Genomic DNA, 115,343 nt, shown 5'->3' with positions numbered 1-115,343 from the left:
ATCACGGCACACGCGATCTTCACCCACACCGGGATCGGATCGCCGTAGTCCTCGACGTCGGCGATGACCAGCGCCATCACCACGATGCCCATGGTCTTCTGCGCGTCCTGAAGACCATGGCCGAGCGCCATACCGGCAGCCGAGACGGTCTGCGCTATACGGAACCCGCGCTTGGCCTTGTGCGGGTTGGCCCGCCGGAAGATCCACATGATCGCCGTCATCACCAGATAACCGGCCAGCAGACCCACCACCGGCGAGATGAACATCGGGATGACGACCTTCTCCAGCACCCCGTGCCAGTACACGGTCGTACCGCCGGCCAGCGCGGCCCCGACCATCCCGCCGAACAACGCGTGCGAGGAAGAGGACGGCAGCCCGAAGTACCACGTGATGAGATTCCACGTGATCGCACCGATCAGCGCCGCGAAGAGGATGCCCATCCCCTTCGACCCCTCGGGCGTCTCGATCAGCCCCTCGCTGACGGTCTTGGCGACCCCGGAACCGAGAAACGCACCGGCGAGGTTCATCACCGCGGCCATCGCCAACGCGGCGCGAGGCGTCAGCGCGCGCGTCGAGACGGACGTGGCGATGGCGTTCGCCGAGTCGTGAAAGCCGTTGGTGTACGTGAATCCGAGCGCGACCCCGATGGTCACGATCAATGCAAAGGTGTCCATGAAGAGCTCAGGACTCCTTGACGGCGATCGTCTCCACCGTGTTCGCCACGTGCTCGAACGCGTCGGCCGCTTCCTCCAGCACATCCACGATCTGCTTGAGCTTCAGCACCTCGATGGCCTCGTACTTGCCGTTGAAGAGCATGGCGAGCAGCTTGCGGTGGATCTGGTCGGCCTGGTTCTCCAGCCGGTTGACCTCGATCCAGTACTCGGTGAGGTTGTCCATCGTCCGCAGGTTCGGCATCGCCTCGGCGGTCAGCTCGGCGGCCCGGGCCAGCACCTCGATCTGCTGCTCGACGCCCTTGGGCAGTTCCTCCACGTTGTAGAGGACGACCAGGTCGACGGCCTCCTCCATGAAGTCCATGATGTCGTCGAGGGACGATGCGAGGTTGTAGATGTCCTCACGGTCGAACGGCGTGATGAACGAGGAGTTCAGCTGATGGAAGATCGCGTGCGTGGCATCGTCACCTGCGTGTTCCGCGGCCCGCATACGCTCTGCGATCTCGGCCCGGCCGGCGGTGTCCGCCCCGAGCAGTTCCATGAGGAGTTTCGAGCCCGTGACGATGTTGTCCGCGGACGCGGCGAACATGTCGTAGAAGCTCGTCTCCCTGGGGGTCAGACGAAAGCGCACAAGGGGTCCTCGGGGTGCATCGGTTTCGGTCAGGCTGATGCTAGGCGCATCATCCGGCCACGGCTAATGGGCCGTCCCCCAGTGTCGCCCATCGGGCAGAGTGGTCGGCACGGGGGCCGCTCGCAGGCCACATACCCCGCAAAGTTCGGTACCATATACCCAGTAGGGGTATAAGGCTGCCCATGATGTGGAGGACGCGATGACGACCACCGAGGCCGGCGCGCAAGCGCCCTCCGCCGCCGCGGAGCCGGAAGCCGTGACGGACGACGCGGTTGTGACAGATCACGACCGTGGCGTGCACGGGTACCACAAGCAGAAGGACGAACACCTCAAGCGCCTGCGCCGCATCGAGGGCCAGATCCGCGGCCTGCAGCGCATGGTCGACGAGGACGTCTACTGCATCGACATACTCACGCAGGTCTCCGCCTCCACCAAGGCCCTGCAGTCCTTCGCCCTGCAGCTCCTGGAGGAACACCTGCGCCACTGCGTCGCCGACGCGGCCGTCAAGGGCGGCGCCGAGGTCGACGCGAAGGTGGAGGAGGCGACGAAGGCGATCGGCCGCCTGCTGCGGACGTGAGCCGAGCTCGTCAGCCGAGTTCGTCCCGAGTGAAGGTGGAAGGTGGGGCCGCCCCCGGCTAGTAGCCGGAGGCGTCCGCGCGTTCTTCGGCCACTTTCAGCACCTCGTCGATGCTCTCCAGGCTGAGCCGGTCCTCGTCGGCGGCCGAGGCCGCGATGATCAGCTCTCCGCACAGCTCGATCTCGGCGAGGGCCACGTGGTCCTGAACTGCGGTACCGCCGACCGGAGCCACGCGCATCACCTCTTCTCTGCCGTCACCGACTTCCTAGAGTAGGGAGCGGCTACAGACCGCGCATGGCACGGAAGGGCTAGTTCTTGACGCCCGTCACGAGTCCGCGCCCGGCGTCTTTCCTCTCTCACTCCTCAGCGATCCGGCCCGCGTAGATGTCACCGGCGGCCGGCAACCGCACGTCGGCGAGGACCCCGAAGTCGTACAAAAGCGTGGTCGAAGCGACCGCGACGGTCCCTTCCCGCTGCCCGTTCACGAAGCTGAACCGGTGCCGGACCTTGCGGATGCGGCCCTCGTCGTCGAGGTAGACGTCGAACGGCACGCGGGCCGTGGCGAACCCTTTCGCCGCCGCCGCGAGCGGCCCCTTGTTCCCGGCGGACGCGTCACGGGCCGCCTGCCCGAGGTCCGCGGTCCCCCGGTAATGCCGTACGGCGGTCCCCGCGACCTCGGTCCTTCCCACATACGTCGCCGTCCGCGTCCCCCGCAGCACCTCGGCGGCGGCGAACGGATCGGTGGCCCCGCCGGTCACGAGGTTCCCGTCGATCAGCGTGGCGGTGTCGACCCGCACCCACTTGTCGACGGGCACGCCGGCTCCCCGGTTCTTCATGAACAGGGCCCCGGGGGCGAGGAGTTCGGTGATCGGCCGGCGGACGCTCGTCCCCGCCGGATCCTGCGGCAGCATCACCTTCAACTGCCCCAACTGCCGCCGGTAGTCGTACACACCTCGCCCTCGAATGGTCACCCGGGTCCCGCCGGTGGCCATCTCCATGGACGTACGGGCCTTCGAACTTCCGGCGTCCACCAGGGTGTCGGCGGCCCGGTGCAGGATCTGCACCGGATCCCCGCCCCGCGCGTCCTCGCCGACGGCCGTCCCGCTCCCGGAACACCCCACCGCCCCGAAGCACGAACACACCAGGACCCCCACGGCGACGACCCCGCCACCCGCCCGCCTGCGCTGCCGCTCCGCCATCGCCTGCCTACCCCCAGCCGGTACGTTCGTCACGGGCCCCCTGTCGTTCGGTTAACGACAACTGGATGGTGCCGTCACGCGTGTACGCCCCCGTACGCCTCCTTTACCTGGGCTGGGTAACGTTGTCGCCGTGGCGCAGCAGGACAGGATTCCCCCACCCCCCGACCAACCGGCCCACCGCACAACGACCGTCGAACAGGGCCGCTTCTGCACGGCCCGCTGCACCTGCGGCTGGCGCGGCCCGGCCCGCAGAGCAAGAAGCACGGCAAAAACAGACGCAGAAGCCCACACAGCCAACTAACCGCCCCACTCCCCACCACCCAACGACCCGGCCCACGGGTCACCCGCCCCCGCCACTCCCCGGTCACCGGCCCGCCACTCCCCAGGCAGCCGACGCCGTCCACCCGCGGGCAGCCGACGCCGTCCACCCGCGGGCAATCGTGCCGCTAGGGCGGCACGGGTGGGCGCGGACGGCACCCCGCAAGCGCCGGGCCGCGCACCCCACCCCCACCCCAGCCCCAACGCCGGGCACCCAACCCACCCGGCCCCCGGGCAGCCGACGCCGTCCATCCGCGGGCAATCGTGCCGCTAGGGCGGCACGGGTGGGCGCGGACGGCACCCCGCAAGCGCCGGGCCGCGCACCCCACCCCCACCCCAGCCCCAACGCCGGGCACCCAACCCACCCACTCCCCCGGCAGCCGACGCCGACAACCCGCGGGCAATCGTGCCGCTAGGGCGGCACGGGTGGGCGCGGACGGCACCCCGCAAGCGCCGGGCCGCGCACCCCACCCCCACCCCAGCCCCAACGCCGGGCACCCAACCCACCCGGCCCCCGGGCAGCCGACGCCGTCCATCCGCGGGCAATCGTGCCGCTAGGGCGGCACGGGTGGGCGCGGACGGCACCCCGCAAGCGCCGGGCCGCGCACCCCACCCCCACCCCAACCCCAACGCCGGGCACCCAACCCACCCGGCCCCCGGACACCTGCCCAACGCCGCCCCGCAAAAGGGCACCCCCGGCCCCAACCCCGCGCACTATGGAACCCCGCCCCCCACAGCCCCGTCTCGTTCCACGACAGGCGACGCGCGAGGCCGACGAAAGGCAGAGGCAAGGACATGGAACGGCGCACACTCATCGCCGCCGGCGCAGCCACCCTCACGGCCGCAGCCACAGCCTGCAAGGCCGGCGATTCCGGGTCGGCCAACGGCTCCCCGGCGGCGCCCGGGTCCCCCTCGCCCTCCCCCTCGCACCCCGCGTTCACATCGACCGCCACCACCACCCCCGCCACCTGGTCCGCCCTCGCCCGCACCCTCGACGGCCCCCTCGTCCGCCCCGGCGACACCGACTGGCCGACAGCCCGCCAGCTCTACAACACCCGCTTCGACTCCCTCAAACCGGCCGCGGTCGCCTACGTCGCACACCCCGAAGACATCCGCACGGCCCTCGCCTACGCCCGAGCCCACGCCCTCCGCGTGGCGATCCGCAACGGCGGCCACTCCTACGCGGGCTGGTCCTCCGGCAACGGCCGTCTCGTCATCGACGTCTCGAAACTCAACCGGGTCCGGGCGAGCGGCAACACCGCGGTCGTCGGCGCCGGCGCCAAACTGATCGACGTCTACCGCGCCCTCGCCGCGAAGGGCGTCACGATCCCCGCCGGCTCCTGCCCCACCGTCGGCGTCTCCGGCCTCACCCTCGGCGGCGGCCACGGAGTCGTCTCCCGCGCGTACGGCCTGACCTGCGACAGCCTCACCCAGGCCACCCTGATCACGGCGGACGGCAAGCAACTGACGGCGAACGCCCGGGAGAACCAGGACCTCTTCTGGGCCCTACGCGGCGCGGGCAACGGCAACTTCGGCGTCGTGACGGAACTGCACTTCAAGACCCACCCGGCCCCGCAGGCAGTGACGGCGTACCTGTCCTGGCCGTGGCCGAGGGCCGCGGCGGTCGTCAAGGCATGGCAGGAGTGGGGCCCGGCCCAGCCGGACGAGATCTGGTCGTCCCTGCACCTGGCGGGCGCCTCCGGCGGCAGGGCCACCGTCTCCGTGGCCGCCTTCTCCCTCGGCACCCACGGCGAACTCCAGAACGCGGTGGACCGCCTCGCGGACAAGGTGGGCGCCCCCGCGAGCAGCGTGTCCCTGCGCCGCCGGGGCTACGAGGAGGCGATGGAGATCTACGCGGGCTGCTCGTCGTTCCCCTCCGAGGCCCAGTGCCACCTGCCCGGCTCGACCCCCGGCCGCTCCCCGCAGGGCGCACTCGGCAGGGAGACGTACGCGGCACGGTCGGACTTCTTCGACCGCTCCCTCTCCTCCGCCGCGATCCAGGCCCTCCTCAAGCAGCTGACGTCGGTCCGCGGCGGCTCCGGCAGCATCGCGTTCACGGCCCTGGGCGGAGCCGTCAACCGCGTCTCCCCCACGGCAACGTCCTTCGTCCACCGCCGTTCCCGCATGCTGGCCCAGTACATCGCCTCCTGGCGCGCCGGCACGAGCGGCTCGACGGCCGAGTCCTGGCTGACCGGAGCCCACGCGGCGATGAAGCCGTACGCGTCGGGCGCGGCCTACCAGAACTACACGGACCCGACCCTGAAGGACTGGCGCAAGGCGTACTACGGCGACGCGGCGACCCGCCTGACAAAGCTGAAGAAGCGGTACGACCCGAACCGCTTCTTCACCTACCCCCAGGCCCTGTAGGACCCGGAACACCGAAACACCTGCGCGAAAGAACGCCTACGCGGCGAGATCCCGCTCCTCGGTCCCCGCGGCCTCGTGCCGCGCCCCCGGAATCAACGCGTCCTGCCCCTCGTACGACCGCCCCCGCGCCCGCACCAGCCACCCGGCCCGGGGAGACCGCTCGACGGCCTTGACCACGGGCGTCAGCAGCGCCATGGCCACGGGCGAGAGCAGCAGCGCGACCGCCGTACCGAGTGCGAACCCGCCCACCACGTCGGTCGGGTAGTGCACCCCCATGTAGATCCGGCAGAACCCTTCGAGCAGCGCGAGTCCGAGTCCGAAGAGCCCGAACTTCCGGTTGGCGACGAAGAGCCCGACGCCCATCGCCATGGTGATGGTGGCGTGGTCGCTCACGAAGGAGTAGTCGGTCTTGCCGGAGACGAGGACATCGAGCCCTTCGTGGGTGAGGAAGGGCCGGGGCCGCTCGACGAAGCCCCGTATCGGCACGTTCACGAGCACCGCGACACCGGCGGCCAGCGGCGCCCAGATCAGAGCGGCCACCGACGACGCCGCGTCTTCACCACCGCGCCGCCGCACGGACCACCAGCAGCCCACCACCAGCAGCACCATGGCGAGCAGCAGCCCGTACTCACCGACGTATTCCATGCCCCGGTCGAACCAGGCCGGCGCGTCCTTGGCCAGGCCATTGATGTCGTACAGCAGATCGACGTCAGGGTTCGACCCGGATTCTGCGAGTCCAGCCATGGCGCACGGCCCCTTCGTCGTCTCTCCCGGCACACCTTTGCGGCGCCGCTGTTACCCACCCCCGTGGTGTGTAGATCCGCTTACGTCGACTGTGACGTCCGCTCGTCCGCTCGGCTACGTCATCAGGAACGCACGGCTCCTGTTGATACGTTCCACACTCCACCGAATGATCACGCAGACGTTATCGAAGAGAGACCCGTTCCTGCAGCTCAGGGGGTGGGTTCACGCTCGGTTCACACCGTCGTGGGGAGCGCTTTCGCGCCATCTTCGGTGACCCGGGTGGCCCCGAAGTAGTCGGGGGAGTCGATCGGGTCGAACCGGATCACAGCACCCGTTCTCGGCGCGTCGATCATGTACCCCCCGCCCACATAAATCCCGACATGGCGGATGGCCCGCGAGTTGGTGAGGTCGTCCGAGAAGAACACCAGATCCCCGGGCAGCAGCTCGTCCCTGGCCGGATGCGGCCCCGCGTTGTACTGGTCGTTGGCAACGCGCGGCAGCGTGATCCCGACACTCTCGTACGCGGCCTTCGTCAACCCGGAACAGTCGAACCGCCCGTTGTCGGCGGCGGTACCGTCACCGCCCCACAGATAGGGCGTACCCAGCTTCTTCTGCGCGTAGTAGATGGCGCCGGCCGCCTGCTTCGAGGGATCGACCCGACTGACGGGTGCCGCGAAGCTGTCCTCCAGGGTCGTGATCGTCTTCACGTAGTTCTGGGTCTCCTTGTACGGCGGCACGCCCCCGTACTTGATGACCGCGTAAGCCCCCGCGTTGTACGAGGCCAGCATGTTTTCGGTCGGGTTCCCGGGGACGTCCTTCACGTAGGACGCGAGCGTGCAGTCGTACTGCGCGGCCGACGGAATCGCGTCATTCGGATCCCATACGTCCTTGTCGCCGTCCCCGTCGCCGTCGATTCCGTGCGTGGCCCAGGTCCCGGGGATGAACTGCGCTATCCCCTGGGCCGCCGCCGGGCTCTGGGCCTTCGGGTTGAATCCGCTCTCCTGGTAGAGCTGGGCGGCGAGCAGGGCAGGGTTGATGGCGGAGCAGAGGTTGCCCCACTTCTCGACGAGGGGGCGGTAGGCGGCGGGCACGGCCCCCTTGGCCAGCGCCCTGGCGCCGCCGCTCGCCCCGTTGACGACGTTCCCGGCGACGAGGTACACCCCGACGACGAGCAGCATCACGAAGCTGAGCCCCGCCGCGACAGCGGCACCCGCCACGATCCATGCCTTACGCACCGTCAACCGCTCCTAGCCTGCCGGGAGTCCGCCCGCGTCAGTCTAGGAGCTTCCCACCGGGAATCCGGTGCAACCGGTGCGCTCGCCGAACGGCGGGAAGCCGCTGCTCTTGTCAGATCCGCACCGCATCCCGGTACAACTCCGCCGCCTCCGCCCCGAGCACGACGCTGTACGAGACGTCCGCCGTGGCCCCGCCCGCCTCGTGCCCGCCCAGCACCCCGACGACCTCCCCGTCCCCGTCGACCCATGGACTGCCGCTGGTCCCACCGCTGAAGTCCGGGCACTCGATGCGCTGCTGCGTACGGCTGTGCGCGGTGGCCCTGTTGGTACAGCGGACAGGCACCTCGCGGGAGTCGGGATACCCGGTGACGGTCACCGCGGTGGCCCCGGTAGCCGTCCCGGCGACGAACCGGTTCGCGCCCCCGACGACGTCCTCGACACCCTCGCCTTCCCGATCGGCGACCACGGCGAAGGCGACGTCACTGTCCTCGTCCTGCCCTTCGGCCCACCCATGGGGCAGCAACCGTCTGCCGACCCGCCAGACCCCGTACGGCGCGTGGCCGTTCCGGTACCCCGGCACGAACTCGAGCTCTCCGGAACCCCCGTCCAGGCAATGTGCCGCCGTGACGATGAGATCCCGCCGCGGACTGTCCACGACGGACGCCGTACAGAAGTGCCGCCCCGCGGCGAACAGGGCCCCCACGCGTGCGGTGGGGGCGGCGACGGCGGTCACTCCGAGGGGGCCCTCACCGTCGTCGGCGGCGGCTTCGGAGGCGGCCGAGGTGACAGCAAGCAGGACAACCACCGCGTACAGGACAGGACGTGGCGTGCGCTTCATCGGCCCCAGCCTTCCGCGTGAAGGTGAGAAACCGGTCAGCCGCGCGGAGAGTTCCCGTACACCGGGAAGTCGTCCGTGGCCACCTCGATCTCCAGCGGCGCGGGCAGCCGCACTGACTCCCCGAACTTCCCCGGCAGTACGTCCTTGTAGGCGCCGTTGTCCGGGTGGGTGTGCAGGGCCCAGGTGCCCTTGCGGGGGTCGATGACGAGGAGCACCGGGACGCGCGCGACGGCGTACCAATCGGCCTTGTCCCTGATTTCCCGGGACTTCTCGGACTGCGAGATGACCTCCACAGCGAGTGCGGCATCCTCCGGGGCAGCGAGCCAGTCGTCGTCGTCTTCCCACTCCGTGGGCAGGACGACGAGATCCGGGGTCACATAGTCGTCCGGGTCCTCCGGGAGCGCGATCGAGGACACCTCGTACGCATCCAGCCCATCAGGCAGAGCGGCCGCCTCAAGCTGCCGGCGCAGACGCTTCACCACACCCGCGTGTTTCCCACGCGGCGTAGGGGACATCACGAGCTTTCCTCCCACGATCTGCGCCCGCAGGCCCGTTGCAGCCTCGATCTTCTCGGCGACCTCGCGCAGGTTTCCAGGACGGGGTCGTGGACCTGTCCAGGCACCGGGCGACACGGACACGGCTCGCCACCTCCGTCCCTCCATCTCGCCGGCTGCGCGGGCGGGGTCGTTGGGAGGTCCGACGTCCCGCTCGGCATCGAATCCACCGTACTGTTCCGTTCCCTCTGTCGCCCCCGCGTCACGCTCCGGACATGCGTGACCCACCTTCCTGATCCGCCGCTCAACCTTCGCCACGACACCTTCCCTTCACTCTTCGAACACGTTCCATCACGATAGGTCACCCCACTGACAATCCGCCCACAGCAGCTTCCCGCCCTTCGAAGCCCCCAACTCCCGCAGCACGGAGACACCGACCGCATCCGCACAGGCCCGCACGAGGTGCAGGCCGCGGCCGCCTTCGGCATCGAGCGGGGGTACGGCGGCTCCGTCGGCGGCGAATGCGGGCGGGACGTTCGGGTCCGTGTCCCATACGGCGACTCGGAGGCGGCCGGGTTCCATCGCGCGGAGGCGGAGGGAGTAGGGCCCGGCGGTGTGGAGGTGAGCGTTGGTGAGGAGTTCGGAGGCCAGCAGTTCGGCCGTGGACGTGAGGGAGGAGAGGCCGTGGGCGGCGAGGACGGTACGGAGGGTTGCGCGGGCGATCCCCGGCGCGTGTGGATCGTGCGGGAGGTGAAGGGTGTAGGCCCAGGGCGGGGATACGGTTGCCATGGAAGTCTCCGATCACTGAGGGGAGTTGGGGGAGTGCGGATGGTGGTTACCCAGTGACGATGCCGCCCCGTCGGACGGTGTGCTCCTGGGCGAGGGGCCCAGTTGTAAGGTAGCGGGAAGCAGTGAATGAATTAACCGGTCTGGTCTGATCGCGTTAACTACCACCCGTGTGAGTGACAGCAAGGAGGCGACCAGCCCGTGAGGAACCCAACGGGTCGCCAACTCCGCTTCGGCACTGAGCTGCGCAAACTCCGTGAACGAGCCGGTCTGAGCGCCACCGAGGCCGGTCAACTCATGGGAATCAAGCAGGCGCAGGTCAGCAACATGGAGGCCGGCCGCGTCGGCGTGAGCCCCGAGCGGGTACGCGCGATCGCCTGCCATTACGACTGCTCCGACCAGGCCCTCGTCCAGGCACTCAGCGACATGACCGCCACCCGGTCACGGGGCTGGTGGGAGGAGTACCGCGAGACCCTGCCCAGCGGCCTGCTCGACCTCGCCGAGATGGAGCACCATGCCACGCGGCTGCGCGCCGGCATCACCGCGCACATCCCGGGCCTGCTTCAGATCCACGACCACGCCCGCGAGGTCTTCCGTCAGGTCGTGCCGGAACTCTCGCCCCCGGACATCGAGCACCGCCTCTCGTTCCGCATCAAACGGCAGGTCGTGCTGTTCAGCGGTGCCCCGACGCCATACCAGGCGATCATCCACGAAGCCGCCCTGCGCATGCAGTTCGGCGGCCCCACCGTCACCAAGCGGCAGCTGCAGCACGTCCTCGACATGAGCGAACGCCCGCACGTCACCGTCCAGGTCATCCCGTTCGTGGCGGGCGCCTATCCCGGATCGGGACAGTCGATCCTGTATGCCCACGGCGCCGTACCGCAGCTCGACACCGTGCACCTCGACCAGTCCCACGGCTCCGCGCTCATCAACGCGGAGTCCCAACTCCACAAGTACCGCGTCCTTCTGGAGCGCATGGAAGCCCGCGCCCTCTCCCCCGACGCGTCCCGAGACCTCATCCACGCCATCACCCAGGACCTGTGAAAGGAACCTAGATGCCCACGAGCACCTGGCAGAAGTCCTCGTACTGCGGAGAGGGCGAGGCCTGCGTCCACGTGGCCGCCACCCCCCTCACCGAAACGATCCATCTCACCGAAAGCGCCGACCCCCGCAGGGCGATACTCGACGCCCACCCGGCCGCCTTCGACGCCCTCCTCGCCGTACTGAAGAAGGACCCCCACCGTGGCTGACATCCCCACCGACCTCAGCTGGACCCGGGCCGCCCCGCCGGAGGCAACCGGCCCGGGCCCCTGGATCGAGGTCGCCTTCGGCGAGGGTGACGACGGGGACGCGCCCGTGTACATCCGGGAGACCAGCGACCCGGACAACGTGGTCACCACCAACCGCCGCAAGTGGGACGCCTTCGTGCTCGGCGTACAGGCGGGCGAGTTCGACCACTTCGTGGAGGGGGTCGAGAACCCGCCGCATGCGTAGAAGCAGGGTGCGCGATTTCATCGACGCGCGACGGTATGACTCAAGTATGATGCAGGTATGACCACGAAGATCACCGTATCCCTGTCCGACGAAACCGCCGGTTACGTTCGTGCTCACGCTCCTGAAGGCAATGTGTCCGCGTTCATAGACCGCCTCATCCGGCGACAGATCACCCTGGACGCGGCGAAGCAACTGGCTGCCGCCGGTTACAGCCCGGACCTGGACGGCGAGGGAGACGCGTGGTGAACAGGGGCGACATCTGGCAGGTCAAGGGTGCGCAGGGGGAGCGCACCGTGTGTGTCGTCAGCCTCGACGGGCTCGACGAAACCTTCGGTGCCTGCCTCGCCATCGTCCTGCATCCGCCCGGCGCTTACCCGGACACCATCATGTCCGTACACCTGAAAGCTCCCGTCGAAGCCGTCGCCGTCGCCCTCAACCTCACTCAGCTCAAGACAGCACGCTTCCACGACGGCACCTTCATGGGAAACATCGGCCCGGACGCCCTCGCACGCGTCGACCAGGCCCTGCGCGCGGTCCTCGACCTCTGACGGACTCTGGAGGCGGGCTACGCGTCTCGATCTGCTTCCCGAGCCACGCTCTCCAGCCGGCTTCGATGGTTCTCCCACCACGCCTTGTCGCCCGGCGGCATGTTGTCGTTGCCCTCGTTCATCCCCACGGCGCCGTCGATGAGTTCGCGGAGGATGTCGGCATGTCCGGCGTGCCGGTGCGCGTCGCCGATCACACGGACCACGGCATGGTGCAGCGTCACCTCGTTGCGTTCGCTCGGCCACCACGGCACTTTGCCGATCGTGTCCAGCTCCAGCGCGTCGATCGTCGCGTCCGCGTGCGCCCATGCCCGGCGGTAGAGGTCCACGATGTACTCGCGTGACTCGTCGGCGGTGGCCCACATGTCCGCGTTGAGGTCAGCACCCTCGTCGTGCCAGGGCTGCGGCTCGCCGGACGGCCGGCCGAAGGTGTCGCCGAGGTAGCCCAGTTCGATGCTGGCCACGTGTTTCACCAGGCCCAGCAGGTTGGTGCCGGTCGGCGTCAGCGGGCGGCGGATGTCGTACTCCGAGAGCCCTTCGAGCTTCCACAGCAGGGCATCGCGCGCGGACTGCAGGTAGCGGTGAAGGTCAGCCTTGGGATCCGATGCGGTCATGGGGCCAGTCTGCCGGAGTCAAGGAGTAGGCCACCCCCGTCAATTCCTCCGACACCGTCCACAGTCGCCGTGCCGTCGCCGCGTCGCTCGCCGCCGGCGTGCGGCCCACCAAGGTCGGCGCACCCCGCATCTCGCCCAGCCCGTCCGGGCCGACGTAACTCGCGCCGGGAAGGTCCTGCGTGGCCGCGTACAGCGTGGGCAGGGCGCCCGCCCTGTCGTCCTGGGCGAAGAGCCTGTTGCCGACGCCCATGAAGGCGCGCATGACCGGGTTGGAGGCGTGGCTCTGGAGGTTGGTGGCCGCGTAACCGGGGTGGGCGGCCAGGGCGCGGACCGGGGAGCCGGCCTCCGTCAGGCGGCGCTGGAGTTCGAGCGTGAACAGCAGGTTGGCCAGCTTGGACTGGGCGTACGCACCCCGCGGGGTGTAGTCCGCGTCCAGGTTCAGGTCGTCGAAGCGGATGGTCGCGCGGCCCCAGCGGTGGGCTCCCGAGGCGACGGTGACGACGCGGTCGGTGACGTACGGCAGGAGCAGGTTCGTCAGGGCGAAGTGGCCGAGGTGGTTGGTGCCGAACTGCATCTCGAAGCCGTCCCGCGTGCGCTGCTTCGGGAGCATCATCACGCCGGCGTTGTTGATCAGCAAGGCCAGGGAGCGGCCCTCCCACGCGTCCGCGAAGGCGCGTACGGAGGACAGGTCCGCCAGGTCCAGGCGGCGTACCTCCGTGCTGCCGGACACCGTGGCGGCCGCCGCGCGTCCCCGCTCCACGTCCCGTACGGCGAACACGACGTGTGCCCCCGCGCGGGCCAGCGCGTCCGCGGCCGTCAGGCCGATGCCGCTGTTGGCGCCGGTGACGACGGCCGTGCGGCCGGTGAGGCCGGGGAGGTGCGTCGCGTTCCAGCGGTCGCGGTTCTTCTGGTTCTCGTCAGTTGCCATGGCCTCAATGTAGTCGATGACAACAATGATGGCAACGCCTACAAAGATGACAGTATCAACATCGGGATATGATGAGCCACATGCCCGAGAGCCGCCCCTACCACCACGGAGACCTCCGCGCCGCCCTGCTCGCCGTCGCGGAGCGCACCCTGCGAGAGAAAGGCGTCGGCTCCCTGTCCCTTCGGGAACTCGCCCGCGAGACCGGCGTCAGCCATGCCGCCCCCGGCCGGCACTTCAAGGACAAGCAGGCCCTGCTCAACGCCCTGGCACTGGCCGGATACGAGCGGCTCGCCCAGACCCTGGACGCCGCCGACGACCCCGCCCTCCCCCTCCAGCCCCGCCTCACCGCCCTCGCCGGCGCCTACCTCGGCTTCGCCACCGAGCACGCCGAGCTGCTGGAGCTGATGTACGCCCGCAAGCACGACCCGGACGCCGCCGAGCAGATGGCTGTCGGCATCGACAAGACCGTGGGCTCCCTGGAGCGGGTGATCGCGGACGCGCAGAAGCGCGGCGAGATCGTCGAGGGCGATCCGGAACGCCTCACCCTCGTCGTGGGCGCCGCCCTCCAGGGCGTCGCCGCGTTCACCACGGGCGGCATGCTCGACCCGGACGCGGCCCGCGACACCCTCGACGACCTCGTCCACCACCTGCTCCACGGCCTCAAGCCCCGCTGAGCCTTCAACGGGCTCCACCCATTCGGAACCTGTGCCTCCCCTGTGTCCGGGGTCAAGTCGTGGCCATCCCCCCGCCATCGCCCGGCCATTGATCAGCAATCCCCCAACCCCCTTCAGTAAGGCGGAAGTCAGGATTCCGCAGCCCACCTTGTTGTCACGTACCCAACAAGCGATCGTCGTCGGCGGGCCGCCGCCCGCTGCCGGGGACCACGTACCGGTGGCATCACCACCCGCACTGCCCCTGTCAACCACTCTCAGGAGGCTGTACGTTGCGTACGCGATCCCCCAACACGCCCAACACCCCCTCCACCCGCGCCAGATGGACCCGCATCGGCTCCGCCGCCGCGGCCACCGCCGCGCTCGTGTTCGCCGGACTCGGCACCGCGGTCCAGGCGAGCGCCACCCCTGAAGCCACGACCACGGCCACCACCGCCACCACCGCCTCGAAGGTGACCTGGTCGGCCACCCCCTGTGCCACGCCCAAGAAGAAGGGCGAACTGGCCTGCGACTCCCTCCGCGTCACCGGCGGAGTCACCGCCTTCCAGAAGCAGGAGGCGAAGGAGGACGGCGTCACCCCGAAGGCCGCCGACGCCGCCACCCCCTCCGGTTACGGCCCGTCCGACCTCCAGTCCGCCTACGGCCTGACCTCCGCCGCCTCCTCCAAGGGTTCCGGCGAGACCATCGCGATCGTCGACGCGTACGACGACCCGAACGCCGAGGCCGACCTCGCGAAGTACCGCTCGTACTACGGCCTCTCCTCCTGCACCACCGCCAACGGCTGCTTCAAGAAGGTCAGCCAGACCGGCTCCACGACCTCCCTCCCCTCCGCCGACAGCGGCTGGGCCGAGGAGATCTCCCTGGACCTGGACATGGCCAGCGCGACCTGCCCGAACTGCCACATCACGCTCGTCGAGGCCACCTCCGCCACCATGGCCAACCTCGGCAAGGCCGTGAACGAGGCCGTCAGCCTCGGCGCCAAGTTCGTCTCCAACAGCTACGGCGGCTCCGAGTCCTCGTCGGACACGTCGTACGACACCTCGTACTTCAACCACCCCGGCGTCGCCATCACCGTCAGCGCCGGCGACTCCGCCTACGGCGCCGAATACCCGGCCGCCTCCAAGTACGTCACCTCCGTCGGCGGCACCAAGCTCGCCACCTCCTCCACCACCCGCGGCTGGACCGAGAGCGTGTGGAAGACCAGCAACACCGAGGGCACGGGCTCGGGCTGCTCGGCGTACGACGCGAAGCCGACCTGGCAGACCGACACCGGCTGCGCCAAGCGCATGATCGCGGACGTCTCGGCCGTCGCCGACCCGGCGACCGGCGTCTCGGTCTACGACTCCTACGGCGTCACCGCCGGCTGGTACACCTTCGGCGGTACGAGCGCCTCCTCGCCCATCATCGCGGGCGTCTACGCCCTCGCCGGCACCCCGTCCAGCAGCTCCTACCCGGCCCAGTTCCCGTACCAGGCCGCCGGCACCTCGGCGCTCAACGACGTGACCTCCGGCAACAACGGCACCTGCTCCACCAGCTACTTCTGCACCGCCACGTCCGGCTACGACGGCCCGACCGGCTGGGGCACCCCGGAGGGCACGGCCGCCTTCACCGGCTGATCGACCGGCTGATCGACCGTCATGCGAACGGGCCGCGGCATCCAGCCGCGGCCCGTTCGCATGAGAACATTCATTCCGACCACTCACCCGACTGGCCGTCACCCACGGCGGCCGGTCGTGAAAAGGGGTCAACGACGGAACCACACGGCAGGTTCCGCTCAGGCCTCATTGCCCGGCGTGACCTGCCGTGATACACAGAGTGACGATACGACTCCTCGTATACCGTCCCGCACCCGTCCGAGGGACCCGGCGCGGGCCGGTGACAAGGTATTCGTACGAAACCCGCCAACCGATGACGCCAAGTCGACATACGACAGCGGAATTTTCGGCGAGAATGAGGCCTGACCTCTGCGTCCGTGCAGGGGACGCGGAACTACCCACCAGGGGCGGTGACTTACATGCTCTTTGCGGCCGACGAGGGAGACATCAACACCATCATCGGGGGGATCGCTCCGGACTGGGGCCCCTTCGGCAGCCTGGGCAACGAGGCGAAGGTGATGATCGAGGTCGTGATGGCGGTGGCCATCCTGCTGTGCCTCGGCATCGCCATCTGGGGCGCGGCAAAGCAGCGCATCGGCGCCACGGCCCTGAGGGACACCTTCAGCGCCGAGCAGGGCAAGGGCCTCATCATCGCCGGCCTCACCGGAGTCTTCATCATCGGCTCCCTCGGCACGCTCTTCACCATCGTGTACGGCATGGCCGTGTAGACACCGCGTCCGGTCGACGCACCTCCGGTCCGGCCGGGCGCGCCCGGTTTCCCCTCCACCCCACCCGTCCGTCGTGCCCACCGGCAGAGGTTGCGTTTCCCTGATGTCGAGTCACCACACCGCGCCCGCGCGGGAACCAGCACGGCTACCGTCGTACTCCTACGCGTTTCCGCACGACGTCGAGGGGGCGTACGCGGCATGACTCTCGGAGACGACGACGAGACCTCCGGTGGCTACGGCGGTTCGGGGCACACGCGCACGCGCCTGCCCGACCGGCCGGGCGATGTGTACGGCGGCGCACGCAGAGGCCGGTCCTCTTCTCGCAGCCTGGTCACGGTGGTCGGCGTCGTCGTCCTCCTGATCGCCGCGATCGCCTTCGCGAACCGTGGAGGAGACGATTCCTCATCCACGGACGGGGCGGCTTCCCAGCCGGAGACTGCGTCCACGGCGGCGAGCGGGGATCGTCCGGTGGAGGCGAAGACGGGCGGGATTCCGAGTGGGTTCGCGCAGGATGAAGAGGGTGCGCAGAGTGCGGCGGCGAACTATGCGGTGACGCTGGGGTCGACGGGCATGTTCAACAAGGGCACCCGGCACTCCATCGTCGACGGCATCTACACGCCCGCCGCGGCAGCGAAGCTGCAGAGCGCCATGGACCAGGCGTATTCGGCGGACTTCCTCAGCAAGCTGGGACTCGACGCGAACGGCAACGCCCCCTCGGGCAGCACGTTCGTGTCCCGAACCGTTCCCGTGGGCACCAAGGTCCAGCAGTTCAGCGCCACCAGCGCCAAGGTCGCGGTCTGGTACATGGGCCTCATCGGCATGTCCGGCGAAGGTTCCACCGACCCCGTCAGCTCGACGTGGAAGACCTGGAGCTTCGACCTGCAATGGTCCGGCGGCGACTGGAAGATCACCGCGGACACGCAGACGGACGGACCCGCACCGGTACCGGGAGACGACAGGGCCGCCAGCTCGGACGCCATCAGCAAGGCCATCGAGGAGTACGGAGGGTTCACGTATGCCCGGTAACCCGAGTCGCGTACTCAAGCTCGCCGGCCTGGTGGCCGCCGTACAGACGGCCGCCGTCCTGCTGGCCACCCGTGCTGTCGCGGCGCCCACCCCGACGCCTACGCCGACGACGAGCGACAACCCGTGCGACCTCCTGATCGGCCCCGCCAAGCAGTACTGCGAAGACGACAGCGGCTCCACCGGAACCGGCCGCTCCGGCACCCTGGACCCCACCAGCACCCTCGACCCCCTCTCCTCCCTCGCCAAGGGCTGCGCCGACGCCGCCGCCTGGACCATCGACAAGCTCAGTGAAGCCGTCAAAGAGACCGCGAACGTCGACTTCACGAACCCGAAGTTCCTCCAGCAGTACGCCGTGGTCTTCGCCGCGTCGACGATCCTCACGCTCCTCCTCTGGCTCCTGGCCGTCGCCAAGCGAGCCGTCCGCGGTGTCCCCCTCACCACCGCCATCTCCGAGGCGATCGGGTTCCTCTGGCTGACCGTCCTGGCGTCCGCCTTCACGCCCCTGATCCTGTACACGGTCGTATCGGCGACGGACGGCGTCTCAGAGGTCCTCGCGCAGACGACCGGCAACCAGACCGACACCTTCTTCGGCAACTTCTCCGGCGCCCTCAGCAAGGGCGAGGACATCGGCGGCGGCCCCATCATGCTGATCGTCGTGTCGCTGGTGAGCATCCTCGCCGCGGGAGTGCTGTGGCTGGAGCTGGTCATCAGAGCCGCGCTCCTCTACGTCGGCGCCCTCCTCGGCACCGTCGTGTACGCCGGCCTCGTCGACAAGAACCTGTGGGGCCACGTCCGCCGCTGGGCGGGCATCATGATCGCGGTCATCCTGGTAAAGCCCGTCATCGTCATCGTGCTGGGCCTGGCCGGCGCGCTGTCCGCCGAGGACGGCCCCGACGCGTTCTCCGCCGTCGTGTCCGGCCTCGCCATCATCCTGCTCGCGATCTTCGCCAGTGCGATGATCTACCGTTTCGTCCCCGGCTTCGGCGACGAGATCGCGAACTCCCGCAGCAACCGCATCATGCAGGGCGCGGAGGGCAAGGCCGCGGCCGTCATGACCTCCCCCGCCACCCTGGTCGCCCAGGGCATCAAGACCCACAGCACCCGCGCCGACAACAACGGCGGCGGAGGCCAGGGCGGATCGAACGGTGCCCGCCCGAGCAACCCCGTCTCCGGCGGGGTCGCCGCGCACAGCACACGTACACCGAACGGAGGCGGCGGATCTGTCCCCTCCGCCGCCCCCGCTCCCCGCGCGGGCACCAGCCCGGTGAACAGCCCGCACGCCAGCAACACCCGCAACAGCAGTACCAACCGCACGGGAGGTGAAGGGCGTTGACGACCGAGTCCCACGTGTCCCATCCGGTCACGCCCCGCCGTACATATCTGATCGGCCGCGCCCGGCCGAACGCGATCGTCGGCAGGAACCGAGAGACCGGCGAGATCGCGCTCATCATCGTCGGCGCGTTCCTCGGCATGATGTGCGGGCTCCTCGTCCCGGTGCTGTCCCTGCGCATCGTGCTGCTGGTGGGCCTCCCGATGCTCGCGCTGGCCGCGGTGTACGTCCCGTACAAGCGCCGCACCTTCTACAAGTGGTTCGAGATCAACCGCAGTTTCAAGCGCACCCTCAAGCAGGGCACCACCTACCGCTCCGGCGTCATGGAGGCCGGCATCCAGCTGGACGGCCGTGAGGTGGAGATCGGCCCGCCGCCCGGCATCGGCCGCATCAACTGGCTGGCCGCCCCGTTCGGCCCCGACGAGATCGCCGTACTGCTGCACGCGGACCGCCGTACGGTCACCGCGGCCATCGAGATCGAGGGCCCGGGCGTCGGTCTGCGCGACTCCGAGGACCAGGAAGCCCTCGTCGACCGCTTCGGCACCCTCCTCAAGCACGTGGCCAACGGCGACGGCTTCGTCACCCGCCTCCAGATGCTCGCCCGCACCCTCCCCGCCGACCCGGACGCCCACGCCAAGGACGTCGCCGTACGCGGGGACGAGAAGGCACTGGGATGGCTGCAGCAGTCGTACGACCAACTGCAGTCGATGGTGTCGACGAGCAGCGAGCAGCACCGCGCGTACCTCGTCGCCTGTATGCACTACAACCGCGAGCTGGCCGCCGAGGCTCAGGCGATGGCCCGGGCCGCCCGCCCGCACAACGGCCGCAAGCTGGACCGGGACGCGGGCCTCGCGGTCGTCATGGCCCGAGAGCTGACCGACATCTGCTCGCGCCTCCAGGAGGCCGACATCCGCGTACGGCAGCCGCTGGGCCAGGGCCGCCTCGCCTCGCTCATCCACTCCATGTACGACCCGGACCACCCGATCGACCACATCCAGGCGATGACCAAGCGCAACGCCTGGCCGGCCGAACTGGACGCCATGGAGCCGACGTTCCTCCAGGCCAAGACCCGGGAGTCCTCCACCCGCGCCCCCTGGTGCCACGCCACGGCGTGGGTGAAGGAGTGGCCGATGACCCCGGTCGGCGTCAACTTCCTCGCCCCGCTCCTCGTCCACACCCCGGACGTCATCCGAACGGTCGCCGTGACGATGGATCTCGAGCCCACCGAGGTAGCCATCGAACGCATGTTGACCGAGAAGACCAACGACGAGGCCGAGGCCTCCCGTGCCGCCAAGATGAACCGCACCGTCGACCCGCGCGACATCGCCGCCCACAACCGTCTCGACCAGCGAGGAGAAGACCTCGCGAGCGGCGCGGCCGGCGTGAACCTGGTCGGCTACATCACCGTCTCCTCCCGATCGCCCGAGGCCCTGGCCCGCGACAAGCGGACCATCCGGGCCTCGGCCGGAAAGTCGTACCTGAAGCTGGAATGGTGCGACCGCGAGCACCATCGCGCCTTCGTGAACACGCTCCCGTTCGCCACCGGCATTCGAAGGTAGGGGCCGCCGCATGCGGGATCCGATGTCCATCCTCACCGACGCCTTCACGTCCTTCCTCTTCGGCAAGGTCGAGACGACCCGCCTGCCGGTACGCACCTCCACCGGCCAGGCCCAGGCGGTCTACCTCCCGACCGCGGCCCCCGGCCTCGGCGACTCGGGCGTCATCATCGGCCGCGAGGTCTACTCCGGGAAGGGCTACATCTACGACCCCTTCCAGCTGTACGGCCAGCAGCTCCCGGCCCCGCACTGGCTGGTCCTCGGCGAGTCCGGCAACGGCAAGTCGGCGCTCGAGAAGACGTACGTCCTGCGCCAGCTCCGCTTCCGCGACCGCCAGGTCGTCGTCCTCGACGCCCAGGGCGAGGACGGCGTCGGCGAATGGAACCTCATCGCGCAGGAGCTGGGAATAACTCCCATCCGGCTGGACCCGATGGCGGCCCTGGACATGGGTATCCGGCTCAACCCGCTCGACCCGGCGATCACGACGACCGGGCAGCTCGCCCTGCTCCGGACCATCATCGAGGTCGCCATGGGGCACGGCCTGGACGAGCGCTCCGGCTTCGCCCTCAAGGTCGCGCACGCCTACGTCAACGAGACGATCGTCGAACGCCAGCCGGTGCTCACCGACATCGTCGAGCAGCTGCGGCACCCCGAACCGGAGTCCGCCGAGGCGATGAACGTCGACATAGACGACGTACGGGCCTGGGGACTCGATGTCGCCCTGGTGCTGGACCGCCTGGTCGACGGTGACCTGCGGGGCATGTTCGACGGCCCGACGACGGTCGGCATCGACCTGGACGCCCCGCTGATCGTCTTCGACCTGTCCCACATCGACCGGAACTCCATCGCCATGCCCATCCTCATGGCGATCGTCGGCGTGTGGCTGGAGCACACCTGGATCCGCCCCGACCGCAGGAAGCGCATCTTCCTGGTCGAGGAGGCCTGGCACATCATCAACAGCCCGTTCGTGGCCCAGCTCTTCCAGCGGCTGCTGAAGTTCGGCCGCCGACTGGGCCTGTCGTTCGTGGCGGTGGTGCACCACCTGTCCGACGTGGTGGACGGGGCGGCGGCGAAGGAGGCCGCGGCGATCCTCAAGATGGCGTCGACAAGGACGATCTACGCCCAGAAGGCCGACGAGGCGAGGGCGACGGGCCGGGTGCTCGGCCTGCCCAGATGGGCCGTGGAGATCATCCCGTCCCTCACCCCCGGCATCGCCGTCTGGGACGTCAACGGCAACGTCCAGGTCGTCAAACACCTGATCACCGAGACCGAACGCCCCCTGGTCTTCACCGACCGCGCGATGACCGAGTCCTCCGCCGAACGAGAACGGACGGACGACGCCCTGCGCGCGGCCGAACTGGAAGCGGAGGAACGGGCGGCGGCGTTCGTGGAACAACACCTCGGCGACTCCGAGTCGACGGTGGCGTAGTCAGTCGTAGGTCGTAGGGGGAAGGCGTGAGACCGCACGAGCAGTACCGGGACGACCGGCAGAACGGCCGGGGAGGCATCCCCGACGGCCTCCTGGTCGGCATACTCGCCTTCCTCCTCGGCATGACCCTGCTGGTCTGGTCCGCCACGGGCCTGGCCGCCCTGTTCGCCCACGGCGCCTGGCCCGACGGCGTCACCTTCACCCGCGCCCCCCTCGCCATCCGCGGCCTCGTCGCCCAGCCGCACGACATCCCCGCCGCCTGGCCGGACACCCCCGAGTCCCAGCTCTCGGGCTACGGCCTGTTCTGGGGCCTGCTCATCGGCCAGGTCATGATCCTTATCGTCCTGACGGTGTTCGTGATGGGCACGCTGGCACGGTGGCGGGCGGTCAGGGTGCGGAGACGGCTGGAGAGCGCGGAGCCCTTGCCGACACCCGAGATCCGTGAGGTACCGGTACCCCGAGCGGAGCCGGAGCCGGAGCCGACCCAAGTACTGCCAGAGGCGGCACCGGTGGAGTCAGCCCCCCTGTCGAGTCCTTTGCCGAACCTTTCGAGGAACGGTGAACGGGTGGGTGGGTGGGAAACACCCCGCGCCGAAGGCGCGGTCCTCTACGGCCCCCCGGAAACCCGCCGAACAACCGCAACCCAAGCCATACGAGACGCGGAGGGCCCCGCCCTCATCGTCACCTCGAACCCCGCCATCTGGCAGGACACCAAAGACGCCCGCGCCAAACTCGGCCCGGTCCACGTCTACGACCCCACCCACCGCTGCGACACCCCGGCCCGCCTCCACTGGTCCCCCATCGCCGGCTGCGAGGACAAACAGACGGCGGCAGCACGGGCCACCGCCCTCCTCGCCCCCATCCGCCCCACCGCGAAAATCGACCAGGCCGTCAGCGACGTGGCCGAAACGCTCCTGCGCAGCTATCTGCACGCCGCCGCCATCGACGGCCGTACGATCCGCCACGTCCACCGCTGGTCCCAGGGCACCCAGATCCAGGACGCCGTACGAACCCTCCGTACGAACCCCAAGGCGGCCTCCGGCTCCGCGGGCGAACTGGAAGCCGCACTCACCGCCCACGCGGAACGCCGGGACATCGCCCAGGAGTTGACGAGCCGGGCCCTCTCCGCCCTCTCCACGCTCAACATCCGCGAGGCCTGCACCCCCAACCGAACTGATGCGCTCGCCCTGGATTCCTTCGTGGACGAAGGGGGCACGCTTTATGTGGTAGGTGAATCCATCGAGGACCCCCGGACCGATCCGGGCGCGATGCCTCTGCTCACCGCCCTCGCCTCAAGCGTGGTCGAGCGCGGCCGGCGCATGGCCGAACGGTCATCCTCCGGTCGCCTCGACCCACCACTCACGCTCGTCCTGGACGACATCGCCGCCGTGGCTCCGCTTCCCCAGCTCCCGGAACTGCTGGCCGCCGGAACGGACCGGGGACTGCCGACCCTGGCCCTGCTCCGCTCCCGCGAACAGGCCCGCACACGCTGGCCGGACGCCGAACTGCCGGTACAAGCCCCGTAAGCCCCTGAGCCCCTGAGGTCCTGGGGTCCTGGGGTCCTGAACCAGGCACCTCAGTCACTCCCACGCTCCAGCACGAACTCCAACTCCAGCTCCCTGGGCCGAGCGGCCAACGGCACGGTCACCCCACTCGGCACGAACCCCACCTTCCGGTAGAACCGCTGCGCCCGCCCGTTCTCCTCGTGCACGATGAGCCGCACCCGCTCGGCCCCCTGCGCCCACGCCCACTCCAGAGCGGCGTCGAACAACACCTCGGTCAGCCCGTTCCCCCGTTCCTCGGGCCGTACGAACACCCCGACGAGATGCCCCTGCTTCCGCTCCACCGGAAACCCGGCCCAGTCCGTCGTCCCGGGCTCCTCGACCAGCACGGTCAGCGTCCCGACCCACCGCCCGTCCGGCCCCTCGGCGATGATCTGCTGCACCCCTGTCGCCCCCTCCGCGCCCGAGGCCGTCCGCTCCTTCCAGAACGAGTCCGGCTTGGCGGCGGCCTCGTCGTAGGTCTCGAGGAAGGCGAGGTGCGCGACAGGATCCTTCAGAGCCGCAAGCCGAAGCTCCTTCACGGCAGGCCACTCGTCAGCACGCACGGACCGGATCACATAGCTGCTCATGCCAGCCACCGTAATACCCGGGTACTACGCCCCTCACCTCGAATACTGCCCCCGGTCCGACGCCCGCCGCCTGCGCCCGGACGAGCATCGAAGCATGATTACGGCACAGGACCTGACCAAACGCTACGGCGACAAGACGGTCGTCTCCGACCTGTCCTTCACCGTCCGCCCCGGCACGGTCACCGGCTTCCTCGGCCCCAACGGCGCCGGCAAGTCCACGACCATGCGCATGATCCTCGGCCTGGACGCCCCCACCCGCGGCCACGCCACCGTCGGCGGCCGCGCCTACGCCGCCCACCCCGCGCCCCTCCAGGAGGTCGGCGCCCTCCTGGAAGCCCGCTCGGTCCACCCCGGCCGCACCGCCCACCACCACCTGCGCGCCCTCGCCCACACCCACGGCATCCCCAGGTCCCGCGTCGACCACGTCCTGGACCTCACCGGCCTGACCGACGTGGCCCGCCGCCGCGTCAAGGGCTTCTCTCTCGGCATGGGCCAACGCCTGGGCATCGCCGCCGCGTTGCTCGGCGACCCGTCCACCGTCGTCCTCGACGAACCGGTCAACGGCCTCGACCCCGAGGGCGTGCTCTGGATCCGCAACCTCCTCAAGTCCCTCGCCGCGGAAGGCCGTACGGTCTTCGTCTCCTCCCACCTGATGAGCGAGATGGCCCTCACCGCCGAGCACCTGGTCGTCATCGGCCGCGGCCGCCTCCTGGCCGACACCACGGTCGCCGACTTCGTACGACAGTCCGGCGCGGGCACGGTCAAGGTCGTCACGCCGCAGGCCGAGACCCTCGTACGACTGCTCTCGGCACCCGGCGTCGACATCACGACCACCGCCCCCGAAACCCTCGAAGTCCGCGGCACCGACGCCGAGCGCGTCGGCCGCACCGCCGCCGCCCACGGCATCCCCCTCTTCGAACTCACCCCGAACACCGCCTCCCTGGAGGAGGCCTTCATGGACCTCACCCGTGACGCGGTCGAGTTCACCGCCACCCTGGAAGGACCGACGGCATGACCACCGCGACCACGACCGTGCCGTACCGCGTGACCCCGGCCCGGGTGCTGCGCTCCGAATGGCACAAGCTCTGGACCCTGCGCTCCACCTGGATCACCCTCATCGCCACCAGCGCCCTGACCCTCGCCATGGGCGCGGGCATCAGCGCGGCCTACGACGGCAACGGCGAGGCCGAACTCGACACGGTCGTCCTCATCCTCCTCGGCACCCAGTTCGCCCAGCTCAACCTCGGCGTCCTGGGCATCCTGTCCACCGCCGGCGAGTACTCCACCGGCCAGATCCGGGCGACGATGACAGCGGTCCCGAGCCGCCTGCCCGTCCTCTGGGCGAAGGCGGCCGTCCTGGCCGCGGTCACCTTCCCCCTCGCCCTGTGGACGAACCTCCTCACCTTCCCCCTCGCCCAGTCCTTCCTCTCCGGCACCGACCACGCCGCCTCCCTCGGCGACCCGGGCGTCCTGCGCGCCCTCGTCGGCAACGCCGTCGGCCTCGCCCTCTTCGCGGTCCTCGCCCTCGGCCTCGGCGCCGTCGCCCGCTCGGTCCCGATCGCCACGGGCGCGTTCATCGGCCTGGTCATGATCCTCCCCGAGGTGCTGGCGATGCTCCCGTACGACCTCGTCGACGAGGCCGTACGGCACTTCCCCGGCCGTGCCCTGGAAACCCTCACCACCGCCCAGCCGATGCCGGACGCGCCCTCCCCCGGCATCGCGCTCCTGTCCCTGCTCCTGTGGACGGCGGCAGCCCTCGCGGCAGCCGCGGCGGTCCTGAAACGACGGGACGTATGACGACGGGACGTATGCCGACCGGGCAGGAAACCTCCACCATGGACCCCGTGGCGGAAGAAGAAGCACGGCCCGTACCGGAAGAACGAACGACGGAGCCCCTCACCGAGTACGTCCACCGCGTCACCCGACGCGTACGCGCCTTCGACCGGCGCCACCCCCTCCTCTGGGACCTGCACCTGGCCGGCTTCTGGGTGACAGCGGCCCTGATCGACGACGTCGGCGAAGGCTGGCGCAACGTCACCCGCGCCCCCGACACCCCGGGCTGGCTGATCCTCACCCTGAGCCTCGGCCTGTCGGTCCCCCTGCTGTGGCGACGCACCCACCCCCGGTCCGTCCTCCTCGCCATCGCCCCGTCCGCCCTGGTCAACGCCTGGACCGGAGCCGTCCTCCAGGCCGCCCTGCTCCAGCTGCTCGTCGTCTTCCACATCGCCCTGCGCCGGCCTCCGCGCAACCTGTGGTGGGCGACGGCCGTGGTCATCGTCCCGGTGGCCGTGGCCGCCGTCCGCCACCCGCGGGGCAGCGCGGACCAGGACATCGTCCCGGTACTGATGTCCATAGCCGTCGCCATAGCCATCGGCATCACGGTCCGCACCCGCCGCAACTACACCGAGGCCCTGGAGGACCGCGCCCGCCGCCTGGAGATCGAACGCGACCAGCAGGCCCGCCTCTCCGCCGCCGCCGAACGCGCCCGCATAGCCCGCGAGATGCACGACATCATCGGCCACAACCTCTCCGTCATCACCGGCCTGGCCGACGGCGGCCGCTACGCCGCCACCAAGTCCCCCGACCGCGCGGCCCAGGCCCTGACCGCCATCTCCACCACCAGCCGCCAGGCCCTCACCGAACTCCGCCGCCTGCTGGACGTCCTACGCGAAGAGGAGAGCGAGGCACCACAGGCACCGGAACTCACCCCCCAGCCCACCCTCACCGACCTCGACCACCTCATCGACGGCGTCCGCGCGGCCGGCCTCCCCGTCCACACCTCCATCAAGGGCACCCCCACCATCACCCCCGGCCGCCAGCTCACCATCTACCGAGTCATCCAGGAGGCTCTGACCAACACCCTCAAACACGCGGGCCCCACGGCCACTTCCCACATCAACCTGTCCTACGACGACACAGGCGCCGCCACCGTCACAGTCACCGACACCGGCCGCGGCGGCCCCGAACCCCACGGCACCGCCGGCCGCGGCCTCCCCGGCATGCGCGAGCGAACCGCCCTCTACGGCGGCACACTCGAGGCCGGCCCACGCCCGCACCCCGAACAGGGCTGGCGCGTCCACCTTCACCTCCCGGAGGAAACCCCGCAGTGACCACCGTCCTCATCGCCGACGACCAGCCCCTGCAACGCTTCGGCTTCCGCATGCTGCTGGAGAGTCAGGACGACATGACGGTCCTCGGCGAGGCGACGAACGGCGCCGAGGCCACCCGCCTGACCGCCGAGCTCCACCCCGACGTCGTCCTGATGGACGTCCGCATGCCCGGCCTGGACGGCATCGAGGCCACCCGCCGCATCGTCGCCACCGGCGCCCGCACCCGCGTCCTCATCCTGACGACCTTCGACCTCGACGAGTACGCCTACGCCGGCCTGCGCGCAGGCGCCTCCGGCTTCCTGGTCAAGGACGCCCAGCCGGAGGACCTCCTCTCCGGCATCCGCGCGGTGGCCTCGGGCGACGCGGTGGTCGCGCCCAGCCTGACCCGCCGTCTCCTGGACACCTACGCCCACCACCTCCCGACCGGAGCCCCCACAGCCAACGCAGGCCCGGAGGACGACGACCCCCGCCTCGCCCCCCTCACGGACCGCGAACGCGAGATCCTCACCGTCATCGGCCAGGGCTGGACGAACACCGAGATAGCCACCCGCCTCCACCTCGCCGAATCCACGGTGAAAACCCACGTGGGCCGCGTCCTCGCGAAGACGGGCTGCCGGGACCGCGTGCAGGCGGTGATCCTGGCGTACGACACGGGACTGGTAAAGCCGGCCTGAAACGCAGAAAACCCCCGTGCCGATGGCACGGGGGTTTCCTCAACAATTGTTCGGCGGCGTCCTACTCTCCCACAGGGTCCCCCCTGCAGTACCATCGGCGCTGTAAGGCTTAGCTTCCGGGTTCGGAATGTAACCGGGCGTTTCCCTCACGCTATAACCACCGAAACACTATGAAACTGTTTCAGCCGCACCGTTGTCGTGGCCCGACAACGGGGCTGTTCGTGGTTTCAGAACCAACACAGTGGACGCGAGCAACTGAGGACAAGCCCTCGGCCTATTAGTACCGGTCACCTCCACCCATTACTGGGCTTCCAGATCCGGCCTATCAACCCAGTCGTCTACTGGGAGCCTTAACCCCTCAAAGGGGGTGGGAATACTCATCTCGAAGCAGGCTTCCCGCTTAGATGCTTTCAGCGGTTATCCCTCCCGAACGTAGCCAACCAGCCATGCCCTTGGCAGGACAACTGGCACACCAGAGGTTCGTCCGTCCCGGTCCTCTCGTACTAGGGACAGCCCTTCTCAATATTCCTGCGCGCGCAGCGGATAGGGACCGAACTGTCTCACGACGTTCTAAACCCAGCTCGCGTACCGCTTTAATGGGCGAACAGCCCAACCCTTGGGACCGACTCCAGCCCCAGGATGCGACGAGCCGACATCGAGGTGCCAAACCATCCCGTCGATATGGACTCTTGGGGAAGATCAGCCTGTTATCCCCGGGGTACCTTTTATCCGTTGAGCGACGGCGCTTCCACAAGCCACCGCCGGATCACTAGTCCCGACTTTCGTCCCTGCTCGACCCGTCGGTCTCACAGTCAAGCTCCCTTGTGCACTTACACTCAACACCTGATTGCCAACCAGGCTGAGGGAACCTTTGGGCGCCTCCGTTACTCTTTAGGAGGCAACCGCCCCAGTTAAACTACCCATCAGACACTGTCCCTGATCCGGATCACGGACCCAGGTTAGACATCCAGCACGACCAGACTGGTATTTCAACGACGACTCCACCTGAACTGGCGTCCAAGCTTCACAGTCTCCCAGCTATCCTACACAAGCCGAACCGAACACCAATATCAAACTGTAGTAAAGGTCCCGGGGTCTTTCCGTCCTGCTGCGCGAAACGAGCATCTTTACTCGTAGTGCAATTTCACCGGGCCTATGGTTGAGACAGTCGAGAAGTCGTTACGCCATTCGTGCAGGTCGGAACTTACCCGACAAGGAATTTCGCTACCTTAGGATGGTTATAGTTACCACCGCCGTTTACTGGCGCTTAAGTTCTCAGCTTCGCCACCCCGAAGAGTGACTAACCGGTCCCCTTAACGTTCCAGCACCGGGCAGGCGTCAGTCCGTATACATCGCCTTACGGCTTCGCACGGACCTGTGTTTTTAGTAAACAGTCGCTTCTCGCTGGTCTCTGCGGCCACCCCCAGCTCACCGTGTAAAACGGATCACCAGTGATGGCCCCCTTCTCCCGAAGTTACGGGGGCATTTTGCCGAGTTCCTTAACCATAGTTCACCCGAACGCCTCGGTATTCTCTACCTGACCACCTGAGTCGGTTTAGGGTACGGGCCGCCATGAAACTCGCTAGAGGCTTTTCTCGACAGCATAGGATCATCCACTTCACCACAATCGGCTCGGCATCAGGTCTCAGCCTTGATGAGCAGCGGATTTACCTACCACTCGGCCTACACCCTTACCCCGGGACAACCACCGCCCGGGATGGACTACCTTCCTGCGTCACCCCATCACTCACCTACTACAAGTCTGGTCCGTCGGCTCCACCACTCCCCTTTGCCCGAAGGCTCCAGGGCGGCTTCACGGACTTAGCATCGCCTGATTCAATGTTTGACGCTTCACAGCGGGTACCGGAATATCAACCGGTTATCCATCGACTACGCCTGTCGGCCTCGCCTTAGGTCCCGACTTACCCTGGGCAGATCAGCTTGACCCAGGAACCCTTAGTCAATCGGCGCACACGTTTCTCACGTGTGTATCGCTACTCATGCCTGCATTCTCACTCGTGAACCGTCCACAACTCGCTTCCGCGGCTGCTTCACCCGGCACACGACGCTCCCCTACCCATCACAGCACCCGTTGGGGCTATTGCTGCAATGACACGACTTCGGCGGTACGCTTGAGCCCCGCTACATTGTCGGCGCGGAATCACTAGACCAGTGAGCTATTACGCACTCTTTCAAGGGTGGCTGCTTCTAAGCCAACCTCCTGGTTGTCTGTGCGACTCCACATCCTTTCCCACTTAGCGTACGCTTAGGGGCCTTAGTCGATGCTCTGGGCTGTTTCCCTCTCGACCATGGAGCTTATCCCCCACAGTCTCACTGCCGCGCTCTCACTTACCGGCATTCGGAGTTTGGCTAAGGTCAGTAACCCGGTAGGGCCCATCGCCTATCCAGTGCTCTACCTCCGGCAAGAAACACACGACGCTGCACCTAAATGCATTTCGGGGAGAACCAGCTATCACGGAGTTTGATTGGCCTTTCACCCCTAACCACAGGTCATCCCCCAGGTTTTCAACCCTGGTGGGTTCGGTCCTCCACGAAGTCTTACCTCCGCTTCAACCTGCCCATGGCTAGATCACTCCGCTTCGGGTCTTGAGCGTGCTACTGAAACGCCCTATTCGGACTCGCTTTCGCTACGGCTACCCCACCCGGGTTAACCTCGCAACACACCGCAAACTCGCAGGCTCATTCTTCAAAAGGCACGCAGTCACGACGCACCGAGTAAACTCGATGCGCGACGCTCCCACGGCTTGTAGGCACACGGTTTCAGGTACTATTTCACTCCGCTCCCGCGGTACTTTTCACCATTCCCTCACGGTACTATCCGCTATCGGTCACCAGGGAATATTTAGGCTTAGCGGGTGGTCCCGCCAGATTCACACGGGATTTCTCGGGCCCCGTGCTACTTGGGTGTCTCTCAAACGAGCCGCTGATGTTTCGACTACGGGGGTCTTACCCTCTACGCCGGACCTTTCGCATGTCCTTCGCCTACATCAACGGTTTCTGACTCGTCTCACGGCCGGCAGACCGTAAAAGAGAGATCCCACAACCCCGCATACGCAACCCCTGCCGGGTCTCACACGTATACGGTTTGGCCTCATCCGGTTTCGCTCGCCACTACTCCCGGAATCACGGTTGTTTTCTCTTCCTGCGGGTACTGAGATGTTTCACTTCCCCGCGTTCCCTCCACATACCCTATGTGTTCAGGTATGGGTGACAGCCCATGACGACTGCCGGGTTTCCCCATTCGGAAACCCCCGGATCAAAGCCTGGTTGACGACTCCCCGGGGACTATCGTGGCCTCCCACGTCCTTCATCGGTTCCTGGTGCCAAGGCATCCACCGTGCGCCCTTAAAAACTTGGCCACAGATGCTCGCGTCCACTGTGCAGTTCTCAAACAACGACCAGCCACCCGTCACACACCACTTCCGTGATGCTGCACCGGGGCCGGCAACTGAGGGGTTCATTCCCTCAGATACCCAACAGCGTGCCCGACACCCTTCCCGCTCCCCTCAACGGTCCACGCTCTTGCGAGCAGTACTGGAAGGAGAAGACGATCAAGTGTGCCGAGTAGTCAACGTTCCACCCTTGAGCAACCAGCACCGGACGTTCGCCGATGAACTGGCCTCTGGACAACCAGGCAAGCCCGGCTGCCAAGAAGTGCTCCTTAGAAAGGAGGTGATCCAGCCGCACCTTCCGGTACGGCTACCTTGTTACGACTTCGTCCCAATCGCCAGTCCCACCTTCGACAGCTCCCTCCCCACAAGGGGGTTGGGCCACCGGCTTCGGGTGTTACCGACTTTCGTGACGTGACGGGCGGTGTGTACAAGGCCCGGGAACGTATTCACCGCAGCAATGCTGATCTGCGATTACTAGCAACTCCGACTTCATGGGGTCGAGTTGCAGACCCCAATCCGAACTGAGACAGGCTTTTTGAGATTCGCTCCACCTCACGGTATCGCAGCTCATTGTACCTGCCATTGTAGCACGTGTGCAGCCCAAGACATAAGGGGCATGATGACTTGACGTCGTCCCCACCTTCCTCCGAGTTGACCCCGGCGGTCTCCTGTGAGTCCCCATCACCCCGAAGGGCATGCTGGCAACACAGAACAAGGGTTGCGCTCGTTGCGGGACTTAACCCAACATCTCACGACACGAGCTGACGACAGCCATGCACCACCTGTCACCCGGCCACAAGGGGGGCACCATCTCTGATGCTTTCCGGGCGATGTCAAGCCTTGGTAAGGTTCTTCGCGTTGCGTCGAATTAAGCCACATGCTCCGCTGCTTGTGCGGGCCCCCGTCAATTCCTTTGAGTTTTAGCCTTGCGGCCGTACTCCCCAGGCGGGGAACTTAATGCGTTAGCTGCGGCACCGACGACGTGGAATGTCGCCAACACCTAGTTCCCACCGTTTACGGCGTGGACTACCAGGGTATCTAATCCTGTTCGCTCCCCACGCTTTCGCTCCTCAGCGTCAGTAATGGCCCAGAGATCCGCCTTCGCCACCGGTGTTCCTCCTGATATCTGCGCATTTCACCGCTACACCAGGAATTCCGATCTCCCCTACCACACTCTAGCTAGCCCGTATCGAATGCAGACCCGGGGTTAAGCCCCGGGCTTTCACACCCGACGTGACAAGCCGCCTACGAGCTCTTTACGCCCAATAATTCCGGACAACGCTTGCGCCCTACGTATTACCGCGGCTGCTGGCACGTAGTTAGCCGGCGCTTCTTCTGCAGGTACCGTCACTTTCGCTTCTTCCCTGCTGAAAGAGGTTTACAACCCGAAGGCCGTCATCCCTCACGCGGCGTCGCTGCATCAGGCTTTCGCCCATTGTGCAATATTCCCCACTGCTGCCTCCCGTAGGAGTCTGGGCCGTGTCTCAGTCCCAGTGTGGCCGGTCGCCCTCTCAGGCCGGCTACCCGTCGTCGCCTTGGTGAGCCATTACCTCACCAACAAGCTGATAGGCCGCGGGCTCATCCTTCACCGCCGGAGCTTTCAACCCCCACCCAGGAGGGAGGGAGTGTTATCCGGTATTAGACCCCGTTTCCAGGGCTTGTCCCAGAGTGAAGGGCAGATTGCCCACGTGTTACTCACCCGTTCGCCACTAATCCCCACCGAAGTGGTTCATCGTTCGACTTGCATGTGTTAAGCACGCCGCCAGCGTTCGTCCTGAGCCAGGATCAAACTCTCCGTGAATGTTTACCGGTAATCCGGCCGACACCACGAGAGCGGAACAGCCAGGCGGAATAAGCCCGGCCGTTCACAGCGTCCTCGCTGTGTATTCTTCAAAGGAACCTCGCCACCGGAAGAATCCGATGGACGGGGTATCAACATATCTGGCGTTGACTTTTGGCACGCTGTTGAGTTCTCAAGGAACGGACGCTTCCTTTGTACTCACCCTCTCGGGCTTTCCTCCGGGCGCTTCCCTTCGGTCTTGCGTTTCCGACTCTACCAGATCTTCCCGATCCGATTTCCTCGGTGCTTTCCAGGTTCCCGCTCTCGCGTTTCCCTTTCCGGCGGTTCCGACTCTATCAGATCCTTTCGGGCCTGATTCCCAGTCAGAGGGCTTGTCATCCCGGCTGTTGGGCCGTTCCGACGCCTCAAACCTTAGCGGATCCTCCCGGCAGTTCCTAATCGAGCTGCCGGACCCAAATCGAATGGAATTCGGGCACGCCGAATTCAATCCCGTTGGGAGATCGTGCTGGTGGTTTGTGGTGCCGCTGATGCGGCGGAGGTGCTGCCGAAGAACCGTTACGGCTCCGTGGCAACCCGAAGAACTCTACGGAACGAGCAAGGGGCTGTCAAGCGCCGCTTGTCAAGATCTTTTTGGGGGTCATCAGCCCAGGTCGGTGAGTCGCCCGCCGGCGTCTGGTTGGGCGTGCTCCACCCTGCGCAGGAGGCGGGTGAGGACCTCACCGAGAGCGGTGCGGTCCTCCTGGGACAGATCCTGGAGCAGGTCCTCCTCGAAGACCGTGGCGAGGCGCATCGCCTCCAGCCACTTCTCGCGGCCCTCCGAGGTGAGCTCGACGATCACGCGGACGCGGTTGGACTCGTCGCGCTCTCTGGTGACCAGTCCCTCGGTGACCATGCGGTCGATGCGGTGGGTCATCGCGGCCGGCGTCAGGCCCAGGCGCTTGGCGAGGTCGCTGGGGCCCAGGCGGTAGGGGGCGCCGGAGAGGACGAGGGCCTTGAGGACCTCCCACTCGGCGTTGCTGATGCCGAGGGCGGCGGTCTGGCGGCCGTAGGCGACGTTCATACGGCGGTTCAGGCGGGACAGCGCCGAGACGATCTGCTCGACCTGGGGGTCGAGGTCCTGGAACTCGCGCTGGTATGCGGCGATCTGCTCTTCGAGGGTCGGCTCGCTGAGGCCGCCGGGGGTGTCGCCCATGGGTCGCAGTATGGCACGGGCTTGCTTGGCGTTGAAGTCCTTCGAGGTGTACTGTTTAGGATCTAACTTTAGCCTCGAAGTCTTCAGGGGTAACTACTGAAGGCTCCCAACTAACTCGAGAGAGGTGAACGTGACCAGGGCGATGGGCGCAGCGATGCGCCGGATCCACGTGGGCAACGCACTCAGCGCATTCGGGCTCGGCTTCACCGTTCCCTATCTGTACGTCTATGTGGCGCAGGTACGGGGACTGGGTGCCATGACGGCGGGGCTTGTCCTCGCCGTCTTCGCCGTGGCGGCGCTGATCGTGCTTCCGTTCGCCGGGCGGGCCATCGTCCGGCGAGGTCCGCTGCCGGTGCTGCTCGTCGCTCTGGTCACCGCCGCGCTGGGGGCACTGAGCCTGGGGCTCGCGAGCAACGCGACGACCGTGTTGCTGTCGGCGGCCGCGCTCGGGGCGGGGCAGGCCGTGATGCAGCCGGCGCTGGCGACGATGATCGTGGACTGCTCGACGGCCGACACGCGCTCGCGGGCCTTCGCGACGCAGTTCTTCCTGCAGAACCTGGGGCTCGGCGTCGGCGGGCTCATCGGCGGTCACCTGGTCGACACCACGCACGTCTCGTCCTTCACCCTGCTGTTCGCGATCGAGGCGGCGATGTTCCTGCTGCTGGCCGTGGTGATGGCGACCGTGCGGATGCCGCACTCGCCGCGTATCCAGGACGCGCCGGGGCGGTCGGGATCGGCCAAGGGCAGCTGGAAGCAGTTGCTGGGCAACCGGGCCATGGTGCAGCTGTGCGTGGTGGGCTTCGTGCTGTTCTTCGCCTGCTACGGGCAGTTCGAGTCGGGGCTGAGCGCGTACGGCGTGGAGGCTGCCGGGATATCGACGTCCGCCCTCGGTATGGCTCTGGCCGCGAACACCGCGATGATCGTGGTCGCGCAGTTCGCCGTACTGAAGTTCGTGGAGCGGCGGAGGCGGTCGCGAGTGATGGCGGCCGTCGGGCTGATCTGGGCCGTGGCGTGGGTAACCGCGGGATACGCGGGGCTCGGGCACGGCAGCCAGGAGATGGCCACGGCCGCGTTCGTGTCGACGTACGCACTGTTCGGGCTGGGTGAGGCGATGCTGTCGCCGACGGTCGCGCCGCTGGTGGCGGATCTTGCGCCGGAGGGGATGGCGGGGCAGTACAACTCCGCGTTCGCGCTGGTCAAGCAGCTTGCCTTGGCGGTGGGGCCGGCGGTGGGCGGGCCCATGGGGGCGTCGCTGCACGCGCCGTACATCGTGACGTTCCTGCTGTTCTCGCTGGGGATCACGGTTCTGGCGGTGCGGTTGGGGCGTCAGCTCACGGCCGCGCAGGATCAGCCGTGGCGGGCGCGGAGCCGGGTGGTGGCCCAGGGGGGCCCGACTCCGGCGGATCAGGCGCGGGCAAGCGCCTGACGCAGAGGGTCGCGAACGCCGTTCACTTCGCGGCCCCCGGCAGCCCGAACTCGCACCACACCGCTTTCCCGCCACCCGGCGTCCGACGGGAGCCCCAGGTCGAGGCGATCGTCGCCACGATGGCGATGCCTCGGCCGGACTCGTCGCCGGGTTCCGCGCGGCGCCGGCGCGGGAGGTGGTCGTCGCCGTCCGTGACCTCGACGATCAGGCGGCGGTCGGTGCGGCGCAGGCGCAGCCGCATCGGGGGTGTGCCGTGTTGCAGGGAGTTCGCGACCAGTTCGCTGACCGCCAGGACGCCCAGGTCGTGCAGTTCCACCGGGAACCGCCAGCTGGTCAGGACGCCGGAGGCGAAGGCACGCGCGCGTGGGGCCGCTTCCACGCCGCCGAGGAGTTCCAGGGCGGCGTTGCGGAAGAGCTCGCCGTCGGGGCCGGTGTGGGCGGGGTGCTGGAGGACCAGGACCGCCACGTCGTCGTCGTGCTCCGCCGTCACGCCGGCCGCTCGGACCAGGCGGTCGCAGACCACCTGAGGGGTGCCCGTCGCTCCGGACAGGGCTCGTTCCAGCGAGGCGATGCCCTCGTCCAGGTCCTCGTTGCGGCGCTCCACCAGGCCGTCCGTGTAGAGGACGGCCGTGGAGCCGGGGCCCAGGGCGATCGAACCCGAGGTGTGCATCCAGCCGCCGGTGCCGAGGGGCGGGCCGGTCGGCTCGTCGGCGCGCTGGACGATCCCGCTCTCGTCGCGGACCAGGATCGGCAGGTGTCCGGCCGAGGCGTACACCAGCCGGCCCTCGTTCGGGTCGTGGATGGCGTACACGCAGGTGGCGATCTGGTTGGCGTCGATCTCCATGGCGAGGCCGTCCAGGAGCTGGAGGATCTCGTGCGGGGGGAGGTCGAGGCGGGCGTACGCCCGGACCGCCGTGCGGAGCTGGCCCATCACCGCGGCCGCGCGCACTCCGCGGCCCATCACGTCGCCGATGACCAGGGCCGTGCGTCCGCCGCCGAGGGTGATCACGTCGTACCAGTCGCCGCCGACCGCGGCCTCCGTGCCGCCGGGGTGGTAGGTGGCGGCGATGCGGAGGTCGTCGGGTTGTTCGAGCTCCTGGGGGAGCAGGGAGCGCTGGAGGGTTACGGCGGTTTCGCGCTGGCGTCGTTCGCTGGCTCTGAGGCGTTCGGCGGCCTCGGCGTGGTCGGTGACGTCGGTTGCGAAGATGAGAACACCGCCGTCGCCCTCGGTCACCGGGGTGCAGGTGAAGGTGTACGAGCGGCTGTCGGGGGCCTTGCGGGACTTGACCGTGCGGGGCTTGCCGCTGCGCAGGACCTGGTCGAGGAGCGGGAAGAGGCCGAGTTCGTCGAGCTCCGGGAGGGCCGCGCGGGCCGGGTCGCCGGTGGGGCGGGGGCCGAAAGCGGTGACGTAGGCGTCGTTGACGTAGGCGAGGCGGTGGTCGGGGCCGTGGACGAGGGCGACGAGGGCGGGGACGCGGTCGAGGACCTCGCGCACCGGGAGTTCGTCGACGGCGGGCACGGGCGGTGCCCCGTCGGCGAGTTGTTCGGCGCGGGCCGCGGGTACGGAGCCCGCGCCGTCCGAGCGCAGGTCCGATGTGACCGGGTGGTCGGTCCGCGCTGCGGCGCGGCGCTGCGTTCCGGGGAGCCGGGCGCTCCAGCGCGTGAAGTTCACGAATCCTTGCCTCGTGTCGTCGTCTGCGGCGTCTGCTGCCGGCTCCGGACCCGGCCGGGGGTCTTGGGGGTGGCACCCCGGGGTTGCGGCACTGGGGAAAGCCTCGTGGGTTCGAAGGGCGGGGGTCTGTCCGTCCAAGGTCGGGGACCAGTCTGGCAGGGCGGCCGCCCGGGTCGGCATCCGTCAGACGCCTACCCCGCGGCCGGAGTTCCTCGGTCCGGTCAGGACGACCCCTTCGGGTCGTTCGTCGGGTCCTGAGGAGGCTTTCCACCGGCCGCGAGTTCGAACTCCGCTCGGGGATGTTCGAGCGATCCAAGGGAGACGATCTCCCTCTTGAAGAGTCCTGACAAGGTCCATTCCGCCAGGACGCGGGCCTTGCGGTTGAAGGTGGGCACCCTGCTGAGGTGGTAGACGCGGTGCATGAACCAGGCAGGGTAGCCCTTCAGCTTGCGTCCGTAGACGTGCGCGACACCTTTGTGCAGCCCCAGGGAGGCGACCGAGCCGACGTACTTGTGGGAGTACGTCTGAAGGGGCTCTCCCCGCAGGGAGTGCGCGATGTTGTCGCCGAGGACCTTCGCCTGGCGGAGCGCGTGCTGGGCGTTGGGCGCCGTCTCCTTGCCGGGTTCTCCGGCCGTGACGTCGGGGACGGCGGCGGCGTCTCCGGCCGCCCACGCGCGCGTGGTGCCCTCGATGGTCAGCTCGGGGGTGCATTTCAACCGACCGCGTTCGTTCAGCGGGAGGTCGGTCGCGGCGAGGAGCGGGTGGGGTTTGACGCCGGCCGTCCAGACGACCGTACGTGTGGGGAAGCGGGCGCCGTCGCTGAGGACGGCCACGCGGTCCGCGCAGGACTCCAGGCGGGTGTTCAGGCGTACGTCGATGTTGCGGCGGCGCAGTTCGGTGACCGTGTAGCGGCCCATCTCCTCGCCGACCTCGGGGAGGATGCGGTCCGAGGCCTCGACGAGGATCCACTTCATGTCGTCGGACTGGACGTTGTGGTAGTAGCGCGCTGTGTAGCGGGCCATGTCCTCCAGCTCGCCGAGCGCCTCCACGCCGGCGTAGCCGCCGCCGACGAAGACGAAGGTGAGGGCCGCGTCGCGGACGGCGGGGTCGCGGGTGGAGGAGGCGATGTCCATCTGCTCGATGACGTGGTTGCGCAGGCCGATGGCCTCCTCGACGGTCTTGAAGCCGATGCCGTGCTCGGCGAGACCGGGGACGGGCAGGGTGCGCGAGATCGAGCCGGGGGCGAGGACGAGTTCGTCGTACGTCAGCTGCTGCGCGCCGGTGCCTTCCTCGTCGGTGGCGAGGGTGGTGAGGGCGGCGGTGCGCTTGGCGTGGTCGATCGAGGTGACCTCGCCGACGACGACCCGGCAGCGGTCGAGGACGCGGCGCAGCGGTACGACGACATGGCGGGGGGAGATGGAACCGGCGGCCGCCTCGGGGAGGAACGGCTGGTAGGTCATGTACGGGTCGGGTGTGACGACGGTGATCTCGACGTCGCCCCGCGCGAGTTCCCGTTTCAGCGTCCGTTGGAGTCGCAGGGCGGTGTACATCCCGACGTAGCCGCCGCCGACAACGAGAATGCGCGCACGTTCCTTCACCATCCCATGACGCACCCGGCGCTTGCGTTTGTCCACAGGCTCGACAATTTGTGTGACCGCGAGTCGGGCGCGCGCGGGGTTGGCCGATTCACCGAGGTGCGGGGAAAGATCGCAGGTCAGCTGGTATGTGCCGGGCGGCCGGAGGGGGCGTAATCGGGACGTATACGACCCGTACTCCGATCGGGGGGCGCTCCGTGCGGAACGTCCCCCTTCTGAATTGACCCCCACTCAACTATGTTCGTGTGTCGACGGGGTGTAGGGGGATACGCCTTCGGATCCGCGACGGGCGGGTCCGGGAAGCGGGTTTGTTCCGTTCGCTCCGGCTTTCGATGGCGGGGAGAGTCTCCGGGGGGAGACGTCAGTACCGGGGGATCACTTATGCATGTTCAGGACTCTCATTGGTCGTCCGCGTCCACCATCGCACCCGGTGGCGGGGCGATGGGCGGACCGTTGGGCTCAGCGATGAGCGCGGCGACGGGCAACGGACGCGCGGACGGTGGGCGTACGACGCCGCTGCGCGTGGACGCACAGCGCAATCTGGAGCACGTACTGCGCGCGGCGCGCGAGGTCTTCGGCGAGCTGGGGTACGGCGCGCCGATGGAGGACGTGGCGCGGCGCGCGCGGGTCGGCGTCGGCACGGTGTACCGGCGCTTCCCGAGCAAGGACGTCCTGGTGCGGCGGATAGCCGAGGAGGAGACCTCCCGGCTGACCGACCAGGCACGTGCGGCGCTCGGTCAGGAGGACGAGCCGTGGTCGGCGCTGTCGCGCTTCCTGCGGACGTCAGTGGCCTCGGGCGCCGGGCGGCTGCTGCCGCCGCAGGTGCTGCGGGTCGGTGTGGCGGACGAGGGCGCGCCGGAGGGCGCGCGGGTGCCGCAGCAGCGGACGCAGCCGGGTGCCGGGGAGCTGCGGCTGGTGGCGGGGGACACGGTGTTCTCCGCGGACGACGACCCCGGGGCGGCGGCGCTGCTCGAGGTCGTGGGCCAGCTCGTGGACCGGGCGCGGGCGGCGGGCGAACTGCGGGCCGACGTGTCGGTGTCGGACGTCCTGCTGGTGATCGCCACGGCGGCGCCCTCGCTGCCGGACGCGGCGCAGCAGGCCGCGGCCTCGGCACGGCTGCTGGACATTCTGCTGGAGGGGCTGCGGTCGCGGCCGATGTGACGGTGGTCGTCGTCCGCTGCTCGGGTACCGCCGGGTACCGCCGGGTACCGCCGGGTACCGCCGGGTACCGCCGGGTACCGCCGGGTACCGCCGGGTACCGCCGATGACCCGTGACTCGAAAAGGTGACGGTGAGGTGTGGGTGCTGCGGCGCCCGCACCTCGGTCACTGCCCGGGAATGCGCCGGGCATTTCGGGCATGTCTCTCAACTGCCGCCCTCAGGGCGTCGATTGAGCCTTCCCCGAACGAGTGAGCGCTAGTACTGCATTGCGGGAAGTCCCCACGGACGAGTGGAGGGTCCGCACTCCGGGGTCCTGAACAAAAGCCAATATGGCACGCTGACCCGGTGTTCGGGACTGGTGGAGCAGGCGGCGGGGGCTTTCCGCGATGAGCTTTGACGGGCGGGACGGGTCACTCGGTGACGACGACGCGGAGGCCGGTGGCGCGGCCTCGCCGCAGGTACCGAGCCAGGGGGGACGGGCCGGTGTCCCGCACGGCGGTGAGCCGATGGGGGCCGAGCGGGCCGAGTCCCTGGTGGCCGGCATCCCGGCGCAGCCCGGCGAGCCCGTCGAGGGCAGCGTGCCGGCGCAGCGCGACCGGCGCGAGGGCAGCGGCATCCTGCCGCCGCCCAGGGAGCTGCCACCCTCCGACGCCGACCTGATCGAGCGGATGCGCTCGGGCGACGACACCGCCTACGAGGCGCTCTACCGGCGCCACGCGGACGCGGTGCGCCGCTACGCCCGCACCTGCTGCCGCGACGGCCACACCGCCGACGACCTCACCGCCGAGGTGTTCGCCCGCATGCTCCAGGCGGTGCGCGGCGGCTCCGGCCCCGAGCACGCCGTACGCGCGTATCTGCTCACCACCGTCCGACGGGTGGCCGCGAGCTGGACGAAGTCCGCGAAGCGGGAGCAACTGGTCGACGACTTCGCGGTGTTCGCCGCGCAGTCGGCGCGAGTCTCCCACCCGTCCGACAGCGACACACTGGACCTGGGCGCCGATGTGCGGGCGATGCACGAGGCCGAGCAGTCCATGGCCATGCAGGCCTTCCGGTCGCTGCCCGAGCGGTGGCAGGCCGTGCTGTGGCACACCGAGGTCGAGGACGAGACGCCGAGTGAGGTCGCCACGCTCTTCGGGCTCGACGCCAACGGCACCCGGGTGCTCGCCAGCCGGGCCCGCGAGGGCCTCAAACAGGCCTACCTCCAGGCCCACGTCAGCGTCACCCTCGCCACCGACGAGGAGTGCGCGCGCCACGCCGACCGCCTCGGCGCCTACGCCCGCGGCGGGCTGCGCACCCGTGCCGAGCGCGGTCTGCGCAAGCACCTGGAGGAGTGCGCCAAGTGCCGGCTGGCCGCGGGCCAGATCAAGGAAGTCGCCGGCGGTATCCCCGCCGTCGTGCCGATCGCGGTCATCGGCTGGTTCGGCGCCGCCGGGTACGCCAAGGCGGTCGGGCTCATCGCCGGCGGTGCCGGGGCGGGCGCGGCCGGGGCCGCGGGGGCGGCAACGGCGGCGAGCGGCGGCTCTTCCGGCGGGGCCGGGGCCGGTGGCGGGGCGGTGGGCTCCGAGGGGCTGGGCGCGCCCGTGAAGGCCGGTATCGCGGCGGGTGTGGTGGCCGTGGCGGCCGCCGCGGTGGCGCTCGGGCTGATCGGCGACGACAGTCCGCCCAGGAAGCCGGACGCCAAGCCGCCCGCCTCCACACCGGCGCTCGACCCCGCGAGAAACACGCCCGCACCACCGGAGAAGGAACCCCGGCCGGCACCTCCGGTGATCGCGGCCGCACCCAACCCGACGCCCACACCGACCCGGACGACCCCGAGCCCCACGCCCACGCCGACCCCCACCCCGACTCCGACGCCCACGCCGACCCCCACCCCGACCCCCACGCCTACGCCCACTCCCACGCCGGCCCCGACGCCTCCGCCCGCCCCGGCCGTCTACCAGTGGAGCGAGCTGTCGTACGACCTCACCGGCGACGGCACCGAGCCCGAGATGCGGATCGGCCAGAGCAGTTGGGTCTGGCAGCGGTACGGCGTCTCGATCGCCGACAGGCAGTACGCGCGCGGCGTGACCGTGCACGGCCACTCCTCCGTGACCGTCGACCTCAACCGCGAGTGCTCCGCCTACGACGCGATGGTGGGCGTCGACGACATGACGGCAGGGCTCGGCAAGGTCTACTTCTCGGTCTACGCCGACGGCGTCCAGTTGTGGCGGTCCGGGATGATCAAGGGCGGGGACGCGGCGGTGCCGGTCCATGTGAACCTCGCCGGGCGCGAGACCGTACGGCTGGTGGCGGAGCCGCACAGCTACCTCGACAACCTGGCGCTCGCGGACTGGGCGGAGTCGAAGTTCACCTGCTCCTAGTTCGCCTGCTCCTAGCCCAGCGGCTCCGGGTTCTGCTGCTCCGGGTTCACGTGCTCCAAGGACGTACGGCGAGGTGGTCGCACACCGCCTCGCCCAGGTCGCTCAGGACCTCGTCGACGGTGAGAGCCACGCCTGTGGCGCGCTCCGTCTCGTACGGCCCGGCGCCCAGGGCGGCCAGGGCGGCGGCCTCGGCCCGCTCGGCGGCCGCACGCTCCGGCATGGGGCGCGGATGGCCGCCGCGCCAGTGCTCGCCGGCCGCGAGCAGACGCACCGCGCGCGGGTGGTCGCCGAGCCGGGACAGCAGCTCCGCGGCACTGTCCACGACCGCCGCCGTGACCACGTCGGCGCACCGCTTCTCCACCGCCTCGTGCAGCGTGCCGAGCACCTTCGGCAGTCCGTGCTCCGGGCCCGCCTCGGCGGCCGTCAGCAACCCGTCGACCAGATTCAGCATCGCGGTGAACTGGGGCGGTGGCGTGGCCCGCGCGGTGGCCGCGCAGGCCGCCTCGTGCAGTCGACGGGCTCGGGGAATGTCCTCCTCGTCCAGCGCGAGCACGGTGCGCAGCAGCAGGACGAACGCCCGGGAGTCCGGTACGCCGTACTGGTCGGCGGCGTCACTCGCCTCGTCCAGCACGGCCAGCGCGGCCGCACGGTCGCCCGATCGGTAGGCGATCTCGGCGAGCCGTGCCAGGAGGAACGGCGTCTCGGTGTGGGCGCCCACCTCGTAGGCGAGCCGCAGCGCCTCCTCGTACTCCGCCTCGGCCTCGTCGAGCCGCCCGCGCGACATGGCCGCCTCCCCCGCCGCGCTGCACACCTGGGCCCACAGCCAGCGGTCGCCGACACGTCTGCTGAGCGCCCGCAGCTCCACGAGGTCGTCGTCCACGCCGGGCATGCCGCCCGGTGCGTCGACGACCATGTGCGTACGGAACATCAGGATGACGCCGAGCTCCCAGTCGCCGCCGTGGGTACGGCAGTTGGCGACCGCGGTGTCCATGATGGGTGCCGCGTCCACCGGGTCGCCCAGGAAGACGTCGGCCAGTGGCCAGGCGAGGCCCGGCATCCGGGCCGCCTCCGGGCCGCCCTTCTCGAAGAAGTCCCGCACCCGTGCGACGTACCGCCGCATCCGCTCGTCCGGCAGCCCGTACATCGTCTCGGTCTCGGCCCTGAGGAAGAGGTGCAGCATCCGCAGCCGCATCCGCAGGCTGTGCAAGGGGTGGTGCGCCTCGCCGTCCGGGGCGGAGAGGAAGGCGTCGACGGGGTCGGGGGCGGGCAGGGCGGCCGGGAGGGAGGCTCGGTCCTCGCCGCTGACGGTGTCCAGGGCCGCGCCGAGGCGCAGGACCTGGTCGCACCCTTCCATGCCCTCGTGGCGGTAGTTGCGCAGCCACCAGAACCAGCCCATGGCGAGGACGAGGGCGCCGGCCTCCTCCTCGGCACCGGCCGTGAGCGCTCGGTGCAGGGCCGCGCGGATGTTGTCGAGTTCGGTCTCCAGGCGGGAGATCCACGGGAGTTGCGCGGCGGAGCGCAGCTGGGGCTCGGCCTCCTCGACCAGCGCGCGCACCCACGCGCGGTGCCGCCGCTCGGCCGCGGCGCGCAGGGCCGGGGACTCGGCGGCGCGCTCGACGGCGTACTCGTGGATGGTCTCCAGCATGCGGTACCGCATGCCGTCGCCGTCGGGGCGGCGGCGCGGGGTGGCCACGATCAGGGACTTGTCGACGAGCGACCCGAGCAGGTCCGCGACCGGGCCGGTGCACACGGCCTCCGCCGCGTCGAGCTCCCAGCCGCCCGCGAACACGGACATCTCGCACAGCACCGTCCGCTCCGGTTCGTCGAGCAGGTCCCAGGACCAGTCGACGACCGCGCGCAGGGTCTGCTGGCGGGGCAGGACCGTACGGCTGCCGGAGGTCAGGAGGCGGAAGCGGTCGTCGAGGCGGTCGGCGATCTGGCGGGGCGTGAGCAGCCGCAGCCGGGCCGCGGCCAGCTCGATGGCGAGCGGCAGTCCGTCGAGACGGCGGCAGATCTCCGCGACGGCCTCCTCGTCGCCGAGTACGCCGGCCGCGTCGGGACGGACGGCGGCCGCGCGCTCGGCGAAGAGGCGGTGCGCCTGGTCGGGGAGGAGGGGCTCGACCGGGCGGACCGACTCGCCGGGGACGCCCAGGGGTTCGCGGCTGGTGGCGAGGATGGTGAGCCCCGGGCAGCGGGTGAGCAGCGTCTCGGCGAGTTCGGCCGCTGCTTCGATGACATGTTCGCAGTTGTCAAGGATCAGGAGTGGGCTGCGCGCGGCGCAGTACTCGATGAGCAGGGCGACCGGGTCGTCCTGCGGGGCCGTCAGCTCGCTGGTCATGAGCACGGTCTCGCGCAGACCGAGCGCGCTGACCACCGCGCCTGGCACCGCCTCCGGCCGGTCGAGCGGGGCGAGCTCGGCCAGCCATGCCTGCGGGAGCCCGGCGGCGGCTTCCTCGGCGAGGCGGGTCTTTCCAGAGCCGCCCGGTCCGGTGAGGGTGACGAGACGGGCCCTGTGCAATTCGGAACGGATGGCGTCGAGTTCGGGTTCCCGGCCGACGAAGGATGTCAGACGGGGGCGGAGGTTGCCGGTGCGACCGGGTGGTTGAGGGCCTGGTTGCTGGGGGCCGGGTTGCTGGGGGCGTGGTGCGGCGGTCGGGGGTGCCGCGAGCAGTTCGGCGTGCAGGGCGCGGAGTTCCGGGCCCGGGTCTGTGCCGAGGCCGTCGGCGAGGGCGTGGCGGGCGGTGTCGTACGCGGCGAGGGCGTCGGCGGCGCGGCCGGTGTCGCGCAGGGCGCGGATGAGGAGGACGTGCAGCGGTTCGTCGTACGGATGCGCCGTGGTCAGTTCCTTCAGTTCCGGTACGGCGTCCTGGGCGCGGCCGAGCTGGAGGTGTGCCGCGATTCGGGTGCGGATCGCCTCCAGGCGCAGTGCCTCCGGGCGGGTGGCGGCGGCGGTGCGGTCGGGGAGGTCGGCGAGGGCGGGGCCGCGCCACAGGGCGAGGGCGGTGTCGAGGGCTCGGGCGGCGGTGGGGGCGTCGCCGTGGGTCAGGGCGGTGGTGCCCTGGCGTATCAGGCGCTCGAAGACGAAGAGGTCGACATCGTCTTCGGTCGCGGCGAGTCGGTAGCCGCCGGGTTCGGAGGTGACGGCGTCCTTGCCGATGCCGGGGGTACGGCGGAGGCGGGCGACGAGGGCCTGTAGGGCGGCCGGGGCGTCCTGGGGCGGGGCGTCGGTCCACACCTCGTCGATCAGGGTGTCGGGGGTGGTGACGCGGCCAGGGCGGAGGGCGAGGGCGGTGAGGAGGGCGCGGAGGCGGGGGCCGCCGAGGGGTACGACGGTGCCGCTCTCGTCCTCGGCCTGGGTGACGCCCAGGATTCTGTACCGCACGGGGTCATTGTCGCCGGGGTTGCTGTGCGGGGCGCGGGGTTTCGGTTCGGGTCGATTTCGGGGCACCCGGCGTTGGTGCGGGCCTCGCTGGGGGCTCCGCCCCCAGACCCCCGGCCTATGCCCACCCACCACCCGACTCGGTCGGCCAAGAAGTGAACCGCTCGGGGGATGCGACCCGGTCGGACGAGAGGTGAACCTCAGACCGCTCGACTCGGACGCACAAGAAGAGAAGTGAGCTCCAGGCCACCCCACCCGGCGGGACAAGAAGGGAACCGCAGGACGCCCCACCCGGCGGGACAAGAAGTGAACCCCAACCGCCCCACCCCGCGGGACGAAAGGTGAACCCCAAGCCACCCCACCCCGCGGGACGAAAGGTGAACCCCAAGCCACCCCACCCCGCGGCTCACGCAGCCCGGCGGCATCTGTGGCGTCCTCGGTCTGCGCCGGCAGGTGGTTTTACGCCAGCGCCGCCCCGCCGGAGGCGCCCGCGCCCAGGGCTCCCCTCTGCGGCCTGATGCCCGCCGGTACCGCACGCGCGCGTGCCGGGGTGCCGGTCCAGCAGGTGCCTCGGCGGGAGAGGAGGCGGCCCAGCCACAGCTCCAGGGAGACGAGGTCGGCGAGGCCGTCCAGGGGGAGGGGCTCGCCCTCGGCCGCCGCGCGGAGGGCCTTGCGGACGACTCGGGCCTCCACCAGGCCCGCCTGGGCGAGCAGCGGGTTGCCGAACAGGGACATCAGGGAGTCCGCGGCCACCCGTAGGCCCGTGCGGGCGGCTGCCGCGGAGGAGGCGTGGGTCGGGGCGCCCCAGCCCGGGGGGAGGTCGGCCACGCCGGCGCCCTCCAGGACCGTCCGCAGGATCGCCGCCCGGGCACCCGGCTGGACTCGCAGCGCCTCCGGGAGGGCCCGGCAGGCGCGGACGACCTGGTTGTCGAGGAAGGGGGCGTGCAGGCGTTGGAAGCGGATCTCGGCCGCCTGTTCCAGGACGCGGAGGTCCGCCGCGGCGCGGGCGAGGGCTCCGCGCGCGCGGAAGTCGCCGGGGCGCTGGCCCGGGCCGACCCCGGAGCGGTGGGTGGCGCCCTGGAGGCGAACCGATACTTCAGCAAGGGCCTCGCCGGTGAGCCAGCGCGCCGCCGGGCCCGGTCTGGCCCAGGCGAGCGCGGACAGGGACGCCCCCACGGCACCTCCGGGTTCGTCGAAGCGGCGCTGCATGAGGCGGTCGGCGAGGACCTCGAGGCCGGTGCGGTAGGGCGTACGGGCGAGGCGGCGTGCCGCGCCGTACACGCGCGCGGGGACCAGCACCGAACCGTCCGCCTTGGCGAGCGCGGCGACGGGGCGTACGAGGTGGCGGCGTTTGCGGTCCATAAGGAGGTCCGCGAGACGGGCCGGGTGGGCGTCCAGGACCTGGCGGGCGCCGTAGCCGGTGAAGTGGTCCGCGCTGCCGGAGGCGAGGCGGGCGCGGTGGCGGGCGGCCGTCACCAGGCACGGACCGGGTTCGTCGGTCAGGGGGCCGTCGAGTTCGGCGTACGGGAGGGTCTCCTCGCCGCCGGTCACGACCACGTGGTGCAGGCGCGGGTTGGCCGCGAGGGTGCCCGCCCGCTCCAGCTCGGACTCCCGGCCGCCGACGGCCAGGTCGTTGAAGGTGACGGCCAGCAGCCGCTCCCCCGCGCCCGTGCCGTGGCCCAGCACCGTGCCCGGCATGCCCGGGAGGCCGGCGGCGAGCAGGGCGAGGGTTCCCGAGGCGGGACCGCCGGAGAGGTCCGCCCCGATGCCGGGAACGGGCATCCCGCGCGCGGCACGCCGTTCCGCGGGCCCCATGCCGGGGACCGGGCCGGGGTCGATGTCGGCGCCGGGGACGTGGCGAGGCGCGGACAGGCGTACGCGTACCGCCTCCACCAGCGCGTCCCGTACGGCGTCCACCGCGCGGTCGGGGTCGGCGGAGGGCGCGGCCACCGCGAGGGAGGCGACCTGCTCGTAGCCGGCGATCTCGCGCGCCCCGGTGCGCAGGATCAGCGCGTGCCCCGGCGGAATGCGCCGTACGCCGTCGTAGGGGGTGGAGTCGTGCAGCGCGGCCGGTACGTCGGGGGCGGCGAGCAGCGCGGCGAGGTGGCCGTAGTCGAGGTTGGCCTCGATGAGGTCGGCGAGCGGGAGCGCGGCCGTGGCGTAGGCGGTGCCGCCGGCCCAAGGGGTGTAGAACACGGGCCGTGCGCCTGCCAGATCGCCGCAGACGGTGACCCGGCGGCCCACCTGGACGACGGCTGTGTAACTGCCCGGCCAGGCCGTCAGATGCCGGAGTGCGCCTCCGCGCGCGGCGAACAGCCCGACCCTCAGCTGCTCGTCCGTCGCCCCGCAGATGCCGAGGACCGCGATCCGGGTCTGCTCGTCGGCCTTCACCACCCGCACCTCGTCCGGGCGCCAGTCGCCGACCGCCCACAGCGGATCGGGGTCGCCCCACAGGAGGTGGGAGCCCACCGGATGCAGGGTCTCGCCGTCGTGTCCGACCGCACCCGCGGAGCCTGCCTCGACTGCTCTCGCGGCGGTGCTGCTCCATCCCACCAACCACCGCATGGACGCCTCCACAGGCTGTGGACAACCAGTGCACCGTACGAACTCGGCACCATGCTGCCATGAAGAACGCGCACCGGAGAGGCGGTGGGGCCGCTAGTGCTCCCCGGAATGCGCCCCGGCGGAGACTCGCGCATCGCGTCGAACACCCGGGCGAGGCAAGGAGATCGCGGGGCGACGACACAGTGATCGAGGACGTACGGCAGAATGACTGCGACGCGAATGCGCCCCCGATTCGCTCCCCCAGAACACCCTGCGCGCCCTCAAGTTCCATGGTGAGAGGGCTGCGGACCCGTGCGGGGAAGGGTCGATTTTCGGCCAATTCGGCGTCAACGGAACGGCGTTGCCCACGCTCCGTACATGCTCCGCCCACCGCCCGGCGAGCGCGCAGCCCGGGAGACGGAGTTCGCCCCCCGGGCCGTTCCGCCACCCGCGGGGATGTAGGCGGCGGTGTCCCCCAGCCCACTGGATCCAGTACAGCGGGCCGACCCACGCACGGCCCATGGAATCGCTCCCGCGATGGCCGGAGAAGAGCGCACACCCGGGCGCACGGCCACACAGCGGGAGCACGACGCAACTACGCGTATCGGACCCGCACTTCAGTACGGACCACAATCCCGCCATCCGGAACAATGCCTCTTAACGCTTGGGATGCGGCGAACTACGCTGGGTTTACGAATGCCGCATGGTTATGCCAGCGCGGCAGCCGTCTGTGTCGAGGGGTGGCGCAATGTCCAGGGAGCAACGCGGGCCGAACGAGAAACTCGGCGCCGTTCTCGCCCTCGCGGGAATCAGCAACGCAGGACTCGCCCGACGCGTCAACGACCTGGGCGCTCAACGCGGGTTGACTCTTCGCTACGACAAGACCTCGGTGGCGCGCTGGGTATCGAAGGGCATGGTGCCGCAGGGCGCTGCGCCGCACCTCATCGCCGCCGCCATAGGGCAGAAGCTCGGCCGCCCGGTGCCGCTCCACGAGATCGGCCTGGCGGACGCGGATCCCGCACCCGAGGTGGGCCTCGCCTTCCCCCGGGACGTCGGACAGGCGGTGCGCTCGGCCACGGAGCTGTACCGGCTCGACCTCGCAGGACGCCGGGCCGGCTCCGGCGGCATCTGGCAGTCGCTGGCCGGATCGTTCGCAGTAAGCGCATACGCAACGCCTGCCTCGCGATGGCTGATAACCCCGGCCGACAGTTCGGTGGCGCGTGAGGTGAACCCCGCCGAGGCCTCCGGCGCACCGCTCAAAGTCGGCCACAGCGATGTGCAGAAACTGCGGGAGGCCGCGGAGGACGCCAGGCGCTGGGACTCCAAGTACGGAGGCGGCGACTGGCGTTCGTCGATGGTGCCCGAGTGCCTGCGCGTGGAGGCGGCTCCGCTGCTGCTCGGCTCCTACTCCGACGAGGTCGGCAGAGCCCTCTTCGGGGCGAGCGCCGAGCTGACCCGCCTCGCCGGCTGGATGGCCTTCGACACCGGCCAGCAGGAGGCCGCGCAGCGGTACTACATCCAGGCGCTGCGGCTGGCCCGTGCGGCAGCCGACGTCCCCCTCGGGGGCTACGTCCTGGCCTCCATGTCCCTCCAGGCCACCTACCGCGGCTTCGGCGACGAGGGCGTCGACCTCGCGCAGGCCGCCCTGGAGCGCAACCGGGGCCTGGCCACCGCCCGCACCATGAGCTTCTTCCGGCTCGTCGAGGCACGTGCCCACGCGCGCGCGGGTGACGCCCAGGCGGCCGGCGCGGCCCTGAAGGCGGCGGAGGGCTGGCTGGAGCGGTCCCGCGAGGGCGACAACGACCCGTCCTGGCTCGGCTTCTACTCGTACGACCGGTTCGCCGCGGACGCCGCCGAGTGCTACCGCGATCTGAAGGCACCGCGCCAGGTCCGCCGCTTCACCGAGCAGGCCCTGTCGAAGCCGACGGAGGAGTTCGTACGCTCGCACGGGCTGCGCCTCGTCGTCTCGGCGGTCGCCGAACTCGAGTCCGGCAACCTCGACGCGGCATGCGAGCAGGGCGTACGGGCGGTGGAGGTCGCCGGGCGCATTTCCTCGGCGCGTACCACCGAGTACGTGAAGGACCTCCTGCACCGGCTGGAGCCGTACGGCGACGAACCGCGGGTGGTCGAGCTGCGGGAGCGGGCACGGCCGCTGCTGATGGCGCCCGCCTGAGCCAGGGACACTCCGTGCGCCTCCCGGGTTTGAGCGCATTGTCAGTGGCGCAGTGCACTATCGAAGCCGGGAGGTGGTGCAGGTGACGCGGCAGGTGCGGGAGCTCGCGTACGACTGTGACGTGCTGGTGGTCGGCGGCGGGATCGTCGGCCTGTCCACGGCGTATGCGATCACGCGCGCCGCGCCGGGCACGCGGGTGACGGTGCTGGAGAAGGAGGCCGGTCCCGCCCGGCACCAGACCGGGCGCAACAGCGGGGTGATCCACAGCGGGATCTACTACCGGCCCGGCTCCCTCAAGGCGCGGTACGCCGTCCGGGGCGCCGCCGAGATGATCAAGTTCTGCGCGGAGTATGACATTCCGCACGCCGTCACCGGAAAGCTGATCGTCGCGACCGACCGGGCCGAGCTGCCGCGGCTGCACGCGCTCGTGCAGCGCGGCCGGGAGAACGGGATCTCGGTACGGGAGCTGGGCGCCGCCCAGATCGGGGAGTACGAACCGGAGGTGCGCGGACTCGCCGCGATACACGTCGGGACGACGGGCGTGTGCGACTTCGCCGAGGTCGCGCGGCGGCTGGGCGAGGCGTCGGGAGCGGAGATCCGGTACGGCGCGCGGGTCGTACGGGTGCATCGGCGGCCGGAGCTCGGGGTGGCCGTACGGACGGCGGGCGGGGACGTCGTGCGGGGGCGGGTGCTGGTGAACTGCGCCGGGCTGTACTGCGACGAGATCGCCCGGATGACGGGGGACGAGCCGGGGATGCGGATCGTGCCGTTCCGGGGCGAGTACTACTCGCTGGCACGGCCTGCGCTGGTGCGGGGACTGGTCTATCCGGTGCCGGATCCGGCGTTTCCGTTCCTCGGGGTGCATCTCACGCGCGGAATCGACGGCGGTGTGCACATCGGGCCCAACGCGGTGCCGGCGCTGGCCCGCGAGGGGTACGGGTGGGGCGTGGTCCGGCCTCGGGAGGTGGCGGGGACGCTGGGGTGGCCGGGGGCCTGGCGGATGGCTCGGCGGCACTGGCGGTACGGGGCGGGGGAGCTGCGGCGGTCGGTGTCCAAGGGGGCGTTCGTGGAGGCGGTGCGTCGGTTGGTGCCGGCGGTCGAGGAAGGGGACCTGGTGCGTGCGGCGGCGGGGGTGCGGGCGCAGGCGGTGCTTCGGGACGGCTCTCTGGTGGACGACTTCCTCATCCGGGAGGGGGCGCGGGCCGTGCACGTACTGAACGCACCTTCGCCTGCGGCGACGGCTTCGCTGCCGGTGGGGCGGGAGGTGGCTCGACGGGCGTTGGCGGCGCTGGCGTCCGGGTGACGGTGCGGGGCGCCGCGCTCGCCGCAGGGCTGTTCTCGCCCCCGCCGCCCCTTCCCGTTCCCATCCCCAGGGGCTCCGCCCCTTCGACCCCGCCAGGGGGCTCCGCCCCCTGGACCCCCGTCGGCCTGAACGGCCTCGTCCTCAAACGCCGGACGGACTGAGTGGCGCCACGGGGGTCGTAAAATTGGGCTCACTGTGTCTGAGTCACTCGATGTCCCCGAAACCCGCCAGGTCCCGCACCCGCCCGGGGCCTCCGCCCGGCATGTTCGGGCCAAGGGGGAGCCTCGGTTTCCCGATGGGCCCCGTGCTGATCCCGCGGGGTCGCACTTCGAGCGGCGGATTCGGAGTTTTCAGCCCCGGCGGAGTCGGGTGACGGCCGGGCAGGCGGACGCGTTGCAGCGGTTGTGGTCCAAGTGGGGGCTCGACATCGACGGGCAGCGCGTCGTCGATCTCGGTGAGCTGTTCGGGAACGGCAATCCCGTCGTGCTCGAGATCGGGTTCGGGATGGGCGAGGCCACGGCCCGGATGGCGGCCGCCGACCCGGCCACCAACATCCTCGCCGTCGACGTACACACCCCCGGACAGGGCAACCTGCTCAATCTCGCCGATCAGAACGGCCTGTCCAACATCCGCGTCGGCAACGGCGACGCCATCATCCTGATGCGGGAGATGCTCGCCCCGGACTCCCTGGCCGGTCTGCGCGTGTACTTCCCCGACCCCTGGCCCAAGAAGCGGCACCACAAGCGGCGGCTGATCCAGCCGGAGTTCCTCGACCTCGCCGCGACCCGGCTCGGACCGGGGGCGGTCGTGCACTGTGCGACGGACTGGGAGCCGTACGCGGAGCAGATGCTCGAGGTGCTCACGGCGCACCCCGGCTTCGAGAACACACAGCCCGGGGGCGGTTTTGCGCCGCGTCCCGAGTTCCGGCCGCTGACTCGTTTCGAGGGCCAGGGACTGGAGAAGGGTCATGTCGTGAACGACCTGCTCTTCCGACGCGTAGAGCACGGCGTAGAGCACCTCGCAGAACAACGCACCGAGCAACCTGCTGAGCAACGTGTAGCGCACAAGGACCAGCCCCCCACCGGCGCCTGAACCCCCCTCTCCCCCTGCGGACGGCGCCTCTGCCTCGTTAGGGTCAATGCCGTGGCCACCGTTCCCCCCTACCCGACGCACCCCGGTGATCCGACCGGCGGCGCACTGCGGCACGCGCACTGGTGGCAGAGGAAGTGGGTGCGTTACGGCGGGCTGAGCACCCTGCTCGCACTCTCCGGACTCGTCATCCTCGCCCTGGTGCGCGAACAGACCGGCACGGAGGGCTTCCTGGTCGGGCTCGGACTCGCCGTCCTGCCCGTGCCGCTCCTCATGACCGCCTTCCGCTGGCTCGACCGGGTAGAGCCCGGCCCCTGGCGCAACCTCCTGTTCTCCTTCGCCTGGGGGGCCTGCGCGGCGGCGCTGATAGCGATCATCGCCAACAGTTTCGCGACGAGATGGATAGCGACGGCCACGGCGGATCCCTCCAGCGCGGACACCCTCGGCGCGACCGTCATAGCGCCGGTCGTGGAGGAGTCGGCCAAGGCCGCGGCCGTTCTACTCGTCTTCCTCTTCCGGCGCCGTGACTTCACCGGGATCGTGGACGGGGTGGTGATAGCCGGGGTCACCGCCACCGGCTTCGCCTTCACCGAGAACATCCTCTACCTCGGCACCGCCTTCGGCACCGACCAGCTCACCGGCGACACCGGGATCGCCTCCGTCACCGCGGCGACCTTCTTCGTGCGGATCATCATGTCGCCGTTCGCGCACCCGCTCTTCACCGTCCTCACCGGCATCGGCTTCGGCATCTCCGCGCTCTCGGCGGAACGCCACCACCTGCGGCGCGTCCTGCTGCCGCTGTCCGGGCTGCTGCTCGCGATGGGCATGCACGCGATCTGGAACGGCTCCTCGACGTTCGGCGAGTACGGGTTCTTCGCGGTCTACGCGGCCTTCATGGTGCCCGCCTTCGGGCTGCTGACCTGGCTCGTCATCTGGACCCGGCAGCGTGAGCTGAAGACCGTACGGGAAGAGCTGCCCGCTTACGCGGTGGCGGGCTGGCTGTCGCCGACCGAGCCGTACGCGCTCGGCTCGATGCGGGCACGGCGACTGGCCCGCGACTACGCCCGTCGGCACTTCGGTCGGCCCGCGGCGCGGGCGGTGGCGCAGTACGAGGCGTACGCGACCTCGCTGGCCTTCCTACGGCATCGGGGGCGCCGCGGGCGGGCCGAGGCCGACTTCGTCGTACGGGAACGGGAGCTGCTGGCCGAGCTGTGGTGGCGCCGGGAGGTGGCGCGCCCCGCGCTGGACCACGCGGCACGGGCGACGGCACCGCCGGTGGCGGTGACCGCGCCGCCGTGGCCGGTGTACGGGGTGTACGGGTATCCGGCGGGGCCTGCCGCGTATCCGGCGGTGCCGTATCCCTCCTACAACTCGTACAACCCGTATCGGACGTAATCAGGAAGCGCACCGCCGGACACCGGCAGGCCACCGCCGGACACCGAGACGTGCGCGCCCAAAGATCAGGCCGACGCCTCCGTCAACCGCGCGACCTCCGCCTCCGTCAGGGCCAGCTCCGCCACCCCCACCAGCGCCGGCAGCTGCTCGACCGTGCGTGCGGAGGCGATCGGCGCCGCCACCGTCGGCCGGGCCGCGAGCCACGCCAGGGCGACCGTGGCGACCGGCGCGTCGTGGGACCGGGCGATCTCGTCCAGGGCGGTGAGGACCTTGCGGCCGCGCTCGGTGTCGAGGTGCTTGGCCGCGCCGCCGGCCCGCGGGCTGTCGACGGTCGTGCCGGGGCGGTACTTGCCGGTGAGGAAGCCGGAGGCGAGCGCGTAGTACGGGACGGCCGCGAGGCCGGAGCGTTCGGCCAGGTTCTGGAGGTCGCCCTCGTACGTGTCGCGGGAGACCAGGTTGTAGTGGGGCTGGAGGGCGACGTACCGTGCCAGGCCCTCCCGGTCGGAGAAGGCGAGGGACGCCTCGAGCCGCTGCGGGGAGATGTTGGACGCGCCGATGTACCGCACCTTGCCCGCCTTCACGAGCTCGTCGAGCGCGCCGATGATCTCCTCCACCGGCACATCCGGCTTGTCGAAGTGCGTGTAGTAGAGGTCGATGTAGTCGGTGCCGAGGCGCCGAAGGGAGGCGTCGGCGGCGGCCTTGATGTTGGCGGCGGTCAGGCCCTGGTACTCGGGGTGCTGGCTCACCTTGGTCGCGATCACCACGTCCGCGCGGTTGCCGCGCGCCTTGGCCCACTTGCCGACGACGGTCTCGGACTCGCCGCCCCGGTGGCCCTCGACCCACGCCGAGTAGGAGTCGGCGGTGTCGATGAAGTTGCCGCCCGCGGCGGTGTACGCGTCGAGGACGGCGAAGGAGGCCGCCTCGTCGGCGGTCCAGCCGAAGACGTTGCCTCCGAGGGACAGCGGGAAGACCTCGAGGTCCGAGGAACCGAGCTTGCGAAGCGAAGGTGAAGTCATACCTCACCTCAACGACCGCCCAGGATCCCCCGATTCCATGGTCACACGCAAAAACCCCGTAAATCCCTGACCGGCAGCCCTGACGTCGGGGGGATGCCGTCAGGACCGCCGGGACTCGGGTAACACGACGGTCAGGGGTTGAGGCCCTTGCTCCGCAGCCACGCCATCGGGTCGATCCCGGAGCCGGAACCGTCGGTGTGGACCTCGAGGTGCAGATGCGCCCCGGTCACGTTCCCCGTCGCACCCACGCGCCCGATCACGTCACCGGTGTTGACCTTCTGGCCGACGCTGACGCTGATCGAGGACTGGTGGGCGTACCAGATCTCGGTGCCGTCATCGAGGGTGAGCACGGTCTTGTAGCCGTACGACCCGTCCCAGCCGGCCTGCGTGATCGTCCCGGTGTGGACGGCCTTGATCAGCGTGCCCGTGGGCGCGGCGAAGTCGAGGCCGGTGTGGTAGCCGGAGGACCAAAGGGAGCCGGCCTGGCCGAAGGTGGAGGTGACGGTGTACGAGGAGGTCGGCAGCGCGAACTGCTTGGCCAGCTCGGCGAGGCGCGCGGCCTCGGCCTTCTGCGCGGCCTCCTCCTCCGCCTTCTTCTTCGCGGCGGCGGCCTTGGCCTCGGCCTCCTGCTCCGCCTTGGCGGCCGCGTCGGCGGCGGCCTTCTCGGCCTCGGCGACGGCTTCAGCCGCGGCCTTGCTCTCGACCTGGTCCTGCTGCTGCTCGGCCTGGGCCATGATCCGGGCGCGCAGCACCTCGCCGGCGTCGGCCGTGCTCTCCTCGGTGTCCGCGGCGGCCACGCTGACGGTGCTGAGCGCGGTGGTGGAGTCCTCGGCGGCGTCCGAGTCGTCGGAGATGAGGGAGCCCACGTTGGGCAGGTCGGGCATGGAGATCGACACCGGCGGCTTGCCGGTCTGCGCGCTGGCCATGCCGCCCGCGCCGACAGCGGCTATGACGCCGACGCCGAGGACGGTGGAGCTGCGGGCGAGTCCGCCGCGCGCGAGTCCGCCGCGCTGCTTGGCGACGCGATGCCGGCCACGTACGGGTGGGAGGGACTCCTCGGTGGGATTCCACTCCGTCCAGGGGCCCTCGTCGGTGCTGTAGGTGCCGTAGCCGAAGGTCTCGGTGTCGCGCTGGCTCGGCACGAACGGGGCTTCTGGGGCAGGCCGGTTGGACGCCACGTGGGCGTGCTCCTTTCCTTCCTTCTCGCCTACCGGGTTAGCTGACGGGTTCGGAGCAGGAAGGTCTCCTACGCGCGTATACCGGCCGTGACTTCACGGCGGTTTCCGCGCGATTCACCCCAATTGGTGGTTCCCCGGTTCCCTTGCGGGATTCGGCGCGTGCGCACGGAGCCGACTCTTGTGACGGCTGGGACGACCGCGCTGCGTTATCGAACGTTAATAGACGCGGGGCCCTGATTCCAAGCTGTTCCTCTTGATCATTAACCTTTCCGCGCAGGACTTACGACCCATGACCGGCGAAAAACGGGCGAGTTGGCCAAGCCTCAGCAACCCCACAAGTGCTGACGGTGCGTCAGTTGTTATGCGGAGGGCTCTCATCCGATCACCCCTCGTAACAACGGACCCTCAGGGCCGTCGTACGGCGAGCAGCGCCATGTCGTCCGTCATGCCGCCTCCGGTGTGCCGGCGCACCTCCTCGGCGAGGGTGCGCAGAAGCTCACCGGGGGCACGGAAGGTGCGCCCCGCGAGCCGCGCCTCGGGGTCGTAGAACTCCCCGCGGGCGTTCCGCGCCTCGGACAGCCCGTCGGTGTGCAGCAGCAGCGTGGCCCCGGCCGGGAAACCGGTCTCGTCGGCGCGGTCGGGCCAGGTGCCGAGGTCTCCCATGCCGAGCGGCAGCGCGGCCTCCCGCGCGAGCAGGCAGCGCACGGTGCCGTCGACGTGCAGCAGGAGCGGTGGCGGATGCCCCCGGTTGACGATCCGCACCACGCCGCGCCCGTACGGAAGCTCGGCCAGCACGGCCGTCGTGAACCCCTCGAAGGCCTCGATCCCGCCCCGCCGCGTGGCCTCGCGCGCCAGCGCCCGCTCCAGCCGCTGCGCGACCGCCTCCAGCGTCGCCTCCTGCTCGGCGGCCTCCCGGAAGGCCCCGATCACGATGGAGACCGCCGCCACCGCCCCCATCCCCTTGCCCCGCACATCACCTACGACGAGCCGGACGCCGTACGGACTGTCCTGCACCGCATACAGATCACCCCCGATGAAGGCGTCCGCCTGGGCCGCCTCGTAGCGGGCCGCGATGTCGAACCCGCCGATCCGTCCGGCGGGCTCGGGCAGCACCGCGCGCTGGGTGGCCTCGGCGATCCCGCGCGCGGAGGCGAGGCGCCCCTCGCCCCGGCGTACGACACGGTTGATGACGGCGGCCAGCACGGCGACCGTGGCCACGGTGACCACCTCGGTGACCGTGTCGGCGTCCGCGGCGAGTCCGTACCGGGCATGGACCGCGTACGTGGCGATCAGGGCCACGCCCCCTGTCACGACGGTGCCGCTCAGCGAGTAGACCGGCGCGGCCACGAGCGGGGCGGCGGTGAAGAAGGGGATCGCGGTGAAGGCGTGCGGGGTGAGGAGGTCGTAGAAGACTCCCCCGACGATCAGCAGGACGGGGAGTACCTGGAGAACGACCCGCAGGCTGGAGATGCGGCGCCCCTCCTCCGCGTCACCAGGCCGCACCACTCGTCTCCCCCACGTACGTCCGGTCCCGTCACCACTGCACCCAGGTTTCCCGGACCGGTGGCGGGGGGCGACCGGTGAGGGCCGACCGGCGTACACATACACCGAGGGCCGGAACCCATTTCTGGATTCCGGCCCTCGGCCTTCAGTAGCGGGGACAGGATTTGAACCTGCGACCTCTGGGTTATGAGCCCAGCGAGCTACCGAGCTGCTCCACCCCGCGTCGTTGTGTCTTCAGTGTACGCCATCCGCGGGACGGAAGTCGCATCGACGCCGGCTGCCCGGATTGTCCGCACTCGCGCACGGCGGCAAGGGGACGTGTCGGGGGGTGTCCGCCCGCAGCGGTTGGCGCGTCAACACCGGCACCTCGATGAGGAACCGATTCCGCGCCGTTCCGAGGACGGACACCCCCCGACACGTCCCCGACCCCCACACAACACAAGGCGCTACGCGCACCCCCACCCCACCCGCACAGGCCGCCGCAGGCACTCGTCAACCCAGCAGATGCCGATTAGGCGCCTTCGCCACCGCCTCGTACTCCGGGAGCACGACGACCGTCGCACCCTCCGCCACCAGCACCCCGCTCCCGTCCGCCCCCGCGACGAACGTGTCCGGCTCGCGCCACGCCGTCACCACCCGCCGCACCCCCGCGTCCAGGATCAGCCGCGCGCACGGCGCCGGCCGGGACGCGCGGCGGGCGCACGGTTCCAGGCTGCTGTACACCGTCGCGGAGGCCAGCCGGGGGTCACCCGGCGTGATCTTCGCGAGGGCCGCCTCCTCCGCGTGGACGACCGGGTCGTCGCCCTCCCGTGAGTGGCCGCGCGCCAGCTCCGTACCGTCGGCCGCCACCACCACCGCCCCCACGCTGAACGCCGTGTCCGAGGGCGGACACAGGGCCGCCAGTTCGCAGGCGAGGGCGAGCCAGTGGTGGTCGGCGGCGGAGGCGTGCGGCCCGCTGCCCGGTGCCGTCGGCTCATAGCGCATCAGGACGACGTCCCCGACCGGCTGGGTGGAGACCAGCCGGAGGCGTCCGCCCTGGTAGGGGCCGGGGCCGAACAGGCGGGGCGCGTCCGGGTCGCCCACGAACAGCGGGGCCAGCACCAGCTGGAGTTCGTCGGCGAGCCCCTGCCGCAGCAGCTGGGTGTGGATCTGTCCGCCGCCCTCGACCATGAGGCGCCGGACCCCACGGACGTCGTGCAGGTGCTCCAGCAACCGCCGCCAGTCGAGTTCGGCACCGAGGGGCACCACGTCCGCCGCCAGTCCCACCGCACGAGCCCGGGCCGCGCCCTTCTCCGTCGTATAGACGATCTTCTCGCCGCCCGTGTGCCAGAAGTTCGCGGCCGGGTCCAGGTCCCCCGACCCGCTGACCGTGACCTTCAGCGGATACTCCGGCTTGCCCGCGGCCACCCGGGCCGCCCGCCGCTCCGCCGAGTTGACCAGCAGCCGCGGATTGTCGGCACGGATCGTCCCGGCGCCCACCAGGATCGCGTCGACGGACGCCCGCACCTCGTCGACCCGGTCGAAGTCGGCCGGGCCGGAGAGCAGCAGGCGGTCGGGGCCGGTGTCGTCCAGGTAGCCGTCGAGGGAGACGGCGGCGGAGAGGAGGACGTACGGGTGGGGCATCGGCGCGGTCCCTCTCGAAGGCGGCGGCACGGCGGGCGTGGTTCATGTCACGGCGGGCTTGGTTCAAGTTTGAAGCAAACCTACACTGGGGGCATGACGACTCGCTGGCTCACCCCGAAGGAGCAGCGCGCCTGGCGCGCGTACATCGCCGCGACGCAACTCCTGGAGGACGCGATCGACCGGCAGCTCCAGCAGGAGGCCGGCATGCCGCACCTCTACTACACCATCCTGGCCTACCTCTCCGAGGTGCCCGAGCACCGGCTGCGCATGACCGATCTCGCCGAGAAGCTGAAGATCACCCGCAGCCGGCTGACGTACGCCGTGACGCGCCTGGAGAAGGACGGGCTGCTGCGGCGCGAGGACTGCCGCTGGGACAAGCGCGGCACCGTCGCGGTCCTGACGGACGAGGGCATGACGACCCTGGAGCAGACCGCGCCCGGCCACGTCGAGACGGTCCGCGCCTCCCTCTTCGACCGGCTCACCGACGAACAGGTGGAGCAGCTGGAGGAGATCTGCACGGGCATCGCCGAGGGCCTCCAGGGCGACGACGCCCAGTCCGCGCCGGAGGGGGTCCCGTGGCGCCGCCGCTCCTCCCCTTCGTGCTCGTGAGCCGCACCACAAACTGATTGCTTCAAATTTAAAGCATGAGGTAGGGTCCAACTCGTGGATCTGCTTCAAAACTGAAGCAGATCCCGCGCTTCTGACCACCGGACCCGGGAGAACCCGCATGCCCGACTTCCCCGCCGCCACCCCCCGCTCCCGCGTCCGCGTACCGCTGCGCTTCCACGACGGCTACAGCGTCGACACCGAGGTCGTCACCTTCCACGGCCTGGCCGACGGCCAGGAACACGTGGCGATCATCCTCGGGAACCCGGCCCCCGGCACCACCGCAACCGCAACCGCCACCCCCCTCGTCCGCCTGCACTCCGAGTGCCTGACCGGCGACGTCTTCGGCTCGGCCCGCTGCGACTGCGGCCCGCAGCTGCGCGAGGCCGTCGAGCGGATAGCCGACCGCGGCGGCGTGCTGCTCTACCTCCGCCAGGAGGGCCGCGGCATCGGTCTCTACAACAAGCTCGACGCGTACGCCCTCCAGGACCAGGGCCTCGACACCTACGCCGCCAACACCGCGCTGGGCCTGCCCGAGGACGCCCGCGACTACACGGCGGCCGCCCAGATGCTCCAGGCGCTCGGCATCAACAGCCTCGACCTGCTGTCCAACAACCCCGACAAGGCAGGGCAGTTGAGGGACCTCGGCATCCACGTCCGCGACCGGGTGCCCACCGGCGTCTTCCAGAACACGCACAACGTCCGGTACCTGCGCGCGAAGGTCCTGCAGACCCAGCACACGCTGCCGCTCGGCGAGCTGACGGGACGTCACGCGGGCTGATGGTGTAGCCCGCTACACCCCACACTCGGTAACCCACTCCCTCGTGGCCACACACGGCGGACGGAATCGTGGAGATCACACGGATCCCACCGTTTTCCGCCCCGTCCCGCTGTTGTGGAGGCAATCCCTGCCATGGCCACTTTCCTGTACCACGTAGGCCGACTGGCCTTCAGATGGCGCTGGTTCGTCACCCTGCTCTGGATCGCGGCCCTGGCCGCCGTAGGCGTCGCCGCCGCCAAGGCGCCCGCCGCCGCCTCCGACGGGTTCACCATGCCCGGCATCGAGTCCCAGAAGGCCTTCGACCTGCTCGAAGAGCGCTTCCCCGGGTCGGCGGCGGACGGGGCGAGCGCCCGGATCGTCTTCGTCGCCCCGAACGGCGAGAAGGTCACCGCCACCGAGAACAAGGCGGCGATAGAGAAGCTCGTCGACGAGGCCTCCGACAGCTCCCAGGTCGCCAGTGCCGTCGACCCCTTCCAGGCGAAGGCGGTCAGCAAGGACGCGACGACGGCGTACGCGACGGTCTCCTTCAAGGTGCCCGCGGCCGACCTGACCGACGCGAGCAAGAAGCACCTGGAAAGCGCCATCGACGTGGCCCGGGACGCGGGGCTCACCATCGAGGTCGGCGGGGACGCCCTCGCCACCCAGCCCTCGGCGGGCGGCAGCGCGGAGGCCATCGGCATCGCGATCGCCGCCCTGGTCCTGCTCATCACCTTCGGCTCGCTCGCCGCCGCCGGACTGCCGCTGCTCACCGCGATCCTCGGCGTCGGCCTCAGCATGGCCTCGATCATGGCCCTGAGCAGCGCCTTCGGCCTGTCGGACACGACCGGCACGCTGGCCACCATGCTCGGCCTCGCCTGTGGCATCGACTACGCGCTGTTCGTCGTGTCCCGCTACCGGGAGGAGCGTGCCAAGGGGCACGACCCTCGGGAGGCGGCGGGCATGGCCGCCGGTACGGCCGGTTCGGCGGTCGTCTTCGCCGGGCTGACCGTGGTGATCGCGCTGGCCGGGCTCTCGGTGGTCGGCATCCCGCTGCTCACCAAGATGGGGCTGGCCGCGGCCGGCGCGGTCCTCGTCTCCGTACTGATCTGCCTCACCCTGGTCCCGGCCGTGCTCGGCTTCTGGGCGAACGCCGTGCTCTCGCGCGGGGTTCGCCGGAACAGCAGGCGCAGCCGCAGGAAGCAGCAGCAGACCGAGAACGGCGGCTCGCGCTGGGCCCGGATCGTCGTACGCCATCCCCTCCCCGTGCTGCTGCTCGGCGTGGCGGGCCTGGGCGTGATGGCGACCCCGGTGATGGACCTCCAGCTGGGCATGCCCGGCGACGAGGCCAAGGCCACCTCCACCACCGAGCGCCGGGCGTACGACGCCCTCGCCGAGGGCTTCGGCCCCGGGTTCAACGGGCCCCTCAGCATCGTCGTGGACGCCAAGGGAAGCGACGACGCGAAGTCGGCCGTAGCGAGGATCTCGAAGGACATCGCCGCCACCGACGGAGTCGTCTCCGTCTCGCCCGCCCGCTTCAACCAGGCCGGGGACACCGCGGTGTTCTCCGTCACCCCGTCCACCGCGCCGACCGACGAGAAGACCAAGGACCTCGTCCAGACCATCCGCGACGAACGCCCGGGCATCGAGTCCAAGACCTCCGGGGCGTCCTTCGAGGTGACCGGCAAGACCGCCCTGGACATCGACGTCGCCGAGAAGGTGCAGTCCGCGCTGATCCCCTACCTCGCGGTCGTGGTCGGTCTGGCGATCGTGCTCCTGCTGCTGGTCTTCCGCTCGCTGCTCGTCCCGCTGAAGGCGGCGCTCGGCTTCCTGCTCTCCGTCCTCGCCGCCCTCGGCGCGGTGGTCGCGGTCTTCCAGCAGGGCCTCGGCGCCGAACTCCTCGGCGTCGAGACCACCGGCCCGATCATGAGCATGATGCCGATCTTCCTGGTGGGCATCGTGTTCGGCCTGGCCATGGACTACGAGGTGTTCCTCGTCTCGCGGATGCGGGAGGCGTACGTCCATGGCGACGGGGCCAAGCAGGCGGTCGTCACCGGGTTCCGGCACAGCGCCCGGGTGGTCGTGGCCGCCGCTCTGATCATGATGGCCGTCTTCTCCGGCTTCATCGGCGCCGGCGAGTCGATGATCAAGATGATCGGCTTCGGCCTGGCCATCGCGGTCTTCTTCGACGCCTTCGTCGTCCGGATGGCGATCGTCCCCGCGATCCTCTCCCTCCTCGGCGACAAGGCCTGGTACCTGCCCCGCCTGCTGGACCGGCTGCTCCCCGACATCGACGTCGAGGGCGAGAAGCTCAGCCGCCGGCACCCGGTCGGCGACACGGACGCGGCCCGGCGGCCCGAACCCGAGCCGGTCTCCGCCCGCTAGACCGCGACACCCCCGGGGCCGCCGTCACCGACGGCGGCCCCGCTCCGTAGATCCCAATCGCCCCCATCCCCATCCCCATCCCCCTCGCCGTCCCCGTAGCCGCTCGTCACGACACTGCCCGCCTCCTCCGCCCTCTGAGAAAGAGCAGGACATTCTGATGACGACGACTCATGTACGGGTCATGCTGGCCGGAATCCTCGTCGCGTGCTGCACCCTCGCGGTGGCCGTGGGCGTCACGGACGACGACGCCCCGGCCGCCGGGACCAGGACCGACGCCGCTGCGAAGGGGCCGTACGTCGCGCTCGGCGACTCCTACACCTCCGGTCCCGAGATCCCGGACCGCACGGGCACCCCGGCCGGCTGCGAGCGTTCCTCCCGCAACTACCCGGCCCTCGTCGCCGCCGACCTGGGCCTGACGGGCGCCGGCTTCCGGGACGTCAGCTGCAGCGGCGCCAAGATCACCGACCTGACGACCACCCAGTCCACCGCCGACGGCACCAACCCCGCCCAGCTCACCGCGCTCTCCTCCGACACCCGTCTGGTCACCGTCGGCATCGGCGGCAACGATGTCGGCTTCAGCTCGATGATCAAGCGGTGCGTCGGGATGGGGGCGCTGTACAAGCTCGCCGGGAGCGGGAAGTACCTCTCCGAGGACGCCCCGTGCGCACGGCAGTACGGCGGCTCGGGTGACTCCGTGGAAGAGCGCATCGACGAGGCGGACGACCGGCTCACCCGCACGCTGGCCGAGGTCCGGCGGCGCGCCCCTCAGGCCCGGGTGTACGTCGTCGGCTACCCGGCGCTCTTCCCCGCGGACAGCGCCGAGTGCGGGCGCGAGATGTCCCTGGCGCCCGGTGACGTGACCTTCCTGCGGGAGACGGAACTCCAGCTCAACGGCATGCTGCGGCAGCGCGCCAAGGCCTCGGGCATCGGGTACGTCGACACGTACAAGCCCTCCGAGGGCCACGACGCCTGCTCGGCCGAGGGCACCCGATGGATCGAACCCCTGGTCCCGAAGAGCCCCGCGGCGGCGGTGCACCCCAACGAGCGGGGCGAGCGGGGGATGGCGGACGCGGTGCTGCACACGGTGAGGTCGGCGTTGTAGGAGCCGTCGCGGAAGCCGTACTGGCGTATCTGGGGTCACTCCGGGGTGTGCGCCAGGTACGCCAGTACGGCCAGCACCCGGCGATGCCCGCTGTCGGACGGCGGCAGCCCCAGCTTCAGGAACACGTTCCCGATGTGCTTGTGAACCGCCCGTTCCGTCACCACCAGCGTCTTCGCGATCGTCGCGTTGTCGTGCCCCTCCGCCATCAGCTTCAGCACCTCACGCTCACGCGGAGTCAGCGAATCGACCGGTGTGTCCCGGCGCCGCGTCAGCAACTCCGTCACCACCTCCGGATCCAGCGCCGTACCCCCGGCCGCCACCCGCTCCAACGCGTCGAGAAACTCATCCACCCGCCCGACCCGGTCCTTGAGCAGATAACCCACCCCACTGCTCCCACCACCCAACAACTCGGCGGCGTACGACTCCTCCACATACTGCGACAACACCAGCACCGGCAACCCCGGCATCTCCTTGCGCGCGGCCAACGCCGCACGCAGACCCTCGTCCCGGAACCCCGGCGGCATCCGCACATCCAGCACCGCCACATCCGGCCGATGCTCCAACAACGCCGGCAGGACCTCCGGCCCGGAGCCCACCACAGCCACCACCTCGTGCCCGGCAGAGGTCAGCAACAGCACAAGGCCCTCCCGAAGGAGGGCGTTGTCCTCGGCGATCACCACACGCACGGCAACTCCACCTCGATCACGGTCGGCCCCCCGACGGGGCTGGTGACGTCGAACGTCCCGTCGAGCGCCGCGACCCGTCGGCGCATGCCGAGCAGCCCCGAGCCGGCGGACTCGTCGGCGCCGCCCTGGCCCTCGTCGCGGACGTACACCGTCAGGCTGCGCCGGGTGCGGGCGAGGCGCACCTCGGCCCGCGGGGAACCGCTGTACTTGGCGACGTTGGTCAGCGACTCGGCGATCACGAAGTACGCGGCGGCCTCCACGGCCGCGGGCGGGCGGACGCCCTCCTCCAGGCCGCCGTCGTCCACCGACACCGCCAGACCGCTGCTCGCGGCCAGCGCCCGCACCGCGCCGACCAGGCCGCGGTCGGTGAGGATCGGCGGGTGGATGCCGCGTACGACGTGCCGCAGCTCCGTGAGTGCCTGTTCGGCCTGGTCCTGGGCGTCGTCCAGGAGCTTGCGCGCGGCCGCGGGATCACGGTCGTAGGCCCGCTTGGCGAGCCCGATCCGCATGGACAGGGCGACCAGCCGTGCCTGCGCGCCGTCATGCAGATCCCGCTCGATACGGCGCAGTTCGGCGCCGTGCGCGGCGATCGCGTCCGCGCGGGTCTCCTTCAGTTCCTCGACCCGCGCGGCGAGTTGCGCCTTCGGGGAGGGCATGAGGAGGGCGGTCGTCCAGTCGGCCTCGAGGTCCGCGAGCCGCACGATCAACGGCAGCACCACCGCGGGCCGCCGCAGCAGCCCGCACCACACGCCGTCGACGACCAGTCCCACGGGCCACAGCGGCAGTGCGAGGAAGACGAGAGCGCCGTAGAAGTAGTAGGCGAGCATCCAGCGCAGGTCGGTGTGCGTACCGGGGTCGCGTACGGCGATCCACAACCGCTCCCGCAACGTCCCGCTCACGCTCTGGTACGCCTCGGGAATCCGCCGCCCCGTCCACGCGGCGGTCAGCCCCCGCTTGGCCCCGGCGATCCGCCGGATCAGCAGCACCGTCTCGGGCAGCATCCAGGCGCCGACGACCGCGACGGTACCGATGGCGGTGATCAGCAGAACGGTGATGAATATCCACACGCCGAACGCCATCGCGGCGGCCACGACAAGATGCAAGGTGGCCCACGCGGCCCGCTGGACCGTTTTCCACATGCGCCAACGCTAGATGATGGGGGTGGGGGCGGTCGGGTGGGCGGGCACCCGGGCCCGGGGTGTAGCGGGCTACACCATCGGCCGCGGAACGGCCGCAGAAGCACCGCGGAAGGCATGATCGGGGCAGGGCTGCCGGGACGACGAAAGGGACGCTGGGGCTGTGAGCGAGCACGCGGGGATCTCGACGGCGAAGGAGGCCGCGGATCACGAGCTGGTCCTGGCTTTCGGGCGGTTGCAGGGGGCGGCCAACCGGCTGGAGTACATCCTGGGGCGCTCGCTGGAGGTGGAGTGCGGGATCAGCCATCTGACGTACGAGGTGCTGCTGATCCTGGGACGGGCGCCCGAGCCGGGTCTGTCGATGCGGGCCATCGCCCAGGAGCAGGTGCTGACCACGGGCGGGGCGACGCGGCTGGTGGACCGTATGGAGGCGGCCGGGCTGGTCGAACGCGTGGAGGACCCCGGCGACCGGCGTGGGCGGCTGGTGCGGCTGACCGGGCTGGGGGAGGAGACCGCGGTGGGTGCCTCCCGGGTGCACGTGGAGAACATCAAGCGGTACTTCGTGGAGCCGCTGCCCGAGGCGGACCGTGAGCGGTTCGCGGAGGACCTGCGCATCCTGAGCCACGCGGCGCGGGACATGTTGCCCCGGCTGCCCTGAGCGTCGGCCGGGCGGGCGTCGACGGCGCGAGCGTCGGCCGGCGGGCGGCATGCCTGACCCCATGGCACCGTGGACGGAAAAGTGGCGCCGATCACACACCTTCAGGGAAATACCTGACGAAGCAGATACTGTTCAGTCAGATGAATGGCTCGCGCTGGCGGGCACCGAGACCCCCGCTGTCCCGCCGTCCCCCTCAAGGAGCACCCGCATGAGCACGCTCGAATTCACCGTCCTCGACCTCGACTTCCCCGCCGGCACCAAGAACAAGACCGCCACCCTCGTCACCGGCGAGCGCGAGGCGCTGCTGGTCGACACCGGCTTCACCCGGGCCGACGGCCACCGTCTGGCCGCCGCCGTCCTGGACTCCGGCAAGCAGCTGACCACCGTCTTCCTCAGCCACGGCGACCCGGACTACTACTTCGGCGCCGAAGTCCTCGCCGACGCCTTCCCCGACGCCGCCTTCGTCGCCACCCCGCAGGTCATCGAGCACATCCAGCACTCCTACGAGGGCAAGCTCAAGGCGTGGGCGTCCCTCGGCCCGAACCTGCCCACGCGCCTGGTCGACATCACCCCGCTGACCGGCGACCTCACCCTGGAAGGCCACCGCTTCGAGCTGAAGGGCGGCCCGGCCGAACTGCCCGACCGCCACTACCTGTGGCAGGCCGAGCAGCGCGCGGTCCTCGGCGGCGTCCTGCTCTTCCAGAAGGAGCACGTCTGGGTCGCCGACACGCCCAACCCCGAGGACCGTGCCGCCTGGATCAAGCTCCTGGACGAGATGGCCGCCCTCGACCCCCAGCTGGTCGTCCCCGGCCACCGCCTGCCCGGCACCCCCGCCGACGCCTCCGCCATCACCGCCACCCGCGACTACCTCCTCGCCTTCGACGAGGAGCTCGCGACCGCGGCGGACGGCCCGGCCCTGACCGAGGCACTCGTCCGGCGCTACCCCGACAACGGCATGCTGATCGCCGCCCAGATCGGCGCGAAGGTCGCCAAGGGCGAAATGAAGTGGGGCTGACCACCATGACACCCACCAATACCGGCGACACCAGCGACCCCGCCGCCGCCTTCGCCACCTCCGCCGCCCCGGCCGACGTGGTCCGCCGCCAGTACCTCGCCTCGGCCGCCGGCGACCTCGAAGCCCTCCGCGCCACCCTCGCCCCCGACGTGGAGTGGACAGAGATGGCGGGCTTCCCCCTCGCCGGCACCTATCGCACCCCCAACGGCGTCACCGCCAACGTCATGGAGCAGCTGGGCAAGGAGTGGGACAACTGGACCGCTCACGACGACACCTACGTCGTCGACGGCGAGAACGTCGTGGTCCTGGCCCGCTACACCGCCGTCAACAAGGCGACGGGCAAGCCCATCAACGTCCGCGTCGCCCACCACTTCGTCGTACGCGGCGGCCGGATCGTACGGTTCGAGCAGTTCGTGGACACGGCACTGGTACGTGAGGCGATGACCGACGGCGGCTGAGGATTCTCTCCGACCCCCGAAAGGCCTCGCCACCCAAGGTGGCGAGGCCTTTCAACTCCGCGTCAGCCTATGCAGAATCACCGTCGCCGGCACCGTGGTCACGCACCCAGTTCTTATGAGCGTTGGACCCTTCGCGGCCAGGGGAGATCTTCACCACGGCTCCGTCGTCGATCTGTTCAAGACTGGTGATCACATAGGGCGAACCGGTCTTCACCGCCAGCCGGATGCTGCCGTTGCTGAACTCCGTTACACGAAGCGTCCGTCCACCGGACAGAGGGACGTCCCTCTTGTCGATCTCCACAGGTCTTTCGTCCGCTGCCGCCACGACTGCCTCCTCATTGCCAGTCTCCGGGGAGGTCGCCATCGGCGTCGATCCCCCGGAAGTAGGGATCCTTCGCGGTGACGAGTTCGGCACGGGCCTCGTCCACCGACTTCCGCACATGCTCAGGCAGCGCATCGCGGCAGGCGAGGGCTCGAGCCGCCAGTCCATCTGCCAGGGTGGCCCATGAACGGGTCGGTCACTGGCCGGGCTCCAGCTCCCGCGCGCTGTGGCGGATCCTCGACACCTCTTCGAGAAGGGCCTTGGCCTCCGCGTAATCGGCGGACTCTGCCGCGCGGTGGTGGCGATCGGCCACATGAGCGTCGAGCTCAGGATCGCGGGCGATCGAGTACTCGACCCACCAGCGCGCCAGGAACGCGGGCAGCGGGCTGATGTCGTAGGTGTCGGCGATGGCCCGTTTCCAGTGCTCGTCGAAGTCGGGCAGGAGCTGGGGGGCGTATCGAGCGATCGCCTCACGCAGCGCCTTCGGTGTCCGCTCTGGCATGGGGGGAACGGCCGATGTCGGTTCGGCTGCGTGGGCGGTCATGACCGATGGCCTCCTTCGACGCTTCGTGCTTACGACCATAGCCCGGCCCTCCGACTCCGCACGGGCCGATCGTGTGCGGCTTCCCGCTCTCCGGCATCCTCGGTGTCCTCGCCGTCCGGATCCGGCAGGCGCAAGCCCCGGGACTCGGCGACACGCAGCGCGTCGGTCAGGCACTCGGCCAGCCGGAGGCCGGCGTAGCGGACCTCGGTGTACGGCGACGCGGGATCGTCCAGCACCGCGCGGGCGAGGCCCAGAACGTCGGCGCCGGTGGCCAGTTGGGTGGCCTCCAGGTCGTCGGCGAGGCGGGACAGATATCCGCCGCGGCTGTCCGTCACCAGGTAGCAGGGTTTGCCGTCGGGGGACGGCCAGGGCAGCAGGCGGGGCGACGCGGCTGCCGTCGCGTGGTCGGTGGTGTGTTCCATCAGGCGGCCACCTCCTGCGCGCCGATCAGGTGCCGGTCGAGGTCGATCCCGAAGTCGGCGGCGAGGACGAGGGCGAGGCGGCGGTGGTGCTGGAGGACGGCTTCCTGTTCGTGGGCGGTGAGGTAGGGGCGCACGAGGGCGGAGTCGGTGCCGTCGAGGGGGGTGGCGAGGCCGTACGAGGAGCGGTGCGGGGGCAGGGGTGCGGCAGGGTGGTGTACGGCGGTGAGGTGGAGGTGGGGACAGGAGTGGCGGCGAGGGCGGCGCCGTTTCCCTGTGCCCGGGGCGAAGAAGAGGCGAAGCCATTCGAGGGTGCGGCGGATACGGTCGTGCATGTCGGCGCTCCTAGTAAGCGTTGACCGTGCCCCGGGAGGTCTTGCCACCTCGCCGGGGTCTTTCCATCTTGGAAGCTATACTGGGATACATCCCTCTACATACAAGTACAGAGGGATCCACACGATCGTGCAGCTCCATGCCGCTCTACGTTGGACGTATGAGCGATACGGGAAAGCCGAACGCCACGCTGGACCCCATGAGCGCGAGACCGCTCTATGTCCAGCTGGCCGACGTCATCGCCGGCAAGATCAAGTCCGGGGAGCTTGCGCCGGACAGGCCCATCCCCTCGGAAAACCACCTTGCCGACGAGTACGGCGTGGCCCGACTCACCGCGCGACGTGCTGCACAGGAACTTCGCGAGCGCGGACTGATCGTCACCGTGCGCGGCAAAGGATCTTTCGTCGTCGAGCAACCGACCGGCGACGCGTCCCAGGAGGGCGAGCCGAACTCCTGAAGGGGCCCAACCAGCCACCGAAGAACGGTCGTTGACCGGGCCGGAACGCACAGGACCCCAGCTCTTTTCCGCACTGAGCTGGGGTCCTTCGGGTAGGCCCTGTGGGACTCGAACCCACAACCAATGGATCAAAAGTCCTGGTGGGATCTTGGTGGGTGGTTCCGGACGCTCCTTCGGTGTCCGGAACCACCTGGTCAGGGCAGGTGCTGCTCCGCGCTCAGTCCACGCCGTGATGGTCTCTGCCACATCATCCGCTCACGCATCGCTCACGCAGAAAGGCCGGTTGAGCAGCTCTTTCAACGCCGCCGATGCCCGTATACCTCTGCCGGCGGCATTTACGTCCGCGTCTGCCGAACAGCGCTCAGGGGTTATCGGATGGGGCGGCGACGGGAGCGCCCGGACCAGCGCGCGGCGGTGAGGGCCAGCGCGGCCACGAGGACCACGATGCCGATGATGAGCAGGTGACTCAGCCCATCACGGGCCGTTTCCGTTCGCGTGGCGTCGGCTCAGCGGCCACGGCGCGTGGCCCTGATCGTCGAGGGACGGCGGGCGGTGCCGGTCGAAGTCGCCGGCTTGTTCGGTGACCAGCGTCTCGAAGAGGCTCCGGGCCTCGATCATGGCCTCCCGCATCTCCTCGGTGTCGCCCTGGCCTCGTGCCGCCGTGTGCACGCTGCGGTAGCCGTGGACATGGGTGGCGTGGTGGACGGAAAGGGCGGCGAGCTGCTCTTCGAACTGCTGGCCGTCGGGGAAGCCGCGGTCCCTCGCGAGGCCGGCGAGAAGTGCGTCGGCCGCGATGACGGCCTTTTGCGGTGATTCGACGAACTGTTCCTGGATGTCGGCCCACTGAGCCCTGTACTGCGCCCGGTCCTCGGGCGACAACGGCTGCTCCTGGAGGGCGCCGTGCTGCTTGACTCGCTCGCCGAGTTCCCGCTCGGCAGCTTTGGTGTCACCGTCGTGGTCGGTGACGGCACGGTCGTATTCGGGTCCGAAGCGGTGCTTCAGCCCGCGCCCGCCACCGTCCCGGATGCGTCCGCGTCCGATGATGAGGACGGTGACCGCCGCGATGACGATCACGGCGATGATCACGATGGTGAGCATGGCGGCCTTCTCTGGCTCTCGGCTCGTAGGTTGTCCGGCTTCATTTGCCGTCCCCATCAATTCCGCGTTGGCCTGCCGGGTGGTGTCCACGCGACGTGGGCACCACCCAGGGCATGTTGTGGTCAGTGCCTGAAGGCGTCCTTGGCCTTGTCGCCGGACTGCTTCAGATTTCCGGAGACCCGGTCGGTCCTGCCTTCGCGCTGCAGTCGCCTGTTGCGGGTGGTCCGGCCGATGCGTTCGGTGACCCGGCCCTTGAATGCCTGGGTCTTGTGCTTGATCGTCTGTCCGACGCTCATGGCTGTCCTCTGCTCATTGCTGGATGGGCTCCCGCGGGCGGGAGAACGCACTGGTGTGGACTACCCGCGACTGCGGCCGTACCGGCGGCCACCGCCACCGCCGCGCCCGCGCTTCGCGAAGCCGACGATCCAGACGACCAGCAGGACGGCGGCGACCCACCAGAGGGCCTGCATGGTGAAGCCGAACCCGAACACCACCAGGATCAGCAGAAGGAGAAGAATCCAAAGGATCATTGCCGGGCCTCCAGATCGCGGGGATTTCCTTGATTCCGCGGGGTCCGGGCGAAGCGGGAAGGTGGAATGCGTCGTCCGAGTGATCCGGAGCGGCATGGCCCTACGCCGTGCTGTCAGTCAACGCCCGGCAGCCTCCCCTGTCAACGCGGTGTCGACACGGGGGAGTTCTGCGAGCTGGGCAGGGGCCACTGGGACAAACGGAGCCTCGGTGGGAGTGTCGACGGGCTCGGCCGGCGGCGCCGGCAGGACGTGATCCTCCCACCAGGACAAGCCCATCACGGTGGCGAGCAGGACGAAGGGGACAGAAGCCGGAACGATCAGTACGTACATGCGTGCCACCTGCGGTGGGATGCGTGCGACGCGACGGGCAGCGGAGGGGAAGGATGCCCGCATGGGGCGCATCGAGGCCGTGCCGGGAAGGCATGGCGACGGCGGGTGCGGGAGCGGCCCGTTGGGGGCGAGGCGGGTTCCGGCACCGATGCGCGAGGTGCGCCCTCGAAGGAGCGCGAGAGATGATCGACGCTGCCGGGGGCTCGGGCCGTACCGTGCACGCTAGCCCTCGCCGCGCCCCCTGGACAGACGGCAAGTGGCCATCCGGTCCCGGCGGAAGACGCTGACGTGGGCCGCTGTCCGCAACCTCTGGGGAGGACTACGCTGTTCGAACAGGCCCTGGCCCCCGGCAGTGATGCATTGTTCCGCTCCGGGAAGGCCCGCCGTGTTCGTCGTGCTTCTCATCCTCGCCCTGATCTTGTTCGGCTTCGGGTTCCTCAACCCCCTCTGGTGGCTGGCCGCGGCGGTGTTGGTCTTCGGCTCCACTCGCTACGGCCGCGATCGCGGTGGAGGCCGGGGCCGTGGCGGCGGTTCCGGTTTCGGGGTAGTACCGGGACTACGAGAACCGCCGGGAGCGCCAGGACCGCTGGGACCGTCGCTACACCCGTCAGCACCGGGCGCGCTGGAGGCGCGAGGACCGTCGGGACCATGAACGTCGCGGGTGACCGATGAAGTTGCCCGATATCCATAGGTTCCGGGGTGGCTTCAGCCGCTCCGGACGCGCGGAAATCGTGGAGAGGCAGATGCCATGCACCGCACGACCATGCTCCCAAAGCATTGGTGGGATCTGAGGGCCGAGACCTCGGTGGAGGACCCGGCGGGTCAGGATGCCGTGGCGCTGCGCGCCGAGATCGATCAGCTGCGGCGAGCGCTGACCGGCCGCCCGGTCATCGATCAAGCCTGCGGCATGGTGATGGTTCTGGCCCCTTGCCGCCGTGAGCCGGCCAGGAACCTGCTGGTGGACATGGCGCGGCAGTGCAACACCAAGCTTCCGGACGTAGCCCTGGCCGTGGTCGCCGCCTGGGAGGGCGAGCCGCTCCCACGGCTGATGCAGCGGGCGCTGCGGCACGCGCTGCGGCGGCTTTACGCGGAAGACCGGGGGTGCGACTCACCACCGACAGATGAGCCGTCCAGAAGGAGAAGGCCGTGATCCACACAGCCGACGTCCGGGAATGGCGCAACCACAACGTCGTCGACAGCGAAGGCCACAAGATCGGTGTGCTCGAAGCGGTCTATGTGGACACCACCCCCGACGAGCCGGCCATGGCCACGGTACGGACTGTGTTGTGAGGTACGCACCATGCACCACCTGACCACGCCCCGTGAAGAACAACCGCTGTTGACGGCTGCGGATTCGGTGAGGGATGCGGCCTTGCTGGCCGAGGTCGTCGAACTACGCACCAAGAACAAGCAGTTGGAGCAGGCACTGGCAAGCCGTGCGGTGATCGACCAGGCGCGCGGCATGGTGATGGCACTGGCACCGTGTTCCAGCGAGCGGGCATGGGAGGTGCTGGTGGATATGTCGCAGCACTGCAATGTCAAGCTCCGGGCCGTGGCCACGGCCCTGGTCGCCACGACGAAGAACGAGACGCTCCCGGAACCGATGCAGCGGGAGCTGCGCCAGGGGCTGCGGCGCCTTCATCTGGCAGACCGGCGGTGACGGCATGCGTGCCCGACGGACGGCACCGGACGCTGTGGGTTCAACTCTCCGGTGCCTTCGTCCAGGACGGCCGTCGGACGCCTCTGCTGTGTAGCCCACCTCGTGGAACTCAAACACCGGCCCGGCCTTTCCCTGACTCCGCAGCCGTTGAGCAGACAGAGCGCTCGAGAGCGCCACTCCGCCGGCGGCGTCACTGCGGTGGCGGCAGGTAGACGGTGAGCGCACGTGCAGCCTTGTCGAGGAGGAGCGCGTCAGCCGCCGGACTCACTTCGCCGTCACGGGTGTAGTCCTCTTCCTGGCTCATTCCGTCGATCCGCAGCCGGGTGACGGTGGCGGCCTGGTAGACGCGGGAGCGGGCGAGGGTGCCGGTGAGGAAGGCGGTGACGAGCCGGGTGCGGGCGAAGGGGTGGTTGCCGTCGACGGTGCGGATGTCGAGGAGTCCGTCGTTGAGGCTGCGGCGGTAGGAGGGGGCGAAGCCGGGCGGGTCGTAGCGGCTGTTGCCGGCGAAGAGCAGCCACAGCCGTCGGTGCCGCCCGTCGACGGTGACCTGGCTGGGGGTGCCGTCGGCGAGGACGCGGAGCAGGCCGATGCACAGGGCGGGCCACTTGCCCAGGCGCCTCTCGCGGGCTTCCCGGGCCCGGACGAGTTCGGGGTAGACGCCGATACTGAAGGTGTTGAGGAAGTACGTGCCGACACCGTCCGCGGAGGTGACCCGGCCGAGGTCGACGGCTCCGCCACAACCCGCCTCCACGGCGTCGGCGGTGGACTTCAGGGTCGCAAGGCCCAGGTCGGCGGCGAAGTGGTTGAGGGTGCCGGCGGGGAACACGGCCAGTGGCAGTCCGCTCTCGGTGGCGCGAACCGCTGCCGCGTTGACCGTCCCGTCGCCGCCGACCACGCCGAGGGCGCCCCCATGGGCGAGTACGTCCTTGGCGGCTTGGTCGAGCACGAGGTGCAGGTCGACGCCGCTCTCGCAGAGCCGTATGTCCGCCATCGGCAGGAGGGTCCGTAGTTCGGCTTCGGCCGGGGTGGCGCCGCCCGCGTCGCTGTTGACGACCGCGATCAGCCCGAGACCCGCGGGAAGGGCGGGGACGGGTTCGTTCGGCCGGGCGGTGTCGGCGGGTGCGTCCCTGTGCAGCGGCCACCAACGGCAGGTCGCCGCCGCGACACCGGCCCCGAGTGCGGCTCCCGCGAGCACTTCACCGGGGGAGGACGTGCCGGTGCGGGCGCGCAGGACGGTGGCGGCTGTGGTCAGGGGGATGAGGGCGGTTCCCAGCTTGGGCGACTCCAGGGCGACGGCGGTTGCGAAAGCCGCGACGGCGGCCGCGTGCCCGGCCGGCAACGTCCGGGTGCCGGGCCGGGGCGGAAGCCGGTGGCCGGAGGCCGACTTGGCGGCGATGCCGACGGCGGTGGAGGCCAGGGCAAGTGAGCCGGTGGCCCGCAGGGCGGCACGGCGTGCGCTGCGGTTGCCGGACAGACCCATGACGGCCGCGCCGGCCAGCCACGGCAGCAGGGTGTGGGAGGAGGCGACGCGCGAGAAGAGCCGTGCATCGAGTGCGCGGGGGTGTCTCATGCCCGACTGCGTACCCGCGGCGATGCCGATCACGCTGCCGCCTGCCCACACGAATGGGCCAACGGTGCCTACCGCGTTGCCAGTTGACCATCCGGTTCCAGACGCGACCGTCCAGGGGCGTCTCCACATTCGCCGCCCGGGCGTCCCGTGGGCCGCCGCGGTTGAGTGGCACGGAGCTTGTTTGAAAGCGGGTTGCCCGGGAACTCGTCCGGCGTGCTTCGGACCGGAGGCACGCCCGTGGGAGCAGCTGTCGCTGCTCCCTTGTGCGCTGCGGTCTGCCGCTCCCACGGTGAGTGACGCCACCGATGAGGGAGACACGTGTCGATGCCGGACGTACGCACGCACAGATCACGAAGCACACGCCCTCATGACTACGACGCGCCGGACACCGCCGCGGCGTTCCGTCGTATCGCCGCTCTGCCGGACGGCCCGGAGAGGTCCGCGCTGCGCCAGGAGGTGGTGTGCGCCTGGATGCCGATGGCCGTACGGCTGGCCCGGCGCTTCCGCCATCGCGGCGAGACCTTCGAGGACCTCAAGCAGGTCGCCCAACTGGGCCTGGTCAAGGCGGTGTCCCGCTTCGACCCGAGTCTCGGCACCGCCTTCCCGAGCTTTGCCATACCGACGATCGTCGGAGAGGTGAAGCGGCACTTCCGTGACGACCTCTGGGGCGTGCATGTGCCGCGGCGTGTACAGGAACTGCGCGGCCGGGTCCGCTTCGCCGGCAGTGAGTGCGCCTCGCTGGGCGGCCACGAACCCTCCGTCCCCGAGATCGCCGCGTACACCGGCCTGACCGAGGAGGAGGTGCGGCTGGGCCAGGGTGCGCTGGAGAGCTTCACCGCGCTGTCCTTGGACGCCATGCCCGGCTGTTCCGCGGACAGCCATCCACTGACCGACACGCTCGGTGGCATGGAGCCCGGCTTCGACCAGGTGATCAACCGTGAGGCCCTGCGCCCGCTGCTGCGGGCCCTGCCCGAACGTGACCGGCAGATCCTCTACATGCGGTTCTTCTGCGAGATGACCCAGGCTCGCATCGGCCTGCAGCTCGGTGTCTCGCAGATGCACGTCTCCCGTCTGATCACTCTCATCTGTGCCCGCCTGCACGACCAGGCTCGCGGCCGCACCGCACGTCGCGGGCTCGAGCAGTCTCGGCGCGAGACAGCCGCAGCCGAACAGGAACGGAGCGTCCTGATCCACGAACGCGACTCCGCCCGCGCGCAGACGGCGCAGGCGGAAAGGGATAACAAAGCCCCTGCCGGACCGGTCGATCGCCCCCGTCACAAGGACCACTGGTTCCGCCACCGGGCCGCTCACTGACGATCCCCGTCAGCCACCTGCCGACCTGCCGCGCGCCCCATGGTGCGGGCGCCCCGCCGGATGCCCCTCTTCTCGGCTCTGGGTACGCAGGGAGCGGTGTTGCTCATGAATTGGCCGGCAAGGCTGCCTGTGATCGTAAAGCTGATGCGTACGCACGCTTGGCGGGCATGCGGTCGTGCGGTCGTGGTCGCCGGGCTGATCGGTGCGGTGGGCTTCGAACTGCTCAAGTGGTTGCTGACCGGCTACCTGCAGGACGTTGCGGCGAAGAGCATGTACGGCGCCTTCGCCGTGCCGGTCGCCGTCGTGCTGTGGATCAATCTCAGGCCAGGCTGCTGCTGTACTGCGCCGCTTGGACAGCAGCAGCAGCGGGGACGGCAGTGCGGTCCGGCGAGCCGGCCGAGGGCGAGGACCCGGAGCCCTGGATCAGCCCCTCAGCCGACGCCGCACCACAGCGGGCGTCAGCCGGCAGCGGTGCACCGACAGCACCGCACCTCCAGAAGCACGGCCCGTGATCCGAGCGTGGTTCTTCGGGCTCGGGCAGCTGCGTGCGGTCACCGCTTCGGCAACAGTGTCAGGCCACCAGTCCGGGGAGGGGTTCGGAGCCGTCGATGAAGGCGCGGGCCACGTCGGCCAGGCGCCGGTTGTGGGCGCGGGCGTAACCGCGCAGCGCGCTGAACGCCTGCTCCATGTCGATGCCCTGGCGTTCGGCGAGCTTCCCCTTCGCCTGTTCGATCAGCACCCGGCTGTTCAACGCCGTCTGCAGCTGCTCGTTGAGCACCGTGCCCCGGTGGACAGTGCGCTGTTGCAGCAGGCTGATGGTGGCGACGTCGGCCAGGGCCTGAGCGATGAGTGTGGCCGAGGGGTCGAAGGGGCCGGGAGCGGCGCGGAAGAGGTTCAGGGCGCCCACGGTCTCGTCCCGCAGGCGCATGGGCAGGGCCTGGACGGCCCCGAATCCGCTGCGGTGGGCCGCCGTGGCGAAGCGCGGCCAGCGATCGATCTCCCGGGTCAGGTCGTGGATGATCACGGGTGCGCCGGTGCGGAAGCAGTCGAGGCAGGGGCCTTCGTCGTTCTGGAGCTGGAAGAGCTCCAGCAGACGCACCTGTTCGTCGGAGGCGGCCATGACGCGGAGTTTGCCGTCGCGGTCGGCGAGCAGCACGCCGGCGGCGCTCGCGTCGAGCATGCCGACGCAGCGGTCGGTCAGCAGGCGCAGGAAGTCGATCAGGTCGAAGTCGGCGACCAGGTTGTCGGCCAGCTCGACGAAGGTCTTGGCCAGGAGCTGTTGATCCATCGTGGGCACCCTCGATTGAGACTATGCCCGCCGGGAAGGGGCGGGAAGTACGGCGGGTTTCTCGGCCGGCACCGGTACATCAGGTTTCCTCGTCGGTCCGTCTGGGTTCCGTGTCCGGGGAGAAGCGGAGCCGACGGGCCACCACGTCGGCGGCCACGTCCGCGAGCCGGCGTCCCTGCGTGAAGGCGTGGGCGCGCAGCCGGATGAAGGCTTCGTCGATGCCGACGCCGAGCTGGACGGTCAGGATGCCGCTGGCCTGGTCGATCTCCGCCCGGTTTACGCCCAGATCCTCGAAGCCGCGGTCTTTCAGTGCTCTGTCGACCGGTGCGCCTGTCTCCTCGATCCGAGCATCGAGCAGGAGCAGCGTCGCGAGATCGGCGAACGCCAGGGCATCGGCCAACTCCTCGGCGTCCAGCACGGTCGGCACGTCGGCGTACAGGTCCAGGACTCCCGGGCTGATCGCCCCCATCTGCAGGGGCAGCGCGAACACGGCGCGTGCCCCGGCCTCCAGGGCCGCATCCGCGAACACGACCCAGCGGTCCTGCAATGCACCGGTCAGCAGATCGGGCGTCAGGACGGCCGAGCCATGGGTGAAGGCATCCACACAGGGCCCCTCGCCCAGTGTGAGCTGCAACTCCTCCAACTGCTCGCTGATGTCGTCGGTGCTGCACAACGGATGGCTCGCCGCGGTCCGGGACATCGCCGACAGCCCGGCCCCGCCGACCGGCAGCGCGGCCACGGCCGCGGTGCACACGTCCATCACCCCGACCCGGCCACCGCGTCGAGCCGCCTGCGTGGCGACCAGCACCTGGATCCGTGCCGAGCGGCTGTCGGACCTCATCCGGGCCACCGCGTCCAGGCATCGTGCGCAAGCCCCTCCAGCCTCGCCCCGGTTCGTTCCCCGACAGGAAGCACCAGCACCCGGAGCAGCGTGGCGCTGATCGGCCCCCAGATCTCTCCCACGTCCAGCCATCCCCATGAGCGGAGCGAGGCGAGGGCGGGGTGATCAGCCTGATCCACCAGGGTGGCGCCGAGCGTCGCCTGGTGGTCGGTCAGCAGCCGCTCCTGCAACCGGCCTGCCACCTCATGGTCCTGGTCTTGCGGGTGCGGGCGGACCAGGATGTCCGTGATCGCGAAGACGCCGCCGGACTCGGTGAGTTGCTCGATGCCCTGCGGCAGGGCTCCGTCGAAGCCGAGCCACCAGAACCCGTCGCTGCGCACCGGGAAGCCAAAGGCGCATCCCACCAGGCCGTCCGTCTCCGCGACCACCATGGCGAACCCCGGCCGACGGATGTCACCGGTGAGACGGTGCAGAAAGTCCTGGCGGCTGTGGTGTTCGACGCGGGCAGACATGCCGCGGGAGTCCACGTACAGATCCGCGAGCGCCCCGGCCAGGCCCTGCGTCTGCCAGCGGTTCACCCGACGCAACCGCAACGCGTCCATGGTGGACGGCTCGCCCGCGTCGGGCTTGTGCGGCTGTCCTTGTCCTGACCGGGCCGTCACCGCACATCACCCGAGAGGACAGCGGCAAGCGGAACAGTCCGCTGCGGCGAGGCCTGGGCGACCGGGGCCGGGACATCCCCGGGAGGAGGTGACAGATGCCCCACCGGAAGGCCGAGGAGCAGGAACCCGCAGCCGGTGAAGTCGAGGATCAGGCTCAGTGTCCGTGGCGGGTGGTGCAGTCGTAGGGTTCCGCCCGCCTCCGTGGTCTGCTGCGCGGCGTAAAGGAAGGCATTGAGGCCACTGCAGTCACAGAAGGTCACGGAGGTGAGGTCGACATCGATGGTGCGGATGCCGTCGCTCAGGCACCGCGCCAGTGCCGTGCGCACCAGCGGCGCCGATTCCAGATCGATCTCACCGGCCAGAGTGATCAGTGCCCGGTTCCGTCGAACATGACGGCAGACGGTGAGCTGTGGAAGGGGCATGACGCCTCGGTTCGGAAGACCATCCGGCAGCGCACACGGTGACGCCGGGAATCCCGGCCCCCTTGGCGCGCTCCCGGCAGGGGCGTACGTTCGACGGAGGCGGAGCATCAGCCGGCCCCGCAGCCTGTGCGACAGGACAGCGGACCCACCCAGTTCCCTCCAGGGATGCGCCGGGCGACGGACGAAAGATCCGCTCCCCGCAGCCATCTGTATCGAGCAACGACAAGCCGCCGGGGTCTGGGACGTCCGTACAGCAGCATAGTCCTCAACCCGATGCGGCGGACGGCCCGAAGCCGCCCAGTCCCAGGATGTGGACGGCGCCAAAGGCCAGTGGCGCGCTCATATCCGCTGCCCTGCACGGCACTTGGGCCAGCGGCACGAAGGCGGCGGCCGACAGCCGCTCAGGCACGGCAGTCCGTCGACTGCCCGAGGAGGTGGCTTCGCATGACGGAGCCGAACAGTCCAACCCTGCAGAAACCCGATCCCGATGGGCCCCGCACCGGCATGGGCGCGACACTGCAGGCCGCACGGACCGGGCCGCAGGAACCGCCGGAGACCCGGGGCCGGACGACCATCGCGGACGGGGTGGTGGAGAAGATCGCCGGGATCGCCGCGCGGGAGGTCCCCGGAATCCACGCACTGGGCGGCGGATTCACTCGCACCATGGGCGCCGTGCGCGACCGGGTCCCGGGCGGACACGCGAGCGCGGGGCGCGGCGTCAAGGTCGAGGTCGGCGAGAAACAGACCGCCATCGACCTCCAGGTCGTCGTCGCATACGGGGTCGGCATCCGCGAGGTCACCGCGGAGGTCCGCGAGAACGTGATCGCGGCGGTGAAACGGATGACGGGCCTGGAAGTCGTCGAGGTGAACATCGCCGTCAACGACGTCCACCTGCCGAACGAGGACACACCGGAGACCAGCGACGACCGCGTGCTCTAGTCGCGAGGCGGGCATGGGCAGGGACTCCGCCCCATCGCTCCTCCGCGAGCTGGGGACAGCCCCCGACTGCAGACGGTGATCGCCTGATCCGGGCGCAACTCAGCCCCGCTGGTGGGTAATCCGCGGCGGCTCCGCGCTCGGATCCGCCGGCGAGCTTTGCTCAGCGTCGACTTCCGCTCCTCCGGGTGGAGTTTCCCCTGGTGGAGCTTCGCCGGGGGGACCAGCCAGACCCCACGCCGGCCGAGTGCACAGCGAGGAAGGCAAGTCCGGCAAGCATGAGGCTCGTCGGACTGAAGATCACCTCGGTCGACGTCTCGGTGACACGGATGATGAAGGCGATGGCGAAGAGTGCGGCGGCCACGAATGCGAGCATCTGTCTACCCCTGCCGGTGGACGACGAACCACACCTGATCTCGGTGGCTGCGCCGCTACCTGCCGAGTTCCCCGGACGCCGCCGATGAGTCGCGTGAATCCCGCGCCGGAGTCGGCGGCGTCCTCCTCGCCATACCTGCTGATGCTGTGAACGAGGCAACCGGGACTGCTGATACCGCGGGCCTTCGGCCGCCCCGCCCGCAGGCCGACCGATCCGAGATGGCGAGTTGATGAACAGATCCGGTGGGCCGTTCCACGGACGCGATCCGTGCAAGTGTGGGAAGTGGACAGGCCGACACCGAGCATCTGGACACTGATCGGGTGTCGCGGTCGGCCATCTGCGACAGTGAGGAGCGCCCCATGGGCGCGAACACGGCCGAAGCTGCGGTACCTGACACTATTCAGGAGCTGACGGACCGGCTGACGGCCTCCTACGCCACCCTGCTGACAGCTGCCACCGTGCGGGATGTGGTGCAGGACTGCTACCAGCCGCTCAGCAACGCTCGTATCCCCAACTACGTGCCGATCCTCGTCGAGCACAGCAGCCGCACCAAGCTACGAGAACTCACCCGGCGCCCCGATCCCACGGTTCTCCTTCGCGATGACTCCGACGGGTACGAGGCCGCTCAATGACGAGGGCCTGCCGAAGGGTTCGAGTCGCCCTGACCCGCTCGGCATAGGCACCGCGCCCGTGGAAGGCACACCCTGCACACGGGCCCACTCGACCGTCTGCCGGGGCAGTTCCCCGTCCAGGCCGGCTGGGCGCGCATGCCACGGGCATGAGCATGTGACGCACCTTGGAGACGTCACATGCTCATGCCAGGATTGGCGGTGGCCGTGGCGGCTTCAGGCGCGCCCTGAGCCCTGGTGCGAGCGGACGCACTCGCCTACCTGCGCGGCGCCGACCCTTTCGATGCCGTGTACTCGGTGTACGGGGCGGTGTGGTTCACAGACCCGGCCGTTCTGCTGCCGGCCGTCCGTGGGCTGCTTCGGCCGGGCGGCACGCCGGCGTTCTCGCAGCGACCTCCCGTCGAGGGCTGTTACGGCTGCCAGGCCTCGTACATTCCGCGCGGACCCGACGAGGACCCGCTCGTCGTGAAGCGCTGGGACTACGAGCCGGAGGTGTGGGAGCAGCTGCTCGGCAGGTACGGCTACACGGACGTGCGCCCGCAGGTGCTACCGCGCCGCCTGGTCCGCGCACGGTGGGCACGCTCATCGTCCACGCCCGCGCTTGACGGTCCTTCAACGGCCCCGGTCGGCTGACGCCACCATCGCCGGCCGAGGCGAACCAGACGCTCCGCGACCTCAACCTGGAAGAGGGCGACGCCCTGCCCGAGGACTTCGTGCCTGGCCTCCGGGACCACGGCATCCACCCTGTCGAATGGGAGCGTCCCCCGGGACGGCCACGTCGTGCCTGGCGAGCTGGTCGAGTTCCCGGCCGAGCAGCGGCTCGAGAGCCCGTGATCGCTGCGCTTCGGGCGAGCATCGGGCGAGCTAACGATCACCAAGCCTCCGAAAAACGCCCGAGCCCCCACGTCAGATCCCTCTGACGTGGGGGCTCCGCTGTAGGCCCTGTGGGACTCGAACCCACAACCAATGGATTAAAAGTCCACTGCTCTGCCAATTGAGCTAAGGGCCCAGGCGATGTTGCCACCCCGAGCATAGCCGGACGAGGCCGTGTCTCCGATCGGGTATCGGGGACACGGCCGTGGCGGATGAGAAGGACGGGGCGGAGTGGGTCCGGAGTGTTAGGGATCTACCGGTTCGGGGGCGTTCGCGCGGGCCGCCTCGCGGGCCTTGGTCCGCTCGTGGTCGGGGTTGAGGAACCAGTGCCGGGCCGAGGCCAGCCACCAGGTCGTCGCGAAGGCGAGGACCGCGAGGACGGCGACCGGCGCGTAGTTGAAGGTCTCCCATGTCACCGGGGAGACCTGGGGCAGCATGAACAGGATCGTGATCACGGCCACCCACCCGACCGCCACGATCCCGATCGGGCGGGACCAGCGGCCCAGATGCCACGGCCCGCGTTCGAAGCCGTCACCCTTGCGCAGCCGCAGCAGCGTCGGGATCACGTACGCGATGTACAGGCCGATCACGGCGATCGACGTCACCGCCGCATACGCGGTCACATTGATCAGGTAGGGCAGGCCGAGGATCAGCGCCCCGAGCGCCGCCAGCCACACCGCCGCGACGGGCGTACGCGTTCGCGGGCTCACCGTGTGCCACACGTGGGAGAACGGCAGTGCCCCGTCGCGCGAGAAGGCGTAGATCATGCGGGAGTTGGCGGTCACGGACGCCATGCCGCAGAACAGCTGCGCGCCGATCACCACCAGCAGGAGGAGCTTGCCGGCCGTCGCGCCCAGCGCGTCCATGAGGATCTGGGCGGGCGGCACCCCGGTCGGCGAGCCGAGGGCGCCGTCGTACGACTGGATCGCGAAGGTGAAGCCCAGCAGCAGGACGAAACCCGCTATCCACGACGTCCAGATGGACTGCACGATGCCCTTCGGGCCGGCCGTCGACGCGTCGTGCGTCTCCTCCGTCATGTGCGCCGAGGCGTCGTACCCGGTGAAGGTGTACTGCGCCATCAGCAGGCCGAGAAGCACCACGTACATGCTGCTGCCCCAGCCCGTGTTGTTCACGAACTCCGTGAACACGAAGGACGCCGACTGGTGGCGGTCCGGGGTGAACACCAGCGCGCCCACGATGACCGCCACGCCCAGTACGTGCCACCACACGCTGACGCTGTTGAGGATGCCGACGATGCGCACGCCGAAGGTGTTGAGGAGGCCGTGCAGGATGAGGATGCCGGCGAAGAGCAGGATCGTACGGCCGGGTGTGACCTCGAAGTCGAACTGAAGGTTCAGGTACGCGCCCAGGAAGGACGCGGCCCCGAAGTCGACCCCCGCGGTCACCGCCACCTGGCCGAGGACGTTGAACCACCCCGTGAACCAGGCCCAGGCCGCGGCCGTACGAGGCGGTGCCAGGCGGTGGGACCAGAAGTACAGGCCCGCGGAGGTCGGGTACGCGGAGCAGATCTCGGCCATCGCGAGCCCGACGAACAGCGTCATCAGCCCGACCGCCACCCAGCCCCAGGTGATCACGGCAGGCCCGCCTGTATTCATACCGAACAGGTACAGCGTCATGCATCCCGAGAGGACCGAGATGATCGTGAAGGAGACCGCGTAGTTGGAGAACGCCGACATGCGGCGGGCGAGAACCTGCGTGTAACCGAGCTGGGCCAGCCGTTCCTCGTCCGAGAGATCCGAATGCCCGCTCACTCTGGCGTCATCTGTCATGCCCCCAGCAATTCCCCTGCCGGGGGCGTGACACACGTCACAACTTGGCTAGAAAGGATCCTTAGAAAAGACCCTTGTAGCCCTGCCAGCCGCTCGCGATCTTCACCCGCGCCCCGAACGACCCCTTGCCGTTGCCCGGGTTGCGGTAGACGTTCCCCGCCGAGTCCCGCACCACCAGGTCGCTCTTTCCGTCCCCGGTGATGTCCCCGACGCCGACGATCGCGTTGTAGGAACCACCCCAGTTGGAGAACACCTTCGCGCGGGCGCCGAACGTGCCGTTGCCCTTGCCGTAGTAGCGGTACAGGTTGTTCGCCTTGTCCTGGGCGACCAGGTCACCCACACCGTCGCCGTTCAGGTCACCGGCGCCGACGACCTTCTTGTACGTCTTCCAGTTGTCGTACAGCTTCACCCGCGCCGACAGCTTGCCCGCGCTCGTGCCCTTGTAGAGGTACACCGCACCGGTCGAGGTGTTGCGCGCGATCAGGTCCGGACGGCCGTCGCCGCTCACGTCACCGGGCGCGGTCAGCACGTCGTACTGGTTCCAGCCGCTGGTGGAAAGGGTCGTGTACGACGTCGACGGCTTCAGCGCGGCGCCGCAGCCCGGCTTGTAGAGCCGCAGGGCTCCGCTGCTCAGCCGCACGAGGACGTCGTTGCAGCGGTCCCCGCTCAGGTCGCCGAAGGGGATCGGCCTCACAGAGGTCGCCCAGCCCGTCCCGGTGACCTTCCCGGAGAAGGTGCCCTTGCCGGTGCCCTGGTGGAAGGTCAGGCCGCCGGAGGAGTTGAGGGTGAGCAGGTCGCCCACCCCGTCGCCGGCGAGGTGGTCGCGGCGTACGGCGCTGCCGCCGCGCAGCGCGACCGAGCCCGTCACCTCCAGCGCGGCGCCTACGCCGTCGGCCGGCGTCACGGCCAGCGTCCAGTCGTACGAACCGTTCGGCAGGAAGGCGTTCTTGGGGTCGGTGCCGGACCAGCCGACGCTCAGCTCGCCGCGGGCGGCGCCGCCGTCGCGCGTGTCCACGACCTTCCCGGTCACCTTGCTGCGCACGGTCAGCCGCCAGCTCGCGGACGGCTTCGACAGCAGCACGGTGGCCAGGGTGTCCGGCGTGGTGTCGAACTCGCGCGCCTTGACGGACGACGCCTTCACGGCAGGCGCGAGCAGCCGCAGCGGCTGCTGCGACACCCCGGACGGTACGAGATGCACGCGCCCCTGGCCGTCGACGTAGGCCGCGTTCGCGCCCGACTCGTCGACCGTCCAGCGCACGTCACGCTGCGAGACGCCCGTGTCCGGCAGGTCGCCGATCACGCGGCTCGCGGGCGTGCCGTCCGCGACCGTCGTCAGCGTCAGCTTCCCGTCCTGCTTGTCGTGCGTGACGACGTACCCGTCGCCGAGCTTGGCCTCACCGGTCGGCACGGGCACGGACTTCTTCGTCGTACGGTCGAAGACGCCGGCCTTGCCGTCGCAGGTCCAGTACAGATAGCGGCCCAGCGCCTGGAGTTCGGCCGGCGTGCAGCCCGCGTCGGTGGTGACGGTCTCGGCGGTCTTCTTCGTCGTCAGGCTGTACGCGGTGACGCTGCCGGCGGTCGTGCCCGTCGTCCACAAGACGTCGCCGGACAGGGCGGCGGCGCCCGGGGTGCGGGTGACGGACGGGGTGCCGTAGTCGCCGACCTTGTAGACGTACTGCTTGTCGGTGTCCGTGTAGAGGACGTACCGCCCGGACACGTCGGTGATACGACCGCCCGCCGGCACGGCCCGTTCCCAGAGCCGCGCCTCGGTCGGCCCGTTGACCCGGATCAGGTCCTCTGTGTCGGAGTTGGTGTGCTCCAGCCAGGCGATACGGCCGTCCGCGGTGCCGAAGACCTGGGAGCAGGCGACGTCGTTCGCCGGGCAGGTGCCGACCACCACGTCGGAGACGAGCCGGGGCGTGAACTCGGAGCGCTCGCCGAACTCGGGCGTGCCGGTGGCGGCCACGGTCCGCACGTAGTCGTTGCGCTGGGTGCTGCCGCTGGTGTCGGTGACGACCAGACGGCCCTGCTCCAGGGAGAGGCCCTGGATCGGGGCCGGCGGCTTCGGCAGGGCCTTGACCTGCGTGACGACCGGCTTGCCGGCCGGATCGGCGTGGATGCGTTGGATGCCCCAGTCGTCGGCGGCGGTACGGCCGACGGCGAGGGCGGTGCCGTTCGACACGGTGGACAGGCCGAGGCGAGTCGAAGTGAGCAGGGTCACCGCGGGGCCGCCCGCGAGAGGCTGCGCCGTCACCTGGTCGTTGCTGAGGCGCTGGACCAGCCAGTCACCCACCAGCGCCAGGTAGTTGGCGGTGCTGCTTCCCGTCGGAGTCACCTCGACGGGGGCGGCCGACAGGTCGGAGCGGGGCACCACCAGCACCTTGGTGCCGCGCGTCCGGCTGTAGACGGCGACGTGGTCGGGCGAGAGCTCGACGTAGGCGTAGGTGTTGGAGGGCAGCGGCCGGGTCCAGCTCACGACCTGGGCGGTCGTACGGTCCAGGGCCACCATGCGCGGCGTGCCGTCCAGCATCGCGTTGAAGAACAGACCCGAGGCGTCCGCGCCGCGTGGATGCGAGAGCGTCATACCCGCGGGCAGCCCGCCGACCTCCTTGTCGGCGACGGACCCGTCCGCGCCGACGGTCAGCAGGTGGATGACCCGCCTGGTCGTCCCGTCCGCGCCGGTGACGGCCTGGTGGGTGACGACCGTGGTGCCGTACACGGCCAGCAGGCCTTGGCCGGCGGGCAGTTGGACGGTACGGGTCGTACCGTCCACGGCGTTCCACAGGTCGATACGGCCGCCGGAGTGGCGGTACGCGAGGACGTCGCTGCCCGTGCCGGAGACGGCCACCGAGCTCGTCGCCACCGGCGCTTCGAAGGTCTTGCCGTCGGCGTACCGCGTCCACAGGTAGCGGGAGCTGTCCTCCTGCCGGTGGAAGACGCCCTCGGTGCCCGCCCCGTCCGTACCCGCGAGGTTGTCCGCGGCGTGGAGTGAGGCCACGAGATTCGTGCTCCGCAGCGCGGCCGGCACCACCGTCTCCTGCGGCACCTCCGCCGCCGACGCCGACGGCAGCAGCGGGCTCAAACCGGCCGCGAGTGCGGCGGAGGCGGCTGCGGCGACGGCCGCGCGTCTCGCTCTCGATCGGCGCACTAAGACATGACGAGCCAAGGTGATCCTCCCCGGAAAGCAAACGAGAGGGAGCGCGTTGCATCAGATGCCCCCCGGCCCCCGGCCGTCGCATCCCTCTCAGAAGTCGGCTGATCTTACAGTCTCTTCACAGCTGGGCAGAGAGCGTTTTCTGCCGACCGCCCTCGACGCACGAAAAGCGCCGTGGCGCCCGGAACTCCGGGCGCCACGGCGCTTTCACTTCTCACTGCTCAGGAACCGACTCAGCCGTTGCGCTTCCAGCGCGGCTTGTCGTCACGGCGACCGAAGGAGCCGGTGCCGGTGCCGGTGCTGCCGCCGCCGCGGTGGTCGTCACGACGACCGTTCGGGCGGTCGTGGCCGGAGGGGCGGAAGCCGGGGCGGTCGCCCTGGCGGTCACGGTTGAACGGACGGTCGCTGCCGCGGTGTCCGCCGCGCTCGTCACGACGCTCGAAGGGACGGGCCGGACGGTCGTCGCGGCGGAAGCCACCACGGTCGTTGTCCCGGCGCTCGAAGGAGCCGCTTCCGCTGCCGCGGTTGTCGTCACGACGCTCGAAGGAACGACCGCCACCACGGTTGTCATCCCGGCGCTCGAAGGAACGGCCACCACCGCGGTTGTCATCCCGGCGCTCGAAGGAACGGCCACCGCCACGGTTGTCATCCCGGCGCTCGAAGGAACGACCGCCACCACGGTTGTCGTCACGACGCTCGAAGCCACGGCCGGAGCCACCGCCACGGTTGTCGTCACGGCGGAAACCGCCACGGTCGTTGTCCCGGCGCTCGAAGGAACGGCCGCCACCACGGTTGTCATCACGACGCTCGAAGCCACGGCCGGAGCCACCGCCACGGTTGTCGTCACGGCGGAAACCGCCACGGTCGTTGTCCCGGCGCTCGTAGGAGCGACCGCCACGGTCGTCCCGGTCCGCCCTGTCGACGTCCTGCGCCGCCGGCTGCTCGGGCACGGAGACCTCGGCCACCGCGGCCGCGGCCTGCGCCTCGGCAACCGCCGCCTCCGGGTCCTCGCCCTGCTCGCGCGCGGCCCGCGCGACCAGACGGTCGGCCTCCTCGCGCAGCTCGGTGGCACGGCGCTGCGCCCGCTCCAGCTCCTTGGTGAGCTGGGCGACCTCACGCTCGGCCTGCTGCGCGGCGTTGCCCGCGGACTCGGCCTGGACCTCGGTCATCGAACGGGCGCCGGTGATCTCGGCGACCTCGGGCTCGAAAGCCGTACCGGAGTTGATGATGTGACGCCCGGCGTCGACGCCCGCGTCCTCCATCAGCCGGAAGATCTGGCGGCGCTGGTGCGGCAGGGACAGCGACACCACGGTGCCGGTGCGGCCGGCACGAGCCGTACGCCCCGCGCGGTGCAGGTAGTCCTTGTGGTCGCCGGCCGGGTCCACGTTCAGCACCAGGTCGATGCCGTCGACGTGGATGCCGCGGGCGGCGACGTCGGTGGCGACCAGGCAGTTGACGTAGCCGTCCTTGAAGTCGGCCAGCGTCCGGGTACGGGAACCCTGGGTCATGCCGCCGTGCAGCGCGTCGGCCTTCACACCGGAGTCGCGCAGCTGCTCGGCGATACGGTCGGCGCCCAGCTGGGTGCGGACGAAGATGATGGTGCGGCCCTTGCGGGAGGCGATCGCGGCCGTGACCGGCGCCTTGTCCTTGGGCTTCACGATCAGGATGTGGTGCGACATGGTCGTCACCGCGCCCTGCGCCGCGTCGACCTCGTGGGTGGCCGCGTTCGTGAGGTAGCGGGTGACCAGGGTCTTGATCTCGTTCTCCATGGTCGCGGAGAAGAGCATGCGCTGGCCGCCGGACGGGACCTGGTCCAGGAGCTCGGTGACCTCGGGCAGGAAGCCCAGGTCGGACATCTGGTCGGCCTCGTCGATGACGGTGATCTGGACGTTCTCGAGGGAGCAGGCGCCACGGTTGATGATGTCGCGCAGGCGGCCCGGGGTGGCGACGAGGATGTCGACGCCGCGCTCCAGGGCGTAGATCTGGTTGGCCATCGAGGTGCCGCCGCAGACGACCTTCATCTTGAGGCCGAGGACGTCGCCGTACGGCTGGAGCGCGTCCGCGACCTGCATCGCGAGCTCACGGGTCGGCGTGAGGATGACGGCGCGCGGCTTGTGCTTCTCGGTGCGGCCGCCGGCCAGCGTGGCCAGGGCCGGCAGACCGAAGGAGAGGGTCTTGCCGGAGCCGGTGCGGCCACGGCCGAGGATGTCCCTGCCGGCCAGGGCGTCCGGGATGGTCGCGGCCTGGATCGGGAAGGGGGTGGTCACGCCGTTCTGGGCGAGCTTGCGCACGACGCCCTCGGGGAGACCGAGGCTCGCGAAGGTGACCTCGGGTGCGTCCTCGGTGCCGGTCGTCTCGGGCACGACGGTGCCCTCGTTCTCGGGCACGACGACGTGATCAGTACTGGAAATGGACATGCGTATGCGAAACCTTCCGGAGTCTCTTCGGCACGCGCCCGTCAACTCCGTGTTTCGCTATACGACCGCCTCTATGCGGTCCGCCACGGCAAGGGAGAGTACGCGCCACACGGCGCGCTCTGCATCGGCGCCGGGCAATGGGATCAAACGATCTACCACCATACGCACCCACCACCCTCAGAGGCAAACCGATCCCCAGGGACGTAGGCCACATCACACCGGCGACCCGGCCGTGGGCGCCGGCTCCCGCTGCCCCAGCTGCGGCCCCGGCGGCTCGTGGGCCGAGGACGACGGCTCGGCGGTCGTCGGTGACGGCGTGGGCGAGGCGGGCGGCGGCTCGGTGGGGGACGGCTGCGGCTCGACCGTACGCGGGGTCGTCGGCTCGGCCCCGGTCGGCGACGGCGCCCCCGGCTTGTCCGGCTCGCCCCTCCCCGGCTCGGCACCCGGGGAGGCGGACGCGCCCCCCTTCGCCGACGGGGTCGCGGACGGCGACGCCGACTCCTCCGCGCCCTTCTTCCCCTTGCCGTGCCCGTGCTTGCCGTCGTCGGCCGCCGCGCCGATCCCGGCGCCGCCCGACACCGCCGCGCCGCCGTCGGGCGCCTCACCGCCCCGGGGCCCGGCGGAGTGCGAGGGCTTGGCGCTCCCCCCGCCGTCGTCGTCGCCGACGTTCATGCAGCCGGCGGCAGCGGCGACGGCCATGACCGTGGCGGCCAGACGGACGGGTACGTACAAGGGGCGCACGAGCAGCCACCTCCGGTGGAGGGTGAAGGAGTCAACCTGCCCAACTCCCGCCGCCCACAAGAGGACACGCGCCCCGTATCAGCGGCCCTCAGCCGTACCCGAGCGCGTGCAGCCGGGCGTCGTCGATCCCGAAGTGGTGAGCGATCTCATGCACCACCGTCACCTCGGTCTCCTCCACGACCTCCTCCCGTGACCCGCACATCCGCAGCGTCGGCCCCCGGTAGATGGTGATGCGGTCCGGGAGCACGCCCGCGTACCACTCGCCCCGGTCGGTCAGCGGAGTCCCCTCGTACAGCCCGAGCAGCTCGGGATCGTCCGCCGGGGGTTCGTCCTCGACGAACACCGCGACGTTGTCCATCAGCCGCGTCAGCTCCGGCGGGATCCGGTCCAGGGCCTCGGCGACCAGTTCCTCGAACTCCTCGCGCGTCATCTCCAGCACAGGCCCCATTGTCCGGTACGCCGCCGCCGTACGAGAGTCGGAGCAGAGTCAGGGCAGTCGAACGAGAGTCGGAGCGCACCCGCATATCCGCGGGCGCACTTGGGCATACGGGACCAATGGCCCGCGTCCCCGTCGTCGTCCGGAACATCGTGAACCCCCTGCGCAGGACTCCGCGCGCCCTCGCCCGCCACTACCGCGCCCGCCGACCCCACCCGTCCGTGGAACTCGTCCGTCAGCCCCACCCCTGGGCCCGCGCCCTCGGCCTCGTCGCCGTGGTCGTCCTCGGCGCCTGGCTGGGGCTGCTGATCGTCGGCAACGTGCGGACTCCGGTCGGCCCCATGAACACGACGATGACCCTGCGCCCGTCGCTCACCGGCGGCACGAAGATCAACGTCTCGCCGCTCGGCGCCCTCGAACTGGACAGCCACCAGGCCCCCGTCCGTCTGGACGTCAACGTCGACCAGCTCGACCCGGTCCGCTCCCAGGCCCTGGTCGACCACCCCGAACGCCTCTCCGGCCTCCAGGACGAGGTCACCAAGGACGTCGAACACGGCACCCTCGACCTGGCCGTACGCTCCTGCGTCGCCGTCGTCGCCGGCGCCACCGCCCTCGGCCTCGCGGTCTACCGCCGCCCCCGCCGGGCCCTCGGGGCGGGCGGCCTCGCGCTGACCCTCCTGGCCGCCTCGGGCGGAACGGCGTACGCCACCTGGAACCCGGAATCGGTCCTGGAGCCGAAGTTCTCCGGCCTGCTCTCCTCAGCCCCGTCCCTGGTCGGCAACGCCCGCAGCATCGTCACCGAATTCGACGTCTACCAGAAGGAGTTGGCCCGCCTGGTGACGAACGTGACGAAGCTGTACGACGCCACCTCGACGCTCCCGACCTACCAGCCCGACCCGTCCACCATCCGCGTCCTGCACGTCTCGGACATCCACCTCAACCCGGCGAGCTGGCCGATCATCTCCTCGCTGGTGGAGCAGTACCAGGTGGACGTGATCGTCGACTCCGGCGACACGATGGACCACGGCTCGGCCGCCGAGAACGGCTTCCTGGACCCGATCGAGGACCTCGGCGCCCCCTACGTCTGGGTCCGCGGCAACCACGACTCGCAGACCACCCAGCGCTACCTGGAAGGCCTGAAGAACGTCCACGTCCTGGACGACGGCCGGGCCGAGACCATCGCCGGCCTGCGCTTCGCCGGGATCGGCGACCCCCAGTTCACCCCCGACCGCTCGAACAACCCCGGCGCCGGGGAGTCCCAGGAGCAGGCGGGCGCCCGCCTGGCCGCCGCCCTGCGCGCCCAGAGCACCGCCGGCAAGCCCGTCGACGTCGCCGTCGCCCACGAGCCGTCGGCGGCCCGCGGGGTGGACGGCGCGGTTCCGCTGGTCCTGGCGGGCCACCTCCACCACAACGAGATGGAGATCCTCAAGAACGGCACGCGCCTGCGGATCGAAGGCTCGACGGGCGGCAGCGGCCTGCGCGCGATCGAGGGCAAGTACCCCGACCCCATCGAGGCCTCGATCCTCTACATGGACCGCGACACCCGCCGCCTCCAGGCCTGGGACGAGATCAAACTGGGCGGCCTCGGCCTGACGACCGCCGAGGTCAGCCGCCACCTGGTGGAAGAGAACCAGCCGGGAGCCACCCCGTCCCCCTCGCCGTCTCCCTCACCCGCGTCCACGCCCCCCACCCCGACCGCCCCGTAAACCGTTTTGGCGATCCCTCCCGCCATCCCATATGCTTCTCACGTCCCCGACGCGCTGAGAAGCGCCCAGGCGGGCCGATAGCCCTCATCGTCTAGCGGCCTAGGACGCCGCCCTTTCAAGGCGGTAGCACGGGTTCGAATCCCGTTGGGGGCACGCAACACCGTGTGCGACACTGTCGTACACAATGCTTGGTCCTGTGGAGCAGTTTGGAGTGCTCGCCACCCTGTCAAGGTGGAGGCCGCGGGTTCAAATCCCGTCAGGACCGCTGAGGCTTCCCCGGAAGCCTCGTGGCTGGGTAGCTCAGTTGGTACGAGCGATCGCCTGAAAAGCGATAGGTCGCCGGTTCGACCCCGGCCCCAGCCACAACCCAAGGGCCCCGTCCACACGGACAGGGGCCCTTGCCCTTTACCCGCACACACCCCGCCGCGCCCCTCCCCGCTCACCACCCCGCCAAGGCGGAGGCCGCGCCCGCGGCAAAGCCGCCATCAGATACAGCAAATCCCGTCAGGACCGCTGAGGCTTCCCCGGAAGCCACGCGGCTCGCGCAGCCCAGCCGGCGCAAACCATCGCCCCAAAGCGACAGGTCGCCGGTTCGACCCCGGCCCCAGCCACAACCCAAGGGCCCCGTCCAGACGGACAGGGCCCTTGCCCTTTACCCGCACACACCCCGCCGCGCCCCTCCCCGCTCACCACCCCGCCAAGGCGGAGGCCGCGCCCGCGGCAAAGCCGCAATCAGATACAGCAAATCCCGTCAGGACCGCTGAGGCTTCCCCGGAAGCCACGCGGCTCGCGCAGCCCAGCCGGCGCAAACCATCGCCCCAAAGCGACAGGTCGCCGTTCGACCCCGGCCCCGGCCCCAGCCCCGGCCCCGGCCCCGGCCCCAGCCACCGTCACTGAACAGCGAAAACGCCCCCGTCGAGATCATCGGCGGGGGCGTTGCGTTGGGGCCCGGGCGGTAGTGCGGGCGGGGTTCATTCCTGGTTGCGGCTGCGTGTCATGTTCGGCTCGCAGTCCTCTTCGATGTCCCACGCGCCCTTCTTGTTGCCGGTCAGGTCGTTGTCCTCGAAGACGCCGCCGCCACCGCCGTCGATCCATACGGCCTGGTACCCGTTGCCGTTGATCCGGTTGTTGTGGACGGTCGGGCTGCCGCCCGCGGTGATCCTCATGCCGGCGTGACCGTTGCCGGTGATCCCGTTGTCCTCCAGCGTGCCCAGGCCGCTGTTGTGGGCGAGGACGCCGCTCTGCTTGTTGTGGTGGATCTCGTTCCGGCGCAACGTGGGGTTGCCCGCAGATTTGATCTCCACGCCCGCGAAGGCGTTGCCGGTGATCTCGTTGTCCTCCAGCGTGCCCAGGCCGCCGTCGAGCACGAAGACGCCGGCCTGCTTGCTGCCGTGGATCCGGTTCCGGCGCAGCCGGGGGTCGGCGCCGTCACGGATGGCGACCGCCGCGAGGCTCTGGCTGCTGATGTCGCAGCCTTCCAGCTCCAGCCGACCCTGGACGATCTTCACGGCGTATGCCTGGGCGCCCTCGGTCTGGCGCAGCGTCAGGTTCGTGACCCGGCCGATGCTGGCCTGGAACATCAGCGCGCTGGTCTGGCCGGCGCGGATCTCGATGTCCTCGAGCGGGCCGTCCCCCAGTATTTCCAACGGCTTGTCGACGACCAGGCTCTCCTCGTACAGGCCCGGCCGGACCAGGATGCGGTCACCTGGCTTCGCCTTCGCTATGGCCGCGCCGACCGTCACGAAATCCCCCCGGTGGTAGGGGTCCACCACATGGGTCGGCGGCTCGGTCTTCGTCGCGCCCCTGGCCGTGTCGCCCGTCGGCTCCGTGGACTCGGTCGCCGCTCCCGCCGTCTCCGCGCGCCTGTCAGGGCGCGCCGCGGCGATGGTCTGCGGCCGCCAGAAGGTGTCCCGCATCCGTAACGCCAGTTGCTCGGTCGCCTTGCGCACCACCGGTGACGTGAACGGCTCGAACCGCAGCTCCCGCCAGTCGGCGTGCTGCCGCGTGGCCAGCGTCCGGGCCATGTCGTCGGCCTCGCGCAGCTCAGGATCGTCCATCTCCCGGGCGCTGATGTAGTAGACGGGCAGGATCAGGTCCTGGCGGCCGAGCTTCTCCTCCCGCTCCAGGAAACGGGACACCTCGGCCCGGCACGCGGGGCTGCGGAACAGGCTCGGCGTGACGATGACCAACAGCAGGCTCACCGCGTCCAGCGCCTCGTCGATCCGCGCCTGCCAGTTCTGTCCCCAGGCGATGTCGTTGCGGTCCTGGAAGATCGCGAACTCCTCGCCGGTCTGCGCCCACACCTCGGCGGCGAGCCGTTCCCGGAACTGGGAGAGCTGCCCGTCGTCGTGCCGGTCGTTGAAACGGACGTAGCTCATGAAGGCCGCAGGCTCACCGGACAAGACATCCCCCACTACCCGTGCATCCCCACCACAACCCGTGAATTCTGGCACAGGGGGAGCATCCGAAGCCGGGCAATCTCCGCCCTGACGACGCCGCCCCGCCGCCGGAGACAAAAGCGTTCGCCACGAAAATCCCGGGGATGAGATCCTGGATCGCGTATGTCTACGCACCCCGCCCCCGGCGCCTCCGCTCCGGGCACCCCCGACCTCGGCGCTCTCGCCCCCCGCCTGACCGAGCTGACCCTGCGCGACACGCACCGGCTCGGGCGCAGGCTCGAAGGTGCGCGCAGGATCCGCAAGCCGGAGGCCCGTGCCGCCGTCCTCGCCGAGATCGAGGCGGAGGTGGCGAAGGCCGAGCAGCGGATGAGTGCGCGGCGCGGTCGCGTGCCCGCCGTCAGCTATCCCGAGCAGCTGCCGGTCAGCCAGAAGAAGGACGTGATCGCGGAGGCCATCCGAGATCACCAGGTCGTGATCGTCGCCGGTGAGACCGGGTCCGGCAAGACGACCCAGATCCCGAAGATCTGTCTCGAGCTGGGGCGGGGCGTCCGCGGCATGATCGGGCACACCCAGCCCCGTCGTGTCGCCGCCCGTACCGTCGCCGAGCGGGTCGCGGAAGAGCTCGACACGCCTCTCGGCGAGGCCGTCGGCTGGAAGGTCCGCTTCACCGACCAGGTGAACCCGGACGCCACCTTCGTCAAGCTGATGACCGACGGCATCCTGCTCGCCGAGATCCAGACCGACCGCGAGCTGCGCGCCTACGACACGATCATCATCGACGAGGCCCACGAGCGGTCCCTCAACATCGACTTCCTGCTGGGCTACCTCGCCCAGCTGCTGCCCAAGCGGCCGGACCTCAAGGTCGTCATCACCTCCGCGACCATCGACCCCGAGCGCTTCTCCCGGCACTTCGGGGACGCGCCGATCGTCGAGGTCAGCGGGCGGACGTATCCGGTGGAGGTGCGGTACCGGCCCCTCCTCGAAGACGACTCCGACTCCGCCGAAGGCGAAGAAGGGGACCGCGACCAGATCACGGCGATCTGCGACGCCGTCGAGGAACTCCAGGCCGAGGGCAAGGGCGACATCCTCGTCTTCCTCTCCGGGGAGCGGGAGATCCGGGACACCGCGGACGCCCTGACCAAGAAGAACTACCGCTTCACCGAGGTCCTCCCCCTCTACGCCCGGCTCTCGCACGCCGAGCAGCACCGCGTCTTCCAGCAGCACACCGGGCGCAGGATCGTTCTGGCGACGAACGTCGCCGAGACCTCCCTCACCGTCCCCGGGATCAAGTACGTCATCGACCCCGGCTTCGCCCGTATCTCCCGCTACAGCCACCGCACCAAGGTCCAGCGGCTCCCCATCGAGGCGATCTCCCAGGCCAGCGCCAACCAGCGCAAGGGCCGCTGCGGACGGACCAGCGACGGCATCTGCATCCGCCTCTACAGCGAGGAGGACTTCGAGGCCCGCCCGGAGTTCACGGACGCGGAGATCCTGCGGACGAACCTGGCGTCCGTCATCCTGCAGATGACCGCCGCCGGCCTCGGCGAGATCGAGAAGTTCCCGTTCATCGACCCGCCGGACCACCGCAACATCCGTGACGGCGTCCAACTCCTCCAGGAACTGGGCGCACTGGACCCGGCGCAGAAGGACGTACGCAAGCGGCTCACCGACACCGGCCGCAAGCTCGCGCAGCTGCCCGTCGACCCGCGCCTGGCGCGGATGGTCCTGGAGGCCGACAAGAACGGCTGTGTCCGCGAGGTCATGGTCATAGCGGCCGCGCTGTCCATCCAGGACCCGCGCGAGCGCCCCGCCGACAAGCAGACCCAGGCCGACCAGCAGCACGCCCGCTTCCGGGACGAGACCAGCGACTTCCTCGCGTATCTCAACCTGTGGCGGTACATCCGTGAGCAGCAGAAGGAGCGCGGTTCCTCGTCCTTCCGGCGGATGTGCAAGCAGGAGTACCTGAACTTCCTGCGCATCCGTGAGTGGCAGGACATCTACTCGCAGCTGCGGACCGTCGCCAAGCAGATGGGCATCCATCCGAACGAGGAGGACGCGGCCGGCCAGAGCGTGCACGTCTCCCTCCTCGCCGGTCTGCTCTCGCACATCGGCATGAAGGACGTGAAGGACGGCAACAAGAACGAGTACCTGGGCGCGCGGAGCGCCAAGTTCGCGATCTTCCCGGGCTCCGCCCTCTTCAAGAAGCAGCCGCGCTTCGTGATGTCCGCCGAGCTGGTGGAGACCTCCCGCCTCTGGGCCCGCGTCAACGCCAAGATCGAGCCCGAGTGGATCGAACCCCTCGCCGAGCACCTGCTGAAGCGCACGTACAGCGAACCGCACTGGGAGAAGGACCAGGCCGCGGTGATGGCGTACGAGAAGGTCACGCTCTACGGCGTCCCGATCATCGCCCAGCGCAAGGTCAACTACGGCCGGATCGACCCGGAGACCTCCCGCGAGCTTTTCATTCGCAACGCCCTGGTCGAGGGCGACTGGCGTACGCACCACAAGTTCTTCGCCGACAACCGCAAACTCCTCAGCGAAGTGGAGGAGTTGGAGCATCGCGCGCGGCGGCGGGACATCGTGGTCGACGACGACACGCTCTTCGACTTCTACGACGAGCGGGTGCCCGAACACGTCGTGTCCGGCGCCCACTTCGACTCCTGGTGGAAGCACAAGCGGCACGAGCAGCCCGACTTCCTGGACTTCGAGCGGGAGATGCTCATCCGGGAGTCGGCTCAGGCGGTCACCAAGGACGACTATCCGGACTCCTGGCGGCAGGGTCAGCTCAAGTTCCGGGTGACGTACCAGTTCGAGCCGGGTGCGGACGCGGACGGTGTGACGGTCCACGTCCCGCTCCAGGTCCTCAACCAGGTCACGGACGAGGGCTTCGACTGGCAGATCCCGGGCCTGAGGGAAGAGCTGGTCACCGAGCTGATCCGGTCCCTCCCGAAGCCGATCCGCCGCAACTACGTGCCGGCACCGAACTTCGCGAAGCGGTTCCTGGACACAGCGTCGTCCCCGGAGGGGCGCAATCAAGCACAGTCCTTGCAGGAGCCGCTCACCACCACCATGGCGCGGGAGCTCAAGCGCATGGTCGGCGTGCCCTTCACCGCGGACGACTTCGACTGGTCCAGGGTCCCCGAGCACCTGCGCATCACCTTCCGGATCGTCGACGAGCGCCGCCGCAAGCTGGCCGAGGACAAGGACCTTCAGGCGCTGAAGCTCCAGCTGAAGCCGAAGGCCCGCCAGGCCCTGTCCCAGGCCGCCGCGGCGACGGCCGAGCGCCAGGGCGGCGAGTCCCTGGAACGCAAGGGCCTCACCGACTGGACGATCGGCTCCCTCACCCGCGTCTTCGAGACCCGCCGCGCCGGCCAGCCGGTGAAGGCGTTCCCCGCGCTGGTCGACGACGGACCGACGGCGAACACCGTCTCGGTGCGGCTGTTCGACACGGAGGCAGAGCAGGCCGAGGCGATGTGGAAGGGCACGCGGCGCCTCATCCTGCGCAACATCCCGGTCAACCCGGCGAAGTTCGCGAGCGATCGCCTCACGAACGCCCAGAAGCTCGCCCTGTCCGCGAATCCGCACGGCTCGGTCCAGGCCCTGTTCGACGACTGCGCGATGGCCGCGGCGGACAAGCTGATCGGCGACTTCGGCGGCCCGGTGTGGGACGAGGAGTCCTACCGGAAGCTGTACGACAAGGTGCGCTCGGAGATCGTCGACACCACGGTCCGTACGGTCGGCCAGGTGCAGCAGGTCCTCGCCGCCTGGCAGGCCTGCGAGCGCCGCCTGAAGGGCGTACGGAGCGCGGTGCTCCTGGCGAACCTCCAGGACGTACGCAAGCAGCTGGACGCCCTCGTGCGGCCCGGCTTCGTGACGGAGGCCGGGATACGGCGGCTCCCCGACCTCATGCGCTACCTGGTCGCCGCGGACCGCCGGCTCCAGCAGATGCCGACCGGCGTCCAGCGGGACACGGCCCGCATGGAGAAGGTCCACGAGATGCAGGACGAGTACGCCTGGCTCCTGGAGCAGATGCCCCAGGGCCGCCCGATCCCGTCCTCGGTCCTGGACATCCGCTGGATGATCGAGGAGCTCCGGGTCAGCTACTTCGCCCACGCCCTCGGCACGGCGTACCCGATCTCCGACAAGCGGATCGTGAAGGCGATCGACGCGGCCGTGCCGTAACGGCGCCCGCACACCGGGTGAGTTCGACCCGGGGCTCACCCTCCTGTACAGTCTCTTCTCGCAGCGCAACGCACGAATAGCGCCGCGAAACCTGGTCCTGTGGAGCAGTTTGGAGTGCTCGCCACCCTGTCAAGGTGGAGGCCGCGGGTTCAAATCCCGTCAGGACCGCAGTGAAAGTAAAGGCCCGCTCGCCATCGGCAGCGGGCCTTACTCATGCAACAACCCACCGACCCAGCTCGCCACCCTGTCGAGGTGGAGGCCGCGCCCGCGGCGCAGCCGCCATCGGGTACAGCAAATCCCGTCAGGACCGCAGTGAAGTAAGCGGCCCGCTCGCCGACATCGGCAGCGGGCCTTACTCATGCCGTCACTTCCTGGCCGACCGAGTCGGGTGGCGGGTGGGCACAGGCCGGGGGTCTGGGGGCGGAGCCCCCAGGAGCGGCCCGCATCAATGCCGGCCGGGGGAGCAGCCCTCAGGAGCGCCCCGCATCAGCACCGGGGGCCGGGGACCCGGGGGCCCACCCCCAGCGACGGCCGTCACGTCCGCGCCGGCGCCCGGCATCGGCTCGACCGGCGGAGCCCACCGCGCCCTTGACGGCGTCACTTTCGCTCGGTACCCAGAAACCAGGGCCCGTTTCCCGTGCGGCCCCTTGGAGGTGGGGTATGGCGGCATCGACCAGGCACGAGACTCGGGCGCTGCTCCGTGCCCATCTGGCGGCCGCTTCCTCCTATCGCCACCTGACACGTCATTGCTCGATCTGCCATCGCCTGTTGCGACTGGCGATGGACGGCGCCCCACACACCGCGCAGACGCCCGAGGGGGCCGTCGAGGACGAGAGTCCCTCCGGTGCGTGACCGTGACCCGGCCCCAACGCCCGCTCCGCTGGGGGGCGATGGAAGCTGTCCCTCCTCTAGCGCACATGAACCAGGGGCAACAAGGACTCTGGCATGTGACGGGTGTCACTGCATGAGTTTCTGAAACCGCGGTACTTACGCCTCACCTACAACTGGTCAATTTAATATGTGCAATTGCACCAGCGTCAGGGCGTGCCCACAGGAGATCCGACAGCCCTCCCCAGAGTCCGACAAGCCCGCTCACAGAGCCGCCCCGTAGGCCACGCCGCACCCACACACGTACGCACACGCGCGCACAAAAAGATCGCGCTGGACTCGGCGGAGTCCAGCGCGATCGACGACGCACCCTGTCACTGCTTGGGAAGCCCGGAGGGGCCTGGGCGTGGGTTCTGTTGGGGCAGAACCCGCGTCGCTTGGAGCCAAGGGTCCGGGCGCCGCGGCATGTTGGGGGAACTGCCGGTTTTGCCCGGTTATTCAGTTGTTAGGCCTCGCTGCGCTGCTGCGGGATGCCCGCGAGCAGAGCGCGGACCTCAGCCTCGCGGTATCGGCGGTGACCGCCGAGCGTTCGGATCGAAGTGAGCTTGCCGGCCTTCGCCCACCGCGTGACCGTCTTCGGGTCGACGCGGAACATCGTGGCGACCTCAGCCGGGGTCAGCAGCGGCTCGGCATCAGGGGTGCGAGCGGTCATGAGCGGCCTCCTCGGGAGAACCGAACCTTCTCGGTTCTTTCCTCTAAATTCTGCACCTTGACCCGCGTTGCCCGAAATGGCGGACGCGAGTCGAGTCGGTTATAGGACGAACGGCTTGTCCTCGGCACTACAACTACACCATCCGTCCAGCCGCGTCGGCCAAACCGATGGAATTGCCCCTCCAGGTGTTCATCAGCGACGGAAGCCGATGGACCATGCCATAGCGGACAGTCACGCCGCTGTGACGATCAGTCACAGGACGATCAGGAGTCATCAGACCCCCCTAAGCACATGCAATGCTGAGATTCCGCCCGTACTACAACAGAACGGGACGGACGGAGTTCCCCCGGACTCCTTGTCCTATTTTGGCATGAGGAGGGGCAAGGGACGCAAGGGCCGCGTACGTGCGGTCCGTCACGCTTGGCATCAAACGCCCCGGATCGGGACCTACGTCCCTTGTTGACGAAACCTCAGGACATACCGAGGAGAAACCTCGGTCCGAGGACGAAACCCCAAAACGGGCGTCAGGTCAAACGTCAGTTCGTTACCTGGGTCACCTGAGTGACCTGAGCCACGCTCAGTTCGCCGAGCGCCGGTCCCGGACCGACCGCCACCGCTCCACCAGCCGCGCGTACGCCTCGCCCGCCGCGACCCCGTCACCGCTGCGCAGCGCCTGGATGCCCTCGGCCACGTCGGCCGCCGAGTGGTCGTCCTCCAGCTCGCCGGCCGGCAGTGTGTGCACCAGGCCGCCGTAGTCCAGCTCCACCAGCGAGCGCGGGTGGAACTCCTCCAGCCAGCGCCCGACGTCCACCAGACCGTCGATCAGCGGCCCCTCGTCGATGGCCTCCTTGAGCGCCCTGAGGCCACGGGCGACCCGGCGCCGGGCCTGCACCATCGGCGTCCGGTAGCGCAGCATCGGCGGGACGTCGCCGGAGCCCTTGTCGAAGCGCCGCTCCTCGTCGGAGACCAGCACGAACCAGTTCAGCGGCACCTGCCAGGTCGCCGTACGGATCCAGGGCCGGGCGTCCGGGTTGCGGGCCAGCCAGCGCTCGTAGTCCTGGGCGGCCTGCTGCCGTACGACCTGTGGGAGCACCGCCTCCAGGACCGGCCGCGGCAGCTCGTCGCCGAACTCGGCCAGGGCCTGCCAGCCGCGCAGCCGGGTCCGCCAGGGGCACACGCACACCACCCCGTCGACCTCCAGCACGAACGCGTCACCGCTCTCGTGCACCGGCACCGGGATGGGCGGGGTGGGCAGCAAGTCGGACAGGGAGCGGCGGAGTTCGTCCTGGTACGAGGGACGGTCGGGGCGGCGGGCGTAGCGCGCCCAGTGGCCGCGCTCCGGCTCCGGGAAGGCGGCCAGCGGCTCGTACACACGCAGATAGGTGGCGTACGGGACGATCAACGAGGACACCTTGGGCACGCCTGCTCCCTCCCCCGCCGTCTGCCAGGAAAACCTGCGAAACCCGCACACAAACGAGCGGGAAAACTATGCAAATCGTCGCACGGACGCACCCGGCGAGCAGGTGATCCTGAGCACTGCGCGCTGACCGGGGCTCCCAGGCTCTAATCTCATGCTCACAGCCCCCGCCACCTGTACGGGAGCCGGTCTCCACCCGCCGCTACTTACTTCAGGAGTCACCACAGTGACCGACGTAACCGGCGCACCTGCTGATGTACTGCACACCCTGTTCCACTCGGATCAGGGCGGTCATGAGCAAGTCGTGCTCTGCCAGGACCGTGCCAGCGGTCTCAAGGCCGTCATCGCCCTCCACTCCACCGCCCTGGGCCCCGCGCTCGGCGGCACGCGCTTCTACCCGTACGCGAGTGAGGCGGAGGCCGTCGCCGACGCGCTGAACCTCGCCCGCGGGATGTCGTACAAGAACGCCATGGCCGGTCTCGACCACGGCGGCGGCAAGGCCGTGATCATCGGCGATCCGGACCGGGACAAGACCGAGGAGCTGCTCCTCGCCTACGGCCGGTTCGTCGCCTCGCTCGGCGGCCGCTACGTCACCGCCTGCGACGTCGGCACGTACGTCGCCGACATGGACGTCGTGGCGCGCGAGTGCCGCTGGACGACCGGACGCTCGCCCGAGAACGGCGGCGCCGGGGACTCCTCCGTCCTCACCGCCTTCGGCGTCTACCAGGGCATGCGCGCCTCCGCGCAGCACCTGTGGGGCGATCCGTCGCTGCGCGACCGCCGGGTCGGCATCGCGGGCGTCGGCAAGGTCGGGCACCACCTGGTGGAGCACCTGCGCGCCGAGGGCGCCGACATCGTGATCACGGACGTGCGCGAGGAGGCCGTACGCCGGATCCTCGACCGGCACCCGGAGGGCGTGACGGCCGTGGCCGACACGGACGCGCTGATCCGGGTGGGCGGGCTCGACATCTACGCCCCGTGCGCGCTGGGCGGGGCCCTGGACGACGACACCGTGCCGGTGCTGACCGCCCGCATCGTCTGCGGCGCCGCCAACAACCAGCTCGCCCACCCGGGCGTGGAGAAGGACCTCGCCGACCGCGGGATCCTCTACGCGCCGGACTACGTGGTGAACGCCGGCGGTGTCATCCAGGTCGCCGACGAGCTGCACGGGTTCGACTTCGAGCGGTGCAGGGCGAAGGCCGCGAAGATCTTCGACACCACGCTGGCCATATTCGCACGTGCGAAGGCGGATGGGATTCCGCCGGCCGCCGCGGCCGACCGGATCGCCGAGCAGCGGATGCACGAGGCGGCCACGGCCCGCCGGACGCGGTGACCCGCCAGGCGCACTCGCAGGTTTGACCGGTACCCGTCGGCGCACACTTAGAGAGAACTCTCACGTTCGTCGGCGGGTCGGCCGTGGATAAGTGGTTAAAATCGCGGTTGACCAGCGAGGACAGGGCACCTCGAGGGTTCTGGGTCCGGGCACGTCCTGCGGGCGACGTACCGTATGGGCGCGGGCTCAGGTACCGTGGAAGCCCTACGGACGGGTCTCTCCATGGAGAGCCCGTTCCAGATCATGAACGCGTGTCAAGACTCTGGGGCCGCCGGGCCCCATCACCGAGGGGGTCGAGCCATGGGGCGCGGCCGGGCCAAGGCCAAGCAGACGAAGGTCGCCCGCCAGCTGAAGTACAACAGCGGCGGGACAGACCTGTCGCGTCTGGCCAGCGAGCTGGGCGCTTCGACTTCGAATCAACCGCCGAATGGCGAGCCGTTCGAGGACGACGACGAGGAAGACGACCCGTACGCCCAGTACGCGGATCTGTACAACGACAACGAGGACGAGGACGACGAGTCCGGTCCTACGTCTCAACGCCGCGGCGCTTGACGATTCAGCTCTGCATCACCCGGTCCAGCGGTTACCACCGCCGGACCGGGTTTTGCTCTGCCCTCGTCAGGCGGTGCGGCCTCGTCAGGCGGCGTGGTCACCGACCAGCTCCGCACCCGTGGCGCGGTCGCCGCGGTCCGTGATCTCGCCGGCCACCCAGGCCTCGACGCCGCGGTCGGCCAGGGTCGTCAGGGCCACGTCCGCCGACTCCTCCGGCAGGATCGCGATCATGCCGACGCCCATGTTCAGGGTCTTCTCCAGCTCCAGGCGTTCGACGTCACCCGTCCTGCCGACGAGGTCGAACACCGGGGCCGGGGTCCAGGTGGAGCGGTCCACGATCGCGTGCAGGCCGTCGGGGATGACACGGGCCAGGTTGGCTGCGAGTCCGCCACCGGTGACGTGCGAGAAGGCGTGCACCTCGGCCGTGCGGGTCAGCGCCAGGCAGTCCAGCGAGTAGATCTTGGTGGGCTCCAGGAGCTCCTCGCCCAGCGTGCGGCCGAACTCCTCGATGTGCGCGTCCAGGGACAGACCGGCCTGGTTCAGCAGCACATGCCGGACGAGCGAGTACCCGTTCGAGTGAAGTCCGGAGGCCGCCATGGCGATGACGGCGTCACCCTTACGGATGCGATCCGGGCCGAGGAGGCGGTCGGCCTCCACCACGCCCGTACCGGCACCGGCGACGTCGAAGTCGTCCGGGCCGAGCAGACCGGGGTGCTCGGCGGTCTCGCCGCCGATCAGGGCGCACCCGGCCAGGACACAGCCCTCGGCGATGCCCTTGACGACGGCGGCGACCCGCTCGGGGTGGACCTTGCCGACGCAGATGTAGTCGGTCATGAACAGCGGCTCGGCGCCGCACACCACGATGTCGTCCATGACCATCGCGACCAGGTCGTGGCCGATGGTGTCGTAGACGCCCAGCTGGCGCGCGATGTCGACCTTCGTGCCGACGCCGTCGGTGGCGGAGGCGAGGAGGGGACGCTCGTAGCGCTTGAGGGCGGAGGCGTCGAAGAGGCCGGCGAAACCGCCGAGGCCGCCGAGGACCTCGGGGCGCTGCGTCTTCTTCACCCACTCCTTCATCAGCTCGACGGCGCGGTCGCCCGCTTCGATGTCGACGCCCGCCGCTGCGTAGCTGGCACCAGTTGTCTCAGACATGACGATGAGAACTTTCGTGTCGTACTGCAGGAAGGCAGGTGTTACGGGCGACGGATCGCGTCGGCCGCGGCCGTGGCGGCGGGCCCGGCGGCCAGCTCGGTCTCCAGGAGCTGCTTGCCGAGCAGCTCGGGATCCGGGAGTGCCATCGGGTACTCGCCGTCGAAGCAGGCGCGGCAGAGGTTCGGCTTGGCGATGGTGGTCGCCTCGATCATGCCGTCGAGGGAGATGTACGCCAGGGAGTCGGCGCCCAGGGAGGTGCCGATCTCGTCGATGGTCATGCCGTTGGCGATGAGCTCGGCGCGGGTCGCGAAATCTATGCCGAAGAAGCACGGCCACTTCACGGGCGGCGAGGAGATCCGGATGTGGACCTCGGCGGCGCCCGCCTCGCGGAGCATGCGGACCAGGGCCCGCTGGGTGTTGCCGCGCACGATCGAGTCGTCGACGACGACCAGGCGCTTGCCCTTGATGACTTCCTTCAGCGGGTTCAGCTTCAGGCGGATGCCCAGCTGACGGATGGTCTGGGAAGGCTGGATGAACGTACGGCCGACGTACGCGTTCTTCACCAGGCCGGCACCGAAGGGGATGCCGGAGGCCTCCGCGTAGCCGATGGCGGCCGGGGTGCCGGACTCCGGAGTCGCTATGACCAGGTCGGCCTCGGCAGGGGCTTCCTTGGCGAGCTTGCGGCCCATCTCCACGCGGGAGAGGTACACGTTCCGGCCGGCGATGTCGGTGTCGGGGCGGGCCAGGTACACGTACTCGAAGACACAGCCCTTGGGCTTCGCTTCCGCGAATCGGGACGTGCGCAGACCGTTCTCGTCGATCGCGATGAACTCGCCCGGCTCGATCTCGCGGACGTAGGCCGCGCCGCAGATGTCGAGGGCGGCGGACTCGGAGGCGACGACCCAGCCGCGCTCCAGGCGGCCGAGGACCAGCGGGCGGATGCCCTGCGGGTCACGGGCGGCGTAGAGGGTGTGCTCGTCCATGTAGACGAGCGAGAAGGCGCCCTGGACCTGCGGGAGGATCCGGATGGAGGCCTCTTCGATGGTCAGCGGCTTGCCGTCGTCGTCGACCTGGGCCGCGAGGAGCGCGGTGAGCAGGTCGGTGTCGTTGGTGGCGGCCACCCGGGTGGACCGGCCGTTGGTGTCCTTGGGGAGGTCGGCGACCATCTCGGCGAGCTGCGCCGTGTTGACCAGGTTGCCGTTGTGGCCGAGCGCGATGGAGCCGTGCGCGGTGGCACGGAACGTCGGCTGGGCGTTCTCCCACACGGAGGCACCGGTGGTCGAGTAGCGGGCGTGACCGACCGCGATGTGACCCTGGAGCGATCCGAGCGAGGTCTCGTCGAAGACCTGGGAAACGAGGCCCATGTCCTTGAAGACGAGGATCTGGGAGCCGTTGCTGACCGCGATTCCCGCGGATTCCTGGCCCCGATGCTGGAGGGCGTAGAGCCCGAAGTAGGAGAGCTTGGCGACCTCTTCGCCCGGAGCCCAGACACCGAAGACGCCGCAAGCGTCCTGGGGGCCCTTCTCACCGGGGAGCAGGTCGTGGTTGAGTCGTCCGTCACCACGTGGCACGTACCCGAGTGTAGGCGAGGTCGACCACTGGTCCGAATTGGGGAATCCCCGGCCCTGAGCTGCGGTAAAGGATCACTTGTCGGCGACCGCGGTGACGACCGCGTCGTTTTCGCTGGTCAGCGAGAGGGTTCGGTGATCGAGTTCGTAACTCACGGTGCTGTTGAAGAGCCGGAGCAGCTCCTTCTCCACGTTCATGAGTGAGGCGTCGCACATCATTCGGGTCGTGGACGGAGCGCCGAGGGTGATATGTCCGTCGCTGACCGTCGCCTTGGCGTTCACCTTGTTGCAGCCGAGGCTGCCGGAGACCTTGCCGGTCTTCTTGTCGAAGGTGAGGTGCGCCTTGCTCTGGGACGCGGGTGACGTGACCTGCCATTTCGTGCCGTAGAGGGAGGCGTCTGCCGCCTTGGTGAGGTGGACGCGGTCTCCGGCCTCGGTGGTGAGGGTCAGGCGGCCGTCCTTGACCTCGGTCTTCAGGGCGCCGTCCGCGAGGGTGCGGGCGAGGGTCCGCTCGAAGTCCATGGGCTTGTCCTCGCATGCCATTCCCGTGGTCGTGGCGTCGCTGAGTTCGATGCTGTCGCCCTCGACGGCGGCCTTGGCGTTGAAGTGGTTGCAGCCGTAGTTGCCGGCCGCCTCGCCGTCGGTGATCTCGACGTGCGCGTCGGAGGGGGACCGGTGGGTGGTGCCGTCGACGGTGACGCTGTCGACGCTCCAGTGGACGCCGGTGATGGGCGGGGCGGCGCCGACCGATCCACCGTCGGCCTTCTCGTTGCCGCAGGCTGCCGCCAGGGGGGCGAGAGCGAGGGCGGTCACGGTGAGGGTGAGTCGCTGCTTCTGCCTGTACATGCCGATTCGACGGGGCAGGTGGGGTGTTTGGTTCCCTCTGTTCCCGTCTCAGGCGTTCCCGCCTCAGGTATTCCCCTCAGGTGAGGAGCGGCAGCAGTCCGCCCAGGTCCGCCCGTTCCCCGCTCGCGCTGACCTTCGCCTCGTCGAGCGCGTCCTTCCAGCTCACGCGCCCGGTGGCGAGGCGGATCCAGGTCAGCGGGTCGGTCTCGACGACGTTCGGCGGGGTGCCGCGGGTGTGCCGGGGGCCCTCGACGCACTGGACGACGGCGTACGGCGGGATCCGCACCTCGGTGGAACCGCCGGGGGCCCTCGCGGCGAGCGTGTCGGCGAGGAGGCGGGTGGCGGCGGCGAGGGCCTGACGGTCGTACGGGATGTCGAGGCCGGGGACGGCGGCGTTCAGGTCGTCGGTGTGGACGACGAGTTCGACGGTACGGGTGACCAGGTAGTCGTCGAGCGACAGGGCACCCGCGCTGGTGGCGAGCAGCCGGGTGCCGGGGTTCTCCGCGAGGCGGGCGGTGAAACGCCGCTCCACGTCGGCGAGGTGGGCGGCGAGGTCCGGGTTCCGCTCGGCGAGGTCCCGGGCGTGACCGGCGATGTCCGGCGCGTCGGCGCCGATGGCGTGCGGCCAGTCGAGGAGCACGCCGTTCTGCTTCGGCGGTTCGGGCTCGTCGAGCAGTCGTACGACGGCCCCGAGGGCCATGCCGGTGTGCGCGGCCAGATCCCGTACGGTCCAGTCCCCGAGCCGGGTGGGCAGGGCGGCCTGCTCGGGGGTGAGGGTGGCGACGGCTTCCCGTACGTTCCCGAACTGGGCCAGGACCGCGGTGCGGATCTTGGCGGGGTCGTAGGTGCGGGCGCGCTTCTTGGCCGGGGGCATGACGATCAGCCTAGGCGGACTGCTGTGCCGGGCGGGAGTCGACGATCTCTCGGTTCCTCGGGACACCGAGGTCTCCAGCCGAATGCCTGCCGGCGCGCGTCAGGAGGTGGAGGTCACCCCCTCCGGGAACGTTGGGCTCGCCCTGGCCGTAGAAGGTCCGGGCGTCGCCGTCGCCGATGTCGTCCTCGTCGGCACAGGCCGGGCCGGGCCGGGTCGAACAGCGTGCGGCCCGGTCGGTGGTCGGCCGCAGGGCGCACCGCTCGCGCCAGGCGTTCTTGTCGGCCGGGGCGTCATCGCCTGGTCCGGCAGCCGGAGTTGCTCGCGCGACGGTTCACCAACTGACCGATGACCGGCAGAAGTCAGCACGCGTGAAGGCCCCGGCCGTCGGAACGGTCGGGGCCTTCACGGCCGTACAGCCGAAGGGAATTTACGCCAGCAGAGCCGGGATGGTCCCCTCGTGAGCCTCGCGCAGGTCCTCCAGCGACAGCTCGAACTCGCCCTGGAGCTCGACGCAGTCGCCGTCGACGACACCAATGCGGGTGACGGGCAGACCCCGCGCCCCGCACATGTCGTTGAAGCGGACCTCTTCGGAGCGGGGAACGGCCACGACGGCGCGGCCGGCCGACTCCGAGAAGAGGAGGGTGAAGGCGTCGAGCCCGTCCGGTACGACCAGACGCGCGCCCTTGCCGCCGAGCAGCGCCGACTCGACGACCGCCTGGATCAGGCCGCCGTCGGACAGGTCGTGCGCGGAGTCGATCATGCCGTCGCGGGAGGCGGAGATCAGGATCTCGGCGAGCAGGCGCTCGCGCTCCAGGTCGACCTTCGGGGGCAGGCCGCCGAGGTGGTCGTGGATCACCTGCGACCAGGCCGAACCGCCGAACTCCTCGCGGGTGTCGCCGAGGAGGTAGAGCAGCTGGCCCTCCTCCTGGAAGGCGACCGGCGTGCGGCGGGCCACGTCGTCGATGACGCCCAGGACCGCGACCACCGGGGTCGGGTGGATCGCCACCTCGCCGGTCTGGTTGTAGAGCGACACGTTGCCGCCGGTGACCGGCGTGCCCAACTGCTGGCAGGCGTCGGCCAGTCCACGGATCGCCTCCGCGAACTGCCACATCACCGCCGGGTCCTCGGGCGAGCCGAAGTTCAGGCAGTCGGAGACGGCGAGCGGCTTGGCACCGGTCGTGGCGACGTTGCGGTACGCCTCGGAGAGCGCCAGCTGCGCGCCCGCGTACGGGTCCAGCTTGGTGTAACGGCCGTTGCCGTCCGTCGCGATGGCGACGCCGAGGCCGGTCTCCTCGTCGATGCGGATCATCCCGGAGTCCTCGGGCTGGGCCAGCACCGTGTTGCCCTGCACGAAGTGGTCGTACTGGGAGGTGATCCAGGACTTGGAGGCCTGGTTCGGGGACGACACCAGCTTCAGGACCTGGTCCTTCAGCTCTTCGCTCGAAGCAGGCCGCGGGAGCTTGTTCGCGTCGTCCGCCTGGAGCGCGTCCTGCCAGGACGGGCGGGCGTACGGGCGCTCGTAGGTCGGACCCTCGTGTGCCACCGTGCGCGGGTCGACGTCGACGATCTTGCCGCCGTGCCAGTAGATCTCCAGGCGGTCGCCGTCGGTGACCTCGCCGATCACCGTGGCGATGACGTCCCACTTGTCGCAGATCTCCAGGAACCGGTCGACCTTCCCCGGCTCGACGACCGCGCACATGCGCTCCTGCGACTCGCTCATGAGGATTTCCTCGGGCGAGAGGGTCGAGTCGCGCAGGGGCACGTCGTCCAGAGTCACGCGCATGCCGCCGGAGCCGTTGGAGGCCAGCTCGGACGTGGCGCAGGACAGGCCCGCCGCACCGAGGTCCTGGATGCCGACGACCAGCTTCTCCTTGAAGGCCTCCAGGGTGCACTCGATGAGGAGCTTCTCCTGGAAGGGGTCGCCGACCTGCACGGCCGGACGCTTCGACGGCTTGGCGTCGTCGAAGGTCTCGCTGGCCAGGATCGACGCGCCGCCGATGCCGTCGCCGCCCGTGCGGGCCCCGTACAGGATGACCTTGTTGCCCGCGCCGGACGCCTTCGCGAGGTGGATGTCCTCGTGCCGCATGACACCGATGGCACCGGCGTTGACCAGCGGGTTGCCCTGGTAGCAGGCGTCGAAGACGACCTCGCCGCCGATGTTCGGGAGGCCGAGGCAGTTGCCGTAACCGCCGATGCCGGCCACCACACCGGGCAGGACGCGCTTGGTGTCCGGGTGGTCGGCCGCACCGAACCGCAGGGGGTCGACGACCGCGACCGGCCGGGCACCCATCGCGATGATGTCGCGGACAATGCCGCCGACACCGGTCGCGGCGCCCTGGTACGGCTCCACGTACGAGGGGTGGTTGTGCGACTCCACCTTGAAGGTGACCGCGTAGCCCTGGCCGACGTCGACGACACCCGCGTTCTCGCCGATGCCCACGAGCAGGGCGTCGGACTGGGGGGCCTTCTCGCCGAACTGGCGCAGGTGCACCTTCGACGACTTGTACGAGCAGTGCTCGGACCACATGACGGAGTACATGGCGAGCTCGGCGCCGGTCGGGCGGCGGCCGAGGATCTCCACCACCCGCTCGTACTCGTCCTTCTTCAGGCCGAGTTCGGCCCAGGGCAGCTCGACGTCGGGGGTCGCGGTCGCGTGCTCGACCGTGTCCAGAGGCGTCCGGCTCATACGTTGACCAGCTTCTTGAGGATCGAGGTGAAGAAGGGGAGGCCGTCGGTGCGGCCGGTGCCGATGAGCGGCTCCACGGCGTGCTCCGGGTGCGGCATCAGGCCTACGACGTTCCCGGCCTCGTTGCTGATGCCGGCGATGTCGCGCAGCGAACCGTTCGGGTTGCCGTATCCGTCAACGGCTGCGCCGTGGGCCAGGTAGCGGAAGGCGACCCTGCCCTCGGCCTCCAGCTTGTCCAGCGTGTACTCGTCGGCGACGTACCGGCCGTCCATGTTCTTCAGCGGGATGTTGATCTCCTGGCCGGCCGAGTAGTCGGTCGTCCAGGCGGTGTCCGCGTTCTCCACCCGCAGCTTCTGGTCGCGGCAGATGAAGTGGAGGTGGTCGTTGCCGAGCATCCCGCCCGGGAGGAGGTGGGCCTCGGTGAGGATCTGGAAGCCGTTGCAGATGCCGAGGACCGGGAGGCCCGCCTTCGCCTGCTCGATGAGGGGCTCCATCACCGGCGAGAAGCGCGCGATGGCACCGGCGCGCAGATAGTCGCCGTAGGAGAAACCGCCGCACAGCACCACGGCGTCGACCTGGTGGAGGTCCTTGTCCTTGTGCCAGAGGGCGACCGGTTCGGCGCCCGCGAGGCGGATCGCGCGCTGAGTGTCCCGGTCGTCGAGGCTGCCCGGGAAAGTGACGACGCCAATACGAGCGGTCACTTCACGGCCTCCGCGACTTCCTCCACCTTGACGGAGAAGTCCTCGATGACGGTGTTGGCGAGGAAGGATTCCGCAAGATCGTGGATGCGGGCGAGCGTTGCCTCGTCGACCGGTCCGTCAACTTCCAGTTCGAATCGCTTTCCCTGACGTACGTCCGAGATGCCTTCGAAACCGAGCCGCGGCAGTGCGCGCTGCACCGCCTGGCCCTGGGGGTCGAGGATCTCCGGCTTGAGCATGACGTCGACTACGACGCGTGCCACTGGCACTCCCGGTGTTGTGGTGCTGAGCAGGTTCCTGCAGGTGTCTTCAGACTACCCGCACAAAATTTCTACGCGGGTAGAGTTGTAGGAAACTACGTGACGGCTGTCACGATCCGGTATCGGAAGGGTGCCTTCGCGAAAAGTTCAGGGAAAGATCCCGAATCGATGCGCCACAGCTATTGCGCCGGGGACACGCGGACAGATTTAGTCGGGCTTCACAATGCAATGCCGGGCACTGTACAAATGAATTGGCAATAGCCGATACTTTGCCCAATAACAGGCGGACAGTCGGCATCTCCAGGACGTCCTGGCACGTCATCGCAGAGATGCCGCACGAAGGGACCGATATTCGTGGCGCAGCGTGTCGTGGTCACTCTCTTTGACGACATCGACGGCTCGGAAGCGGCGGAAACGATCGCCTTCGGACTCGACGGCAAGTCGTACGAGATCGACCTGAACCAGGTCAATGCCAAGAAACTGCGTGAGGCACTCGAGCCCTACGTGGAGGCCGGCCGCAAGCGGTCGAGGTCGGGCAAGGCGTACAAGCAGACGGAGGTCGCCCCCGACCCGGCGGCCGTCCGGGCCTGGGCCCAGGCCAACAAGATGGACGTCCCGGCGCGTGGCCGGATCCCGAAGAAGGTCTACGAGGCGTTCGCCGCCGCCCGCTGAACGCGGGCCGACGCCTGGTCACCCGCCCCTCGGGAGAACCGACTTGCGCTGCACCCCTCCTGGTCAGCTAGAGTCTGGAGCACGCCGAGGGGCGAGGCCGAAAGGCCCGGCTCCGAAGTACACGCGGGTGTAGTTCAGTAGTAGAACATCCCCCTTCCAGGGGGAAGGCGCAGTGTGCAATTCCTGTCACCCGCTCTGCACCGCCGGTCCTGACCCTCTTGTGGATCAGGTAGGATGGTGCACGCGCCGATCGGTGAGAGCCGGTCGGAGGCAATGCGGACGTAGCTCAGTTGGTAGAGCGCAACCTTGCCAAGGTTGAGGTCGCCAGTTCGAACCTGGTCGTCCGCTCCATGAAAAAGACCCCGGTCATCGACCGGGGTCTTTTTCGTGTGCCGCGTTCGCGGACCTGGCATGCGTCTGACATTTGTCATGCCGAGTGATGACAGCGCGCACTGCTGCCGGGCCGCCGGGCGCGGAACGCTGAAGGCATGGACACCAACGAAGACGAACGCGTGATTGAGGTCACTGACCTGCGCCGCGTGTACGGGGGCGGCTTCGAGGCGGTGCGCGGAATCTCCTTCTCCGTGCGCCGCGGCGAGGTCTTCGCCCTGCTGGGCACCAACGGGGCGGGCAAGACGTCCACGGTCGAACTGCTGGAGGGGCTCGCGCGGCCGGCCGCGGGGCGCGTGCGGGTCCTCGGCCGTGATCCGTACGCCGAGCGGGCCGTCGTACGGCCTCGGACGGGTGTGATGTTGCAGGAGGGCGGGTTTCCGTCCGAGCTGACCGTCGCCGAGACCGCGCGGATGTGGGCGGGGTGCGTGAGCGGGGCGCGGCCCGAGCGGGAGGTGCTCGCGCTGGTCGGGCTCGAGCGCCGGGCGGGCGTACGGGTGAAGCAGCTGTCCGGGGGTGAGCGGCGGCGCCTGGACCTGGCGCTCGCGCTGCTCGGCGAGCCCGAGGTGCTCTTCCTGGACGAGCCGACGACCGGCCTCGACGCCGAAGGCCGCCGAGAGACCTGGGATTTGGTGGGCGCGCTGCGCGACAGCGGTACGACCGTGCTGCTGACCACGCACTATCTGGAGGAGGCCGAGGATCTCGCCGACCGGCTGGCCATCCTGCACGAAGGGCGGATCGCGGCCGCGGGCACGCCGGCCGAGGTGACCGCCGCGCAGCCGTCCCGGATCTCCTTCGAGCTGCCCGACGGGTACTTCCTGGGCGACCTGCCGCCGCTCGGTCAGCTGGGGGTGTCCGGGCACGAGGTCGAGAGGAACGTCGTACGGCTGCGGACCCGGGAGCTTCAGCGGACGGCCACCGGGGTGCTGGCGTGGGCCGAGCGGGCCGGGGTCGAGCTGCGGCGGCTCGATGTGCGGTCGGCGTCGCTGGAGGAGGCGTTCCTGGGGATCGCCCGCGAGGCCTCCTCCGAGACCGTAGAGGAGTACGCGGCATGAGCGGGGCCGTCACCACTCCGGCGGGGCGCGTCGCGGCACTCGCGCGGGCCGAGCTGACCCTGTTCGGGCGGAGCAAGGGCATGATCGTCACGGCGGTGTTCGTGCCGCTGGTGCTGCCGGTCAGTGCGCGGGCGGTGGTCGAGGACATGGACCTCGGGGGCTCCGGGCTGAGCGTCGGGCTGGTGCTGCTGCCCGGGGCCATCGGGTTCTCGATGCTGTTCGCGGTGTACTCGGCGCTCGTGGGCGTCTTCGTCGGACGGCGCGAGGAACTCGTCCTCAAGAGACTGCGCACCGGTGAGCTGCGGGACAGGGAGATCCTGGCCGGGGCCGCGCTGCCGGCCGTCGCGACCGGGCTGGTGCAGTGCGTGATCCTGGCGGTGGGCTGTTCCGTTCTGCTCGATGTGCCCGCCCCCGAGGCTCCCCAACTCGCGGTGGTCGGGGTGGGGTTGGGATTGGTCCTGAGTGCGGCGCTGGCCGCCGTGACGGCGAGCTTCACGCGTACCGTGGAGAGCTCGCAGGTCACCTCGATGCCGCTGGTGATGGTCTCGATGGTGG

98 protein-coding genes, 8 tRNA genes, 3 rRNA genes, 2 pseudogenes and 1 riboswitch (2 of these 112 only partly in view) are annotated in these 115,343 nt (G+C 69.8%); of the genes and pseudogenes, 56 read left to right on the top strand and 55 right to left on the bottom strand.

The annotated features are described in order from the left end of the window. Together OG252_RS27385 and OG252_RS27380 are read right to left on the bottom strand one after the other, a co-directional pair. On the bottom strand, positions 1–674 hold the 5' portion of the coding sequence (locus OG252_RS27385; protein WP_266437270.1) for an inorganic phosphate transporter. 325 nt of this gene lie to the left of the window's left edge; only the first 674 of its 999 coding nucleotides appear in the window; its start codon is at positions 672–674; the stop codon falls past the left edge of the window. 7 nt (positions 675–681) lie between these two features. Continuing rightward, positions 682–1,302, bottom strand: a complete 621-nt coding sequence (locus OG252_RS27380) for a DUF47 domain-containing protein (protein WP_030043659.1) — start codon at positions 1,300–1,302, stop codon at positions 682–684. A 199-nt stretch (positions 1,303–1,501) separates the two neighbouring features. Between OG252_RS27380 and OG252_RS27375 the strand changes: the two genes are divergently transcribed. Then, the gene (locus OG252_RS27375) at positions 1,502–1,879 is read left to right on the top strand and encodes a metal-sensitive transcriptional regulator (protein WP_266437268.1); all 378 of its coding nucleotides are present in this window, start codon (positions 1,502–1,504) and stop codon (positions 1,877–1,879) included. A 58-nt stretch (positions 1,880–1,937) separates the two neighbouring features. On the opposite strand, the gene OG252_RS27370 is transcribed toward OG252_RS27375, so the two are convergent. Further along, positions 1,938–2,117, bottom strand: a complete 180-nt coding sequence (locus tag OG252_RS27370) for a hypothetical protein (RefSeq protein ID WP_053749134.1) — start codon at positions 2,115–2,117, stop codon at positions 1,938–1,940. A gap of 118 nt (positions 2,118–2,235) precedes the next feature. Further along, entirely contained in the window at positions 2,236–3,078 is an 843-nt protein-coding gene (locus tag OG252_RS27365) for a hypothetical protein (RefSeq protein WP_266437266.1), read from the bottom strand. A gap of 1,113 nt (positions 3,079–4,191) precedes the next feature. Here OG252_RS27365 and OG252_RS27360 point away from each other — a divergent pair. Continuing rightward, a complete protein-coding gene (locus tag OG252_RS27360) occupies positions 4,192–5,763 on the top strand; it encodes an FAD-binding oxidoreductase (RefSeq protein ID WP_329339405.1) in 1,572 nt (523 codons plus the stop codon). A gap of 36 nt (positions 5,764–5,799) precedes the next feature. Here the strand turns inward: OG252_RS27360 and OG252_RS27355 are convergent, their stop codons facing one another. The 5 genes from OG252_RS27355 to OG252_RS27335 all read right to left on the bottom strand — a co-directional run bounded on the left by OG252_RS27355 (position 5,800) and on the right by OG252_RS27335 (position 9,863). After that, positions 5,800–6,507 carry a phosphatase PAP2 family protein gene (locus OG252_RS27355; protein WP_266437261.1) on the bottom strand — a complete coding sequence of 236 codons (708 nt, stop codon included), beginning with the start codon at positions 6,505–6,507 and terminating at the stop codon, positions 5,800–5,802. 233 nt (positions 6,508–6,740) lie between these two features. Next, positions 6,741–7,748, bottom strand: a complete 1,008-nt coding sequence (locus OG252_RS27350) for a C40 family peptidase (RefSeq protein ID WP_323186025.1) — start codon at positions 7,746–7,748, stop codon at positions 6,741–6,743. 106 nt (positions 7,749–7,854) lie between these two features. Continuing rightward, the gene (locus tag OG252_RS27345; RefSeq protein ID WP_329339401.1) at positions 7,855–8,580 is read right to left on the bottom strand and encodes a trypsin-like serine peptidase; all 726 of its coding nucleotides are present in this window, start codon (positions 8,578–8,580) and stop codon (positions 7,855–7,857) included. A gap of 35 nt (positions 8,581–8,615) precedes the next feature. Then, positions 8,616–9,218: a Uma2 family endonuclease gene (locus OG252_RS27340; RefSeq protein ID WP_329339399.1), complete on the bottom strand. Its 603-nt coding sequence runs from the start codon at positions 9,216–9,218 to the stop codon at positions 8,616–8,618. A gap of 207 nt (positions 9,219–9,425) precedes the next feature. After that, entirely contained in the window at positions 9,426–9,863 is a 438-nt protein-coding gene (locus OG252_RS27335) for an ATP-binding protein (protein ID WP_329339397.1), read from the bottom strand. A gap of 198 nt (positions 9,864–10,061) precedes the next feature. On the opposite strand from OG252_RS27335, the gene OG252_RS27330 reads away from it, so the two are divergent. Genes OG252_RS27330 through OG252_RS27310 form a run of 5 tightly spaced genes read left to right on the top strand, consistent with a single transcriptional unit; the run spans position 10,062 to position 11,902 of the window. Next, positions 10,062–10,904, top strand: coding sequence for a helix-turn-helix domain-containing protein (locus OG252_RS27330; RefSeq protein ID WP_266437250.1), 843 nt, complete (start codon positions 10,062–10,064; stop codon positions 10,902–10,904). Positions 10,905–10,915: 11 nt separating this feature from the next. Beyond that, positions 10,916–11,110, top strand: coding sequence for a DUF397 domain-containing protein (locus OG252_RS27325; RefSeq protein WP_329339394.1), 195 nt, complete (start codon positions 10,916–10,918; stop codon positions 11,108–11,110). Continuing rightward, the gene (locus OG252_RS27320; RefSeq protein WP_329339392.1) at positions 11,103–11,354 is read left to right on the top strand and encodes a DUF397 domain-containing protein; all 252 of its coding nucleotides are present in this window, start codon (positions 11,103–11,105) and stop codon (positions 11,352–11,354) included. Before OG252_RS27325 ends, OG252_RS27320 begins: the two co-directional genes overlap by 8 nt. A 57-nt stretch (positions 11,355–11,411) precedes the next feature. Further along, positions 11,412–11,600, top strand: coding sequence for a toxin-antitoxin system HicB family antitoxin (locus tag OG252_RS27315; RefSeq protein WP_266437243.1), 189 nt, complete (start codon positions 11,412–11,414; stop codon positions 11,598–11,600). Continuing rightward, positions 11,597–11,902 carry a hypothetical protein gene (locus OG252_RS27310; RefSeq protein WP_266437241.1) on the top strand — a complete coding sequence of 102 codons (306 nt, stop codon included), beginning with the start codon at positions 11,597–11,599 and terminating at the stop codon, positions 11,900–11,902. The genes OG252_RS27315 and OG252_RS27310 overlap by 4 nt, the downstream gene beginning before the upstream one ends. 17 nt (positions 11,903–11,919) lie before the next feature. Here the strand turns inward: OG252_RS27310 and OG252_RS27305 are convergent, their stop codons facing one another. Together OG252_RS27305 and OG252_RS27300 are read right to left on the bottom strand one after the other, a co-directional pair. Further along, entirely contained in the window at positions 11,920–12,513 is a 594-nt protein-coding gene (locus OG252_RS27305; RefSeq protein ID WP_266437239.1) for a DinB family protein, read from the bottom strand. Then, positions 12,488–13,441 (bottom strand): oxidoreductase, encoded by a 954-nt coding sequence (locus tag OG252_RS27300; protein WP_266437237.1) that lies wholly within the window; start codon positions 13,439–13,441, stop codon positions 12,488–12,490. Before OG252_RS27300 ends, OG252_RS27305 begins: the two co-directional genes overlap by 26 nt. Positions 13,442–13,512: 71 nt before the next feature. Between OG252_RS27300 and OG252_RS27295 the strand changes: the two genes are divergently transcribed. The 8 genes from OG252_RS27295 (at position 13,513) to OG252_RS27260 (ending at position 23,302) form a co-directional block, all read left to right on the top strand. Beyond that, entirely contained in the window at positions 13,513–14,115 is a 603-nt protein-coding gene (locus tag OG252_RS27295; RefSeq protein ID WP_266448342.1) for a TetR/AcrR family transcriptional regulator, read from the top strand. A gap of 269 nt (positions 14,116–14,384) precedes the next feature. After that, positions 14,385–15,728, top strand: coding sequence for a S53 family peptidase (locus OG252_RS27290; protein WP_329339388.1), 1,344 nt, complete (start codon positions 14,385–14,387; stop codon positions 15,726–15,728). Between the two features lie 398 nt (positions 15,729–16,126). Beyond that, positions 16,127–16,435, top strand: a complete 309-nt coding sequence (locus OG252_RS27285; RefSeq protein WP_019526682.1) for a hypothetical protein — start codon at positions 16,127–16,129, stop codon at positions 16,433–16,435. A 198-nt stretch (positions 16,436–16,633) separates the two neighbouring features. Then, entirely contained in the window at positions 16,634–17,461 is an 828-nt protein-coding gene (locus OG252_RS27280) for a hypothetical protein (protein ID WP_329339386.1), read from the top strand. Next, entirely contained in the window at positions 17,451–18,794 is a 1,344-nt protein-coding gene (locus OG252_RS27275; protein WP_329339384.1) for a hypothetical protein, read from the top strand. The genes OG252_RS27280 and OG252_RS27275 overlap by 11 nt, the downstream gene beginning before the upstream one ends. Continuing rightward, a complete protein-coding gene (locus OG252_RS27270) occupies positions 18,791–20,350 on the top strand; it encodes an SCO6880 family protein (protein ID WP_266437226.1) in 1,560 nt (519 codons plus the stop codon). The genes OG252_RS27275 and OG252_RS27270 overlap by 4 nt, the downstream gene beginning before the upstream one ends. Positions 20,351–20,360: 10 nt before the next feature. Next, positions 20,361–21,776, top strand: coding sequence for an ATP-binding protein (locus OG252_RS27265; RefSeq protein WP_266437225.1), 1,416 nt, complete (start codon positions 20,361–20,363; stop codon positions 21,774–21,776). A gap of 26 nt (positions 21,777–21,802) precedes the next feature. Next, a complete protein-coding gene (locus tag OG252_RS27260) occupies positions 21,803–23,302 on the top strand; it encodes a type IV secretory system conjugative DNA transfer family protein (RefSeq protein ID WP_329339381.1) in 1,500 nt (499 codons plus the stop codon). A gap of 50 nt (positions 23,303–23,352) precedes the next feature. Here the strand turns inward: OG252_RS27260 and OG252_RS27255 are convergent, their stop codons facing one another. After that, complete coding sequence (locus OG252_RS27255; protein WP_329339379.1) at positions 23,353–23,907, bottom strand: GNAT family N-acetyltransferase; 555 nt, start codon at positions 23,905–23,907, stop codon at positions 23,353–23,355. A gap of 94 nt (positions 23,908–24,001) precedes the next feature. Between OG252_RS27255 and OG252_RS27250 the strand changes: the two genes are divergently transcribed. The 4 genes from OG252_RS27250 to OG252_RS27235 are packed head-to-tail and all read left to right on the top strand — an operon-like array spanning position 24,002 to position 27,691. Continuing rightward, positions 24,002–24,922, top strand: coding sequence for an ABC transporter ATP-binding protein (locus OG252_RS27250; protein WP_329339377.1), 921 nt, complete (start codon positions 24,002–24,004; stop codon positions 24,920–24,922). Further along, positions 24,919–25,704, top strand: coding sequence for an ABC transporter permease (locus tag OG252_RS27245; protein WP_266437218.1), 786 nt, complete (start codon positions 24,919–24,921; stop codon positions 25,702–25,704). Before OG252_RS27250 ends, OG252_RS27245 begins: the two co-directional genes overlap by 4 nt. Before the next feature lie 38 nt (positions 25,705–25,742). Further along, positions 25,743–27,017: a sensor histidine kinase gene (locus OG252_RS27240; protein ID WP_329345202.1), complete on the top strand. Its 1,275-nt coding sequence runs from the start codon at positions 25,743–25,745 to the stop codon at positions 27,015–27,017. Further along, the gene (locus tag OG252_RS27235) at positions 27,014–27,691 is read left to right on the top strand and encodes a response regulator transcription factor (protein ID WP_329339374.1); all 678 of its coding nucleotides are present in this window, start codon (positions 27,014–27,016) and stop codon (positions 27,689–27,691) included. Before OG252_RS27240 ends, OG252_RS27235 begins: the two co-directional genes overlap by 4 nt. 48 nt (positions 27,692–27,739) lie before the next feature. Here OG252_RS27235 and rrf read toward each other — a convergent pair. The 4 genes from rrf to OG252_RS27215 form a co-directional block, all read right to left on the bottom strand. Further along, positions 27,740–27,856: ribosomal RNA gene (gene rrf / locus OG252_RS27230) — 5S ribosomal RNA — on the bottom strand. Positions 27,857–27,948: 92 nt separating this feature from the next. Next, positions 27,949–31,071, bottom strand: a 23S ribosomal RNA gene (locus OG252_RS27225). Positions 31,072–31,377: 306 nt separating this feature from the next. Beyond that, a 16S ribosomal RNA gene (locus OG252_RS27220) occupies positions 31,378–32,905 on the bottom strand. The 16S, 23S and 5S rRNA genes sit together here, the layout of an rRNA operon. A 640-nt stretch (positions 32,906–33,545) precedes the next feature. After that, complete coding sequence (locus OG252_RS27215; RefSeq protein WP_266437214.1) at positions 33,546–34,097, bottom strand: MarR family winged helix-turn-helix transcriptional regulator; 552 nt, start codon at positions 34,095–34,097, stop codon at positions 33,546–33,548. 154 nt (positions 34,098–34,251) lie between these two features. Here OG252_RS27215 and OG252_RS27210 point away from each other — a divergent pair, with 154 nt between their 5' ends. After that, positions 34,252–35,523: an MDR family MFS transporter gene (locus OG252_RS27210; protein ID WP_329345201.1), complete on the top strand. Its 1,272-nt coding sequence runs from the start codon at positions 34,252–34,254 to the stop codon at positions 35,521–35,523. Positions 35,524–35,545: 22 nt separating this feature from the next. Here the strand turns inward: OG252_RS27210 and OG252_RS27205 are convergent, their stop codons facing one another. Together OG252_RS27205 and OG252_RS27200 are read right to left on the bottom strand one after the other, a co-directional pair. After that, complete coding sequence (locus tag OG252_RS27205) at positions 35,546–37,195, bottom strand: SpoIIE family protein phosphatase (RefSeq protein ID WP_329339370.1); 1,650 nt, start codon at positions 37,193–37,195, stop codon at positions 35,546–35,548. 221 nt (positions 37,196–37,416) lie between these two features. After that, positions 37,417–38,796, bottom strand: coding sequence for an NAD(P)/FAD-dependent oxidoreductase (locus OG252_RS27200; protein ID WP_307675820.1), 1,380 nt, complete (start codon positions 38,794–38,796; stop codon positions 37,417–37,419). A gap of 375 nt (positions 38,797–39,171) precedes the next feature. On the opposite strand from OG252_RS27200, the gene OG252_RS27195 reads away from it, so the two are divergent. Continuing rightward, positions 39,172–39,951, top strand: coding sequence for a TetR/AcrR family transcriptional regulator (locus OG252_RS27195; RefSeq protein WP_329339365.1), 780 nt, complete (start codon positions 39,172–39,174; stop codon positions 39,949–39,951). A 385-nt stretch (positions 39,952–40,336) separates the two neighbouring features. Further along, positions 40,337–42,310: a sigma-70 family RNA polymerase sigma factor gene (locus OG252_RS27190; RefSeq protein ID WP_329339363.1), complete on the top strand. Its 1,974-nt coding sequence runs from the start codon at positions 40,337–40,339 to the stop codon at positions 42,308–42,310. A gap of 46 nt (positions 42,311–42,356) precedes the next feature. Here OG252_RS27190 and OG252_RS27185 read toward each other — a convergent pair whose 3' ends face one another. Then, complete coding sequence (locus OG252_RS27185) at positions 42,357–45,692, bottom strand: BTAD domain-containing putative transcriptional regulator (RefSeq protein ID WP_329339361.1); 3,336 nt, start codon at positions 45,690–45,692, stop codon at positions 42,357–42,359. A gap of 456 nt (positions 45,693–46,148) precedes the next feature. Then, a complete protein-coding gene (locus tag OG252_RS27180) occupies positions 46,149–48,254 on the bottom strand; it encodes an asparagine synthase-related protein (RefSeq protein ID WP_329339358.1) in 2,106 nt (701 codons plus the stop codon). A gap of 727 nt (positions 48,255–48,981) precedes the next feature. On the opposite strand from OG252_RS27180, the gene OG252_RS27175 reads away from it, so the two are divergent. From OG252_RS27175 to OG252_RS27160, 4 genes are all read left to right on the top strand, one after another. Continuing rightward, a complete protein-coding gene (locus OG252_RS27175; RefSeq protein WP_266437197.1) occupies positions 48,982–50,406 on the top strand; it encodes an MFS transporter in 1,425 nt (474 codons plus the stop codon). A 76-nt stretch (positions 50,407–50,482) separates the two neighbouring features. Then, positions 50,483–51,709: an L-2-hydroxyglutarate oxidase gene (gene lhgO, locus OG252_RS27170; protein WP_329345200.1), complete on the top strand. Its 1,227-nt coding sequence runs from the start codon at positions 50,483–50,485 to the stop codon at positions 51,707–51,709. 195 nt (positions 51,710–51,904) lie between these two features. Next, positions 51,905–52,801, top strand: a complete 897-nt coding sequence (gene trmB / locus OG252_RS27165) for a tRNA (guanosine(46)-N7)-methyltransferase TrmB (protein WP_266437194.1) — start codon at positions 51,905–51,907, stop codon at positions 52,799–52,801. Positions 52,802–52,852: 51 nt separating this feature from the next. After that, a complete protein-coding gene (locus OG252_RS27160) occupies positions 52,853–54,193 on the top strand; it encodes a PrsW family intramembrane metalloprotease (RefSeq protein WP_329339355.1) in 1,341 nt (446 codons plus the stop codon). 65 nt (positions 54,194–54,258) lie between these two features. Here the strand turns inward: OG252_RS27160 and OG252_RS27155 are convergent, their stop codons facing one another. The 5 genes from OG252_RS27155 to OG252_RS27135 all read right to left on the bottom strand — a co-directional run bounded on the left by OG252_RS27155 (position 54,259) and on the right by OG252_RS27135 (position 59,513). Beyond that, positions 54,259–55,209, bottom strand: a complete 951-nt coding sequence (locus tag OG252_RS27155; protein WP_329339353.1) for an aldo/keto reductase — start codon at positions 55,207–55,209, stop codon at positions 54,259–54,261. A gap of 131 nt (positions 55,210–55,340) precedes the next feature. Then, a complete protein-coding gene (locus OG252_RS27150; protein ID WP_329339351.1) occupies positions 55,341–56,387 on the bottom strand; it encodes a M23 family metallopeptidase in 1,047 nt (348 codons plus the stop codon). Between the two features lie 11 nt (positions 56,388–56,398). After that, a riboswitch (cyclic di-AMP (ydaO/yuaA leader) is annotated at positions 56,399–56,555 on the bottom strand. Between the two features lie 237 nt (positions 56,556–56,792). Next, positions 56,793–57,890: a PP2C family protein-serine/threonine phosphatase gene (locus OG252_RS27145; protein ID WP_329339349.1), complete on the bottom strand. Its 1,098-nt coding sequence runs from the start codon at positions 57,888–57,890 to the stop codon at positions 56,793–56,795. 149 nt (positions 57,891–58,039) lie between these two features. Next, positions 58,040–58,113: transfer RNA gene (locus tag OG252_RS27140), tRNA-Met, on the bottom strand. Positions 58,114–58,382: 269 nt separating this feature from the next. Beyond that, entirely contained in the window at positions 58,383–59,513 is a 1,131-nt protein-coding gene (locus OG252_RS27135; RefSeq protein WP_329339347.1) for a dihydrofolate reductase family protein, read from the bottom strand. A gap of 93 nt (positions 59,514–59,606) precedes the next feature. Between OG252_RS27135 and OG252_RS27130 the strand changes: the two genes are divergently transcribed. The 4 genes from OG252_RS27130 (at position 59,607) to OG252_RS27115 (ending at position 64,363) form a co-directional block, all read left to right on the top strand. After that, entirely contained in the window at positions 59,607–60,122 is a 516-nt protein-coding gene (locus OG252_RS27130; RefSeq protein WP_329339345.1) for a MarR family winged helix-turn-helix transcriptional regulator, read from the top strand. Positions 60,123–60,240: 118 nt separating this feature from the next. Continuing rightward, complete coding sequence (locus tag OG252_RS27125) at positions 60,241–60,900, top strand: GTP cyclohydrolase II (protein WP_329339343.1); 660 nt, start codon at positions 60,241–60,243, stop codon at positions 60,898–60,900. 132 nt (positions 60,901–61,032) lie between these two features. Next, entirely contained in the window at positions 61,033–63,261 is a 2,229-nt protein-coding gene (locus OG252_RS27120) for an MMPL family transporter (RefSeq protein ID WP_329339341.1), read from the top strand. 157 nt (positions 63,262–63,418) lie between these two features. Next, positions 63,419–64,363: an SGNH/GDSL hydrolase family protein gene (locus OG252_RS27115; protein ID WP_329339339.1), complete on the top strand. Its 945-nt coding sequence runs from the start codon at positions 63,419–63,421 to the stop codon at positions 64,361–64,363. Positions 64,364–64,398: 35 nt separating this feature from the next. Here OG252_RS27115 and OG252_RS27110 read toward each other — a convergent pair whose 3' ends face one another. Together OG252_RS27110 and OG252_RS27105 are read right to left on the bottom strand one after the other, a co-directional pair. Next, positions 64,399–65,049, bottom strand: a complete 651-nt coding sequence (locus OG252_RS27110; protein WP_266437170.1) for a response regulator — start codon at positions 65,047–65,049, stop codon at positions 64,399–64,401. After that, positions 65,037–66,188, bottom strand: coding sequence for a sensor histidine kinase (locus OG252_RS27105; RefSeq protein WP_329339336.1), 1,152 nt, complete (start codon positions 66,186–66,188; stop codon positions 65,037–65,039). The genes OG252_RS27110 and OG252_RS27105 overlap by 13 nt, the downstream gene beginning before the upstream one ends. 160 nt (positions 66,189–66,348) lie before the next feature. Here OG252_RS27105 and OG252_RS27100 point away from each other — a divergent pair, with 160 nt between their 5' ends. From OG252_RS27100 to OG252_RS27090, 3 genes are all read left to right on the top strand, one after another. After that, complete coding sequence (locus OG252_RS27100; protein ID WP_266437165.1) at positions 66,349–66,843, top strand: MarR family winged helix-turn-helix transcriptional regulator; 495 nt, start codon at positions 66,349–66,351, stop codon at positions 66,841–66,843. 208 nt (positions 66,844–67,051) lie between these two features. Continuing rightward, positions 67,052–67,858: an MBL fold metallo-hydrolase gene (locus OG252_RS27095; protein ID WP_329339335.1), complete on the top strand. Its 807-nt coding sequence runs from the start codon at positions 67,052–67,054 to the stop codon at positions 67,856–67,858. A gap of 5 nt (positions 67,859–67,863) precedes the next feature. Further along, on the top strand, positions 67,864–68,316 hold the full coding sequence (locus OG252_RS27090) for a nuclear transport factor 2 family protein (RefSeq protein ID WP_329339334.1): 453 nt from the start codon (positions 67,864–67,866) through the stop codon (positions 68,314–68,316). Positions 68,317–68,383: 67 nt separating this feature from the next. On the opposite strand, the gene OG252_RS27085 is transcribed toward OG252_RS27090, so the two are convergent. From OG252_RS27085 to OG252_RS27070, 4 genes are all read right to left on the bottom strand, one after another. Continuing rightward, a complete protein-coding gene (locus tag OG252_RS27085; protein WP_329339333.1) occupies positions 68,384–68,641 on the bottom strand; it encodes a hypothetical protein in 258 nt (85 codons plus the stop codon). 193 nt (positions 68,642–68,834) lie between these two features. Continuing rightward, positions 68,835–69,182 (bottom strand): DUF6247 family protein, encoded by a 348-nt coding sequence (locus OG252_RS27080; protein ID WP_329339332.1) that lies wholly within the window; start codon positions 69,180–69,182, stop codon positions 68,835–68,837. 29 nt (positions 69,183–69,211) lie between these two features. Then, the gene (locus tag OG252_RS27075) at positions 69,212–69,604 is read right to left on the bottom strand and encodes a hypothetical protein (protein WP_329339331.1); all 393 of its coding nucleotides are present in this window, start codon (positions 69,602–69,604) and stop codon (positions 69,212–69,214) included. Continuing rightward, complete coding sequence (locus tag OG252_RS27070; RefSeq protein WP_329339330.1) at positions 69,604–69,936, bottom strand: hypothetical protein; 333 nt, start codon at positions 69,934–69,936, stop codon at positions 69,604–69,606. The genes OG252_RS27075 and OG252_RS27070 overlap by 1 nt, the downstream gene beginning before the upstream one ends. Before the next feature lie 158 nt (positions 69,937–70,094). On the opposite strand from OG252_RS27070, the gene OG252_RS27065 reads away from it, so the two are divergent. Further along, positions 70,095–70,391, top strand: a complete 297-nt coding sequence (locus OG252_RS27065) for a GntR family transcriptional regulator (protein WP_266437145.1) — start codon at positions 70,095–70,097, stop codon at positions 70,389–70,391. A 474-nt stretch (positions 70,392–70,865) separates the two neighbouring features. Here OG252_RS27065 and OG252_RS27060 read toward each other — a convergent pair whose 3' ends face one another. From OG252_RS27060 to OG252_RS27050, 3 genes are all read right to left on the bottom strand, one after another. After that, positions 70,866–71,489: a hypothetical protein gene (locus OG252_RS27060; RefSeq protein ID WP_266437142.1), complete on the bottom strand. Its 624-nt coding sequence runs from the start codon at positions 71,487–71,489 to the stop codon at positions 70,866–70,868. A 122-nt stretch (positions 71,490–71,611) separates the two neighbouring features. Then, positions 71,612–71,785: a CsbD family protein gene (locus OG252_RS27055; RefSeq protein ID WP_151485287.1), complete on the bottom strand. Its 174-nt coding sequence runs from the start codon at positions 71,783–71,785 to the stop codon at positions 71,612–71,614. Between the two features lie 60 nt (positions 71,786–71,845). Continuing rightward, positions 71,846–72,019, bottom strand: a complete 174-nt coding sequence (locus OG252_RS27050) for a hydrophobic protein (protein ID WP_266437137.1) — start codon at positions 72,017–72,019, stop codon at positions 71,846–71,848. A gap of 1,078 nt (positions 72,020–73,097) precedes the next feature. On the opposite strand from OG252_RS27050, the gene OG252_RS27045 reads away from it, so the two are divergent. From OG252_RS27045 to OG252_RS27035, 3 genes and pseudogenes are all read left to right on the top strand, one after another. Beyond that, positions 73,098–73,499: an ANTAR domain-containing protein gene (locus tag OG252_RS27045; RefSeq protein WP_266437135.1), complete on the top strand. Its 402-nt coding sequence runs from the start codon at positions 73,098–73,100 to the stop codon at positions 73,497–73,499. Next, positions 73,496–73,636 (top strand): annotated as a pseudogene (locus tag OG252_RS27040) (PRC-barrel domain containing protein); the annotation flags it as partial. The gene OG252_RS27045 and the pseudogene OG252_RS27040, both read left to right, overlap by 4 nt. A 13-nt stretch (positions 73,637–73,649) precedes the next feature. Beyond that, a complete protein-coding gene (locus OG252_RS27035; RefSeq protein ID WP_266437130.1) occupies positions 73,650–74,009 on the top strand; it encodes an ANTAR domain-containing protein in 360 nt (119 codons plus the stop codon). Positions 74,010–74,199: 190 nt separating this feature from the next. Here the strand turns inward: OG252_RS27035 and OG252_RS27030 are convergent, their stop codons facing one another. Continuing rightward, entirely contained in the window at positions 74,200–75,579 is a 1,380-nt protein-coding gene (locus tag OG252_RS27030) for a diacylglycerol/lipid kinase family protein (RefSeq protein WP_329339326.1), read from the bottom strand. A gap of 324 nt (positions 75,580–75,903) precedes the next feature. On the opposite strand from OG252_RS27030, the gene OG252_RS27025 reads away from it, so the two are divergent. Next, a complete protein-coding gene (locus OG252_RS27025; RefSeq protein WP_443068429.1) occupies positions 75,904–76,893 on the top strand; it encodes a SigB/SigF/SigG family RNA polymerase sigma factor in 990 nt (329 codons plus the stop codon). Positions 76,894–77,067: 174 nt separating this feature from the next. Then, a pseudogene (locus tag OG252_RS27020) lies at positions 77,068–77,405 on the top strand (YhjD/YihY/BrkB family envelope integrity protein); the annotation flags it as partial. A gap of 59 nt (positions 77,406–77,464) precedes the next feature. Here OG252_RS27020 and OG252_RS27015 read toward each other — a convergent pair. From OG252_RS27015 to OG252_RS27000, 4 genes are all read right to left on the bottom strand, one after another. Beyond that, positions 77,465–78,181, bottom strand: a complete 717-nt coding sequence (locus OG252_RS27015) for a GAF and ANTAR domain-containing protein (protein WP_266437125.1) — start codon at positions 78,179–78,181, stop codon at positions 77,465–77,467. A gap of 79 nt (positions 78,182–78,260) precedes the next feature. Further along, entirely contained in the window at positions 78,261–79,022 is a 762-nt protein-coding gene (locus tag OG252_RS27010) for an ANTAR domain-containing protein (protein WP_329339324.1), read from the bottom strand. Then, on the bottom strand, positions 79,019–79,684 hold the full coding sequence (locus OG252_RS27005) for a hypothetical protein (protein ID WP_266437120.1): 666 nt from the start codon (positions 79,682–79,684) through the stop codon (positions 79,019–79,021). Before OG252_RS27005 ends, OG252_RS27010 begins: the two co-directional genes overlap by 4 nt. Continuing rightward, positions 79,681–80,106 carry an STAS domain-containing protein gene (locus OG252_RS27000; RefSeq protein ID WP_329339322.1) on the bottom strand — a complete coding sequence of 142 codons (426 nt, stop codon included), beginning with the start codon at positions 80,104–80,106 and terminating at the stop codon, positions 79,681–79,683. Before OG252_RS27000 ends, OG252_RS27005 begins: the two co-directional genes overlap by 4 nt. A gap of 444 nt (positions 80,107–80,550) precedes the next feature. On the opposite strand from OG252_RS27000, the gene OG252_RS26995 reads away from it, so the two are divergent. From OG252_RS26995 to OG252_RS26980, 3 genes are all read left to right on the top strand, one after another. Beyond that, positions 80,551–81,045, top strand: coding sequence for an Asp23/Gls24 family envelope stress response protein (locus OG252_RS26995; RefSeq protein WP_425587635.1), 495 nt, complete (start codon positions 80,551–80,553; stop codon positions 81,043–81,045). Between the two features lie 732 nt (positions 81,046–81,777). Continuing rightward, entirely contained in the window at positions 81,778–82,050 is a 273-nt protein-coding gene (locus tag OG252_RS26985; RefSeq protein WP_329339318.1) for a three-helix bundle dimerization domain-containing protein, read from the top strand. Between the two features lie 234 nt (positions 82,051–82,284). After that, on the top strand, positions 82,285–82,680 hold the full coding sequence (locus OG252_RS26980; RefSeq protein ID WP_266437110.1) for a class I SAM-dependent methyltransferase: 396 nt from the start codon (positions 82,285–82,287) through the stop codon (positions 82,678–82,680). Between the two features lie 303 nt (positions 82,681–82,983). Here OG252_RS26980 and OG252_RS26975 read toward each other — a convergent pair. From OG252_RS26975 to OG252_RS26950, 6 genes are all read right to left on the bottom strand, one after another. After that, positions 82,984–83,056: transfer RNA gene (locus OG252_RS26975), tRNA-Lys, on the bottom strand. A gap of 109 nt (positions 83,057–83,165) precedes the next feature. Continuing rightward, the gene (locus OG252_RS26970) at positions 83,166–84,710 is read right to left on the bottom strand and encodes an amino acid permease (protein ID WP_266437107.1); all 1,545 of its coding nucleotides are present in this window, start codon (positions 84,708–84,710) and stop codon (positions 83,166–83,168) included. 61 nt (positions 84,711–84,771) lie between these two features. Further along, on the bottom strand, positions 84,772–87,858 hold the full coding sequence (locus tag OG252_RS26965; RefSeq protein WP_329339315.1) for an FG-GAP repeat domain-containing protein: 3,087 nt from the start codon (positions 87,856–87,858) through the stop codon (positions 84,772–84,774). 239 nt (positions 87,859–88,097) lie between these two features. Next, entirely contained in the window at positions 88,098–90,281 is a 2,184-nt protein-coding gene (locus OG252_RS26960; protein WP_266437101.1) for a DEAD/DEAH box helicase, read from the bottom strand. Positions 90,282–90,494: 213 nt separating this feature from the next. Then, on the bottom strand, positions 90,495–91,022 hold the full coding sequence (locus OG252_RS26955) for a hypothetical protein (RefSeq protein ID WP_329339312.1): 528 nt from the start codon (positions 91,020–91,022) through the stop codon (positions 90,495–90,497). A gap of 88 nt (positions 91,023–91,110) precedes the next feature. Continuing rightward, the gene (locus tag OG252_RS26950) at positions 91,111–91,461 is read right to left on the bottom strand and encodes a metallopeptidase family protein (RefSeq protein ID WP_266437096.1); all 351 of its coding nucleotides are present in this window, start codon (positions 91,459–91,461) and stop codon (positions 91,111–91,113) included. Positions 91,462–91,577: 116 nt separating this feature from the next. Between OG252_RS26950 and OG252_RS26945 the strand changes: the two genes are divergently transcribed. The 4 genes from OG252_RS26945 to OG252_RS26930 all read left to right on the top strand — a co-directional run bounded on the left by OG252_RS26945 (position 91,578) and on the right by OG252_RS26930 (position 93,527). Beyond that, a complete protein-coding gene (locus OG252_RS26945) occupies positions 91,578–93,164 on the top strand; it encodes a metallophosphoesterase family protein (RefSeq protein ID WP_329339310.1) in 1,587 nt (528 codons plus the stop codon). A gap of 80 nt (positions 93,165–93,244) precedes the next feature. Further along, positions 93,245–93,317, top strand: a tRNA-Glu gene (locus OG252_RS26940). 37 nt (positions 93,318–93,354) lie between these two features. After that, positions 93,355–93,429: transfer RNA gene (locus tag OG252_RS26935), tRNA-Asp, on the top strand. Positions 93,430–93,453: 24 nt separating this feature from the next. Beyond that, a tRNA-Phe gene (locus OG252_RS26930) sits at positions 93,454–93,527 on the top strand. A gap of 608 nt (positions 93,528–94,135) precedes the next feature. Here the strand turns inward: OG252_RS26930 and OG252_RS26925 are convergent. Then, positions 94,136–95,542, bottom strand: a complete 1,407-nt coding sequence (locus OG252_RS26925) for a right-handed parallel beta-helix repeat-containing protein (protein WP_329339308.1) — start codon at positions 95,540–95,542, stop codon at positions 94,136–94,138. Between the two features lie 183 nt (positions 95,543–95,725). Between OG252_RS26925 and hrpA the strand changes: the two genes are divergently transcribed. From hrpA to OG252_RS26910, 3 genes are all read left to right on the top strand, one after another. After that, positions 95,726–99,745, top strand: coding sequence for an ATP-dependent RNA helicase HrpA (gene hrpA / locus OG252_RS26920; RefSeq protein ID WP_329339306.1), 4,020 nt, complete (start codon positions 95,726–95,728; stop codon positions 99,743–99,745). Positions 99,746–99,838: 93 nt separating this feature from the next. Beyond that, a tRNA-Asp gene (locus OG252_RS26915) sits at positions 99,839–99,913 on the top strand. 492 nt (positions 99,914–100,405) lie between these two features. Continuing rightward, entirely contained in the window at positions 100,406–100,597 is a 192-nt protein-coding gene (locus OG252_RS26910; RefSeq protein ID WP_329339304.1) for a DUF6274 family protein, read from the top strand. A 481-nt stretch (positions 100,598–101,078) separates the two neighbouring features. Here OG252_RS26910 and bldC read toward each other — a convergent pair whose 3' ends face one another. Then, positions 101,079–101,285 (bottom strand): developmental transcriptional regulator BldC, encoded by a 207-nt coding sequence (gene bldC / locus OG252_RS26905; RefSeq protein ID WP_003949541.1) that lies wholly within the window; start codon positions 101,283–101,285, stop codon positions 101,079–101,081. Positions 101,286–101,862: 577 nt separating this feature from the next. After that, on the bottom strand, positions 101,863–102,705 hold the full coding sequence (locus OG252_RS26900; RefSeq protein WP_266437082.1) for a hypothetical protein: 843 nt from the start codon (positions 102,703–102,705) through the stop codon (positions 101,863–101,865). Between the two features lie 223 nt (positions 102,706–102,928). On the opposite strand from OG252_RS26900, the gene OG252_RS26895 reads away from it, so the two are divergent. Together OG252_RS26895 and OG252_RS26890 are read left to right on the top strand one after the other, a co-directional pair. Next, the gene (locus OG252_RS26895; protein ID WP_329339301.1) at positions 102,929–104,035 is read left to right on the top strand and encodes a Leu/Phe/Val dehydrogenase; all 1,107 of its coding nucleotides are present in this window, start codon (positions 102,929–102,931) and stop codon (positions 104,033–104,035) included. A gap of 300 nt (positions 104,036–104,335) precedes the next feature. After that, positions 104,336–104,587 (top strand): DUF3073 domain-containing protein, encoded by a 252-nt coding sequence (locus OG252_RS26890; RefSeq protein ID WP_266437079.1) that lies wholly within the window; start codon positions 104,336–104,338, stop codon positions 104,585–104,587. 84 nt (positions 104,588–104,671) lie between these two features. Here the strand turns inward: OG252_RS26890 and purM are convergent, their stop codons facing one another. The 7 genes from purM to purS all read right to left on the bottom strand — a co-directional run bounded on the left by purM (position 104,672) and on the right by purS (position 112,674). Next, positions 104,672–105,739: a phosphoribosylformylglycinamidine cyclo-ligase gene (gene purM, locus OG252_RS26885; protein ID WP_329339299.1), complete on the bottom strand. Its 1,068-nt coding sequence runs from the start codon at positions 105,737–105,739 to the stop codon at positions 104,672–104,674. Positions 105,740–105,780: 41 nt separating this feature from the next. Beyond that, positions 105,781–107,310: an amidophosphoribosyltransferase gene (gene purF, locus OG252_RS26880; RefSeq protein ID WP_266437075.1), complete on the bottom strand. Its 1,530-nt coding sequence runs from the start codon at positions 107,308–107,310 to the stop codon at positions 105,781–105,783. 72 nt (positions 107,311–107,382) lie between these two features. Further along, the gene (locus OG252_RS26875) at positions 107,383–108,153 is read right to left on the bottom strand and encodes an META domain-containing protein (protein ID WP_329339297.1); all 771 of its coding nucleotides are present in this window, start codon (positions 108,151–108,153) and stop codon (positions 107,383–107,385) included. 76 nt (positions 108,154–108,229) lie between these two features. Further along, complete coding sequence (locus tag OG252_RS26870; RefSeq protein ID WP_329339295.1) at positions 108,230–109,027, bottom strand: maleylpyruvate isomerase family mycothiol-dependent enzyme; 798 nt, start codon at positions 109,025–109,027, stop codon at positions 108,230–108,232. Between the two features lie 427 nt (positions 109,028–109,454). Further along, positions 109,455–111,713: a phosphoribosylformylglycinamidine synthase subunit PurL gene (gene purL / locus OG252_RS26865; RefSeq protein WP_329339294.1), complete on the bottom strand. Its 2,259-nt coding sequence runs from the start codon at positions 111,711–111,713 to the stop codon at positions 109,455–109,457. Beyond that, entirely contained in the window at positions 111,710–112,414 is a 705-nt protein-coding gene (gene purQ / locus OG252_RS26860; protein WP_266437065.1) for a phosphoribosylformylglycinamidine synthase subunit PurQ, read from the bottom strand. The genes purL and purQ overlap by 4 nt, the downstream gene beginning before the upstream one ends. Continuing rightward, positions 112,411–112,674 (bottom strand): phosphoribosylformylglycinamidine synthase subunit PurS, encoded by a 264-nt coding sequence (purS, locus tag OG252_RS26855; protein ID WP_266437062.1) that lies wholly within the window; start codon positions 112,672–112,674, stop codon positions 112,411–112,413. The genes purQ and purS overlap by 4 nt, the downstream gene beginning before the upstream one ends. A 351-nt stretch (positions 112,675–113,025) precedes the next feature. Here purS and OG252_RS26850 point away from each other — a divergent pair, with 351 nt between their 5' ends. The 5 genes from OG252_RS26850 to OG252_RS26830 all read left to right on the top strand — a co-directional run. Then, on the top strand, positions 113,026–113,343 hold the full coding sequence (locus tag OG252_RS26850; RefSeq protein ID WP_266437059.1) for a histone-like nucleoid-structuring protein Lsr2: 318 nt from the start codon (positions 113,026–113,028) through the stop codon (positions 113,341–113,343). Between the two features lie 123 nt (positions 113,344–113,466). Continuing rightward, positions 113,467–113,538: transfer RNA gene (locus OG252_RS26845), tRNA-Gly, on the top strand. Positions 113,539–113,618: 80 nt separating this feature from the next. Continuing rightward, positions 113,619–113,694, top strand: a tRNA-Gly gene (locus OG252_RS26840). Positions 113,695–113,831: 137 nt separating this feature from the next. Then, positions 113,832–114,788, top strand: coding sequence for an ABC transporter ATP-binding protein (locus OG252_RS26835; protein WP_329339291.1), 957 nt, complete (start codon positions 113,832–113,834; stop codon positions 114,786–114,788). Beyond that, positions 114,785–115,343: the 5' portion of an ABC transporter permease gene (locus tag OG252_RS26830; RefSeq protein WP_329339289.1), read on the top strand. Its footprint extends 218 nt past the window's final position; only the first 559 of its 777 coding nucleotides appear in the window; the start codon lies at positions 114,785–114,787; its stop codon lies off the right edge, out of view. The genes OG252_RS26835 and OG252_RS26830 overlap by 4 nt, the downstream gene beginning before the upstream one ends.

The sequence above is a fragment of the Streptomyces sp. NBC_01352 genome, from assembly GCF_036237295.1.
Taxonomy (GTDB): Bacteria; Actinomycetota; Actinomycetes; order Streptomycetales; family Streptomycetaceae; genus Streptomyces; species Streptomyces plumbiresistens.
This window is presented reverse-complemented; position numbering and strand designations above follow the sequence as displayed.

Bases quoted from the DNA above. Each gene is read 5' to 3' on its own strand.
- OG252_RS27375 (WP_266437268.1), top strand. From the start codon at position 1,502: ATGACGACCACCGAGGCCGGCGCGCAAGCGCCCTCCGCCGCCGCGGAG.
- OG252_RS27370 (WP_053749134.1), bottom strand. From the start codon at position 2,117: ATGCGCGTGGCTCCGGTCGGCGGTACCGCAGTTCAGGACCACGTGGCC.
- OG252_RS27365 (WP_266437266.1), bottom strand. From the start codon at position 3,078: ATGGCGGAGCGGCAGCGCAGGCGGGCGGGTGGCGGGGTCGTCGCCGTG.
- OG252_RS27360 (WP_329339405.1), top strand. From the start codon at position 4,192: ATGGAACGGCGCACACTCATCGCCGCCGGCGCAGCCACCCTCACGGCC.
- OG252_RS27355 (WP_266437261.1), bottom strand. From the start codon at position 6,507: ATGGCTGGACTCGCAGAATCCGGGTCGAACCCTGACGTCGATCTGCTG.
- OG252_RS27345 (WP_329339401.1), bottom strand. From the start codon at position 8,580: ATGAAGCGCACGCCACGTCCTGTCCTGTACGCGGTGGTTGTCCTGCTT.
- OG252_RS27335 (WP_329339397.1), bottom strand. From the start codon at position 9,863: ATGGCAACCGTATCCCCGCCCTGGGCCTACACCCTTCACCTCCCGCAC.
- OG252_RS27325 (WP_329339394.1), top strand. From the start codon at position 10,916: ATGCCCACGAGCACCTGGCAGAAGTCCTCGTACTGCGGAGAGGGCGAG.
- OG252_RS27315 (WP_266437243.1), top strand. From the start codon at position 11,412: ATGACCACGAAGATCACCGTATCCCTGTCCGACGAAACCGCCGGTTAC.
- OG252_RS27305 (WP_266437239.1), bottom strand. From the start codon at position 12,513: ATGACCGCATCGGATCCCAAGGCTGACCTTCACCGCTACCTGCAGTCC.
- OG252_RS27300 (WP_266437237.1), bottom strand. From the start codon at position 13,441: ATGGCAACTGACGAGAACCAGAAGAACCGCGACCGCTGGAACGCGACG.
- OG252_RS27295 (WP_266448342.1), top strand. From the start codon at position 13,513: ATGAGCCACATGCCCGAGAGCCGCCCCTACCACCACGGAGACCTCCGC.
- OG252_RS27285 (WP_019526682.1), top strand. From the start codon at position 16,127: ATGCTCTTTGCGGCCGACGAGGGAGACATCAACACCATCATCGGGGGG.
- OG252_RS27280 (WP_329339386.1), top strand. From the start codon at position 16,634: ATGACTCTCGGAGACGACGACGAGACCTCCGGTGGCTACGGCGGTTCG.
- OG252_RS27275 (WP_329339384.1), top strand. From the start codon at position 17,451: ATGCCCGGTAACCCGAGTCGCGTACTCAAGCTCGCCGGCCTGGTGGCC.
- OG252_RS27265 (WP_266437225.1), top strand. From the start codon at position 20,361: ATGCGGGATCCGATGTCCATCCTCACCGACGCCTTCACGTCCTTCCTC.
- OG252_RS27255 (WP_329339379.1), bottom strand. From the start codon at position 23,907: ATGAGCAGCTATGTGATCCGGTCCGTGCGTGCTGACGAGTGGCCTGCC.
- OG252_RS27250 (WP_329339377.1), top strand. From the start codon at position 24,002: ATGATTACGGCACAGGACCTGACCAAACGCTACGGCGACAAGACGGTC.
- OG252_RS27245 (WP_266437218.1), top strand. From the start codon at position 24,919: ATGACCACCGCGACCACGACCGTGCCGTACCGCGTGACCCCGGCCCGG.
- OG252_RS27240 (WP_329345202.1), top strand. From the start codon at position 25,743: ATGGACCCCGTGGCGGAAGAAGAAGCACGGCCCGTACCGGAAGAACGA.
- OG252_RS27215 (WP_266437214.1), bottom strand. From the start codon at position 34,097: ATGGGCGACACCCCCGGCGGCCTCAGCGAGCCGACCCTCGAAGAGCAG.
- OG252_RS27210 (WP_329345201.1), top strand. From the start codon at position 34,252: ATGCGCCGGATCCACGTGGGCAACGCACTCAGCGCATTCGGGCTCGGC.
- OG252_RS27200 (WP_307675820.1), bottom strand. From the start codon at position 38,796: ATGGTGAAGGAACGTGCGCGCATTCTCGTTGTCGGCGGCGGCTACGTC.
- OG252_RS27195 (WP_329339365.1), top strand. From the start codon at position 39,172: ATGCATGTTCAGGACTCTCATTGGTCGTCCGCGTCCACCATCGCACCC.
- OG252_RS27190 (WP_329339363.1), top strand. From the start codon at position 40,337: ATGAGCTTTGACGGGCGGGACGGGTCACTCGGTGACGACGACGCGGAG.
- OG252_RS27180 (WP_329339358.1), bottom strand. From the start codon at position 48,254: ATGCGGTGGTTGGTGGGATGGAGCAGCACCGCCGCGAGAGCAGTCGAG.
- OG252_RS27175 (WP_266437197.1), top strand. From the start codon at position 48,982: ATGTCCAGGGAGCAACGCGGGCCGAACGAGAAACTCGGCGCCGTTCTC.
- OG252_RS27155 (WP_329339353.1), bottom strand. From the start codon at position 55,209: ATGACTTCACCTTCGCTTCGCAAGCTCGGTTCCTCGGACCTCGAGGTC.
- OG252_RS27135 (WP_329339347.1), bottom strand. From the start codon at position 59,513: ATGCCCCACCCGTACGTCCTCCTCTCCGCCGCCGTCTCCCTCGACGGC.
- OG252_RS27130 (WP_329339345.1), top strand. From the start codon at position 59,607: ATGACGACTCGCTGGCTCACCCCGAAGGAGCAGCGCGCCTGGCGCGCG.
- OG252_RS27125 (WP_329339343.1), top strand. From the start codon at position 60,241: ATGCCCGACTTCCCCGCCGCCACCCCCCGCTCCCGCGTCCGCGTACCG.
- OG252_RS27120 (WP_329339341.1), top strand. From the start codon at position 61,033: ATGGCCACTTTCCTGTACCACGTAGGCCGACTGGCCTTCAGATGGCGC.
- OG252_RS27115 (WP_329339339.1), top strand. From the start codon at position 63,419: ATGACGACGACTCATGTACGGGTCATGCTGGCCGGAATCCTCGTCGCG.
- OG252_RS27105 (WP_329339336.1), bottom strand. From the start codon at position 66,188: ATGTGGAAAACGGTCCAGCGGGCCGCGTGGGCCACCTTGCATCTTGTC.
- OG252_RS27095 (WP_329339335.1), top strand. From the start codon at position 67,052: ATGAGCACGCTCGAATTCACCGTCCTCGACCTCGACTTCCCCGCCGGC.
- OG252_RS27090 (WP_329339334.1), top strand. From the start codon at position 67,864: ATGACACCCACCAATACCGGCGACACCAGCGACCCCGCCGCCGCCTTC.
- OG252_RS27080 (WP_329339332.1), bottom strand. From the start codon at position 69,182: ATGACCGCCCACGCAGCCGAACCGACATCGGCCGTTCCCCCCATGCCA.
- OG252_RS27075 (WP_329339331.1), bottom strand. From the start codon at position 69,604: ATGGAACACACCACCGACCACGCGACGGCAGCCGCGTCGCCCCGCCTG.
- OG252_RS27070 (WP_329339330.1), bottom strand. From the start codon at position 69,936: ATGCACGACCGTATCCGCCGCACCCTCGAATGGCTTCGCCTCTTCTTC.
- OG252_RS27065 (WP_266437145.1), top strand. From the start codon at position 70,095: ATGAGCGATACGGGAAAGCCGAACGCCACGCTGGACCCCATGAGCGCG.
- OG252_RS27060 (WP_266437142.1), bottom strand. From the start codon at position 71,489: ATGCTCACCATCGTGATCATCGCCGTGATCGTCATCGCGGCGGTCACC.
- OG252_RS27055 (WP_151485287.1), bottom strand. From the start codon at position 71,785: ATGAGCGTCGGACAGACGATCAAGCACAAGACCCAGGCATTCAAGGGC.
- OG252_RS27050 (WP_266437137.1), bottom strand. From the start codon at position 72,019: ATGATCCTTTGGATTCTTCTCCTTCTGCTGATCCTGGTGGTGTTCGGG.
- OG252_RS27045 (WP_266437135.1), top strand. From the start codon at position 73,098: ATGCACCGCACGACCATGCTCCCAAAGCATTGGTGGGATCTGAGGGCC.
- OG252_RS27035 (WP_266437130.1), top strand. From the start codon at position 73,650: ATGCACCACCTGACCACGCCCCGTGAAGAACAACCGCTGTTGACGGCT.
- OG252_RS27030 (WP_329339326.1), bottom strand. From the start codon at position 75,579: ATGAGACACCCCCGCGCACTCGATGCACGGCTCTTCTCGCGCGTCGCC.
- OG252_RS27025 (WP_443068429.1), top strand. From the start codon at position 75,904: ATGCCGGACGTACGCACGCACAGATCACGAAGCACACGCCCTCATGAC.
- OG252_RS27015 (WP_266437125.1), bottom strand. From the start codon at position 78,181: ATGGATCAACAGCTCCTGGCCAAGACCTTCGTCGAGCTGGCCGACAAC.
- OG252_RS27010 (WP_329339324.1), bottom strand. From the start codon at position 79,022: ATGAGGTCCGACAGCCGCTCGGCACGGATCCAGGTGCTGGTCGCCACG.
- OG252_RS27000 (WP_329339322.1), bottom strand. From the start codon at position 80,106: ATGCCCCTTCCACAGCTCACCGTCTGCCGTCATGTTCGACGGAACCGG.
- OG252_RS26995 (WP_425587635.1), top strand. From the start codon at position 80,551: ATGACGGAGCCGAACAGTCCAACCCTGCAGAAACCCGATCCCGATGGG.
- OG252_RS26985 (WP_329339318.1), top strand. From the start codon at position 81,778: ATGGGCGCGAACACGGCCGAAGCTGCGGTACCTGACACTATTCAGGAG.
- OG252_RS26970 (WP_266437107.1), bottom strand. From the start codon at position 84,710: ATGACAGATGACGCCAGAGTGAGCGGGCATTCGGATCTCTCGGACGAG.
- OG252_RS26960 (WP_266437101.1), bottom strand. From the start codon at position 90,281: ATGTCCATTTCCAGTACTGATCACGTCGTCGTGCCCGAGAACGAGGGC.
- OG252_RS26945 (WP_329339310.1), top strand. From the start codon at position 91,578: ATGGCCCGCGTCCCCGTCGTCGTCCGGAACATCGTGAACCCCCTGCGC.
- OG252_RS26925 (WP_329339308.1), bottom strand. From the start codon at position 95,542: ATGAGCTACGTCCGTTTCAACGACCGGCACGACGACGGGCAGCTCTCC.
- hrpA (WP_329339306.1), top strand. From the start codon at position 95,726: ATGTCTACGCACCCCGCCCCCGGCGCCTCCGCTCCGGGCACCCCCGAC.
- OG252_RS26910 (WP_329339304.1), top strand. From the start codon at position 100,406: ATGGCGGCATCGACCAGGCACGAGACTCGGGCGCTGCTCCGTGCCCAT.
- bldC (WP_003949541.1), bottom strand. From the start codon at position 101,285: ATGACCGCTCGCACCCCTGATGCCGAGCCGCTGCTGACCCCGGCTGAG.
- OG252_RS26890 (WP_266437079.1), top strand. From the start codon at position 104,336: ATGGGGCGCGGCCGGGCCAAGGCCAAGCAGACGAAGGTCGCCCGCCAG.
- purM (WP_329339299.1), bottom strand. From the start codon at position 105,739: ATGTCTGAGACAACTGGTGCCAGCTACGCAGCGGCGGGCGTCGACATC.
- OG252_RS26875 (WP_329339297.1), bottom strand. From the start codon at position 108,153: ATGTACAGGCAGAAGCAGCGACTCACCCTCACCGTGACCGCCCTCGCT.
- OG252_RS26870 (WP_329339295.1), bottom strand. From the start codon at position 109,027: ATGCCCCCGGCCAAGAAGCGCGCCCGCACCTACGACCCCGCCAAGATC.
- purL (WP_329339294.1), bottom strand. From the start codon at position 111,713: ATGAGCCGGACGCCTCTGGACACGGTCGAGCACGCGACCGCGACCCCC.
- OG252_RS26835 (WP_329339291.1), top strand. From the start codon at position 113,832: ATGGACACCAACGAAGACGAACGCGTGATTGAGGTCACTGACCTGCGC.